Here is an 83,170-nt window from a genome sequence, read left to right as displayed (position 1 = left end):
CGCTTTCGCGTTTTCCCTTTCCGGCGGTTCCAACTTTACCAGACTCTTTTTCGTTCCGTTTCCGGTCCGAATTCGATTTCCGGTGGCCTGTGGAGTGGCCTTTGCCTTTCGGCGGATCCGACTTTATCAGAAGCGCGGCGGCCGAATGAACGGCCTGCGATCGAGATAAGGGAATCATTTGGCTCTGCGGGATAACTAAGAGCTTCCCGGCGCGAGCGAGGTAGACGCTACGCGCTTCACTCGGACTTGTCTAGCCCGAGGCAACCGTTTAAATCTACCTCCCCACATCTGCCGTGTCAACGGTTTTTGCGGGCGAAGAGGAGACTAGCAGCTCGGGGACGGCGAACGCACACCGGTGGTCAGGCGGCGGAGGGAAGTTCGGCGCTGCGTTCGACCGCTGCGAGGTCGCCGGTGTCGCCGGCCCGCACCGCGCGGCGGCCGAGGATGTAGACGTACGCGAGAAAGGCCAGCTCAACGACGATGCCGATGGTGATCCGGGCCCAGGTGGGGAGGCCTGAAGGGGTCACGAAGCCTTCGATGACTCCGGAGACGAACAGCACCAGGGCCAGGCCGATGGCCATGCCCAGTGCGGCGCGGCCCTGCTGGGCGAGGGCGGTGCGGCGGGAGAGCGGGCCGGGGTCGATCACCGTCCAGCCGAGGCGGAGCCCCGTACCGGCGGCCACGAACACCGCGGTCAGTTCGAGCAGGCCGTGCGGGAGGACCAGGCCGAGGAAGACGTCCAGGCGGCCCGCCGAGGACATCAGTCCTATGCCGACACCGAGGTTGAGCATGTTGAGAAAGAGGATCCAGATCACCGGCAGGCAGAGGAACGCGCCCAGGACCAGGCACATCGCGGCGGCCTGCGCGTTGTTCGTCCATACCTGCGCGGCGAAGGATGCCGCCGGGTGGCTGGAGTAGTAGGTCTCGTACTCCCCGCCCGGACGGGTCATGGCCCGCAGGTCTTCCGGGGCGGCTATCGCGGCCTGGACCTCGGGGTGTGCGCCGATCCACCAGCCCAGGAGTGCGGCCAGTGCCGTGGAGAGCACCGCGGTGGGGACCCACCAGTGGCGCGAGCGGTAGACCGCTGCGGGGAACCCCGCCGTGAGGAAGCGGGCCGCGTCGCGCCAGGAGGCCTTGCGGGTGCCGGTGACCGTCGCCCGGGCGCGGGCCACGAGCTGAGTGAGACGCGCGGTGAGCAGAGGGTCCGGGGTGGTCGACTGGATCAGCGAGAGATGGGTGGCCGTGCGCTGGTAGAGGACGACGAGCTCGTCCGCTTCCGCGCCCGTCAGGCGGCGCCCTCGGCGCAGGAGGTGGTCGAGGCGGTCCCACTCCGTGCGGTGGGCGGTGACGAAGACGTCGAGGTCCATGGGCGGCTGTTGCTCCAGGCATGGGTGCGTACGGGGCCGTACTACTGCGGCGCGCTGCGGGTCAGCTTGGCAGACTGGGTCCGGCCGGGGGTGGAGAAGGTCGGGGAAGAGTGGGGGCGCGATGAACGAGTTGGTGACCGGGGACGCGGTTGTCCTGGGGCTGCGTCCGGCGAGGCTGCCGAGCCGGGCTCTGGCGGCGGCGATCGACCTGGCGGTGATTCTGTGCGTCTTCCTGATCGTCTCGGTCGTTCTGAGCATCGCCTCCGTCTCCCTGGACGAGGCAGCTGTCGCGGCCATCGGGGTCGCCTCGTTCCTGCTGGTGCTGGTCGGTGGGCCGATCGCCGTGGAGACGCTGAGCCACGGCCGCTCCCTCGGGAAGCTGGCCTGCGGGCTGCGTGTGGTGCGGGACGACGGCGGGCCCATCCGGTTCCGGCACGCGCTGGTACGGGGTGCGATGGGTGTCGTGGAGATCCTGATGACGTTCGGGACCGTGGCCTGTATCGCCTCGCTGGTCTCCGCACGCGGGCGCCGGCTCGGTGACGTCTTCGCGGGGACGCTGGTCGTCCGGGAGCGGGTGGCGGCCCAGCGGTCGGTCGGTGTGCCGCCGCCCCCGCCGTGGTTGGTCGGGCGGTTCTCGCAACTGGATCTGTCCGCTGTTCCGGACGAGCTCTGGCTCGCGATACGTCAGTACCTGACGCGGATGTACCAGCTGGACCCCGGTGTCGGCGGTTCGATGGCGGCCCGGCTGGCCGACGAGCTGGTGGCACGGACGGGGATCGCTCCGCCACAGGGGGTTCCGGCGGCCGCGTTTCTGGCCGCGGTGGTTCATGAACGGCAGGCGCGTGATGCCCGGCGTGTGCTCACGGGGGCGCGGGGCCAGGCGGGCCCGGCGCCGGTGCCTGCCGGGCCGTCAGGGGGTGCCGGGGTGGGCCGGTCTTCCGGGGGTGCGCAGTTCCCCGGGCCGGATCCGGTCCAGCCCTCCTGGTCGGGGCAGCCCTCCGGATCGGGCCCGGCCCAGCCCTCTTCGTCGGCGCAGGCTCCCGGGCCTGGTTGGTCGGGTGGGGCGGAGGCCGGTGGCGCACAGTCCGGCGGGTCAGAGGCCGGTGAGGTGGAGCAGCAGAAGGGGGCGGGAGGCTCCTCCGGCGGGTTCGCTCCGCCCGGTTAGCCGGATGTCTTCTGGGCCGGGAGGTCCGAGTGCCGGGGTGACGGGGGTGTCTCCAGGTGTTCCAGCTCGATGCCCGGGGCCGCGAGGACGACGTCCCCGGCGGTGTGAACGGTGTGCCGCTCCCCGGTGTCCAGGGCGCTGACCTGGTATTCGTCCACGATCAGGGGGCCGTTGTCAGTGGCGTGCGCTTCACTGTTCACCAGGGCCCAGGACTGGTCGACGGTACGGGGCGCGAGGACCGGGTCCGTGAAGGTGACCACGCGGACACGGGTCTCGGGGGAATCGGGGGTGAGACGCAGGAGACGGGTCAGAGCGATGAGGAACGCGGGGGAGGTTCCGGAGAAGGCATGGGCGCGGACGTTGCCTTCGGTGGCGTGAACGCCGGTCGGGTCGGTCCGGACCCAGGTGACGCCTTCCAGGGCGGCTCCTCGTACCTGCCAGCTCGCGGAGTGGAGTTCGAGACGGATCGGCCGGCCGAGTTCGTCCAGGGCCAGATCCACGGAGCCGAGGTGCTCGCCCGAGGGGGACGTGGTCTGGGAGACATAGCGCCAGCCGGAGGGGCCGGGGGCGCAGTGGAAGTGTTCTTCGCCGAGGGGGGTGTGATCGTGAAGGTCGTGGAGCGAATACCTGCCGCGGGGCATGGGGTCCTTCGGGTTCCTCGGGCTGTGCGGGGGCGGTAACGGGGCAGGCCCCCGACACGGGGGTGCGGGGGCCTGTCTCGTCAGCTGCCGGCCACTGGCTGCTGCCTGCTACGTGCTGCTGCTGAGGCTCGGTGCCGTGCGGCGGCCCGGGAGGAGATGGTGCCGCCCTCCCGGCCGCCGACGGTGCCGGATCAGTAGCGGTAGTGGTCGGGCTTGTACGGGCCGTCGACCTCGACGCCGATGTACGCGGCCTGCTCGGGGCGGAGCGTCGTGAGCTTGACGCCGAGGGCGTCGAGGTGGAGGCGGGCGACCTTCTCGTCCAGGTGCTTGGGCAGCACGTAGACGTCGGTCGGGTACTCCTCGGGCTTCGTGAAGAGCTCGATCTGCGCGAGGGTCTGGTCGGCGAAGCTGTTGGACATCACGAAGGACGGGTGGCCGGTGGCGTTGCCGAGGTTGAGGAGGCGGCCTTCGGACAGGACGATGAGGACCTTGCCGTCGGGGAACGTCCAGGTGTGGACCTGCGGCTTGACCTCGTCCTTGACGATGCCGTCGATCTGCGCGAGGCCGGCCATGTCGATCTCGTTGTCGAAGTGGCCGATGTTCCCGACGATGGCCTGGTGCTTCATCCGGGCCATGTCCTTGGCCATGATGATGTCCTTGTTGCCCGTCGTGGTGATGAAGATGTCCGCCTGCTCCACCACGTCGTCGAGCGTGGCGACCTGGTAGCCGTCCATCGCCGCCTGCAGTGCGCAGATCGGGTCGATCTCGGTGATGATCACGCGGGCGCCCTGGCCACGGAGGGACTCCGCGCTGCCCTTGCCCACGTCGCCGTAGCCGCAGACGACTGCGGTCTTGCCGCCGATCAGGACGTCGGTGGCGCGGTTGATGCCGTCGATCAGGGAGTGGCGGCAGCCGTACTTGTTGTCGAACTTCGACTTTGTCACCGCGTCGTTCACGTTGATCGCGGGGAACAGGAGGGTGCCGTCACGGTGCATCTCGTAGAGGCGGTGCACACCGGTCGTCGTCTCCTCGGTGACACCGCGGATCTCGGACGCCAGCTGGGTCCACTTCTGCGGGGACTCGCCGAGGGTGCGGTTCAGCAGGGTGAGGATGTACGCGTACTCCTCGCTGTCCGCCGTCGACGGGTCCGGGGCCGCGCCAGCCTTCTCGAACTCGACGCCCTTGTGGACGAGGAGGGTGGCGTCACCGCCGTCGTCCAGGATCATGTTCGGACCGCCGGTGGGGGTGTTCGGCCAGGTCAGCGCCTGCTCCGTGCACCACCAGTACTCCTCAAGCGTCTCGCCCTTCCAGGCGAAGACCGGGACGCCCGCGGGGGCCTCCGGGGTGCCGTTCGGGCCGACGGCGATGGCCGCGGCGGCGTGGTCCTGGGTGGAGAAGATGTTGCAGGAGGCCCAGCGGACCTCGGCACCGAGGGCCACGAGGGTCTCGATGAGTACGGCCGTCTGCACGGTCATGTGCAGCGAGCCGGTGATCCGCGCACCGGCCAGCGGCTGCGCGGCGGCGTACTCCTTGCGGATCGACATCAGGCCGGGCATCTCGTGCTCGGCGAGAGTGATCTCCTTGCGGCCGAAGGCGGCGAGAGAAAGGTCGGCGACCTTGAAGTCCTGGTTGTTGGCGACCGTCGTCATAACGGGCTGCTCCTCGTGATGGGTCGAGGGTGGGCTGTTGGGCTGACGCTGCGGCGACGGACACACGAATGCCCGAGCGTTCGCAGTGCAGTCCGTCGGAGGCCCTCTGTCCCTCGCCCGGCTCGCATCCGCGGACCGGTCGACCGCCATCAGCAGCGACGTCTGTTCCGTATCCGAATCTACACCGAACGGCCCAGTGAGCCCCAGCCCGTTCGAGGAGCCGGGCGTGTGTGAGGGGTCACCGGGGCGATCGGGGCTGATGTGCGGTGGGTCGGTGGCCGGGATTCTTCGGTTCCCGGGGCGGGGTCGGGGTCGGGGTCGTACGAGTGTTGGGTCGCGGCCGTATCGGGGGTGAGGTCGGGGCCGTACCCGTGTCGGGGTTCGTGGCCGGGGTTCGCGCCGGGGTTCGCGCCGGGGTTCGTGGCCGGGGTGTCGGACGACTGCCGGGGGTGGGTGCATAGGTGCCGGACAGCTGCCGGGGGGGGTGGCCCAGGTGTCGGACGGCTGCCGGGGGGCCTAAGGGGTGTCTGACGGTTTGCCGGGGGTGGTGTCGGAGGCTGCGGCCTCCGCGTTGAAAATGTCCGGCTCCAGGTAGATGACCCGGGCGATCGGGACGGCCTCGCGGATCCGGTTCTCGGCGGCGTTGATGGCGTTGGCGATCTCGACCGCGGTGTCGTCGTGCTGGACCGCGATCTTGGCGGCCACCAGCAGTTCCTCGGGGCCGAGGTGGAGGGTGCGCATGTGGATGATGCCGGTGACGGTGTCGCCGTCCACCACGGCCGCCTGGATCTTCTCGACCTCTTCCAGGCCGGCGGACTCCCCGAGCAGGAGCGACTTCGTCTCGGCGGCCAGGATGATCGCGATGATGATCAGCAGGATGCCGATGCAGAGGGTGCCGATGCCGTCCCAGACGCCGTTGCCGGTGACGAGGGCGAGGCCGACGCCTCCGAGAGCGAGCACCAGGCCGACGAGGGCGCCGAGGTCTTCGAGGAGGACGACGGGGAGTTCGGGCGCCTTGGAGCGGCGGACGAACTCGGTCCAGGAACGGTCGCCGCGCGTCTCGTTGGACTCCTTGATCGCCGTACGGAAGGAGAAGATCTCGGCGATGATCGCGAAGACCAGGACCCCGACCGGCCAGTACCAGGCCGTGATCTCGTGCGGGTCCTTGATCTTCTCGTAGCCCTCGTAAACCGCGAACATGCCGCCGACCGAGAAGAGGACGATGGAGACGAGGAAGGCGTAGATGTAGCGCTCGCGCCCGTAGCCGAACGGGTGCTGCGGGGTGGCCTCCCGCTTGGCCTTCTTGCCGCCGAGCAGCAGCAGGCCCTGGTTGCCCGAGTCGGCGAGCGAGTGGACGCTCTCGGCGAGCATCGACGAGGAACCACTGAAGAGGAACGCTACGAATTTGGCCACGGCGATCGACAGGTTGGCGACGAGCGCCGCCACGATCGCCTTGGTTCCGCCGGACGCGCTCATGAGTGCGTGGTGTCCCTTCCTCGGTGTGCGGCAGGTGGTGCTGGTGCCGCGTCGCGGCGGCACATTGTTGCAGCCACGGGGAGGGACGAGGTGTCAGGCCGCCACCGTGGCACGGAAAAGTGTGCCCGGTCCGGTGGCTTCCACCGCTTCGGCGGCCGGTACGTAGACGGACTGTCCGGGAGTCAGGTCGAGTTCGCCGACCCGGACCGTGCCTGCCGTGCAGAGCAGGATCTGGGGGGTGGGGGCGGTCAGTTCGGCGGGCGTGGCGCCGGGCGCGAGGGTGTAGCGGGAGAGGGCGAACTCGTCGGCGGGGGTCTCGTACCGCTCTTCGCCGGAAGGGGTGGCCTCGGGGCGCAGGACACCGGGGTCGGTGGCCTCGAAGCGGACGATGCGCAGGAGTTCGGGGACGTCGATGTGCTTGGGGGTGAGGCCGCAGCGCAGGACGTTGTCCGAGTTGGCCATGATCTCGACGCCGAGGCCGTCGAGGTAGGCGTGCGGGACGCCGGCGCCGAGGAAGAGGGCCTCGCCGGGCTGGAGCTGGACGTAGTTCAGCAGCATCGCGGCGAGGACGCCGGGGTCGCCGGGGTAGTGGTGGGCGATGCGGGCGTACGGGGCGTGACCGCCGCCGAGACGTGTCGCGGCGGCCGCCGCCTCGGCCACGGTGTCGGCCATCTCCGCCGGGTCGGCGCCGAGGATCGCCGTGAGCACCTCGCGGAGGGCGGCCTCCTCGGGGTGGGCGCGGAGGAGGTCCACGTACGGCTTCAGGGAGTCGACTCCCAGCGCCTCCATCGCGTCCGCCGCCTCGGTGGGCCTGCGGAAGCCGCAGAGGCCGTCGAAGGGGGTGAGGGCGCAGATCAGTTCGGGCTTGTGGTTCGCGTCCTTGTACGTGCGGTGGGGGGCATCGATCGGAACGCCCCGGGCCTCCTCGTCCGCGTACCCCCTGCGGGCCTGGTCCAGGTCGGGGTGGACCTGGAGGGAGAGAGGGGCGCCGGCGGCGAGCAGCTTGAGGAGGAAGGGGAGGCGGGGGCCGTACCGGGCGACGGTGGCCGGGCCGAGTTCCCCTTCGGGGTCTGCGGCGATGATGTCGGTGAGGGGGAGCTCCGGTTGGGAGGTGGCCGTTGCCGCTGTCGTGGCCGTTGCGGCTGTCGCTGTCGTGGCCGTTGCGGTGGGGCGGGTTACGCGGGAGGGGGCTCCTGGGTGGGCGCCCATCCACATCTCGGCCTGCGGTTCGCCGGTGGGGGCGGTGCCGAGCAGGGCGGGGATGGCCGTGGTGGAGCCCCAGGCGTAGGGGCGCACGGTGTTGGACAGCCGGTCCATGGAGTCGTCCTCGCGGTGGGGTTGTGCGGCGTGTGGTGCTTCTCGTTACGTGGACCTTGATGCCAGAGCCACGTAAACAGCAGCGAAATCCGTGATGGCCAGCAGTTCCGCCAGCGCCTCCAGCTCGCTGCCCTCGTCCGGTTCCAGTTCGCTGACCGGCGTGTCGTGGCCGAGCGCCAGTTCGCGGGCGGCCGGGTAGGCGCTGAGGCCGCCCGTGGGGCGGTCCCTGAGCAGGACGACCCTGGCCCTCAGGGTCTCGCCCTCCTCGACCCGGTCGCGGAAGAAGTCGTCCGGGTCCGCGCCGGCCGCGAAGTCCCCCGCGAGGAGGGTTCCGTGCGAGGGCAGGGCCTCGGGGAGTTCCGCCGCGAGCGCGGGGCGGCCCGACAGTTCGGACAGTACGGCGGCGAAGCGGCGGCCCACCGGGCCTGCGGCTTCGCCCTCCGTCCACAGCAGCGGCAGGCTGTCGGCGAGTTCGGCGGCGAGCGTCTTGGCCGGGTTGCTGTACGTGGCGATGGCCGGGCCGCAGCGTTCCGCGGTGCGGTCCAGGCGGTCGGCAACCTTCTGCAGCTCCTCCGGCGGCGCGGTCACCAGGCCGACCCGGTCGAGCAGGGCCAGCAGCGGGGTGAGCAGCGCCCACAGGGTGCCGGGGCCTGCGGCCGAGGTCTCCGCGTCGTACTCGCCGTGCGGGGCGGACGCCATCGGTACGACCAGGCCGTGCACCCCGTCGACCGCCTCGCGCAGCGGGGAGCGGGTGGGGGCGACGGCGACCACGGTGCAGCCGCGGCGGTACGCCTGCTCGGCGAGGAGGGCGAGGCCCGGCTCCGAGCCGTCGGCGGTCGCGATGAGGAGGAGGTCCACGGAGCCCGCCCAGCCGGGCAGGGTCCAGCGCAGGGCGCCGGGGGCGGGGGCGACGCCGGTGGGGTGGATCCGTACGACGGGGGCCGACGCGCCCGCCAGTGCGCCGATCAGGTCGGCGACGCCGGATGCGGCGGTGCCGGGGCCGGCGACGAGGACGGCGCGGGGGCGGCCCTCCGGGGCCAGGTTGCCGATGCCTGCCTCGGCGGCGTGCCGGGCGGCGGTACGGACCCGGGCTCCTGCCTCGGCGGCGCCGCGCAGCAGGTCGCGGCGGTCGGCCCGGGCCAGGGCGTCCGGGGCGTCGAGCAAGGACTCGTCGAGCATGGCGGTGGGCCTCCGATCGCCGGGTGGGGTGCGGGATGCGGGTGCGGGGGTCGGTATCGGTGTCGGTGTCGGCGGGGCCTTTACGGGGGTGGGCGCGGGGTGGGTGGTGCTTGCGCCCTGTTCCGGTCGGGCCCGGTGCCGCGACGGGGACCTGCCCGTACGCGCGTCGCTCGCGGTCAGGCGGGGCGGCGGGCCTCGTCGACGAGCAGGACCGGGATGGCGTCCCGTACCGGGTAGGCCAGGCCGCAGTCGGTGCCGGTGCAGACCAGCTCCGGGCTGTCGGCCGCGGTGCGGTCGTCGAGCGGGGAGTGGCAGGCCGGGCAGGCCAGGATCTCCAGGAGGCCGGCTTCGAGCGGCATGGGGTGGGTCCCTTCGAGCGGTGCGATTTCTGATTCACGTGGATCAGGCGTCGTCAGCCTACCGCTGGGGGGACGGGGGCGCGGCCCGGCCGGGGGTGGGGATCGGGGGATGGGGCGGTGGGGGGCTTGGGGGGGGCGGAGGCTTGGGGCTTGGGGGGCGGGGGTGGGTCGGGCCGGTGGTGGGGTGGGGTTGCCGGGGAGGGGGCGACCCGGGCGCGGGGCAGGGGGCGGACCCGGGCGTGGGGCAGGGGGCGGGCGCAGGGTTCGAGGTTGGGGCGGTTTGGGGGTGGGGCGCCTGCGGCGGGCTGTTCCCCTACCCACCCCTTCCCGAAACCGGGGCGCTGCCCCGGGCCCCGGTTTGTCCTCAAGCGCCGGACCGGCTGAGGTTTCGGGGCTCCGCCCCGGACCCCGCTCCTCAAACGCCGGAGGGGCTGGAAGGGCGAGCCCGGAGACGCTGGGGTGGGCCAAACCCCGAGCCCCGAGCCCCGAGCCCCGAAGGACCAGAGCCGCCCGACCAGGCCGGAACGGCCGGGCCAGCCCGGAACGGCCGGGGCAGCCCAACCAGACCCGAATCGCTCAGGTTCCGATCAAGACCTGATCAGGCCCAGCACCTCGTCCCGTACCGCCGTCATCGTCGGCTCGTCTCTCGCCTCGACGTTCAGGCGCAGCAGCGGTTCTGTGTTCGAGGCTCGGAGGTTGAACCACCAGTCCGTCGATGTGACCGTCAGGCCGTCCAGGGTGTCGAAGGTGATGTCGTCGCGGTCGCCGTAGGTGGCCTTGATCCTGGCCAGGCTGGCGGACTGGTCGGCGACCGTGGAGTTGATCTCGCCGGAACCGGCGTAGCGGTCGTAGGCGGCGACGAGTTCCGAGAGGGGGCCGGCCTGGTCTCCGAGGGCGGCGAGTACGTGGAGGGCGGCGAGCATGCCCGTATCGGCGTTCCAGAAGTCGCGGAAGTAGTAGTGCGCCGAGTGCTCACCGCCGAAGATCGCTCCGTGCTCCGCCATCTCCGCCTTAATGAAGGAGTGGCCGACCCGGGTGCGGACCGGCGTGCCGCCGTTCTCGCGGACCACCTCGGGGACCGACAGGGAAGTGATCAGGTTGTGGATGACCGTGCCCTCGCCGCCGTTGCGGGCCAGTTCGCGGGCGGCGACCAGGGCCGTGATCGCGGAGGGGGAGACGCCCGCGCCCCGTTCGTCGACGACGAAGCAGCGGTCCGCGTCGCCGTCGAAGGCCAGGCCCAGGTCCGCGCCCTCGGCCAGGACGCGGGCCTGGAGGTCGACGATGTTCTTGGGGTCGAGGGGGTTGGCCTCGTGGTTGGGGAACGTGCCGTCGAGCTCGAAGTAGAGAGGGATCAGGTCGAGCGGCAGGCCCTCGAAGACCGTGGGGACCGTGTGGCCGCCCATGCCGTTGCCCGCGTCCACCACGACCTTCAGGGGGCGGATCGCCTTGAGGTCGACCAGGCCCCGCAGGTGGGCGGCGTAGTCGGTGAGGGTGTCGCGTTCCGTGATCGTGCCGGGGGTGGAGGACGCGGGGGGCTGGGGGGCGCCTTCCGACCACTGCTCGACCAGCGTACGGATCTCCCCGAGTCCCGTGTCCTGGCCCACCGGCGCCGCCCCCGCCCGGCACATCTTGATGCCGTTGTACTGCGCGGGGTTGTGCGAGGCCGTGAACATCGCGCCGGGGAGGTCCAGCGCCCCCGACGCGTAGTACAGCTGGTCCGTCGAGCAGAGGCCGATGAGCGTGACGTCCGCGCCCCGGGCCGCCGCGCCCCGGGCGAAGGCGCCGGACAGGCCCGGTGACGTGGGGCGCATGTCGTGGCCGACCACGATCGCGTCGGCTGCCGTGACCTGGACGAACGCGGCTCCGAACAGCTCGGCCAGCGACTCGTCCCACTGGTCGGGCACCACGCCACGTACGTCGTACGCCTTCACGAGCTGCGACAGATCAGCAACCACGGCCGGTCCTCCTGGGGTTTCTGCGGAGGGCCCAAACTACCCGGCCGGGTCATGCCGGAGGAGTCGGCCTAGGAGTCCGGTGAACGCAGCACCCTGAGGTGGCCTCGGCGGGCGACTTCCACCGGGTCGGCGGAGCGGGGGCCCCTGCCTCCGCCGTCGGGTCCCCGGTCGTGCGGCCGGGCCGCTTCCCGTACCGCGTTGGCGAGGGCTTCGAGGTCGTCGCCGCTGGGGTGCGCGGGGGCGGAGCCGTCGGAGAGGCGCACCACCTCCCAGCCGCGTGGCGCGGTCAGCCGCTCACTGTGCTCGGCGCAGAGGTCGTAGCAGTGGGGCTCGGCGTAGGTGGCGAGCGGGCCGAGGACCGCAGTCGAATCGGCATAGACGTACGTCAGTGTCGCGACGGCAGGGCGGCCGCACGCGGTGCGCGAACAGCGACGTACAGGGCTCACGATGTTGGACGGTACCGCACTCTTGAGCGGGCCGCGACGACTCTCCCCCGGCTCACCCCACCGTGTCGCCCTGTGGCCCTCGCCACACCCCCTGCCCCGGCCACCGCCCTGACCTGCGTCGCGGCGCGGAGGCAGTGCGCGCCGGGCGGCTCCGGCGGTCGCGCTCCGGGGCGGATGCCGGGGTCCCGTGCGCCGTCGATGATCGGGGCAGGGGCCTGAAATGGGCTCAACCTTGGCCGGAATGTTCAACTGCGGACATCCGGAATGTTCCGGCCGCACGAAGACCGCAGGAAGACCGCAGGAAGACCGCAGGAAGACCTCCGCGAGGACCTCGCGAGGACCTCGCGGAGCCGGAACGTTTCTCCTCAGGTGTGGCCTGCGTGTGGCCGGCAACCCTGTCGGTGCCTGGCCCGTACGTGGCCCGTACGTGACCGGTGCGTGGCCCGTACGAGGTCGGCGCGCCGCCGGGGAAACCGGCCGCGGGCCGTGTTCTCGGCACGTTCGGGCCGGGCCGGGGAGCGTTACGCTGCGTCGGTGATGGACAGCTCCGTACCTCCCCCCCTCCCCTTCGAGCCGCGGCCCCGGCGCCGCGACCGTCATGGCCGCGGTATGCGGGGACCGGTCGCACCGCCCCAGGTGCCGCTGTCGGTCAGCCGGGGCGAGTCCTTCCGCGATCTGGTCCAGGACTCGGTGGAGCGGCTGGAACGGCGCTGGCCCCAGCTGGCCGAGGTCGACTTCGTCGTCCGGGACGTGCCCGTCATCGACCTGGAGGACAGCGTTCCGCTGGGCAGCGCGGTCCCCGCCGCCAAAGGGCGGCCCGCGCAGATCGTCGTCTACCGGCGGCCCGTGGAGATCCGTACCAAGACCCGCGACGAACGCGCCCTCCTGGTCCACGAGGTCGTCGTCGAGCAGGTCGCCGAGCTGCTGGGGCTGGCCCCGGAGTCGGTCGATCCCCGGTACGGGCAGGACTAGCCCGCCCTCGGCCCGCTCCCCCGTCGGCCCCCCGTCGGCCCCTCAGTCGTCCAGGACCGACAGGTCCTGCCGCGCCGACGGGACCACCACCGTGCCGCCGTCGTCCGGCAGCGTCTGCACCGTGAACATCTGTACGCCGCCCTCCGGCAGGACCAGCGCCCGCGACGCGTGCACCGGGCCACCCGACACCGACTCGACGGTCAGCGCGTACGTGCCCTTGAAACCGGCCGGGGGCTTCGGGGGGACGGCCACCGTCGTGTCGGCCTTGACCGTGTACGTCTCCACCGTCGGCTCGCCGCCCCCGCTCCCCGCCGACGTGGTCACCTTCACCTTGGCCGTGGCGCCCGGTGCGGCGAGGGAGAGCGTGGAGCCCTTGGCCCGGTTGTCGGTGACGCTGGCCCGGGCGCCCACCGGGCCGGTGGCCGGGATGTAGGCGATCTCCTGCTTGGCGCCGGTGCCGAGGACCACGCGCAGGGCGGCCACGATCGGGGTCGACCGCTTCTTGTCCACCGGGGTGAGGCGCAGGGAGCCCGGTTCGCCCCGGGTGATGTCCTTGAGGTCGACCGTCGCGGTCATCCCGGACTTGACGTGCAGGCTGTCGTTGCCCGCCGGGGAGAACGCCGCGTTCTTCCCCATGAGCTGGATCTTCACGTCCGCGTCGTGGTCCCCGGGTGCGAACGCCACCAGCTGTACGGAGGTGGCGTCGGCCGGGATGCCGGGCATCACCAGGGTGGCGGCGGGGTCGGCGGACGCCGTGAGCCAGTCCGTGCCGGAGCCGTCGTCGGCGGTCAGGACGACCGCGCCGATCCGCCCGGAGCGGGTGGTGATGTGGGCGGTGAGGTCGTTGACGGCCTCGTCGGTCAGGGTGGAGAGCAGGAGCGCGACGCTGGAGCGGGCGGGCACGGTGATGCCGTCGCCGACCTCGGACGTGATCGCGCCCTTGGGGCCGAACAGCTCGACGTCGGCCACGGCCGCGCTGTCGTCGGGGTTGGTGAGGTGGATGTAGTCCTGGCGCGCGCGGGCGGTGCTCACGCCGGGGAACCAGAAGTTCGTGTCCGGGGCGGTGCAGCTGACCCCGAGGAGGCCCCGGGTGCCGCCCGCGGTGACCTTGGTGGTCTGCTGGGCCGCCCAGCCGGGGGCGAGCCTGCCGGTGGCCGTGCCGACGAGGGCCGGGGAGCCGGAGCCGCTCGCCTCCTTGAGGACCGGCTTTCCAGGCTCCTTCAGGGCGAGGACCGGCTTGTCGGCCTTGGCCCTCGCCTTCTTGGCGGCCTCCTCGGCCTTCTTGGCCTTCTTCGGGTCGGTCTCCGCCTCGTCGTCGTCCAGGACGGACAGGGCCGGCTTCAGTTCGGCGGTGCCTTCGGCGCCCTCGCCCTGACCGGGCGGGGTGAACGAGGTGTACCGCGTCTCCGCGAGTTCGGAGGTGCTGGGCGCCGGGCAGACCAGGCTGGAGCGCTCGACCGGCAGCGCGGAGGCGGGCTTCGCCTCGGCCGCCACCGGTCCGCCGGGCGCGTTGAACGAGGCGAAGCCGGTGATGGCGGCCAGGGCGACGGTGCCCGCGATGAGGGACAGGTGGGTGGACTTCACTCGGACTCGCCTCGCGATGCGTTACCGGTCTGCCACGGGGCCTGGCCCGGGGCCGGGGTGTCGGGGTGCTGCTCGCCGTTCTCGGCGGGGTGGTGGGCGGGGGGCTGGGCAGGGTCGGCGTACGGGGGCTGCTCGCCGGTGTACTGACCGTACGGGGCGTACTGGGCGGGGTTCCCGTACTGGCCACCGCCGCCGTACTGCTGCTGCGCCTGCTGCTGTCCGTACGGGTCCTGGGCGCCGTAGCCGCCGGAGTAGCCCGGGTCCTGCTGGTACGCGGTGTAGTCGGCCTGCTGGTAGGCGTCGGCGGTCCCGTGGTCGGCGGCTTGGGGCTGCCCGGCGTCCCACTCCCCGTACTGCTGCTGCGGGAGCGCCGCGTAGCCCGCCGTGGACTCCTGCGGGTCGTAGCCGCCGCTCTCCGCGTAGTTCTTCGTGTAGTTCTTCGTGTACGGGTCGGCGCCGTCCTGCTGGCCGGGGATGTACTCCCCCGAGCCCTCGGCTTCCGCCGGGCCCGATGCCGATGCCGATGCCGATGTCGAGGCGGATGCGGATGCCGGTGCCGGTGCCGGTGCGGACGGGGGCATGGACGGAGGTACGGACGGGGGCATGGACGGAGGTGCCGACGGCGGTCGTCCGGTCCCGTCGAACTCGTCCGCCGGGTAGCCGTCCCCGGCCGCCTCGGCCGCAGCCGCCTCCGCCTCGGCCGCTGCCCGGAGCCTGCGCGCCCGGCGGCCGTCGCCGTCGGCCGCGTCGGCCGCCACCGCGAGCGCCTCGTCGGGCAGGTCGTCGTCGATCTCCCGGCGGCGGCCCGGCAGGGTCATGACGACCAGGACCACCGCGAGCGCGCCCTGTGCCCAGAGCCAGGCGGTGTGCGTGAACGGGGCGTCGTACGTGAGGGCGAGGCGGCCGCCGTCGGCGGGCAGTTCGAAGCCCTGCGCCCAGCCGTCGACGGTCTTGCGGGTCAGCGGCCTGCCGTCGACCGTGGCCTGCCAGCCGGGGGCGGCCTCGTCGGCGATCCGCAGGACTCGGCCCTCGTCGCCCGCCGGGATCTCGGCATGGGCCTCGACGGGTCCGGAGCCGACGGGAAGGCGTTCGCCCTCGCCGGAGGCCGGGACGATCATCACCCGGGCGACCTGCCGGTCCACCCGCCACAGCGCGCTGCCGTCCAGCTGGCTGAGGCGGCTGAGGCCGGGGGTCGTGTCGAGGACGCGGCTCATCTGTCGCGGTGCTCCGTCCCGTACGAGGACGTAACGGATGGCGAAGTTGCCGAGCTGGCCGCCCTGGTCGGCGCCGGAGCCCGCGACCAGGTTGGCGACGACCTTGTCGAGGTGGCTGTTGGAGCCCGCCGCCTCGGTCAGTTCGCCGTCGCCGAGCCGGGCGCCGGAGCCCCGGACCAGGCTGTACGAGACGGAGTCGGGCGAGGTGCCGCCGAGGACCAGGGTGCGCGCCTGGTCCTGGGTCGAGCTCTCCTCGGCCACGAAGGCGGGCACCTGGACGGGGTCGCGGCGCTCCAGCGGACCGTCGGCGCCGCCGATCATCCAGCCGAAGGCGGCGAGCGCCGGGGCGAGCGCGGCGGCCAGGGCGATCAGGGCCGCGACGGGCTGACGCCAGCCGAAGCTCTGCTCGGCGACCCGGACCCGGGCCCCGTCCGCGCCCACCAGCGCGGCGGCGATCAGCGCGGCACCGTAGACGAGGGTGGCGGGTCCGGCCCAGGTCGAGCCGTTGGCCAACGCCGCGAAGAGCAGGCCGGTGAGCGCGACGGCCCAGGCGGCGCGGACGGCGAGCTGCCGCTCCCCGCGCAGCAGGGCGCCGAGCGCGGCCAGCACGATGCCGAGGAGCAGGACGCTGCCCGCGGCCTTGGGGCCGCCGGGGCTGATTCCGAGCAGGTCGAGCGCCGAGGCCGTCCCCGTACCGAGGTCCAGGCCCGCCTCGCGCAGGAACGCGGACGGGTCGGTGAGGAGCGTGAGCGACCACGGGGCGAGGGCCACGATCGGGGTGCCGACGGCGGCGAGGAAGCGGAGCCCGTACGCCGTGATGTCCCGGCGGCGCAGCGCCAGCACGCCCAGGCCGAGGACGACGGCGAGCGGCCAGACGATCGGGGTGAACGCCGTCGTGATCGTGAGGAGCAGGGCGTACGTCCAGGTCGCGCGCCAGCTGCCGCGCGGTGCGTCCGGGTCGGTGCCGTCGCGCAGGCCGTGGGCCGCGACGGCCGCGCGGGCGATCAGCGGGAGCAGGACCAGCAGGACGGCGGTACCCAGGCGGCCGGTGGCCAGGGCACCGGTCGCGGCGGGCAGGAAGGCGTACGCGACGCTCGCCCAGGCCCGCAGCAGCCGCGAGGGGAGCAGCGGCCGGGAGGCGAAGTACGCGGTGAGCCCGGCCAGCGGGACCGAGCAGACCAGCAGGACGGCGACGGCGAAGCCGGTGGAGCCGAGGAAGAGGGCCGACAGGGCGGCAAGCAGCGCGAGGTAGGGCGGGGCGGTCTCGGTGGAGCCGGTGGAGATGGTGTGCCAGGCGTCCGCGTACCGGCCCCAGAGCTCGCCGGCCTCGGCGGGGGCGGGCAGCAGGGCCCCGCCCGCCAGGGCGCCGCCGGTGAGCAGGTTACGGCAGGCGATGAGGGAGACGAGGAGGAGCAGGGCGAAGAGGACCGGGCCCGGTTTGCGGCCGATCCGCTTGAGCCGCGCGAACTGGTCGACTTCGAGGAAGTCCGCGTCGTCCCCGCCGGGCCCGGACTCGACGGCCCCGTGGCGCGAGCCGCCCGATTCGGCCTCGCTGCGGTTGCCGAAGTTGCCCGCGACCTGTTCGACGGTGGCCCGGACGGTGGCGCCCGGCGGCGGGAAGAGCGCGCGCAGCTCGGCCGCGTCGACCACGCCCTTGCCCCGGTCGCGGCGGGCAGCGAGGATGCGGCCCGGCCGCAGCAGGGTGCCCAGGAGGCCGGTGACCTCGTCGAGCGCCTGGCCGGGGACCTTGCCGACGAGGTAGGCGAGCGTACGGAGGAGGGTGCCGACGACGAGCCGGAGCAGGACCCAGGGCAGGGCCTGGACGCGCGCGTTGACGAGCATCGTGTAGACCGCGCCCGCCTTGTCGACGCGGTGCGGGCTGGAGACCGAGCGCCCGGCGCAGTCGATGGGGCGGCGCTCACGGGCGGAGGCCTCGGCGTGGCGCAGGACGGCGTCCGGGGCGACGAGGACCCGGTGGCCGGCGAGGTGGGCGCGCCAGCACAGGTCCACGTCGTCGCGCATCAGCGGGAGGCCGCGGTCGAAGCCGCCGAGCTCCTCGTAGACGTCACGGCGGATGAGCATCCCGGCGGAGGAGACGGAGAGGACGGTACGGACCTGATCGTGCTGGCCCTGGTCCTGTTCGCGGCGGTCCAGGCCGGTCCAGCGGCGGCCGCTGTTGGCGATGGAGACGCCGACTTCGAGGAGCTGCTTGCGGTCGTACCAGCCGCGCAGCTTGGGGCCGACGATCGTGGCGTGCTTGTCGGTGTCGACGACGCGCAGCATCTCGGCGAGCGCGTCCGGCTCGGGTGCGCAGTCGTCGTGGAGCAGCCAGAGCCACTGGACCGGTTCGCCGTGCGGCAGCTCCGGCAGGTCGTAGTTCTCGTCCACCCAGGCCCGGGTGACCGGGTCCCAGCCGCCGGGGCGCTTGAGGTACGGGAGGTCGTCGGGGGTCAGCACCCCGGCGGTGCGGGCCGCCTCGTCGACGGCCGTGCCGAAGCTCGTACGGCGGGCGAGGTGCAGGACCCGGTCGTCGCCGAGCGCCTCGGCGACCAGCCGGGCGGAGTCGTCGGCGCTGCCGGTGTCGGCGGCGACGACGTTCTGTACGGGGCGTTCCTGCCCGAGCAGCCCGGCCAGCACGTCGGGCAGCCAGCGCGCTCCGTCGTGGGAGACGAGCACGGCGGTGACGACGTGCCGGGGGAACTCTGGGGCGGCGGCGGCCGCGTTCGGCGCCGCCGAGTGGCTGTGCACGGACATCGAGGTACGGGCCCTCCGGCCGGGTCCGGGGGCGTATCCCCGGGGGCTGCATCGGTGTACACGCGCGCCCCGGCGGGGCGTTGGCGCATCTCGGACGGGGCCCCACACTAACGGTACGGATCCGCGGGGGTGGCCCGGAGCGGGTGAAGGCCCCTGGTGCGCGGGGGTCGCCTGCCCATTGCGTACGCGCCCATCCCTCTCGCGTACGTGCACACCGCTCCCTCTCGCGTACGTGCACACCGCGTACATGCCGACGGCCCGTCGCCCGCTCCCCGGGGAGGGAGTGAGGGGCGACGGGCCGTCGGGGCGTGGTCCTGGGGAGCCCTGCTCGGGAAAGGGCTGCCGGGGACGGGCGGTGCGGTGCGGCGAAAGCAGTGCGGTGCGGCAGGAACGGTGTGGTGTGGTGTGGAGCGGTGGGAACGGTGCGGTGTCTAGATCGCTGCCTTCTTAAGGCGCCGTCGTTCGCGTTCGGAAAGGCCGCCCCAGATGCCGAAGCGTTCGTCGTTGGCCAGGGCGTACTCAAGGCATTCGGAACGCACCTCACAGGCGAGACAGACCTTCTTGGCCTCGCGGGTGGATCCGCCCTTTTCGGGAAAGAAGGACTCGGGATCGGTCTGGGCGCACAGTGCGCGCTCCTGCCAGCCGAGTTCCTCGTCCGCGTCCTCGACCAGCAGTTGCTGGAACAGCTCGGTCATGTGCGCCCCTCGTCTGTCTCTTGCGTCCCGTGATGCGGCCGCCACTGATGGCGACCGAACGACACGAGTGAAATTACAAGTGTGTATCTCCAAGCCAGTCAAGCGAGGATCTGCTATTGGCCCAGGGATTCACTCTGCGGAACCAAGCGTATGCGGAAAGTGTTCAAATCACCAAAAACCTGACATATGCCACGGGCTCCACGCTCACCACGCCTCACCCGGTCAAGACGATCAAGGGTTCCCGGACGTTGCGATTCGATCACTGTAGCGATCAAGATCACAGTCCGGTCACAGCCCTTCAGGCGCGTTTGAATGCGCGAGTGATGCGCCATGTCTCCGCCCCCGCGGGTGCACAAACCTTTCTGCTCGCCCGACAACCGGAAGGGGTGAAAGATTGCTCTCATATAGGGCATCGGGTTGACAGGGAGCGATTCAACCGGTCTCCTTGATCTCATGTCAGCGATCGCAGCGATGCATGTCACCCACGTCCGTGGGTTCCGCAGCGCTGTCCAGGCCCGCTGTTGCTGTTCCTGCTGTCACAGCTGTTGATGCCGTAGCGCTCCAGCTCTGATTCAGCCCTTCTCTCCAGCTTCTCCAGCTCCACCCTGCTTCTCCGGCTTTTCATCCGCAGCTCTTCCGCGGTTGCCGACGCCCCACGCGACTCCCCCGCACGTGCACCCCCCATGCCGAGGAACCACCGCACCCCATGAACAGCGACAGCGACCTTCAGATCGCCGGCGACATCCTTGAGGTCCAGCACCTCCTCCAGCCCGCCCGCGAGCATCCCTCCACCGTCTCCGAGTTCGTCGGCCTCGCCCGCTCCATCGCGGCCGACCGTGCGCGCTGGGCCGGACTCGTCCGGTACGACACCACCACGCGCTGGTACCACCGGCTCCAGACCGGGCCCGGCTACGAGGTCTGGCTGCTCAGCTGGGTGCCCGGTCAGGGCAGCGGGCGCCACGACCACGGCCGTTCCGCCGGTGTACTGACCGTCCTCGAAGGCGAGTTGACCGAGCACACGGAGCGCGGTACGCAGGCCCTCGGCTCGGGTGCTCAGCGCGCCTTCGCCCCCGGGTACGTCCACGAAGTGGTCAACGACTCGCTCGAACCGGCCGTCAGCCTGCACATCTACTACCCGGGGCTGACCGAGATGCCGATGCACGCCGCGCAATGCGCCCCGACGGCCGTGGATGTCGTACCCGCCTGACAAACTGCTGTGCATGCGCATTGTTGTTCTGGCCGGCGGTATCGGTGGTGCTCGTTTTCTGCGTGGCCTCAAGCAGGCCGCGCCCGAGGCGGACATCACGGTCATCGGCAACACGGGTGATGACATCCATCTGTTCGGGCTGAAGGTCTGCCCCGACCTGGACACCGTGATGTACACCCTCGGCGGTGGCATCAACGAGGAGCAGGGCTGGGGGCGGACCGACGAGACCTTCCAGGTCAAGGAGGAGCTCGCGGCGTACGGAGTGGGGCCCGGGTGGTTCGGTCTCGGCGACCGCGACTTCGCGACCCATATCGTCCGTACGCAGATGCTCGGCGCGGGCTATCCGCTGAGCGCGGTCACCGAGGCGCTCTGCGCCCGCTGGCAGCCGGGGGTCCGGCTGCTGCCGATGTCCGACGACCGGGTCGAGACGCATGTGGCCGTCGAGACGGACGGCGAGAGCAAGGCCATCCACTTCCAGGAGTACTGGGTGAAGCTGCGCGCCTCCGTCGAGGCGCAGGCGATCGTGCCGGTGGGCGCCGAGCAGGCGAAGCCCGCGCCGGGGGTGCTGGAGGCCATCGGCGCGGCCGACGTCATCGTCTTCCCGCCGTCGAACCCGGTGGTCTCCATCGGCACCATCCTCGCCGTGCCCGGCATCCGGGAGGCGATCGCCGAGGCCGGGGTGCCGGTCGTCGGCCTCTCCCCCATCGTCGGGGACGCGCCTGTGCGCGGTATGGCGGACAAGGTGCTCGCGGCGGTGGGCGTCGAGTCGACGGCGGCCGCCGTGGCCCAGCACTACGGGTCGGGGCTGCTGGACGGGTGGCTGGTCGACACGGTGGACGCGGGTGCGGTGGGCGAGGTCGAGGCGGCGGGGATCCGGTGCCGGGCGGTGCCGCTGATGATGACGGACGTGGACGCGACGGCCGAGATGGCCCGGCAGGCGCTGGACCTGGCTGAAGAGGTGCGGGCGTGAGCGGGTCGGGGGTGGAGGGTCTGTCTGAGCCTGGCGGGGGTGGCTCCGGGCCTGGCAGGGGTGGGTCTGAGCCTGGCGTGGGTTCTGTGCCTGGTGGGGGTGGCTCTGTGGCTGGCGGTAGCGGTGCGCCTTCTTTTCGGGTTTGGGCGTTGGGTGGGATTCCCGAGGTGCGGGCGGGTGACGATCTCGCCAAGCTGATCGCCGGGGCCGAGCCGGGGCTCGTCGACGGGGACGTCCTGCTCGTCACCTCGAAGATCGTCTCCAAGGCCGAGGGCCGGATCGTCGAGGCCGCGGACCGTGAGGCCGCCATAGATGCCGAGACCGTACGGGTGGTGGCGCGGCGCGGCACGCTGCGGATCGTGGAGAACCGGCAGGGCCTGGTCATGGCCGCCGCCGGGGTCGACGCGTCGAACACCCCCGCCGGGACCGTGCTCCTCCTGCCCGAGGACCCCGACGCCTCCGCCCGGGCGATCCGGGACGGGCTGCGGGACACCCTCGGCGTGGAGATCGGCGTCGTCATCACCGACACCTTCGGGCGGCCCTGGCGCAACGGGCTGACCGATGTCGCGATCGGGGCGGCGGGGGTGCGGGTGCTGGACGATCTCCGGGGCGGTTCGGACGCGTACGGCAATCCGCTCAGCGCCACGGTCGTGGCGACGGCGGACGAGCTGGCCGCCGCCGGGGACCTGGTCAAGGGCAAGGCCGCCGGGCTGCCGGTCGCCGTGGTGCGGGGGCTGCCGCACGTGGTGGCCCCCGACTCCGTGGACGACTCCGGGGCGCGGGCGCTGGTGCGGAGCGCGACCGACGACATGTTCCGGCTCGGGACGTCGGAGGCCGTACGGGAAGCGGTGACCCTGCGGCGTACGGTGCGCGAGTTCAGCGACGAGCCGGTGGATCCGAGGGCCGTGCGGCGGGCGGTGGCGGCGGCGGTGACCGCGCCCGCGCCCCATCACACGACGCCGTGGCGGTTCGTGCTGCTGGAGTCCGCCGAGTCCCGGACGCGGCTGCTCGATGCGATGCGGGACGCGTGGATCGCGGATCTGCGGCGCGACGGGCGGAGCGAGGAGGCGATCGCCAAGCGGGTGCGGCGGGGGGATGTGCTGCGCAACGCGCCGTATCTGGCGGTGCCGTGCCTGGTGATGGACGGCTCCCACACGTACGGGGACGAGCGCCGCGACACGGCGGAGCGCGAGATGTTCGTGGTCGCGGCGGGGGCCGGGGTGCAGAACTTCCTGGTGGCGTTGGCCGGTGAGCGGTTGGGGTCGGCGTGGGTGTCCTCGACGATGTTCTGCCGGTCGGTGGTGCGGGAGGTGCTGTCGCTGCCGTCTTCGTGGGATCCGTTGGGGGCGGTGGCTGTGGGGCATGCGGTGGGGGTGGCTCGGGAGCGGGTGCCTCGGGATGTGGAGGACTTTCTCACCGTGCGGTGAGGTGGGGTGGGGGTGCGGGGGCCTGGGGGTGGGTGGGGCCGGTGGGGTGGGCCGCTGCGCGGGGCTTGTCCCCTACCCGCCCCTTCCCGAAACCGGGGCTCCGCCCCGGACCCCGCTCCTCAAACGCCGGAGGGGCTGGGTGGGCCCGAGGGGCTGGGATGGGCCCAAGGGGCTGGGTGGGCCGGACGAGCTAGGTGGGCCCGAGAGGCTGGGACGGCGAACCCCGGTAGGGCTCGGATGAGGCCCTACAACGTCCCGATGTTCCCCGGTGTCATCCTCGGGCCCCTCCGCTCCGGAGTCCGGCCCGAGAGCAGGATCAGGCGCGTTGCCCGGTGGCGCTGGCCCTCGTACGGGGTCAGCAGGGTCAGCATCTCCTCGTCGTCCGCGTGACGGTTGTCCGCCAGGGCATGGCCCACGATGCCCGGGAGGTGGTAGTCGCCCACCGTCACCGCGTCCGGGGCCCCGTTGGAGCGCTGGAGCGTTTCCGCCGAGGTCCAGGGGCCGATGCCGGGGATCAGTTCCAGGCGGGCCCTGGCCTCGGGGAAGGGCATCGATGACGCCTCCTCCAGCCTGGGGGCCACCCGTACCGCCCGCAGGATCGTCGACGAGCGCTTGGTGTCGACGCCCGCCTTGTGCCACTCCCAGGACGGGATCATCGCCCAGGTGCGCGCGTCCGGCATGACGTGGAGACCCAGTGCGGCGGTCGGGCCGGGGGCGGGGGTGCCGTACCGGCGGACCAGGAGGCGCCAGGCCCGGTACGCCTCGTCCGTGGTGACCTTCTGCTCCAGGACCGAGGGGATCAGCGACTCCATCACCAGGCCCGTGCGCAGCAGCCGGAGCCCGGGACGCCGGTGCCGGGTCGTGGCGAGGAGGCGGTGGTACGGGGTGAAGGCCTCCGGGTCGTCGTCGGCACCCAGGAGGGCGGGGAGGCCCGCCAGCAGCCACTCCGCGCCCAGGCCCCAGGCCTCGGCCCCGACCCGGTCACCGCGCGCCACCACCCGCAGCGTGCCCGGGCCCTCCGGCGTGCGGGTGGCCCGCCAGAAGGCGCCGTCCGCCGTCATCCGGAAGGTCGGGTCGGCCGGACCCCGGCGCAGCGGGCCGAGGACCAGCCGCAGGTCCAGCGGGAACGGCGGGGTCCACTCACGGGTCAGCGGCGACTCGTCACCCGTGCCAGTACCCGCAGGCGCACCCCGCACAGCCGGAGCCGCCTGGTGCGGCAGTGCCGGGCGTGCGGTGCGCGGGGTGCGTGCGGCGGTGCGTGGAGCGAATCGTCCTGCCACGAGAGGTCCTGAGGTCCTACTGGTCCGAGGAGAAGCGGATCGAGGCGTCCGGGAGGGTCGCCCCGCACCAGATCCTGGCCCCGTCGCGCAGTTCGTTGTCCGCGCCCACCCGGGCGCCGTCACCGATGACCGCGCCGCTCAGCACCGTACGGCTGCCGATCCTCGCGCCGGCCCCGACGAGCGAGTCCGTGACGACCGCGCCCGCCTCGACGACCGCTCCGGCCAGGATCGCCGAGCCGTCTATTCTCGCGCCCGCCCCGATCACCGCGTCGGCGCCGACCACCGTGCCGCCCGTGAGCTTGGCGTCCGTGGCCACCGTGGCCGTCTCCAGGACCAGGCGGTCGCCGCAGCGGCCGGGAACGGCCGGGGACGGGGCGCGGCCCAGGACCAGGTCGGCGGAGCCGCGTACGAAGGCCTGCGGGGTGCCCAGGTCGAGCCAGTACGTGGAGTCGACCATGCCCTGGAGGTGGGCTCCGGAGGCCAGCAGTCCGGGGAAGGTCTCCCGCTCGACCGAGACCGGGCGGCCCTCGGGGATCGTGTCGATGACCGAGCGCCGGAAGATGTACGCCCCGGCGTTGATCTGGTCGGTGACGATCTCCTCGGGCGTCTGCGGCTTCTCCAGGAAGGCCGTCACCCGGCCCGTCGCGTCCGTCGGTACGAGGCCGAAGGCGCGCGGGTCCGCCACCCGGGTCAGGTGGAGCGAGACGTCCGCCCCGGAGTCGTTGTGCGAGGTGACCAGGGCCCGGATGTCGAGCCCGGTCAGGATGTCGCCGTTGAAGATCAGGACGGGCTCGTCCGGGCCGGAGGACAGCTTGGCCGCGACGTTGCGGATGGCGCCGCCGGTGCCGAGCGGCTCCTGCTCGGTGACGTACTCGATGTGCAGGCCGAGCGAGGAGCCGTCGCCGAAGTACGGCTCGAAGACCTCGGCCAGGTAGGACGTGGCGAGCACGATGTGCTCGACCCCGGCCGCCCTGGCCCGCGCCAGCTGGTGGGTCAGGAAGGGGACCCCCGCCGCCGGGACCATCGGCTTCGGGGTGTGCACCGTGAGCGGGCGCAGTCGGGTGCCCTTGCCACCGACCAGGAGGATCGCTTCTTTTGCCTCTGTCACAGCACCGTCTCTGCTTCCTGCTGGGGCCTGGCCTGGATATGGCTGGCCAGTCTAAGCAGACCGGTCCGACATGAACCGGTCAGCGGCCCTGCAGTTTCGCGGAGCTGGTCCGTGCCGTGCCGAGCTTCTTGTATAGACGCGCTCCGGGGCATTCGGTTGCGAATCCGTCCCGATGGCCCGAGATCACGTTCATACTCACCTGCACGCCCGCCTTGTACTTGTTGCTGCCGCCCGAGACGAGCGTCACCTTGCCCTTGGGGTTGGCGCCGAACAGCCCGAGCTTCCAGGCCGTGAGCTTGGAGACCGCGGTGACCGCGGCGGCGGGCGGGTTGGAGGAGGAGTAGGTGCCGAGCACCGCGATCCCCATGGTGTTGGTGTTGAAGCCCAGGGTGTGGGCGCCGAGGACCGCCTTGGTGACGCCGCCGGCCCGGCCCTCGTAGATGTTTCCGCACTTGTCGACGGCGAAGTTGTAGCCGAAGTCGCGCCAGCCGCTGCTCTTGACGTGGTAGCGGTAGATGCTGCGCAGCACCGAGGGGGCCTGCTGACAGGTGTAGTTGTTGCCGGTCGCGCTGTGGTGCACGAAGGCCGCCTTGACGGTCTTCGTGTACGCGAAGTTCCGCTCCCGGAGCTTCTCGTCGGCGCCCCAGCCCTTGCGGGTGACGATCTTCGGGCGTGGTCCGATGTACGGCTTCGCCCCGGGCGCGAAGTTCATCGCCTCCTCCGTCTCCGCCTTGGTGAGGGCGGGGATGAGGGTCGCGCCGAGCGGCGCGAGCTCGGCGTTGACCGCGGAGGCGGCGGCGATCTCGGCGGTGAGGGCCTCGGGCACGACTGCGGCGGCGGCCGGCGGCGGGGTGTCGGCGAAGCCCGCGGGGAGAGTGGCAGGGACGGTGGCGGAGAGGGCTGCGGGGAGGGTGGCGGGGACGGCCGACCTGGTGGTGGGGGCGCCTCGGGCCGGTTCCGGTTCCGGTGCCGGTTTCGATGCTGGTTCCGGTGCCGGGTCCTCGCCGGGGTCGACGAGTTCGAGGCGCATCCCTTCCGGAAGCGGTACGAGGGTGGCTGCCCGGTCCTGCGGGTCCGGGGCCTCCGGGCGCACCCGTACCTCCACACCGTCCGAGTCGCCGACCCAGAGCGGGGCCGTCGAGCCGCGTACCGTACGCCCTTCGCGCTCGGCGCTGCCGAGGTCGGCGGCGTGGTCGGCGTTGTGCGTCTCGATGTCCTGCCAGTCGGACCAGCGGGTGGTGCCGGTGGCGCGGGTGCGGACCTGGACCGTGCCGTGCAGTTCGGCCTCGGCGTCGTCCCAGACCACGCCGACCAGGGAGAAGGGACGGGCGTCGCGCTGGGGCAGGCCCTGGGCGGGTGCCGCGCCCGCGACCCGGTTGGAGGGGGCGGCGAGGGGGGCCAGGGGCAGTGACTGGGTCGAGCCCGCCGGTTCGGCCCCGGTCGCCCGTACGGACGCGGGCGGTCCGGCACCCGGTGACGCGGGGGAGGTGGAGGGCGGCCGGCCCGAGCCGGGGTGCGCGAGCGGGGCGGACGCGGCGGGGGCGGCGAGCGGCAGGGTGAGGGCCGCCGCACAGGCGGCGCTGACTGAGGTGACAAGTAGTGCACGCATACGCACGATCCTGGCCATAGCGGGATGAGTCCGGCTACCCGGGCAGAAGGCTGCGAGGCGGTCACAACTGATGGCGTGTCTGCCGAACCGGTGTACGTGACACCCGTTCAGCCCGCCCCGCACGGCGTCCCCCGCGTACGCTTGCGCGGATGAACTCCAGCGACCGTACCGCCGCCGACCTGCTGCGATCCGCCCTCGCCGCGGACCCGGCCCGCCCCTTGGTCACCTTCTACGACGACGCCACCGGAGAACGCGTCGAACTGTCGGTGGCCACCTTCGCCAATTGGGTGGCCAAGACCGCCAATCTGCTCCAGGGCGACCTCGCCGCCGAGCCCGGCGACCGGCTCGCCCTGCTCCTCCCCGCGCACTGGCAGTCCGCGGTCTGGCTGCTGGCCTGCGCCTCGGTCGGGGTCGTCGCCGACGTCCAGGGCGACCCGGCCGCCGCCGACCTCGTGGTGAGCGGGCCGGACACCCTGGAGCGGGCGCGGGCCTGCCGGGGCGAGCGGGTCGCGCTGGCCCTGCGTCCACTGGGCGGCCGGTTCCCGCAGGCGCCCGAGGGCTTCGCCGACTACGCGGTGGAAGTGCCGAGCCAGGGCGACCGCTTCGCCCCGTTCGCCCCGGTGGACCCGGGGGCACCCGCGCTGGCCGTGGGCGGGGTCGAGCTCACCGGTACGGAGCTGGTCGAGAAGGCTCGTACGGACGCCGACGCCCTCGGGCTCGTACCGGGATCGCGGCTGCTGTCGGGGCACACGTACGACACCTGGGAGGGGCTGAGCGCCGGACTCTTCGCCCCGCTCGCCGCCGGGGGGTCCGTGGTGCTCTGCCGCCACCTCGGGCAGCTCGGCGCGGAGGGGCTGGCCAAGCGGATCGAGAGCGAGCGGGTCACGGGCACGGCGGTGCCCGGCCAGTAGCGCGGCGGCGTGAGCCATCGGTACGGCGGTGCCCAGCCGGTGGTGGCTCGGCGGCCTGAGTCATCTGTACGGCGGTGCCGGGGCACTGGCACCGCCGCCCGAACCACACGCGTTCCCGGGGGAACGGTTTCCCAGGGAATCGGTCAACAGCGCGGTATGACAAGCGCCCTGAGGTGCACTCGTCCGGCCCACAGCGGGCCGAGCCCCCGGTATCGATCGCCGGAGCGGGTAGATGATCGGCGGTACAGACCACTCTCCTGGCAGTGCACAACCAAGCGTGAGGTTCAGCCGTCTACTCCTGCGACCGGCGGCCCATCGCGCCGCCGAACGTGAAGGATGGACGCAGACGTGACCGACAGTGCTGGCACGCCGGCCGACCCGGACCACCCGGCCGGGGAGACGCCGCAGGGCAGGTCGCAGGAGCAGCCGGGGGCGCCCGAGGACTCGCCGGAACCGTCCCCCGAAAGACCCTCCGCCGAAGGCCGGAAGGAAGGCGCGGAGGAGCACAAGGAGGAGGGCAAGGAGGAGGGCAAGGGCGTCGGCAGCGGCGGCGTACAGACCTGGGCCGATCACCCCAAGGACGGCACCACCGCCCGGCGCAAGCGCCCGTGGCTGCGCTGGGCGGCTCTCGCCGCCTCCTTCCTCGTGCTCATCTCCGCGGGCGCCGGCTGGTGGCTGTACAAGAAGCTCGACGGCAACATCACCACCGACACCGGCGCCGCCGCCGAGCTGAAGGTGTACGAGAAGGAGCGGCCCACCCCCGCCGTCCTGGACGCCCAGAACATCCTGCTCATCGGGTCCGACAGCCGGGCGGGCGACAACAGCAAGTACGGCCGCGACGACGGCGGCAGCCAGCGCTCGGACACCACGATCCTGCTGCACCTCGCGGCGGACCGGAAGAGCGCCACCGCCGTCTCCCTGCCGCGCGACCTGATGGTGGAGATCCCCAGCTGCCGCACCTCGGACGACAAGAAGACCCGGGAGCAGTTCACCCAGTTCAACTCCGCGTTCGAGCTCGGCGGCACCGCCTGCACGATCCGTACCGTGGAGCGGCTGACCGGCATCCGGATCGACCACCACATGGTCGTCGACTTCAACGGGTTCAAGGACATGGTCGACGCCGTGGACGGGGTCGAGATCTGCCTCCAGAAGCCGATCGACGACAAGGACGCACAGCTTGAGCTCCCGGCCGGGCGGCAGACGCTCAACGGCGAGGAGGCCCTCGGCTACGTACGGGCGCGCAAGACCCTCGGCGACGGCAGCGACACCGAACGCATGGAGCGCCAGCAGAAGTTCCTGGGCGCCCTGGTCAACAAGATGCAGAGCAATGGCGTCCTGCTCAACCCGACACGGCTCTACCCGGTGCTGGACGCGGCGACCAAGTCGCTGACGACGGACCCGGGGCTCGACTCGCTGCGGGACCTGTACGACCTGGTGCGCAGCATGCGGGATGTGCCGACCGACCGGGTGCAGTTCCTCACCGTGCCCCGGCAGCCGTACCGGAACAACCCCAACCGGGATGAACTGGTCGAACCGGACGCGAGCGAACTCTTCAAGCAGCTCCGCGAGGACAAGCCCGTCGCCGTGGCCCCGGCGGACGAACTCAAGGACGCCGAGAAGGACGCCGAGAAGGGCAAAGACCCTGAACAGGATGGGAAACCGGACGACGCCGGCTCCGGAAGTCCGACCCCGACGCCCACCTATTCGGGTTCGAGCGCCGCGGACGACCTGTGCGAGCAGTAAAGCAATTGCCAAGACATAGAAGACAATCGGCACGGATTGGGAAGTATGCCCGGTTGTAAGGGACGTGGTGTAGGTCACGCACGTCGCCCCTTTCAGAACCGGGCGGATAGTGTGACGCGATCCGGTGTTTCCGGCCGTCAGGTCGCGCACTGCTGGAGCGAAGGAACGAGCGCCTTGCCGGGGGAAGGCGCCTCGCGTGGCACCGACGGAGGACTCAAACAACCGTGGATGCGCAAAGCCGTGGGCGGGCGGACGATATCGACCCCGCAGACCAGTGGGTACTCAACCCGCACACCGGCAATTACGAACTGCGACTGGACCAATCCGCAGCGGAGTCCCCGGTCGCGGCGCGTACGGCGACCGCTGAGGATTCCGGCCACGGCGGCGACGCGGGGAGCGGTTCGCGCGAGGGTTCCGGACGCCGGGGAGCGGGCTCCCGTGAAGGCTCCGCCGACACCCCCCGCCGCGAGGTGCCCGGCCAGCGCAGCCGCCGGTCCGCCCAGAGCGGCGGGCGCGGCGCGGAGGCCACGGCCACCGCGGGCCGCCGCAAGCGCAAGGCCCCGAAGGCGCGCCGCAAGAAGGCGCTGATGTGGACGGGCGGGGTGCTGGCGTTCCTGGTGGTCGCCGCCTCGCTGGGCACGTACCTCCTCTACCAGCGGTTCAACAGCAACATCGCCACCGTCGACATCGGCAAGCAGGGCAGCAAGAACGTCCTCAGCGACGGCCCGATGAACATCCTGATCATCGGCACCGACAAGCGCACCGGCAAGGGCAACGAGGGGTACGGCGACAAGAACAGCCCCGGCCACGCCGAGACCACCATCCTGTTCCACGTCTCCGAGGACCGCACCAACGCGACGGCGTTGAGCATCCCGCGCGACCTGAAGACCAGGATCCCCGAGTGTGAGACGAAGCAGCCGGACGGCAGCACCGCGGTCATTCCCGGCATCGAGAAGGAGCGTTTCAACGTCAGCCTCGGCCAGGACGGGCGGGACCCCGGCTGCACCATGAAGACGGTCGCGGAGATCACCGGCATCGAGACGGACCACTTCATGATGGTCGACTTCAACGCGGTCAAGGAGCTGACGACGGCGGTCGAGGGCGTCAAGGTCTGCATGGCCAAGCCGGTCAAGGACCCCAAGTCCCACCTCGACCTGCCCGCGGGCCCGTCCACCGTGCAGGGCGAGCAGGCGCTCGCGCTGCTGCGCACCCGTAACAGTTTCGGCAACAGCAGCGACCTCGACCGGATCAAGGTCCAGCAGCAGTTCCTCGGCTCGATGATCCGTGAGATGAAGTCGAGCGACACGCTCACCAACCCGAAGAAGCTCTTCAAGCTGGCCGACGCGGCGACCAAGTCCCTGACCGTCGACCAGGGCATCGGCAGCGCGACCAAGCTGATGACCCTCGCCCAGGAGCTCGGCAAGGTCGACGCCAAGAACATCACCTTCGTCACGCTGCCGGTCAAGGACAACCCGGAGGAGCCGAAGCCCATCACCGTGGTCGTGGACGAGGTGAGGGCCGAACCGCTCTTCGCGATGATGCGCTCCGACACCTCGCTGACCGAGGTGAAGCAGCAGAAGAAGGCCGCCAAGAGCAAGCAGGCGGCCCTCCTCAAGGGCCCGAAGGCCGACCCCGCCGACGTCCGCGTGGACGTCCTCAACGGCGGTGAGATCTCGGGGGCCGCGTTCGCGACCGTCACCTGGCTCCAGAACCAGCAGGGCGTGCTGAAGTCGACCAACAAGGCCAACGCCCCCGAGAAGATCAAGAAGACGACACTGGAGTACGCGCCCAACCAGGCCGACCAGGCCCGCGCGCTCGCCGAGATGATGGGGCTGCCCGCCACGGCCATGAAGCCGGGCACCGCCGACGCCGAGGGGCTTCAGGCGATGGTGCTCACGCTGGGGGGCGACTTCAAGGGCGCGGGCATCCCCATCACGGGACCGGCGAAGATCCCGGACAACATCGAAAAGGCAAGCGCCGACAAGGAAGTCTGCGCCAAGTGACACCGAGGTCGCCGGGTCACCGCGCCGCAGCGGAAATCTGAACAGCATGGGGGGTCGTCCGGTGGGACGGAGCAGCACGCCCGGGGAGGGGACACGGTCACGCGTCCGCCACGCGGACCGGCACGGCCGGGGCAGTGGCCTGTACGAGGACGGGGACCGGGACGACGCGGACCGCACGCGCCGCGGAAGCGGTGGCGGCGACAGCGACGACAGCAGTGGCGGTGGGGGCAGCGACAGCGGTACGGCTGCCAAGGCGTCACCCGACGGCCCCGGGCGGCGGCGTCCGGGAGCGCGGGGCCGGAACACCCGCCGCGCCCCCAAGAGCGGCAAACGGCGCGTGCTGCGCTGGGCCTCCTCCGTACTCGCCCTGCTCATACTCGCCGCCGGTGGGGCCGGCTACCTGTACTACGAGCACCTCAACGGCAACATCAAGAAGGAGGACCTGACCCTCGGCGACAAGCCGATGGCCGACCACAAGGCCAACGCCGCCGGGCAGACCCCGCTCAACATCCTGCTCATCGGCTCCGACGCCCGGGACTCCGAGGCGAACCAGAAGCTGGGCGGCGCGAAGGAGACCTTCGGCGCACCCCCGCTGGCCGATGTGCAGATGCTGCTCCACATCTCCGCGGACCGCTCCAACCTCTCCGTGGTCACCATGCCGCGCGACACCATGCTGAAGATGCCCAAGTGCACCGCCCCGGACGGCGAGGTCTTCCCGGCCAGCACCGTGGACGTGCAGACCAACCAGAGCCTGGGCCGCGGCGGTCCGGGCTGCACCGTGGCCGCCTGGTACGAGCTGACCGGCATCCGGATCGACCACTTCATGATGATCGACTTCGCCGGTGTGGTCTCGATGGCCGACGCGATCGGCGGCGTCCCGGTCTGTGTGGACGCCAACATCTACTCACGCGGCGCGAACGGCCGGGGCGGCTCCGGGCTGAGGCTGGAGAAGGGCACCACGTACGTCAAGGGCGAGCAGGCCCTCCAGTGGCTGCGCACCCGGTACGGCTTCGAAGACGGCAGCGACCTCGCGCGGGCCAAGGCCCAGCACCAGTACATGAACTCGATGGTCCGTGAGCTGCGCGAGGGCACCAAGCTCACCGATCCGGTCAAGCTGATGAGCCTCGCCGAGGCCGCGACCAACGCGCTGACGGTCGACAAGGGCCTCGACTCGGTCAAGAAGCTCTACGACCTGGCCGAGGAGTTCAAGAAGGTCCCGACGAAGCGCATCACGATGTCGACCATGCCGAACGTGTACGGCACCGGCGCCAACCGGGGCCGGGTCTACCCCAAGGCGGGCGACGCGGAGCAGCTGTTCCGGATGGTCCGCGAGGATGTCCCGCTGGACGGCAAGGCCTCCAAGCGGAAGCCGGCGGAGCCGAAGGACCCGTCCGCGCCGGTCGGTGAGATCGCCGTGGCCGTACGGAACGGGACCGGCACCGACACGCTCGCCCCGGCCTCGGGGCGCGCGGGTGCCGTGGCGGAGCTGCTGACGGAGGCGGGCTTCGTGAAGACCACCGTGGACCCCGGGAACGTGGCCGCGTCGGCGCGCACCGGCATCCTGTTCCCGAGCGCGGATCTGGAGGGGGACGCCCAGGCGGTCGCCAAGGCGCTCGGCATCCCGCTGTCTCAGGTGAAGCGGTCGACCGACGTCTCGGGCATCTCGCTCGCCGTGGGCGCCGACTGGCGGGAGGACGGGCCCTACCCGGCCTCCCGGGGCAAGGAGAAGACCCCGGAGTCGGCGGGGGCGCTCAACGGCGAGGAGAAGGGGTGCATGAAGGTCAACCCGGCGTACACCTGGTGACCCGGTAACGGGCCGTTCGAACGAGAACGGCCTGTACGTGACGTACGAGAGGGGCCCCGCCGCTCAGCAGCGGGGCCCCTCTTCAACGACCAAGTCCAGGCCTCAGACCGCGCCTCAGACCGTCTCGCTGCTGCTACTGCTACCGCTACTGCTGCTCGTCAACGAAGGCCGACGGCTGGCGATGACCCGCTTGGCCAGGGAGCGCGGGCTCGTGAGGAAGCCGAAGCCCCAGCACATGTGCATGGTCGCCAACGCCACCGGGATCTGCGCGCGGGCCTTCAGCGAGAGCCCCTTGCCCGCAGGCAGCGAACCGGCGACGATCGCGGCCAGGTACCCGCCCGGGACGATCAGCGCCCACGGGGTGACGGCCGCGCCCACCACCAGGCCCGCCGCGATGGCGACGACGGCGGTCGGCGGGGCGAGGTAGCGGAGGTTGATCGAGCCGGAGTGGTAGCGGGCGACGACATGGCGCCACCGGCCGTAGTCCTTGTACTGCTTGGCGAGCGCCTTCACCGAGGGGCGCGGGCGGTACTGGACCTTCAGCTCGGGCGAGAACCAGATCAGCCCGCCCGCCTCGCGGATGCGGAAGTTCAGCTCCCAGTCCTGGGCGCGGATGAACTCCACGTTGTAGCCCTCGGCCTGCTCCAGCGCCTCGCGCCGGAAGACGCCCAGGTAGACGGTCTCGGCCGGGCCCGCCTGGCCGCCGGTGTGGAAGGCCGCGTTGCCGACGCCGATCTTCGAGGTCATCGCGGCGGCGACGGCCTCCTCCCAGGCGTTCTCGCCCTCGGCGTGCATGATGCCGCCGACGTTCTGCGCGCCGGTCTCCTCCAGGAGGCGGACGGCGGTGGCGATGTAGTTCGGCGAGAGCATCCCGTGGCCGTCGACCCGTACGACGATCGGGTGGCGGGAGGCCTTGATCGCCGCGTTGAGGGCGGCGGGGGTACGGCCGGTGGGGTTGGGGACCGTGTGGACCCGGGGGTCCTCCGCGACCAGCTCGGCCGCGATCTCGTCCGTGCGGTCGGCGGAGGGGCCGAGCGCGATCACGACCTCCATCTCACCGGCGTACTCCTGCTCCAGGATGTGCCGGACCGAGTTCCTGAGATGGCGTTCCTCGTTGAGCACCGGCATGATCACGGAGACGGCGGGGTACTGCGCGGCAGACATGTGGTCCTCGGGTGGTCCTGCGGGTGGTCCTCGGAGCGCCAGGGGTTCCGCACCCCGGGAGGCGGCGTTATTCGGCCGCCACGTTACCGCGAATGGGGGACACCGGTGCGCGCGCCGCCGGGTGGTGGTCAGGGGCGGAGATCGTATGGGCCTACCGTGCGATGGTCCCCTTGCACCGCAGAGGTGTCTCCGTCCCCCCGTGCACCGCGGAGGTGTCTCCCCCCGTGCCCACCCCCCGTCCACCCCAGCACCCGCCCCGTCCCCGCACCACTCCCCCGCGCCGCCGTCCACCGCAGGGTGCCCGGCCGGTCCGCTCCCGGAAGCAGGACGAGCGGCCGCGCTGGGGGATGCGGGTGGCCACCGGGCTCTCCGTGCTGGTGCTGGGCGCGGGCGGGATCGGTCACGCGGTGGTGAGCAACCTGGAGGGCGGGATCGGCCGGGTCGACCCGTTCAAGGACATGAAGAACCGCCCGCAGTCCGGGCACGGCACGAACCTGCTGCTCGTGGGGACCGACGGCCGGGACACCATCACGAAGGCGGAGAAGCAGAAGTACCGGCTGGGCGGCGCGCCCTGCCACTGCACGGACACGATCATGCTGGTCCACCTCTCGGCCGACAAGCAGCGGGCGAGCGTCGTCAGCCTCCCCCGCGACAGCTACGCCGAGATCCCCGCCCACACCGACCGCACCACCGGCCAGAAGCACAACAGCCACCCCGTGAAGCTGAACGCCGCCTACGCGGAGGGCGGGCCGACCCTGACCGTGCGGACGGTCGAGCACATGACCGGGATCAAGGTCGACCACTATCTGGAGGTCGACTTCACCAGCTTCATGAAGACGGTCGACGCGGTGGGCGGGGTGCAGATCTGCACGGCCCGGCCGATGAAGGACGCGTACACGGGACTGGACCTGCCCGCGGGCACCCATCGGCTCGACGGCGGCCAGGCGCTCCAGTACGTACGCTCCCGCCATGTCGACGTGGGGTCCGACCTGGGCCGGATGCAGCGGCAGCAGAAGTTCATGGCGGCGCTGATCAAGCAGGCGACCGGCAGCGGGGTGCTGCTGAACCCGGTGAAGTTCCAGCAGGTCTCCGCCTCGGTGCTGGGCTCGGTCCGGGCCGACGAGGGGTTCGGTACGGAGGAGATGCTGGCGCTCGGCAGGGCGATGAAGGACTTCAGCCCGGCGTCGTCGGAGTTCACCTCCGTACCGATCGGGAACCCGAGCTTCCCGGTCAAGGGCATCGGCTCCACGGTCCAGTGGGACGCGGCGAAGGCGAAGAAGCTGTTCCAGGCGCTGCGCGAGGACCGGCCGCTGGCCCCCGTGAAGCCGAAGCCCGCGGCGGACGCGCCGAAGAAGGCCCCGGCGACCCTGGTGGACGTGGCGCCGGAGGAGATCCGGGTCCAGGTCTACAACGGCACCCCGAAGGACGGCCTCGGCAAGGACGTGGACGCGGGCCTGCGCGCCACCGGCTTCAACACCACGGACGCCCCGCTCAACGGCAGGCTGCGGGACCTGGAGCGGACCCTCGTGACGTACGACCCGCGCTGGGACCGGTCGGCGAAGTCGCTGGCCACGGCGTTGCCGGGGAGCGAGCTGAAGGCGGTGAAGGGGCAGGGCGCCACGATGGAGGTGACGGCCGGATCGGACTTCACGAAGGTGCGGCCGGTGCGGGCGGAGACCAAGCACGAGGGCGAGTTCTCCACGGTGACGGGCGACGAGGCGGTGTGCCCGTAGAACCGCTACGGCGATACGGACGGTACGGACCGTACGGGGACCTCAGTCGTCGATGCCCTCGGCGGCGCGCCGCTCCCGCAGCTCCTTGATCGCCCGGCGGCGCGCGAGCCGGTGGGTACGCCGGATCTGCGCCTCCTGGTAGCGCCGGTTGTCGCGCTCGGTCTCGGGGATCACCGGCGGTACGCGGCGCGGCTTGCCGTCCCCGTCGACGGCGGCGAAGACGAGATAGGCGCTGCCGACCTGCTGGGCGGGGGTGGACTCGTTCCAGCGCTCGGCCATCACACGGACGCCGACCTCCATCGAGGAACGGCCCGTCCAGTTCACCTGCGCGCGTACGTGGACGAGGTCGCCGACCCTGACCGGCTCCAGGAACACCATCTCGTCCATCGACGCGGTCACCGCGGGCCCGCCGGAGTGCCGTCCGGCCACGGCACCCGCCGCGTCGTCGACCAGTTTCATGATCACGCCACCGTGCACCGTACCCAGGAGGTTGGTGTCGCTGCCGGTCATGATGTGGCTGAGGGTGGTGCGGGACGCGGCAGTGGGCTTGCCCGGAATCTCTTCTTCCGAGCGCTCCGAGCGGGTGGCCTGATCTGTCATACAGTCCACCTTATGCGCGGACCCCGATCCCGCAGAATGCATCAGCTTCGCAACAGCCCTGGTGCGATTTCCCTTACACCCTGTAATAGCTGTGGGTCGGGACGGCACACTGTTCGGATGAACGATTGGCCCGATCGACGGACCGGCGACCGCAGCGAGCGCTATGGGCGGGGCAGTGCGAGCCCCCAGCCCGAGAGCGCCCGGGCGATGCCCCACATCCAGCGCCGCCCGGCCCCGCCGCAGAGGCCGCCCGTGCCGCCGCAGAGGCCCCAGGTGCCCCCGCAGAGCCAGGGCGGGTACGACGACCGCTACCCGAGCGGTTCCCCCGGCTACGGCAACAACCCCGACCCCGGATACGACAGCGGTTACAACACCGGCCAGGTCTACGGCGGCGGCGCGGGCGGCCGTGGCCGTGGCGGCGGCCGCGCCGGAGGTGACGCGGGTTACGTCCAGGGCCGCCCCGCACCGGACTGGCGCCGCCGGATCAAGATCGGCTCGCTGACCCTGGTCGTCGTGTTCCTCGTGGTCTCCGTCTCCACGTACTTCTGGGCCGACTCGAAGCTCAAGCGCGAGGTGGACCTCTCCAAGGTCATCGAGCGCCCCAGCGAGGGCAAGGGCACGAACTACCTGATCGTCGGATCCGACAGCCGCGAGGGCATGTCGGCGGAGGACAAGAAGCGGCTGCGCACCGGTTCCGCCGAGGGCAAGCGCACCGACTCGATGATGATCCTGCACCGGGGCTCCAACGGCCCGACGCTGATCTCGCTCCCCCGCGACTCCAACGTGGAGATCCCCTCCTTCAAGGGCTCCGAGTCCGGCAAGCTGTTCCCGGGCACCGGCCGCCAGGTGAAGCTGAACGCCGCGTACGCCGAGGACGGCCCCGAACTGCTCGTGCGCACGGTCGAGTTCAACACCGGCCTGCGCATCGACCACTACGTCGAGATCGGCTTCGGCGGCTTCGCGAACATCGTGGACGCGCTCGGCGGGGTCGAGATGGACATCCCGAAGGCGTTCAAGGACAAGAAGTCCGGCGCCGACTTCCAGGCCGGGAAGCAGACGCTGAACGGCGAGGAGTCCCTGGCCTTCGTCCGCACCCGGTACGCGTTCAAGGGCAGCGACCTGGACCGTACGAAGAACCAGCAGAAGTTCCTCGCGGCCCTGGCGAGCCAGACGGCGACCCCGTCCACGATCCTCAACCCGTTCAAGCTGTACCCGACGATGGGCGCGGGCCTGGACACCCTGATCGTGGACAAGGACATGTCGCTCTGGTCGCTGAGCCAGATGTTCTTCGCAATGAAGGGCGTCTCGGGCGGCGACGGTACGTCGATGAACATGCCGATCTCGGGCAGCGTCGGCGGGAACCTGGTCTGGGACAAGGCGAAGGTGAAGCAGCTCGTGGAGCAGCTGAAGAACGACGAGAAGGTCACGGTCACCGGCAACTGACGTACGGAAGAAGCTGTTTGGCTCCGGGAGTCCCGATGGGCGCACCCCGGAGCCAAACAGCTTCTCCTATGTCTATGTGTCTGTGTCTGTGTCTGTGTCTGCCGACGTCTCGTAGGTGATCTTCCCGTTCTCGTCCATGAGCGGGTGGATCTGGGAGGGCCCGTAGTCGTCCACGTCGGACGGGCGCGGCTTCTCCGGTCCGTCCGGCCCGATGCGCATCACCCGCTCGACCCGGACGACGTCGAACCGGCGTCCCCGCACCACGAGTTCATTGGGCCGCAGGCGCCCGGCGAACTTGTCGGCGGCGCGGGCGTAGATGGCGATGTCCTTCTCGCTCACCTTCTCCAGCTTCGGCAGCACCTCCTTGAAGTAGTAGACGAGGGAGCGGCGGGCGCCCTGCGGGGTCGAGAACTGCCCGGTCACCATCGACCAGGAATTGTCCTTCCGCTCCACGACCCGGAACGTCGCCGGGAGCAGTACGACCCCCGGGTGGGTGGTCAACGCCCGCTGGGAATCGGCCCGTACGTCCTCGGGGAACCGGCTCGACGTGTAGGAGAGCGGCAGCAGATTCAGCCGGTCGAGCCCCTCGGTCAGCCCGACGGCCGCCGCGTGGTCGACGACGAACCCCTTGGTGCGCGGGGGCTCGGGTGCGCGCATGTCCCAGTCGTCGGAGTCGGGGTCGCTGGGCCGGGGCGGCTCCAGCCGCCCGCCGCCGATCCGGGCGAACTCGTCGGCGCGCACGACGCGGTAGCGCACCCCGGCGGCGGACAGGTCGTCGACGGACTCCGTCTCCAGCCGGGCCACGGCGGCCAGCAGCGACTTCCGTACGCGCGGGTCGTCGGTGTCGTCCTTCGCCTTGAACCACAGGTGCGAGTTGAGCTCGTCCCGGGCCATCTGCGGGAACCCGGTGTCCATCTCCCCCATCAGCCGCCACCGCGGCCGGTCCCCGCGCCGCTGCTCGGCGAGCCCGAACAGCGGCCCGCGCAGCACGATCTCCGGATACTTGCGGATCGAGGCGAAGGCATCGGCCTCGGTGACCCCGAAGATGGGGTCGTCGCGGTGGGTGACGTTGATGGTGAGGTGGTCCGGTGGCTTCCCCGGGTGATCGTCCATGTACCCAGTGTGCCGAAGGGGGGTGCCGGTGTCAGGGTTTCCGCCACAAAGGGCCGAACGGGGTCGGACGGACCCCGAGTTGACGCACACGAGCGCGCTCCGCCACCGATCGGGGCCGGAGCGCGCTCGGAACGTACGGTGAGGGCCGCGCCCTCAACTACCGGAGGCGTACGGGACGAAGTCGGCCCAGGCGCCGGAGGTGAAGCCGAGGGACGGCCGGGTCAGGTCTTTGGAATCACGCACGTGCACAGCACTACGAGCAGCGGCCACCTCGACACAGGCGGGACCGTCGTTGCTGCTGTAACTGCTCTTGAACCACTCCAGAGCAGAGCTGTCACCACTCGGGGTCATGCGCATCATGTCTCTCCCAGCACTTTCTCGATGAAGGCCAGCGATTCCCGTGGAGTGAGCCCCTGAGCGCGGACGAGACCGAGCCGCTGCTCCAGGATCCGGATCTCCTTGGGGTCGAAGGTCAGGCGGCTGAACAACTGGCTCTCCCATTGTCCCACCGCTGTACCATCCTTGAACTTGAGAAGTTGGAGCTGACCGCCCATCCCGGCGTGGTCCTCCCGGTCGGTCGGCATTACCTGGATCTCGACGTTCCGCAACTGCCCGATTTCCAGAAGGTGTTCGAGCTGACGCCGCAACACCTCACGCCCGCCGAGCGGCCGCCGGATCGTCACCTCCTCCTGAACGAAGGTGAGCATGGTCAACGGCTTCCGCCGGAAGATCTCCTGCCGCGCCAGCCGCGCCGCGATATACCGATCGACCTCGTCGGGCCCGAACGCCGGCCGCCGCATCTCGTAGAGCGCACGGGCGTATTCGGCGGTCTGGAGCAGCCCGTTGATGTTGTGGTTGTCGTACGCGCCGAGCTCGACCGCTTGCCGTTCGAGCTTGGTAAGGTCCTTCACCTTCTTCGGGTAGCGGGCCTCCGCCACGTCCTTCTTCATCGCGGAGATCATTCCGCGCGCACCCACCACCCTGTCCGTACCGTCGAGGAACTCCGGCTTGGGGATGCGCCGTCCGCTCTCGACCTTGTAGACGAGATCCTCGCCGTACCCGATCGCCGCACCGAGCTCGGCGGCGCGCAGCCCCGCCGACTCCCGCCAGAGTCTGATCTGCCGCCCCACAGCGGCCATCACCGCGCTCGAATCGTCGGCCGGATCGATGTCCAGTTCGAGATCCGGCTCGGTTAAGGCCCCGTCCGCCTCCGCGCCGCGCCTGTCGTCTTCGTCAGCCATGCTGCGCAGCGTAGGGACGGCGGGCCGCATCAGATGGCAGATCCCCGGAAATCCACCCGAAATCGCTGCTCAGACCGGGTCGTGGCACATCACGACCCGGTGCCCCGCCCACCGGGTCGTGGCCGACCGCGACCCGGTGGGCCACGACATCAAGTACTTAAAGAACCAAGAGAAATTACCCAACCCCACCCCACCCGATCCCGGTGGTCAACTACGGGAGGACTGGTCACCCACACGGGTGATATTCACCAACTGGGCTGGATTTCGGGCGGGTTGGCAGGCATATGCTCACGCCACCAGACATCAGACATACGTCGGCCCTCGGCCGGGACTGTGAATCCCGATCGAGGGCCTGACCACCAAGGAAGCGAAACCTTCCCGATGGATACCCAGCAGAATACTGCCCTCACCCGCGCCCTGACAGAACTTCCGGGCCCTCTCCCCACCTCCGGCGTGATCCACCTCGTGATCCCGCACACGAGCCGGTTCACGGTCGTGGGCAACCACCTCTCCCAGCACACCGAGCTGTCGCTCACCGCGATCGGGCTGGGCGTGCACATCCAGTCGCTGCCCGCCGGTACGAAGGTGGGCATCAAGGCCCTCGTGGCCCGATTCATCGAGGGCGAGAGGACCATCACGTCCGCGCTGCGCGAGCTGGAGACCCACGGCTACCTGCACCGGATGCGCGTGAGGCTGACGAACGGCCGGATGGTCACCCGTACGGTGTTCTGCAACCAGCCGGAGGAGGTGCTGCGGGGCGGGGCGGTAGTGCGGGTGCCTGCGGTGGTGCCGGTGCCGCCGGTGCCGGTGGCGGAGGTGGCGCCTGCGGAGGCGCCGGGGCCTGTGGTGGCTGAACCTGCTGGCGCACCGGCGCTCGCTCCCGCACCCGACCCCGTACCCACCCCCGTACGGGAGGCACACCCCCCGGTCCGCGTACCGTCGCGCACCGCGCCCAAGCCGCCGCGCCGACCGCTCCCCCAGCCCCGCGAGCTCACCCCGGAGCTGCACCGGGCCGCCTCCGCGCTCCTCGCCGGCCTGCGGCGTCACGCGAAGGAGCTGGTGCTCTCCGAGGAGCACATCGAGGAGCTGGTGCCCGGGGTGGCCGCCTGGCTGGAGCGCGACGCGCACCCCGACGCGATCCGCCACGCTCTGACGACCGATCTCCCGCAGCCTCCCAAGTACCCGGCGAAGATCGTCAAGCACCGCCTCACCGCGCTTCTGCCCCCGCCGCTCCCCGGCACCGAGGAACTGCCCCCGGTCCGCCACCGCCCCCTCGTCATCCCGCTCCAGAACTGCGACCGCTGCGACCACGCGTTCCGCGCCATGGAACCGGGCCACTGCCGCGGCTGCCGGAGCGAGCTCCTGGAGGCGTCCTAGCATGAAGGGGACGATCCTTATCCCTGGGCACGATCGAGGAGCGCACGCCATGACCATCGCCCCGGACGACGTCCTTGCGCATACGGGGACCCCGGATGTCGAGGTGGAAGCCGAAGGCCTCCCGCGTTACGTCTGACGGCGTCCCCGCTCTACGCCGTCCCCGCCGCCAGCAGGGCGAGGTGGGGCAGCACCAGGGTGCCGTCCGCCGAACGGAATGCGGCGCAGAGACCGTCGTACGCACGCCTGGCCTCCGCCACGCCCTCCGCACCCCGACTGTTGAGGACCTGGCCGATCGCCCCGATCCCCTGCTCGGCCCCGGCCCACCACTCCCCGGCACCGGAGAGATGTTCCCAGGCCAGCTCGACGCACTCGGCCTCCAGGAATCCAGCCGTGCCGAACAGGGCGGCGAGCCCTTCGGGCGTACGGGGGAAGGCGTCCTCGGGGGCGAGGGCGGGGAGCCAGTAGGGGCGGGTGAGACCGGCGGCCTGGGCAGCCCGGCCGATCAGGGTCTGGCCGGGGGCTCCGGGTGCCCGCCAGATGGTGACCGCGACACGGCCGCCGGGCCGGGTGATCCGGCGGAGCTCGGCCAGGGCGGCGAGGGGGCGGCCGACGTGGTTGAGGACGAAGTTACCGAGGACGGCATCGAAGGAGCTGTCCGCGTAGGGCAGTTCGGGCAACCGCCCCACCCGCACATCAGCATCCGGCACCGCCCGCCGGGTCACCTCCACCATGCCGGGCTCGGCGTCGACGGCGTGAACGGCCGCAGCCCCGCGCGCGAGCGCCGCCGCACTCACGGTCCCGCTGCCGCAGCCCACATCGAGGACGCGGGCACCGGGTGGGACCCGGGCGGCGTCGAGGAGGGCGGGGACGGGGTGCGCGCAGAGTTGGGCGTAGGTGCGGGCGTATGCGGGGGCGCGGCCGGACCAGATGCGCCGTTCGGCGTCGTCGAAGGGGGTGGGGGTGTTCGTGGCTCGGGGCCCGCCGGAGGGGGTGGAAGTACCCGTCACGGCACGATCCCCTTCGGTTCGAGACCGGCGAAGTCCTCGTGGAGGGCGTCGAGGTGACGGCCCGTCGGATGACCTTCCGGGTCCAGCTCCGCCAGCCGCCAGCGCGGGAGCTGGTCCTCCACCTCGGTGGGCAGCGACCCGTCCGCCGGGTCGGCGAGGGCGTACAGCACCCCGAACACGGCCTCCCGGGCCACCTCGCGGGCCAGGTCGCCGAGGTCTTCAGGGGTGAGCCCGGCGGCGAGGGCACGGTCGACGGCTCCGGCGGCCACGCCGTCGCTGCGGTAGGCAGCCACCCAGCGGGGCGCCTCCGCGGTCCAGGCGTCGACGTCCTGCCACACCGTCCGCAGGAACCGGTAGCGCGCGAGCTGCGGCAGCCCCTCCTCGGCCTCGGATTCGGCCCAGTCCGCCGCGTCGTCGCCGTCCGCTCCCAGGGCGCGGAAGAGGGCGGTGAGCCTGTCGAGTTCGGCCATTCCAGTCATGGGGAGGGAGGCTACCGGCCGTGGGCGGGAGTGGGTCGTGAGTGGTCCGGAGCGGTGGGGTGCGGGTGGACCGATGAGTTTCTGCGGGTCGCGCGGTCAGTACGTCCGTAAGAGTTGGTGCCCATGCGAGGCACCCGCACCGAATGCCCGCACGAGATACCCAGGAGCCCCTGATGCGCACTCTGATCAGCACCGCCTTCGTTTCGCTCGACGGCGTCATGGAGGCCCCGGGCGGGGAGCCCGGCTACCGGAACACGGGGTGGACCTTCAAGGACGTGGAGTTCCTCCCGGAGGCGTACGAGATCAAGGGCCGGGAGCAGGAGGAGGCCACCGCGCTGATGCTGGGCCGGACCAGCTACGAGGCGTTCAGCGGGGTGTGGCCGGGGATGGAGGAGTTCGCCGAGTACAAGGTGATGCCGAAGTACGTCGTCTCCACCACGATCGAGGAGGACGACCTGGTGTCGGACTGGGGCGACACGACGATCCTGCGCTCCCCGGCCGAGGTCGCCGCCCTGAAGGAGACCGAGGGCGGCCCGATCATCATCCACGGCAGCGCCACCCTGAACCACAGCCTGTCGGACGCCGGCCTGATCGACCGGTACCACCTGCTCGTCTTCCCGCTCCTGCTGGGCGCGGGCAAGCGGCTGTTCAGCACGACGGACAAGGACACCCAGAAGCTGAGGCTGATCGAGCACGAGGCGTACGCGAACGGCATCCAGAAGAACGTGTTCGACGTCGTCCGGTGACCTACGGTCCCCTCCTGATCGTGCCGTACGCCCTCGGCAGCTCCTGGGGAAGCCGACCGTGAGTGAGGTGTCGAGGTAGTTCCGCACTGCCTCGAACAACCCACACAGGTCACTCAGTCCAGATCCTCCAAGGCCTCCGCTATACAAGAACGCGCCGCAGGCCCACGCGCGGCTCCTTGTGACAGCCGCTCAAAGGCTCGGGCGTACAGCTCGATCTGACTGGGCTGCGTAAGAGTGGTCGCCGAGTCCAGCGTGTCCGCGTGCACCCTGGTGTCGTCGAAGATCGTGAAAGTCGGCATCGCCCACACAGGCCGTTGCGCCGAGAACGGGACGATACCCACGGCGACGTTCTGGAGATCCATGACGCCGAGCAAGTGGCCAAGCTGTGCTGCCATGGTCTCGGCGCTGCACAGCCGGTACCGCAACACCGACTCTTCCAATACGAACGAGAACCGGCGTGCGCCGTTGCTCAAAACCGCGTTGCGCTTGATCCGGGCCGCCACGGCATCACTCACGTCGTCCGGGGTCCCCCGGAAGTCTGCGATGGACGACAGCAGAGCGGCGGCGTATCCGGGCGTCTGGAGGAATCCGGGGATCACATCGGAGACGTATACCCGGAATATCTTTGTCTGTTGGTAAAGGTCTCCCGTGGACTCCTGCAAACGACGGAGACCGCCCCGCTGGAGTTGCTTCCATTGCACATGAGCATCAGCGGACTGCCTGTTTTCCGCGATCAGGTCGAGGGCTCGGTCCTCGGCGTCACAGGCTCGGCACCATGCTTTGATGTCCGCGTCGGAAGGAGGGGTCTTGGCATTCTCGATCCGGGATGACTTCGACTCCGACCAACGGCACCTGACGGCCAGCTCCCGCCCGCTGATTCCCGCATCCTTCCGGATCTCGCGCAGACGACCGGCGATTTCTTCACGGGCTTTCTGCACACGTGAAGATGGGTGTGGGGGCATGGAGCTGGCTTTCGTCAGATCTTGTACAGGTGGTGCGGGATCGCTCGTTCCCAGACCGCTTCGAAGGCAGCAGAGCACAGCTTCACGGCCTCCGGGTCAGCCGTGATCTCATCCTCGACCACGGCTCCGTCACCGGAGAAGTGGTGGACACGGAGCAATGCGCCATCGAACAGCCAGAAATCATTTCCCGGCATGGGAACACTCGTAGCCCGTCGTCGTGGCAGCCACCGGACCTCTTCGCCCGCTGTGATGTTGGCGCGGGTAACGTAGTGCTCCCAACGAATGTATTCCGATACGGGTTCGGAGATCACCCTCGCCCGGCGGATCGTCACTCCTCTGGCCACGGTGTCCGTGATCAACTGGTCATAGGAATGCCACCAGGATTCGCGGTCCTCCCAATTGATCCGCTCGCCGCGCTTCCATGCCTCGAACCGGTCCGTCGGAGCGTAGGAGTCGCGCAGCTCCAGATGGATGGCGGACCGCTCGCACCGGCCAAGCAGCTCAGCGAAGCTGGGCACGCTCGACGGCATCGCACGCCTCCCTGATCATCGGAATCATCCGGGCCGGAATCCTGACGATGGCTTCGCTGTCGGGCACCGGACCGTTCGCAGGACTGCTCACCTCGCACTCCGTCCGAGTCTCGCGGCTCGGCTTCCACCCCTGCAACAGGATCTCCTGCGCTTCCGCGTCCGCCCACACCGTGGGGCAGTGGTCCCGGTCGGTGTTGGGGTCGATTCCCACGAACTCTACGGCCATGGCCGGCTCCCTGGTCTAGGTGCTTGCTCGGGCTTGCAGCAGCTTGGCCGAACTGGGGATACAGCGTCAATACCGCTATGAGCCAGATCAATTGACGTGCAAGTCGATGCAAGCTTGTGGAGGCCGGCAGCGGTCCCTCCTTAGGTTCGTTACGTCGAGAACGTGTGAGCCGGGAAGGTCGGTACGGCGATGGCAGCGGCAAAATCAGGCAGCGAGACGTGGGAGTACGTGACCTACGCACCTAAGGGTCACCGATGCTCCGCTTGCCTGGAGCCGGTCAGACCCCTCGACCCGGTGCGCCGGGGAATCGTCGAGCACCCGTCCGGACCACCCGTGGCGGTCTATCGGCACACCGGCAAGTGCCCGGAACAGTCGAGTTGACGGCTGAGGCCATGAGGGCTCCTACGCCCGACAGAACTCCCACCTCTTACGGGGGCGGGTAAGTAAAGGATCAACCGTTCTGCATTCCAGGAAGGTGAACCATGCCCAAGGACGACCTGTACACCCTCCCTATCGGGAAGGCGACGTTCTCGAAGGCGTGCGGCGGCAGCACGCACCCGGACGGCGAGTCGTGCGTGATGCTCGCCCAGATCGGCCCCGACGCGTGGGCCATGGGTGACAGCAAGCGGCCGGACGCGGAGCCGCTGCGCTTCACCACGGCGGAGCTGGACGCGGCGGGCATCGATCCCGCGCGGTTCGACCTCTCCGCCTGATCTCCGGGCACGACCTGACTGACGGCCCCGCCCGCACGCCGACGGGCGGGGCCGTCAGCATTCCCGAAACGGAGCGGCAGTGCACCACCACGGTTACGCATGGGTCGGAGAGAAGAGGGCGTTCGACAACGAGAGCATCCGGCGACCGCCGCCGGAGCACGCCCCGCCCGTGGGAATCGAGGAAGCGTTGAGGGAGCGGTACCGCAATGCGGTGGCCGACTTCCCGGCAACGGGCGTTCCTCCGATTCAGACAGCTCACTGGCTCAGGAAACCGGCCTCAATGGTGCGGGGCACATGGGAGGAGCCGAAGGAGGCCGGGGATTGGCTCGGCCTCCAGCTGGCCGAGTTCGCGAACCGGTTCGCATCGGAAGCGGATCGGGAAGTGACGCGGCTGGCCCTTCTGGTGCAGGCTGCTGTGGAACGGCTGGCCTGGGGTGGAGACGTGTCCCTGGGGCACTACCTGAACGGAACCGTCTTCCATTCGGTCGCCCTGGTGACCTGTTCCCCGAATCGTTCCAGTCCCGAACTGCCCTGCCCGCTGGAGTAGTCGAAGCGGCGGCGGACGACCCCACCGAGCATGCCGCAGCCGTCTGACCTGTACGAACAGTGAGGCCCCCGGCATCGAGCCGGGGGCCTCGCTGCTCGCGCAGGTCAGAAGTTACGGAAGGTTCCTGGCCATCACGATCCGCTGGACCTGGTTCGTGCCCTCGTAGATCTGGGTGATCTTGGCGTCGCGCATCATCCGCTCCACCGGGTAGTCCCGCGTGTAGCCGTAGCCGCCGAGGAGCTGGACCGCGTCCGTGGTGACCTCCATGGCGACGTCGGAGGCGAAGCACTTGGCCGCGGCGCCGAAGAAGGTGAGGTCGCCGTCGACGCGCTCGGACTTGGCGGCGGCCGCGTAGGTGAGCTGGCGGGCCGCCTCCAGCTTCATCGCCATGTCGGCCAGCATGAACTGGATGCCCTGGAAGTCCGCGATCGGCTTGCCGAACTGCTTGCGCTCCTGGACGTATCCCTTGGCGTAGTCCAGCGCGCCCTGGGCGATGCCGAGGGCCTGGGCCGCGATCGTGATGCGGGTGTGGTCCAGGGTCTTCATCGCCGTGGCGAAGCCCGTACCCTCCTCGCCGATCATGCGGTCCGCGGGGATACGGACGTTGTCGAGGTAGACCTCACGGGTCGGGGAGCCCTTGATGCCGAGCTTCTTCTCCGGGGCGCCGAAGGAGACTCCCTCGTCGGACTTCTCCACGACGAACGCCGAGATGCCCTTGGAGCGCTTGGTGGGGTCGGTGACCGCCATGACCGTGTAGTACTCGGAGACGCCCGCGTTGGTGATCCAGCGCTTCACGCCGTTGAGCACCCAGAAGTCGCCGTCGCGCACGGCCTTCGTCTTCATGCCCGCCGCGTCCGAGCCCGCGTCCGGCTCGGAGAGCGCGTACGAGAACATCGCGTCGCCCTTGGCCAGCGGGCCCAGGTACTTGCGCTTCAGTTCCTCGGAGCCGGAGAGGATCACCGGGAGCGAGCCGAGCTTGTTGACGGCCGGGATCAGGGAGGAGGAGGCGCAGGCTCGGGCCACCTCCTCGATCACGATGACCGTGGCGAGCGCGTCGGCGCCGGCGCCGCCGTACTCCTCCGGGACGTGGACGGCGTGCAGGTCCGAGGCGACCAGGGCGTCCAGCGCCTCCTGCGGGAAGCGGCTCTCCTCGTCCACCGCGGCGGCGAAGGGGGCGATCTTCGTCTCGGCGAGCGAACGGATGGTCTCCCGGAGCATGTCGTGCTCCTCGGCCGGACGGTACAGGTCGAAATCGGTCGAACCCGCCAAGACGCTCACTCCCCAGATGCTAACTACCGTTAAGTAACTCAATTTTAGTGCGGAAGGGCTGGGAGGGCATACGCGCGTGCCACGTGAGCTTGATGACAGGGGTCGGGCAGAACGGACAGACAGTTGCTTGTCGGGCGGCGAAATCCGGGGTTCCCCGCCGCGACTATGCTCGGTTCGCACGTCTTTCCGTACCTTCCAGGAGCACCCATGGCCCTCAGGATCACTGTGATCGGCACCGGCTATCTCGGCGCCACCCATGCCGCGGCCATGGCCGAGCTGGGGTTCGAGGTCCTCGGGCTCGACGTCGTACCGGAGAAGGTCGAGCTGCTCTCCAGCGGGCGCGTGCCGATGTATGAGCCGGGGTTGGAGGACATGCTCCAGCGGCATGTCGCCGGGATCGCGGGCTCCACCGGGCGGCTGCGCTTCACCACCTCCTGGGAGGAGGTCGGGGAGTTCGGGGACGTGCACTTCGTCTGTGTGAACACCCCGCAGAAGCACGGCGAGTACGCGTGTGACATGAGCTATGTGGACAGCGCCTTCGAGTCGCTGGCCCCGCATCTGACCCGGCCCGTCCTGGTCGTCGGCAAGTCGACCGTCCCCGTCGGCTCCGCCGGGCGCCTCGCCGCCCGCCTCGCGGAGCTGGCCCCGGTCGGCGCGGCCGCCGAGCTGGCCTGGAACCCGGAGTTCCTGCGTGAGGGCTTCGCCGTCGACGACACCCTGCACCCCGACCGGATCGTCGTCGGCGTGGAGAGCGAGCGGGCCGAGAAGCTGCTGCGCGAGGTGTACGCCGTGCCGGTGGCGGAGGGGTCCCCCTTTGTTGTCACCGACTTCCCCACCGCCGAGCTCGTGAAGACCTCCGCCAACTCCTTCCTCGCCACCAAGATCTCCTTCATCAACGCCATGGCCGAGGTCTGCGAGGCCGCCGACGGGGACGTCGTGAAGCTCGCCGAGGCCATCGGGCACGACGACCGCATCGGGAAGAAGTTCCTCCGGGCCGGGATCGGCTTCGGCGGCGGCTGCCTGCCCAAGGACATCCGGGCCTTCATGGCGCGCGCCGGGGAGCTCGGCGCGGACCAGGCCCTCACCTTCCTCCGCGAGGTCGACTCCATCAACATGCGCCGCCGCGGCCACATGGTCGAGCTGGCCCGGGAGGCCGTCGGCGGCGGCTCGTTCCTCGGCACCCGGGTGGGCGTCCTGGGCGCCGCGTTCAAGCCGGACTCCGACGACGTACGCGACTCCCCCGCCCTCAACGTGGCCGGGCAGATCCACCTCCAGGGCGGTCAGGTGACCGTCTTCGACCCGAAGGGGATGGACAACGCCCGGCGGCTCTTCCCGACGCTCGGTTACGCCGACTCCGCGCTGGAGGCCGTGCGCGGCGCGGACGTGGTGCTGCACCTGACGGAGTGGCGCGAGTTCCGCGAGCTGGACCCGGCGGAGCTGGGCGAGGCCGTGTCCCGCCGGATCATCCTGGACGGGCGCAACGCGCTGGACAGTGCGGTGTGGCGCGAGGCGGGGTGGACGTACCGGGCGATGGGGCGGCCGAAGGCCTGAGCCGCTGCCGTACGCAAGGGGGCTCAAGGTCTGATTTGTGGACAGGCTGAGGGTATGGACCACTCGTACGGCTCCGATCCCGCCCCCGTGACCCGCTCCCCCGGCTGGATCACCCCCCCCTCACCCACGACCTCGTACGCGGCGCCCTCGATCTGGAGCGCACCGCGCGCGGCGGCCTCCTCCCGCACCGGCTGCCCGCCCGGGCCCGCGCCCAGTCCGGCGGCGACGAACAGGTGGCGCAGGCCGAGTCCCAGCCCTCCGGGGTGCGGCTGGTCTTCCGTACCCGGGCCACCGCCGTCGAGCTGGACGTCCACCGCACGGTCCTGGGCTACCGGGGCGTCCCGCCCCGCCCGGACGGTGCGTACGACCTGTACGTCGACGGGGAGCCGGCCGGGCGGTCCACCGCGAGCGGGGGCGATCTGGTGCTGGCCGATCTGGCGGACGGGTCGCGGGAGACCGTTCCCGGGCCCGTCGGCAGCGTCCGGTTCGACGGGCTGGCCGGGCGGGAGAAGGCCGTCGAGATCTGGCTGCCGTACACCGAGACCACCGAGCTGATCCGGCTGCGCACCGACGCCCCCGTCACGGCCGTGGCGCCGGGCGGGCGGCGGGTGTGGCTGCACCACGGCAGTTCGATCAGCCAGGGGTCCGCCGCCGACAGCTCCGCCACCGCCTGGCCCGCCCTGGCCGCCGCGAGAGGAGGCGTGGAGCTGGTCAACCTCGGGCTGGGCGGCAGCGCGCTGCTCGATCCGTTCACCGCGCGCGCCCTGCGGGACACCCCGGCCGACCTGATCAGCGTCAAGATCGGCATCAATATCGTCAACCGCGATCTGATGCGGCTGCGCGCCTTCGGGCCCGCCGTGCACGGGTTCCTCGACACCGTCCGCGAGGGGCACCCCGGCACGCCGCTGCTGGTCGTCTCGCCCGTCCTCTGCCCCATGCAGGAGGAGACTCCGGGGCCCGCCGCCCCGGACTTCCGCGACGGGAAGGTGGAGTTCCAGGCCCTGGGCGACCCGGCGGAGGTGGCTCTCGGGAAGCTGAACCTGCGGGTCGTACGGGAGGAGCTGGCCCGGATCGTGGAGGAGCGGGCGGCGGAGGACCCGCGGCTGTCCTACCTGGACGGGCGCGAACTGTACGGCGAGGCCGACGCCGTCGAGCTGCCGCTGCCGGACGGGCTCCACCCGGGCCCTGCCGCCCACCGCCGCATGGGCGAGCGCTTCGGGGCGTTCGCCTTCGGGGCGGGGGGACCGTTCGCGGGGGCGGCGGGCGGCTCGTAGGGCCTGCGCCCTGCCTCCTGCTGTACGCGCCTGGGCCGGCCACCGGTGGAGCGGGGGCCGGCCCAGGAGTGCCGCCCGGCGTCGGCCGGGGTGATGCGCGGTTCGGTTACCGATGCCGGGGGGTGATACGCGGTTCGGTTACCGATGCCAGGGGTGATACGCGGTTCAGTTGCCGATGCCGGAGCTGCCCACGCCCGTGTTGCCGATGCCGGAGCTGCCGATGCCCGAGTTGCCGTGGCCGTGGCTGCCGATGCCGGTGTTGCCGATACCTGCGTTGCCCCAACCCCAGTTGCCCAGGCCCGCGTTGCCGACGCCGCCGTTGAAGCCGCCCGCGTTGCCGACGCCCACGTTGTGGATGCCCGCGTTGCCCAGGCCCCAGTTGCCGATGCCCGCGTTGCCGGCGCCGCCGTTGAAGGCGCCCGCGCTCCCGACGCCCGAGTTCCCGATGCCCGAGCTGCCGACGCTGTCGGCCGCGGCCACGCCCGCGCCGCCGAGGGTGAGCACCGCCGCGGCACCGAGCGCGGTCGTGACACGGAGAAGATTCGTGCGCATCGTTGCGTACCTCCTGTTAGGGATTCCTTGAGGGGATTCCTGCCAGCTATCCCTAACATGAGGTCGCGTCAGATACGGGGATGATTGCCCGAATTCACCGTGTCGCCAGAAGTACTACGAAAAGTCCCGCAGGGCCCGGCGCGGTGCCTACCGCAGTCGGCGCCCGTCCAGCTCCTCGATCGTCGCGTGGGACGGGCCGCGCGTGCTCTGCTCGTCGCGGGCCACGGCTTCCGCGTCGCGCAGCACCCGTACCGCGTTCTGCCAGGTCAGCTTGGCGAGGTCGCCCTCCGACCAGTTGCGCCGCAGGAGCTCCGCGATCAGGTTCGGGTAGCCGGAGACGTCCTCCAGGCCGTACGGGGTGAACGCCGTGCCGTCGTAGTCGCCGCCGATGCCGATGTGGTCGACGCCCGCGACCTCGCGCATGTGGTCCAGGTGGTCCGCGATGGTCGCCACCGTGGCCTGGGGGCGGGGGTGGGCCGCCTCGAAGTCCTCGTGGATGCGCATCGCCTGCGGGGTGGTGTCCAGGTGGTGCAGGCCGTGCTCGCGCATGTTGCGGTCGGCGGCCAGGGTCCAGGCGACGGCGGCGGGCAGCACGAACTTCGGGACGAAGGTCGCCATCGCGACGCCGCCGTTGGCCGGGAGCGCGGCCAGCACGTCATCGGGGATGTTGCGCGGGTGGTCGCAGACGGCCCGGGCCGAGGAGTGCGAGAAGATCACCGGCGCGGTGCTGGTGGCGAGCGCGTCGCGCATGACGCCGTCCGCCACGTGGCTGAGGTCGACCAGCATGCCGATGCGGTTCATCTCGCGGACGACCTCGTGGCCGAAGGCGGAGAGGCCGCCGAGGCGGCGCAGGTCGGTGGCGCTGTCGGCCCAGTCGATGTTGTCGTTGTGGGTGAGCGTCATATAGCGGACGCCCAGGGTGTGCAGGGCGCGCAGGGTGCCCAGCGAGTTGTTGATGGAGTGGCCGCCCTCGGCGCCCATCAGGGAGGCGATGCGCCCCTCGGCGCGCGCCTTCTCCAGGTCGTCGGCGGTGAGCGCGCGCCGCAGGTGGGTGGGGTAGCGGGCGATCAGCTCGGCGACGATGTCGATCTGCTCCAGCGTGGCGCTGACCGCCGCGTCGCCGGTCAGGTCGGTGCGCACGTACACCGACCAGAACTGGCCGCCGACCCCGCCCGCCCGCAGCCGGGCCAGGTCGGTGTGGAGCAGGCCGCGCTGGTCGGCGGCGATGTCCCGGGCGTCCAGGTCGTAGCCGACCTGCTCGCGCAGGGCCCAGGGGAGGTCGTTGTGGCCGTCCACGACGGGGTGGACGGCGAGCAGCTCGCGGGCGCGGGCGAGGTGGTCCATGGAGGCCGCTCCCTACTTTCCGAAGCCGAAGGAGTCGGAGCCCTGGACCTTGGCCCGCAGGCGCTTGCCCTTCTCCGTGGCCTGGGCGTTCAGCTCCGAGAGGAACTCGCCCATCCGGTCCTGGAGCGCGGGGTCGTGCGCGGCGAGGATACGGGCGGCGAGCAGGCCCGCGTTGCGCGCGCCGCCGACCGAGACGGTGGCGACGGGCACCCCGGCGGGCATCTGGACGATGGAGAGCAGGCTGTCCATGCCGTCCAGATACTTCAGGGGCACCGGGACGCCGATGACCGGCAGCGGGGTGACCGAGGCCAGCATCCCGGGCAGGTGGGCGGCCCCGCCCGCGCCCGCGACGATCGCCCGCAGACCGCGGCCCGCCGCCTCCTCGCCGTACGCGATCATCTCGCGCGGCATGCGGTGGGCGGAGACGACGTCGACCTCGTACGGGATCTCGAACTCGTCGAGCGCCTTGGCCGCGGCCTCCATGACGGGCCAGTCGGAGTCCGAGCCCATCACGATGCCGACGAGGGGGGCGGCCGGTGCGGAGGGGGAAGTCATTCGGTGATCGTTCCTCGCAGATAGTCGGCCGCGTGCCGGGCGCGCTCCCGCACGTCCGCCAGATCGTCGCCGTAGGTGTTGACGTGGCCGACCTTGCGGCCGGGCTTCACGTCCTTGCCGTACATGTGGATCTTGAGCTGCGGGTCGCGGGCCATGCAGTGCAGGTACGCCTGGTACATGTCCGGGTAGTCACCGCCCAGGACGTTGCACATGACCGTCCAGGGCGCGCGCGGGCGCGGGTCGCCGAGGGGGAGGTCGAGGACCGCCCGTACGTGGTTGGCGAACTGGGAGGTGATCGCGCCGTCCTGGGTCCAGTGGCCCGAGTTGTGGGGGCGCATGGCCAGCTCGTTGACGAGAATGCGGCCGTCGCGGGTCTCGAACAGCTCCACCGCGAGGTGGCCGACGACGTCCAGCTCGGCGGCGATGCGGAGCGCGAGCTGCTGGGCCTCGCCCGCCAGCTCCTCGGGCAGGTCCGGGGCGGGGGCGATCACCGTGTCGCAGACCCCGTCGACCTGGATCGACTCGACGACCGGGTAGGCGACGGCCTGGCCGTGCGGCGAGCGGACGATGTTGGCCGCCAGCTCCCGTACGAAGTCGACCTTCTCCTCCGCGAGGACCGGGACCCCGGCGCGGAACGGATCGGCCGCGTCCGCCTCGGAGCGGACCACCCACACGCCCTTGCCGTCGTACCCGCCGCGCACGGTCTTGAGGATGACGGGGAAGCCCCCGGCCTCCTCGGCGAACGCGGCGGCGTCGGCCGGGTCGCTCACGATGCGGTTACGGGGGCAGGGGGCCCCGATCTCCGTGAGCTTGGCGCGCATCACCCCCTTGTCCTGCGCGTGCACCAGGGCATCGGGGCCGGGGCGCACGGGGATGCCGTCCGCCTCCAGGGCCCGCAGGTGCTCGGTGGGCACGTGCTCGTGGTCGAAGGTGATCACGTCGCAGCCGCGCGCGAAGGCGCGCAGCGTGTCCAGGTCGCGATAGTCGCCGATGACGACCTCGCTGACCACCTGGGCCGCCGAGTCCTGGGGCGTGTCACTGAGGAGCTTGAATTTCAGGCCGAGGGGGATACCCGCCTCGTGGGTCATACGGGCGAGCTGACCGCCGCCGACCATGCCGACTACCGGGAACGTCACGACTCCAGGGTATCCGGCGCGCCGGGGCGCCTCCGACGCCGTCCGGGTGCTACCCCGGCGGGCTCCCCGGCATCACACGGGCATCACACGGAAGGGCTGGTTAGCATGTCCGGGTTGACGAAACTCCGTCGACGCCATCGAACGGACGGACTGAGCGATCACCATGAGCGAACGGGGCGCACTGCGGACCCGGCTTGATCTGCTGGCCCGGGAGGTCGCCAAGTTCGGCGCGGTCGGCGGGGCCGGCCTGCTGGTCAACATCGCGGTCTTCAACCTGCTCCGGCACACCACGGACCTTCCGGTGGTCCGGGCGAGCCTGCTGGCGACCTTCGTCGCCATCCTCTTCAACTACGTGGGCTACCGCTACTGGACCTACCGGGAGCGCGACAAGACCGGCCGGACCCGCGAGCTGACGCTCTTCCTGCTGTTCAGCGCGGCGGGCGCGGTGATCGAGACGGGCGTGCTGTACCTGGCCACGTACGGCTTCGGCTGGAACACCCCGGTCCAGAGCAACATCTTCAAGATCCTCGGCATCGGGATCGCCACGCTCTTCCGCTTCTGGTCCTACCGGACCTGGGTCTTCAAGACCCTGCCCCCCAAGGAGGCCGTGCCCCCCGCGGAACGGTTTCTGGAGCAGCGGCGGCCGTCGGAGACCGTAGAGCCCGATCCCGTACGGAACTGAGGCCCCGATCCCGTACGGAACCGGGGGTCCCGATCCCGTACGGAACTGATTCCTCCGGCTCCTCCCGCGCTCAGCGCACCGGGCGTTCCGGGTCCTTGCGGTCGAGCTGGGTCCGGCTGAGGAAGAGCGCGAAGACCGCCGGGTGCTGCTGGAGCAGTTCCAGCCGGCCGCCGTCCGCCTCCGCGAGGTCCCGGGCGACGGCGAGGCCGATGCCGGTGGAGTTGCGGCCGCTGATCGTCCGCTCGAAGATCCGCGCCCCGAGTTCGGCGGGGACGCCGGGGCCCTCGTCGGTGACCTCGATGACCACCTGGTTGCCGGTGACGCGGGTGCGCAGGGCGACGGTGCCGCCGCCGTGCATCAGCGAGTTCTCGATCAGCGCTGCCAGCACCTGGGCGACCGCGCCCGGGGTACCGACCGCCCGCAGACCGTGCTTCCCGGAGCAGACCAGCGCGCGGCCCGTGGAGCGGTAGGCGGGGCGCCACTCCTCGATCTGCTGCTTGATGACCTCGTCCAGGTCGAAGACGACGGCGGAGCCGGTACGCGGGTCCCGGGAGTTGGTCAGCAGCCGCTCGACGACGTCGGTGAGGCGCTCGACCTGGGTCAGCGCGATGTTCGCCTCCTCCTTCACCGTCTCCGGGTCGTCGGTCACCGAGATCTCCTCGATCCGCATGGAGAGCGCGGTCAGCGGCGTACGCAACTGGTGCGAGGCGTCCGCCGCGAGCCGCCGCTCGGCGGTCAGCATCCGGGCGATCCGCTCGGCCGAGGAGTCCAGGACGTCGGCGACCCGGTCCAGCTCGGGCACCCCGTACCGCTTGTGGCGCGGGCGGGGGTCGCCGGAGCCGAGGCGTTCGGCGGTCTCGGCGAGGTCGGTGAGCGGGGAGGCGAGCCGGTTGGCCTGGCGTACGGCGAGGAGTACGGCGGAGACGATCGCGAGCAGCGCCACCGCGCCGATGATCAGGAGGGTGCGCAGCACCTCGCGGGTGACGGCCGAGCGGGACTCCTCGACGGTGACCTTGGCGCCCCCTTCGCCGGTCTCGACGGCCCGCAGGACGCTGCCCTCGGGGCGCTCGCCGACGATGATGGGCTCCCGGCCGGAGATCTCGATCAGGGCGAACCGCTTGGGGTCGATCTGCTCGGACAGCACGTCCGGGTTGACCCGCTCGTCACCCAGCAGCCGCCCCTCCACCACGCTGATCAGCCGCAGCGCCTCGGATTCGACGCTCTCCTGGGCGCTGCTGCTGATGGTGCGCGTCTCGACGATGACGAGCGAGACGCCGAAGACGGAGATGACGACGAGGACCACGGCGAGCGTGGAGTTGATCAGCCGGCGGCGCATGGCAGCCGGTTGTGTCGGCGTACATCGTCAAGGTGCATGGGTGCTTCGTACGTCAGCTCTTCTCGAACCGGAAGCCGACGCCCCGGACCGTGGCGATGTAGCGGGGGTTGGCGGCGTCGTCGCCCAGCTTCTTGCGGAGCCAGGAGATGTGCATGTCCAGCGTCTTGGTGGAGGACCACCAGGTGGTGTCCCAGACCTCGCGCATCAGCTGGTCGCGGGTGACGACCCGGCCCGCGTCCCGGACCAGGACCCGGAGCAGGTCGAACTCCTTGGCGGTGAGCTGGAGTTCCTCCTCGCCCATCCAGGCCCGGTGCGACTCGACGTCGATCCGGACGCCGTGGGTCGCGGGCTGCGCGACGGGCTCGGCGGCGCCGCGGCGGAGCAGGGCGCGGACCCGGGCGAGGAGCTCGGCGAGGCGGAAGGGCTTGGTGACGTAGTCGTCGGCCCCGGCGTCCAGGCCGACCACGGTGTCGACCTCGTCGGCGCGGGCCGTCAGCACGAGGATCGGCACGGTGTGGCCGTCGGCACGCAGTCGGCGGGCGACTTCGAGGCCGTCCATCCCGGGCAGCCCCAGATCGAGGACCACGAGATCGATCCCGCCCTGGAGTCCGGCGTCGAGCGCCGACGGGCCGTCCTGGCGGACCTCGACCTCGTAACCCTCCCGACGCAGTGCGCGGGCCAGTGGCTCCGAGATGGATGCGTCGTCCTCGGCGAGCAGTACACGGGTCATGGACTGATGGTAGTCCGGCCGGGGCGTCCGGAGTGAGGTCCTCGTCAGCGCCTGCGGCTCAGCGCCTCAAAGCGGATAGTGACCTTTGAATATGGGAGCCTGGTTCCATCATCACCTGTGATCCATGTCTCAAGTCCTTTCATATCCCGCTGTGTCGTGTCGTATGGTGTCCCGACGCCTGATGCACTACGCAAGGACCTTTGGGCCGCCATGAGCGCCAAGGGTCTCTTCTGTGTGCTGGACCGGTTCACGCCGGCCCGTATCGAGTGAATGACCTGTGAGCCGGGCCCGGAGCGTGGAGGACACGTGCCGGGTGTGGATCCCGACGCGGTTCTTCCCCGCCCCGCCGCCGCACGCTCCCATCCGGAGCCCGGCCCCGGGGCACGTCCCCTCAGGCGTGGGGATGGGGCGTGGCCGCGCCGGTGCCGGCTGCCCCCCACCGGGCGCGTACCGCTCACGAGGCGAGCGCGTCCCGACCAGCAAGGATCGATCATGGCGTCCAGCCTGACGAAGGACTCGGCCGGTTCCGGCGAGAAGACCTTCTTCGGCCACCCTCGCGGCCTGGCCACTCTCTTCATGACGGAGATGTGGGAGCGCTTCAGCTATTACGGCATGAGGGCACTGCTCCCGCTCTACCTGATCGCGCCCAACGGGCTCGACATGAACCCCGCCACGGCGACCGCGATCTACTCGGTCTACCTGTCGCTGGTGTACCTGCTCGCGATGCCCGGCGGCTGGTTCGGCGACCGGGTCTGGGGCCCGCGCAAGACCGTCGCCATCGCCGGCGGGGTCATCATGCTGGGGCACCTGACCCTGGCTCTGCCCTCCGAGGGCACGTTCTTCGCCGGCCTGGGCCTCGTGGCCATAGGTTCCGGTCTGCTGAAGTCCAACATCTCGACGATGGTCGGCCACCTCTACGACGGCCCGCAGGACCCGCGCCGCGACGGTGGCTTCACCATCTTCTACATGGGCATCAACATGGGTGCCTTCGCGGCGCCCCTGGTGATCGGCACCGTCGGTGAGCGGTGGAGCTGGCACTTCGGGTTCGCCCTCGCCGCGGTCGGCATGGGCCTCGGTGTGCTGCAGTTCCTGCTCGGCACCCGCCACCTGAGCGAGCGCAGCCTCGTCGTCCCGAAGCCGCTCTCCAAGGACGAGCGCGCCTCGACCCTGCGCAAGTCGATGATCTGGCTCGGCATCGCGGCCGTGTTCTACACCGGTACGGTCGTCACCGGCGTCTACACGCTGAACTGGCTGCTGGTCCCGATCACCATCGCCGGTCTCGTCATTCCGGTGATGGTCCTGACGCGCATCAAGCGCGACAAGGAGCTCAGCGAGGCCGAGCAGTCGAAGATGTCCGGTTACATCTGGTTCTTCGTGGCCGCCGCGATCTTCTGGATGATCTACGACCAGGGCGGCTCGACGCTCTCGATCTTCGCCACGACCTCGGCCGAGAACAGCGTCTTCGGCTGGGGCTTCCCGGTCTCCTGGTACCAGTCGATCAACCCGGTCCTGATCATGGCGCTCGCACCGGTCTTCGCCGCCTTCTGGCTGGCGCTGAACCGGCGGGGCAAGGAGCCGAGCACGATCGTGAAGTTCAGCTCCAGTCTGGTGCTGGTCGGTGCGTCGTTCTTCGTCTTCCTGATGCCGCTGACCATCGCGGGTGACGGCCACAAGGCCGCCGCGATGTGGCTGGTCGCGATCTACTTCATCCAGACCCTGGCCGAGCTGACGCTCTCCCCGGTCGGCCTCTCGGTCACCACGAAGATGGCCCCGGCGAAGTACGCGAGCCAGATGATGGGTGTCTGGTTCCTCGCCGTCACCGCGGGCGACTGCACCACGGGCCTGCTGTCGCTGGCCGGTGTGGAGCTCAACGGCACCGGGGTGGTCGCCATGGAGGCGACGCTCGCCGTGGTCGCCGGTGTCGCGATCTTCATGTACCGCAGCAAGGTCAAGAAGCTCATGGGCGACGTCCACTGATCCCGTACGCCCTGTAGCGACACGTGAAAGGGCCGCCGTACCGAATTCCGGTGCGGCGGCCCTTTCGCGTGTACGGCTCAGCGCGTACCGCGCAGCCTTCGCCACGGGGTGAACGTGAACACCGCGCCGCCCAGCAGGATCGCCGTGCCCGCGACCAGGCCGAGCGCGCGCAGGGCGCCGTCGCCCTCGGCCCCGGTGGCCGCCAGGCCGCCGCCGGAGTCCGTGCCGCCGCCGGACGCCGCCGCGCCGCCTCCGCCGGAGCCGGCCGTTCCGCCTGAGCCGCCGCCGCTGGAGCCCGTGCCGCCGGATGCGCCGCCCGGCTGGGCCGAGGTGTCCAGCTCCAGGGAGACGCCGACATCGGCGGGCGGGGTGCAGGTCGTCGTCGTACCGGCGGCCATCACCGTCAGGACACCCGGGCTGAGCGTGGACGTGCCGCTCGCGCCGGGTTTGTACGTGCCGGTGAGGTCCGGGATCTCGATCGGGGCGCCGGTCTTGATGACCTCTTTGTTCAGCGGCCCCTCGACCGTGACCGTGCCCGTGTCGGCCCCGCCCAGCTTGACCTCCATGGACGGTTTGACCTGGTCGGCCGGGATGTCGATCGGGCTGTCCATGACGGACTTGCTGAACTTCACGGTCAGGTCGTAGGCGCCGCCGTTCTTCTTGGCGCTGATACGGACCGGGGAGGTGGCGTTCTTGTCGCCGATGGGGGTCTTGCAGGCATAGGCGACGGAGACCTCCTTGCCGGGGAAGTCGGTCTGGCCGCCGGAGCCTCCGGAACTGCCGGAGCTGCCGGAACTGCCGCCTGTGGTGGTGCCTCCGGTGGTCGTGGTGCCTCCGGTGTCGGCGCCGCCGTCCGTACCGCCTGTGGTCGCGCCGCCGGAGTCCGTGGCCCCCGTCGTCGTACCACCGGAGTCGGTTCCCCCGGATGTGGTTCCTCCGGCGTCCGTACCTCCGGATGTGGTGGTGCCGGATGTGGTTCCTCCGGATGTGGTGGTGCCGCCGGATGTGGTGGTGCCGCCGGTCGTGGAGCCCTCCGCCGTCACCTTGATCGTCGCGCCCGGCCGGACCGTCTCCTTCGGGGCGCACTTGGTGTCGGTGGAGATCGGCCTGGAGACGTTGATGTTGTACGCGCCCGGGGTCAGCGTGATCTCCCCGGCCGTCTCCAGCTTCAGCTTGGCCGTCATGTCGGGCAGCAGCATGGGGCTGTTCTTGGGGATGGGCGGGTTCTGCCGGGGGCCCTCCAGCTTCAGCTCGCCGCTCGCCGCGCCGCCCAGCGTGATGGTGCCGGTGGGCTTGACCGTGTCCTTGCCCAGGTCCAGGACGTCCGGGTTCCTGGACGCGGCCTCGACCGTCTTCCAGACGACCTCGATCTCGTCGCCGACCTTCGCCTCCGCCGGGGCGGTCAGCTGCACCTTCGTGGTGCCCTGGACCGGGGGCAGCCCCGAAATGGGCGGCGGTACGCACTCCGTCGCGTAACTGACCTCGGCGGCCTGCGCCGGGCTCGCGGCCAGCACGAGGCCCGCGCCGCCGAGCATCAGCGCGACTCCGGCCGCGCTCATCCTCCGTTGCGTGCTCACGCTTGTCCCTTCGTCGTGGGTGGGGGTCGGTTCGCCGACGGTGCGGAACGCCGGGTGTCGGGCGGTGCGGAGTCCTGGGTGAACCACGGCAGCGCGGCCGGGGCCGGGGCCGTACCGGTGCTCGTGGGCCGTGCTCGCGGGCGGTGCGCGTGGCGGGCCGAGGTCCCGGCGGGGCGGGGGCGGACCTTGTCCACGACGGCCATGCCGATACGGAAGACGGCGGCCGGGACGACCAGGCAGAGCAGCACCCAGAAGAGCGTGACGCCCCACGGACGGCTCACCCCCCACGGCTGCTCGGCCAGCACCTTCGGCCCGTACCGCAGGGAGACCTGGTAGTCGCCGTGCGCTCCGGCGGACAGCTCGACCGGCAGCCTGACCTGGGCCTTGGAGCCGGGGGCGATCGTGCCGCGCCACTCGTGCTCCTCCCACTGCGGGGCGAAGACGCCGTGCGCGGTGCCGATCTCGAAGACGGGGTCCGCCACGGGTGCGGAACCGAGGTTGCCGACGGTGAGGACCAACTGCCGTACGGGCGGGGCGCCGAACCAGGTCAGGAGCGAACTCCCGCCCTCCAGCCGGGGGGTGGCCAGCACCGCGAGCTTCCCCTCGTCGGTCTGCGTCGGCAGCGGGGCGGTGGGATGCCCCGCTACGGTGAACACCGCGTCGGCCAGCGCCTGTTCACCGGTCACCGTGGCGACGTGCACCACGCAGGGGCAGGGCACCGGCGGCTCGGCGACCGGGAGCTTCTTGGCGAAGGCGCCCTTCTTGTCGGTGGTGACGGCCCTGCCGTCGGCGTTGGCACAGGAGTTGGTGCCGCCGATCACGCCCCGCTCCGGAGTGGACCGGCCGCAGATCAGCAGCATCAACAGGGCCTCGGGGCGCCACCCTTCGCCCTTGACGGTGATCTCCCCGCCCTTGCCCGCCTCCTTCTTGGAGAGGCTGACGGAGGGGCCGTCATCGGCCGCCCGCGCGGCCGGGGCGGCCGGGGCGGCCAGGATGAGGAGCGCGGGGAGGAGGGTGAGGAGCAGGAGGGCGAGGAGGAGGGTGATCGGGGCGGTGTGCCGGGCGGCTCCGCCTCCGGAGTGCTGCGTCACGATTCCGCTCCCGTCTTCGCCAAGGGCCGTTCCTTGTCGTCCCGTTGCCGGTCCTCGCGGACAGCCTGTGCGGTCGGCGGCGGTCCGGTCTCTGTCGGCGACCCGTTCTGCGTCGGCGGTCCGCCCTCCGTCGGCGGTCCGGTCATCGGCCCATCCCGGTCGCGGCGGTCACGGCGGTTGCGACGGTCGCGTCGCCGCCGGTACGCCCTCGTGCCGAGCACGGCCAGGGCGCCGAGGACCAGCAGCCCGCCTCCGGCGACCGGTACGACCGGGACGTACGCCGCCGAGGCCGCCGCCTCGTCCCACGCCCCGCCCTCCGCCACCACCTTCAGCCGTACGGTGACCGAGTCCAACGCCGGGGCGTCGGGCCAGGGTTCGGTCAGCTCAACCCGGCGGCCGGGGGCCAGCTCCAGCGGCAGGGGCCGGGCCGGGCGGTCCAGCAGCGGGCCGAACACCCCGTCCGCGCGCACGGCCAGCCGGGGCCTCAGGGGCGCGTTGCCCCGGTTGACCAGGGCGTACCGGATCGTCCGCCCGGACACCTCGACGTCCTCCACGGTGAGCGCCGTCAGCGTCGGACCGCCGATCCGCACCCGTACGCGTACACGCTTCTCCTCGCCCCCACCGGCCGCCACGATCTCCCCCGCGAGGCCACCCGGCACCGCGTTGCCCGGCACGGCGAGGGCGAACGGCACATCGGCGCGGGTCCGGGGCGGCACGGTGACGGTCTCCGCCGCGAACCGGAGCCACGGCCCGGCCCGGCCGTCGCCCCGCAGCCGTACGGTCAACGGGGTGCGGGCGGGGTTGGTCACCGAGAGCCGGTCCTGGAGCACCGTCGATGCGGTGCCCTCCAGGTAGACGTACGGCCGGGCGTCCCGCCCACTGCTCCCGCCGCCCGCGGGCCGGGCCGTCCAGCCCGCCGGAGGCCCGGGGCCGTCGTCGGCCGCCGCCGGGGGTGCGACGAGCAGCGGGAGCAGGAGGGCGGCGAGCAGGCCGAGCAGGCACGGCAGGGCGGTCGGCGACCTGGGTACGCACGGGTTCGATGACGGCACAGGGCGGCTCTCCCTCACGCTGACGGCTCGCTCACGCCGGCGGCTGCGGCGTTGTCCGGCGTTCAGCCGGTGGAGCGCTGTCCGCGCCGGGTCAGCCAGAGCACACCGGCCGCCCCGGTCAGCAGCACGGTCCCGCCGAGTGTGCCGAGCGCCACCGCCGAGTCGAGCGGGCCGGTCTTCGGCAGTTCACCGCCGCCGGAGACCCCGCCACCGGTCGTGGAACCTCCGCTGCCCCCTGTCGAGCCCCCTGCGCCTTCGACGTCCAGTCGCAGGGAAGGCCCGGGGCTGTTCTTCGGCGTACAGGTCGTGGTCGTACCGAGTGCCTTGATGGTGAGCACTCCGGCGGTGAAGGTGACCTCGCCGCTCTTCTTCGGGGTGTACGTCCCCGACAAGTCACTGATCCTGATGGGGGTGTTGGCCGGAATCGCCTCGGCGTTCGCCGGTCCCGAGACCTGGACCTTCCCCGTCTCCGCACCGCCGACCTCGATCACGGCGCTCGGGTTCATGGCGCCCTTGCCCAGTTCGACGGGGCTGGAGGAGACGCCCTTCTGGAAGGACATGGTGAGCTTGTAGCCACTGCCGCTCCTGACGCTCTTGATGTCGATGGGCGAGACCGCCCCCTTGGGCCCGATGGGCGTCTCGCACTGGTAGTTGACGTCCACGACCTCCGCGTGGGCGGCGGGCGCGGCCATCAGCACCATCGATCCCGCCAGCGCGACGGCCGTCAGTACGGCCGTCGGTACAGCCGCCCGTGCGCTCGCCCGTGCACTCGCCCGTACGGCCGTCCGTGCGCTCGTCAGCGCGAGAGTTGCCCGCTTCTGGTTCGACACCTCGTGATCCCCTCATGCCGGACGTCGCCGAGCGCCAGGATCCGCACCATCCGTGCGGGCGCACATTGCTGACGACACATCAGATTGGGCGCTCAAGGTACGCCCGGGGCCTGATGGAGGGAAGACAAAGAGCGCGCCGGATCGGCGCGCTCTTCGACGTACGGAGTGGCGTGGAAGTCACGCGGGGGCGGCGAGCTCCGCCCAGACGGTCTTGCCCGGCCGCTCCGGCGTACGCTGCACGCCCCAGTCCAGGCAGAGGCGCTGCACGATGAACATGCCGTGACCGCCGGGGCGGCCTGCGCGGTGCGGCGTACGGGGGGCGGGCTGGCCGGTCCCTCGGTCGACGACCTCGACGCGCAGCACCTTGGGCGTGCGGCCGATCCGGAGCTCCTCGGGGCCCTCCGCGTGCAGACAGGCGTTGGTCACGAGCTCGGAGACGACCAGCAGGACGTCCTCGGCCGCCGCGCGGCGGTCCGCGCTGGACGCCGGGAGCCAACCCCAGTCGTGCAGGGCCTGCCGGGCGAAATCACGGGCCATCGGGACGATGCCGCTGGCCTGCCCGAGGGAGAGCGTGCGCCACTGCCGCTCGGCCGGAACGGGCGAGTCCGCGCCCGCTCCTTCCGGCTCGCGGCCGAGGTCGCCCGGCGGATGCTGCCGGGTGGTGCTCATCAGCGCTTCACCTCACCGATTCGCCATGTCGCCATGTCGCCGTTGAACGGAAATGGTCAGTTACCGAGTGTGCCGGATCTTAACGGGATACCGACGGGGTCTCTCCTGCCCGGCCGCACCGCTACAACACCCACTTCAGGCAGTCGATCGCGTAACACGGCCATCATCAGGCACGACGCGGAACGCGCCGCACCCGATCTAGGTATCCAGGGCGTCTTCGAGCGTGGCGTGGACGGTGAAGACCGCCTCCGCGCCGGTGATCTCGAAGACCCTCGCCACGACCGGCAGCATGCCGGCCAGATGAACGCCTCCGCCGACCGCCTCCGCCTTGAGGCGGGCGCCGAGCAGCACGTTCAGTCCGGTGGAGTCGCAGAAGTCCAGACGTGAGCAGTCGACCACCAGGCGTGACCGCCCCTGCTCGACCGCGCTCTCCAGGGGTTCCCGCAGCAGATCGGCGGTGTGGTGATCAAGCTCACCCACCGGAGTCACGACCTCGCTGTGCCCCTCGGTCCGGGCCTCGACCTGAAGTCGACCCCGGTTCGCACTGCCGACCGTCCCGCGGTCCATGCCCAGTACCTCTTCGCCGTCCGTCACTGTGCGCGTCACTGCCTGTGCGGCTGTATGCAGAGCTGCCGCCGACGTGCGTAAAACAGTACGCGTTCCGTACGCCACGCGGTAGTCGGAGACCTCAACAAACCGGACATATGACCTCAATTGGCGCTTGTAACTGCTGGCAGGAACCGGGTAAGGGTAGAGGGACACCTCAAACACGACCGGCTTTGGAGGCGCCGCTTCACCGCAGGAACACGTATGGGCATCGGCAGCCATATGCCGAGAACGATGGAGGAGAACCATGTCACCCCGGCTCGACGAAGCGCGTACCCGCGACGCGTCGTCGGCATGTCCTCAGGGACCGACCAATTCCGACTCCCCCGCCGCGAGCGCCGTTCCGGGCCCGCGCGCCGGCACCACCCCCGGTTTTTCCGGCGAAGGCATTGAGGGATCCGAGGGCCTTGAGGGGTCCGATGGCCTTGAGGGGTCCGATGGCCTTGAGGGGTCCGATGGCCTTGAGGGATCCGAGGGGCTTGAGGGCCTGCCCGAGATCCCGCCCTACGCCGAAGTGGGGGCTCTGGACGCCAGGGCCCTGTCGAAGACGCTCTTTGAGCGCCTCGAATCCCTCGAAGAGGGCACGCACGAGTACGCGTACGTCCGCAACACCCTCGTCGAGCTCAACCTCGCGCTCGTCAAGTTCGCCGCCTCCCGGTTCCGCTCGCGCAGTGAGCCGATGGAGGACATCGTCCAGGTCGGCACGATCGGCCTGATCAAGGCGATCGACCGGTTCGAGCTGAGCCGCGGTGTCGAGTTCCCGACCTTCGCGATGCCGACCATCGTCGGCGAGATCAAGAGGTTCTTCCGCGACACCAGCTGGTCCGTGCGCGTCCCGCGCAGGCTCCAGGAGCTCCGGCTGGAGCTGGCCAAGGCGGGGGACGAGCTCTCCCAGCAGCTCGACCGCGCGCCCACCGTGGCGGAGCTGTCCGAGCGTCTCGGCATCACCCCGGACGAGGTCGTCGAGGGCATGTCCGCGAGCAACGCGTACACCGCGAGCTCGCTGGACGCCAAGCCCGAGGAGGACGACAGCGAGGGCGCCCTCGCGGACCGCATCGGCTACGAGGACCACGGGCTCGAAGGCATCGAGTACGTCGAGTCCCTGAAGCCGCTGATCGCCGCGCTGCCCTCGCGGGACCGCATGATTCTCTCGCTCCGCTTCGTCAGCAACATGACGCAGTCGGAGATCGGGGAGGAGCTGGGCATCTCGCAGATGCATGTGTCCCGGCTGCTCTCCCGGACGCTGGTCAAGCTCCGCAAGGGTCTGACCCTGGAGGAGTAGGCCGAACAGTCCGAACGCTTGCGGTAAGGACCCGATCCGGTACGTGGACACGTACGTACCGGAGGCGGGTCCTTCCGCGTGTCCGGGCTTCCCACGGCGGTACGGAGCCGGGGCGCCCGGGTCCGTACGGCTACTCCACTACTCCACCCGCTCCCCGCCCCGCCACACCGCGCTGACCAGCGGGACGCCCGGCCGGTAGGCGAGGTGGACATGGCTCGGGGCGTCCAGGAGGACCAGGTCGGCGCGGGCGCCGGGGGTGATACGGCCGACGTCGGTACGGCGCAGGGCCGCCGCGCCGCCCGCGGTGGCGGACCAGAGCGCCTCGTCGGGGGTCATCCCCATGTCGCGTACGGCCAGGGCGATGCAGAACGGCATGGACGAGGTGAACGACGAGCCGGGGTTGCAGTCCGTGGAAAGCGCGACCGTGGCCCCCGCGTCGAGGAGACGGCGGGCGTCGGGCCAGGTGGCGCGGGTGGAGAACTCGGCGCCGGGGAGCAGCGTGGCGACCGTGTTGCCCTGGCCGAGCGCGTCCACGTCCGCGTCGGTGAGGTGGGTGCAGTGGTCGGCGGAGGCGGCGTCGAGCTCCACGGCGAGCTGGACACCGGGCCCGTACGTCAGCTGGTTGGCGTGGATACGGGGGACGAGCCCCTTGGCGCGGCCCGCCGTGAGGATGGCGCGGGCCTGGTCGCCGTCGAAGGCGCCCCGCTCGCAGAAGACGTCGATCCAGCGGGCGTGCGGGGCGCAGGCCTCCAGCATCGGGCCGGTGACCAGGTCGACGTATCCGGCCGGGTCGTCGGCGTAGTCCGGGGAGACGATGTGGGCGCCGAGGTAGGTGACCTCGTCGGTGTGGCGGGAGGCGATGCGCAGGGCGCGGGCCTCGTCCTCGACGGTGAGGCCGTAGCCGGACTTGGTCTCGAAGGTGGTGGTGCCCTGGCGCAGGGCCTCGGCGAGGTAGCGGGCCACGTTGGCGGAGAGCTCGTCGTCGGTGGCCCGGCGGGTGGCGGCGACCGTGGTGCGGATGCCGCCCGCGCTGTAGGACTGCCCGGACATCCGGGCGTTGAACTCCTGGGTGCGGTCGCCCGCGAAGACGAGGTGCGAGTGAGAGTCGACGAAGCCCGGGATCATGGCCCGGCCCGCCGCGTCGAGGACGTTGTCAGTGGCGGGTGCTTTGCTTGATTCACCGGTCCAGACGATGCGGTCGCCCTCGATGACGACGGCCGCGTCCTGGATCAGGCCCAGGGGGGTCCCGTTGCCGAGGGAGGGGTCATTGGTGACCAGGCTGGCGATGTGGGTGACGGCGGTGGTCGTCATCTGGAGAGTGTTCTCCTTGCGTTCCGGGAGGAAGTCCGGGTCTGCGGGCGGGTTCCCGCCCGTGATGCCGGGCGGGTCCGCTGCCGGGGACGGGGTCAGTGGTGGTACAGGGCGGCCACGGCCGCCGCGAGCGCTCCGGGCACGTCCTCGATCCGCGTGTGGCGGCCGTCCCGGACGATGTGACGCCCTGCCACGACCGTGTGCCGCACATCAGCGGCGGAGGCGGCGAATACGGCGGTCTCCGCTGCCAGTCGGGGCACCGGCCCGGCCGTTCTGACGGAGTCCAGGGCGATGGTCGTCAGGTCGGCGGGGGCGCCCGGTTCCAGGACGCCCGCGTCGGGGCGGCCGAGTGCGGCGTGCCCGTCCGCGGAGGCGGCCCGCAGCAGGGCGGCGGCCGTCCAGTGGCCCCGGATGTGGGTGCGCAGCCGCTCGTTCAGCTCCATCGCGCGCGCCTCTTCGAAGAGGTCGATGACGGCGTGGCTGTCGCTGCCCAGCGAGAGCGGGGAGCCCGCCTTCTGGAGGGCCACGGCGGGGCCGATGCCGTCGGCGAGGTCGCGTTCGGTGGTGGGGCACATGCAGGTGCCGGTGGTGGAGGAGCCGAGCAGCGCGATGTCCTCCTCCGTCAGATGCGTGTTGTGGATGCCGGTGGTGCGGGGGCCCAGGACCCCGTGGTCGGCCAGCAGCCGGGTGGGGGTGCGGCCGTGGGCGGCCCGGCAGGCGTCGTTCTCGGCCGTCTGCTCGGAGAGGTGGACATGGAGCGGGGCGTTCCGCTCCTCGGCCCAGGCGGCGACGGTGGCCAGTTGGTCCGCCGGGACCGCGCGGACGGAGTGGATGGCGGCGCCGATCAGGGTCTGGTCGTCGCCCTTGAGGAGGGAGGCACGCTCGGCCCAGGCGTCGGCGGTGGTGTCGGAGAAGCGCAGTTGGTGCCGGTTGGGCTTCTCGCCGAACCCGGCCGCGAGGTAGGCGGTGTCCAGCAGGGTGATCCGGATACCGGCCTCGGCCGCCGCCGCGATCAGGGCCTCGCCCATGGCGTTCGGGTTGGCGTAGGGCGTGCCGCCGGGCGCGTGGTGCAGATAGTGGAATTCGCCGACGGAGGTGATGCCTGCCAGGGCCATTTCGGCGTACGTGGCGCGGGCCAGGTCGAAGTAGCTGTCCGGGGTGAGCCGGGAGGCCACCTGGTACATCACCTCGCGCCAGGTCCAGAAGGTCCCGGAGCCCACCTGGACGGTGGCGCGCAGGGCCCGGTGGAAGGCGTGGGAGTGGGCGTTGGCGAGGCCGGGGAGGGTCAGGCCGCGCAGCACGGTGGCGCCGGGCGGGGGCGTCTCCACCCCGGTCCTGACCCCGGCGATGCGGCCGCCCGCGACCTCCACGGTGACGCCTGGCTCGACATGGGTGCCGAGCCAGGCGTGGTCCATCCAGTACGTCGCGGCGACGGGCCCACTCGCCGCCCGGGTCGTCGCCGCCCGGGCCGTGGCCTCGGTCCCTGTCGTCGCCGCCGTCCGGGTCGTGGCCTCGGTCCCTGTCGTCATCGCCGCCCCTGTCGTCGCCTCGGTCCGGTTTGTCAGCTGCACGCGAGACCTTCCAGTACGTCGGCGAGTGCCCGCACCCCGGCCGTGCAGTCGTCCTCGGCGGCGTGCTCGGCCGGTGAGTGCGAGATTCCGGTGGGGTTGCGTACGAAGAGCATGGCGGTGGGCACCGAAGCGGACAAAATACCCGCATCGTGGCCCGCGCCGGTCCCCAGTACGGGGACGGGGCGCCCCGTGTCGCCGGTCGTCCCCTCCAGGATCTTGGCGAGCTCGTCGCGCAGGGCGTGCTCGAACTCGACCACGGGCGTGAAGGACTCCCGTACGACGTCGAGGTCGATCCCGGCCCGCTCGGCGTACTCGCGGGCGGCGCGCTCGATCCCGGTGACGACGGCGTCCAGGGTGGACTGGTCGGCGGCACGGGAGTCGAGCCAGCCCCGGACGAGGGAAGGGATGGCGTTGACCCCGTTGGGCTCGACCGCGATCTTGCCGAAGGTGGCGAGGGCGCCGGTGAGTTCGGCCTCGCGGCGGGCGGCGAGCACGGTCTCGGCGTACGTGAGCATCGGGTCGCGGCGGTCGGCCAGGCGGGTGGTGCCCGCGTGGTTGGCCTCACCCCGGAAGTCGAACCGCCAGCGGCCGTGCGGCCAGATGGCGGAGGCGATGCCGACGGGGTCGCCGGTCAGGTCGAGGGCGCGGCCCTGCTCGACGTGGAGTTCGACGAACGCACCGATCCGGGCGAGCCGTTCGGGGTCGGGGCCGATGGTCCCGGGGTCGTATCCGGCTCCCTCCATGGCGGCGGGCAGGGTGATCCCGTCCGCGTCCCGGAGGCGGTGGGCGTCGGCGACGGTGAGCTGTCCGGCGGCGAGCCGGGACCCGACGCAGGCGAGACCGAAGCGGGCGCCCTCCTCGTCACCGAAGTTGGTGATGGCGAGGGGCCGGGTGAACGTCACGCCCCGGGAGCAGAGTTCGTCGAGCGCGGCGAAGGAGGAGACCACGCCCAGCGGCCCGTCGAAGGCGCCGCCGTCGGGGACGGAGTCCAGGTGCGAGCCGGTGACGACGGCGTCGCCGGCCAGGGGGTCGCCGAGCCAGGCCCACTGGTTGCCGTTGCGGTCGGTCTCGTAGGTGAGCCCGCGCGCCTCGGCCTGCGTACGGAACCAGGCCCGGCAGTCGAGGTCCGCCGACGACCAGGCGTAGCGCCGGTAGCCGCCGCTGTCGGGGTGGCGGCCGACGGGGGCCAGCTCACGCCACATGGAGAGGAAGGAGTCACCGGTACGCCACTGGGGCGCGGGGGCGCCGGAGGGGGCGGGGGCCGCGGAGGAGGCGGGGGCCCCGGAGGAGGAGGCGGCCCCGGAAGGGGCGGGGGCGCCCTGGGGCGCGCATGCCCCGGAGGAGGCGGCGCCCCGGGGCGAGTCTGCCGCCGGGCCGGGCGCGGCAGCACCCGTCGGCGTACCCGGATGCGCCCCCGGGGAGGCGGGAGCGCCCGACGCGATGCCCCGGGGCGCGTCCTGCCCGCTGCCGTCCGGCGAGCCCGCCGCACCCGACGGCGTACTCCGGTCCCCGGACAGGTCCCCCGGGGTGCCGCTCGGATACCCCGGGGTGCCGTTCGGATCGGTGCCCGTCGGCATCAGTTGCCCTCCGTCATCGGTACGCGTACGCCCTTGTCCGTGGCGACGGACTCCGCGATGTCGTAGCCCGCGTCGACGTGGCGGATGACGCCCATGCCGGGGTCGTTCGTCAGGACGCGGCGGATCTTCTCGCCCGCGAGCTTCGTGCCGTCCGCGACGGTGACCTGGCCCGCGTGGATGGAGCGGCCCATGCCGACGCCGCCGCCGTGGTGGAGGGAGACCCAGGAGGCGCCGGAGGCGACGTTGACCATGGCGTTCAGGAGCGGCCAGTCGGCGATGGCGTCGGAGCCGTCGAGCATGGCCTCGGTCTCGCGGTACGGGGAGGCGACCGAGCCGCAGTCCAGGTGGTCGCGGCCGATGGCCAGCGGGGCGGCCAGTTCGCCGCTCGCGACCATGTCGTTGAAGCGCTCACCGGCCTTGTCGCGCTCGCCGTAGCCGAGCCAGCAGATGCGGGCGGGCAGCCCCTGGAAGTGGACGCGCTCCCCGGCCATCCTGATCCAGCGGTGCAGGGACTCGTTCTCCGGGAAGAGCTCCAGCATCGCCTGGTCGGTCTTGTGGATGTCGGACGCCTCGCCCGACAGCGCGGCCCAGCGGAAGGGGCCCTTGCCCTCGCAGAAGAGGGGGCGGATGTAGGCGGGGACGAAGCCGGGGAAGTCGAAGGCCCGGTCGTACCCGGCGAGCTGGGCCTCGCCCCGGATGGAGTTGCCGTAGTCGAAGACCTCGGCCCCGGCGTCCATGAAGCCGACCATGGCCTCGACGTGGCGGGCCATCGACTCGCGGGCGCGCTGGGTGAAGTCGGCGGGCTTCTCGGCGGCGAGGTCGGCCATGTCGTCGAAGTCGACGCCGAGCGGGAGGTAGGCCAGCGGGTCGTGGGCGCTGGTCTGGTCGGTGACGATGTCGATCGGCGCGCCCTCGGCGAGCATCCGGGGCAGCAGCTCCGCCGCGTTGCCGAGGAGGCCGATGGAGAGCGGGCGGCGGGCGTCGCGGGCCTCGACGGCGAGCTGGAGCGCGTGCTCCAGGCTGTCGGCCTTCACGTCCAGGTAGCGGTGTTCGATGCGGCGCTCGATGGCGCGCGGGTCCACGTCGATACAGATCGCCACGCCGTCGTTCATGGTGACGGCGAGCGGCTGGGCGCCGCCCATGCCGCCGAGCCCGGCCGTCAGGGTGATCGTCCCGGCCAGGGTCCCGCCGAACTTCTTCGCGGCGACGGCGGCGAAGGTCTCGTAGGTGCCCTGGAGGATGCCCTGGGTGCCGATGTAGATCCAGGACCCGGCGGTCATCTGGCCGTACATGGTCAGACCGAGCTGCTCCAGGCGGCGGAACTCCTCCCAGTTGGCCCAGTCGCCGACCAGGTTGGAGTTGGCGATGAGCACGCGCGGCGCCCACTCGTGGGTCTGCATGACACCGACCGGCCGCCCCGACTGGACGAGCATCGTCTCGTCCTGCTTCAGCGTCTGCAACGTACGGACCATCGCGTCGAACGAGCGCCAGTCGCGGGCCGCCTTCCCCGTGCCGCCGTAGACGACGAGCTTGTCGGGGTGCTCGGCGACCTCGGGGTCCAGGTTGTTCTGGAGCATGCGCAGGGCGGCTTCCTGCTGCCATCCCAGGGTGGTGAGGGCGCTGCCGCGCGGCGCTCGTACGGGGCGGGGTCCTGACATGGCGGTGCCTCCTCGCGACGGTGAATATCTATTCACATCCTGAGGCGCTGAATAGTCGTAGTCAACAGGTGCGGTTCGCGCCGCGCCCGGGAAGGCGTTTCCCCGACCGACCCGAGGGCCGACCCGAGAGCCGACCCGAAGGCCGACCCAAGGGCCGCCCGAGAACCGACCCGAAGGCCGCCCCGAGGCCCGCCCGGAGGCACCGATGAGCACGCCCGGCACACCCGCGTCAACGGCCCCCGAGGGCTCACCGCAGCTCAAGCGGGTGCTGGGCCCCAAGCTGCTGATCCTGTTCGTCGTCGGCGACATCCTCGGCACCGGCATCTACGCCACCACCGGGGACGTGGCGGGCAAGGTGGGCGGTGCGCTCTGGCTGCCGTTCGCGATCGGGTTCGCCGTGGCGCTGCTGACGGCGGCCTCGTACGTGGAGCTCGTCGGCAAGTACCCCAGGGCGGCCGGGGCCGCGCTCTACACCCAGAAGGCGTTCGAGGTCCCCTTCCTGACCTTCGTCGTCGCCTTCATGGTCATGTGCTCCGGGCTCTCCTCGGCGAGCGCGGCGGCCCGCGCGTTCAGCGGCGACTACCTGGGTGAATTCACCGACGCGGTGGAGCCGACCCTGATCGCGATCCTGTTCGTCCTCGCCCTGGCCGCGATCAACCTGCGCGGGGTCTCCGAGTCGGTGAAGGCGAACGTCGTCCTGACCCTGGTGGAGGTCAGCGGGCTCGCGGTGATCCTGGCGATCGGCGCGTACGCCGTACTGGGCGGCGAAGGGGAACCCTCCCGGCTGACCCAGATCGAGACCGGCGGTACGGGATACGCCCTGCTCACCGGGGTGCTCGGCGCCACCGCGCTCGGCTTCTTCGCCTTCGTCGGTTTCGAGGACTCGGTCAACATGGCCGAGGAGACGAAGGACCCCGCCCGCAACTTCCCCCGCGCGATCTTCATCGGCGTGGGCATCACCGGCACCATCTACATCCTGGTGGCCCTGGTCTCCTCGCTCCTGGTCGACTCCCGCACCCTGGCCGGCTCCAGCGGCCCGCTGCTGGAAGTGGTGAAGGCGGGCGGCGTCGATTTTCCGCCGAAACTCTTCGCGCTGATCGCCCTGTTCGCCGTCACCAACTCGGCGCTGATCAACCTCATGATGGCCTCGCGGCTCTGCTACGGGATGGCCAACGAACGCATCCTCCCGCCCGCGATGGGCAAGGTCCTGGCAGGCCGGCGCACCCCCTGGGTCGGCATCGTCTTCGTCTCCGTCCTGGCGGTCGGCCTGGTCTCCACCGGGGAGATCGAAGGGCTCGGCGACACCACCTCCTTCCTGCTGCTCTGTGTCTTCGGCGTGGTCAACATCGCCGTGCTGGTGCTGCGCGGGGACCGGGTCGAGCACCGCCACTTCCGTACGCCGACCGCCCTGCCGGTGCTCGGCGCGATCACCTCGCTGATCCTGGCGAGCCCGCTCGCCGACCGGGGCACCGACGTGTACGTACGCGCCGGGGTCCTGCTGCTGATCGGCGTCGGGCTCTGGGCGGTGAACAGGGCGGTGATGACGGCCCGCGCGAAGTCCGGCACGCAGGACACCTGACGGAACGTCACCTTCCGCCCCGGCCGCCGCATTCCAGCCGCTCCTTTACACCCAGCGGCGCATGTACCAAAGGAAAATGCCAGAACCTCCACCTGCCGTGAGCACGTTGCGTAGCCTCAGGGTCACAGCCGTACGCCGCGTCGGGAGGGGAATCCGCGTGCCCGGAATCGACGAGTGCCTGCTCGAAGTCATGAGGCTGCCCGGCGCCCGGGGCGCCTCGGTGGTCGACTGGACGAGCGGCCTCGCGCTCGGCACCATCGGCGAGTCCCCCAACGGAGACCACGAGGCGACGGCGGCCGAGACGGCGGAGGTCGCCCGGATGACCGCCGAGCAGCCCGCCTTCGCCCGCCTCACCGCAGGGGGCGTCGCCGAGCGCTCCGAGGGGCCGCCGAGCACCGCCGTAGAGGACGTCATCGTCACCACACAAGACGGTTACCACATGCTCCGCTTCGTCGAGACGGCTTTTGACAGCAGCGTCTTCCTCCACCTCTGGCTGAGCCGCTCCGAGGGCAACCTCGCACTGGCCCGGCTACGGCTGGGCGAGCTGGCCGAGCGGCTGGTGCTGGCATGAGCGCGATAGCCGCCGACCCCGGCACCCAGGAGACGGACCGGCTCCCGGTCCTCTCCCCGATGCTCCAGCGCCTCGCCGACGAGCGGGCCACCGGCGCCCTGATGCGCGACCGGGGCACGCTCTATCTCGCCGAGGGCCAGGTGGTGCACGCCGAGAGCCCCGACACCCCCGGCATCGACGTGCTCCTCACCACCGGCGGCACGCTGCGGCACGAGGGCTGGTGGGACGCAGTGGCGCAGGCCGGGGCCGGGCAGCGGGTCGGGCGGTATCTCGTGGACAGCGGCCATGTGCCGGGCGGCGCCCTGGAGTTGTGCCACCTGGGCGCGCTGTACGACGCCGCGTTCTTCGCCCTCGCCCCGACCGGTACGCCCGCCCGCTTCCGTTACGGGGTGTCCCACTGGATCGGCCCGGTGCGGCCGGTCCCGGTGGCCGCCGTCCAGCGCGAGACGCTGCGCAGACGGGAGCTGCTGGACCGGATCTGGCCCGACGCGGCCTGCGACGGCGCCCCCGTGGTCCGGACGGCCGCGCGCACCGCCGACAGCCCCGTACCGGTCCGCCAGCGCCGGGTCCTGGAGCTGGCCGACGGCGTGCGTACGGCCTCCGACATCGCCCAGGCACTGGGCTGTTCGGCGTTCCACATCCTGGTCGACCTGCGGCGGCTCGCCGCGGCCGGCCTGGTGGCGGCGGTCCGCGCGCAGCCGCTGCCCGCCACCGCCACCTCTATGAACGGCCGGATCACGCTCCCCGAGGTGACGGCCGACCCCGATATCGCCCTGCTGCGCCGGCTCCGAGACGCATTGGAGGCCCTGTGATACGCGCGCTCAGACAGCGTGCCGGGAGGAGACAGCTGATGGTTCCCGAGGCCGAAACGCGTGGTGTCCTCGACGAGCTCCAGCGGATACGGGCCCGGGTCCCCCTGCTCGCCGGGGCGCTGGCAGCCTCCACCGACGGACTGGTCCTGGCCCACGACACCCCGGGCATCGAGGCCGAGGGCGTCGCCGCCCTCACCGCCGCCGCGCTCGGCGTCTCGATCCGCATGACGGAGGCCACCGGCCGGGGCGGCTTCCGGGAGCTCCTGGTCCGGGGCGAGAGCGGCTACATCGCCACGTACGCCGCCGGCTCCTCCGCCGTCCTGACCCTGCTGGCCGAGGACCGCATCAACGTCGGCCGGCTCCACCTGGAGGGCCGCCGCGCGGGCGCCCGGATCGGCGAACTCGTCGACACCGCCCTGGAACGCGCCGAGCGCACGCCCCCCATGCCCCGCACCGCCCCACCTCGCGGCGCCCCCAACCGCACACTCCCGCAGCGCCCCACGTAACCGCTTCCCCCACGCCGTACGGCACAAGACCACCGGGACTCCCGCATCACGCACCACGCGAACCCCACCCCACACACCACACCGCGCACACAGAAACGGACCCGGTCACCACGACCGGCCACGGAAAGGAAACGAGCCTCCATGGCGAACACCGAAGCGTCACTGAAGGAAGCGATGAGCTCGATCGAGGGCGCCACGGGTGTCGCCCTCGTCGACTACACGAGCGGGATGGCCCTGGGCACGCTCGGCGGCGGCAAGGACTTCAACCTGGAGGTCGCCGCCGCGGGCAACACCGACGTGATCCGCGCCAAGCTCCGCACCATGGAGCACCTGGGCCTCAAGGAGGAGATCGAGGACATCCTCATCACGCTGGGGAGCCAGTACCACCTGATCCGGCTGCTCAAGACCCGCGGCAGCAACGGCCTCTTCCTCTACCTGGTGCTGGACGCGAGCCGGGCGAACCTGGCGATGGCCCGCCACCAGCTGAAGAAGATCGAGGCCGACCTGGAGGTCTGAGGCCTCGAATCGGCCGGGGGGTCTGAGCCCCCGGATCGACCTGGAGGCCTGAGCCCCCGGCCGATCCGAAGGCCCTGAGGCCTCCGGCTGTCCTCCGGGAGGCCTGAGACCTGCGTAACGTCCCTCACCGGCGGCGACGCCGCGCCCCGCCCGGCGCGGCGTCCCCCGCCTCCGGACCCGTCGTCCGGTGCGCCTTCACCCGCTTCGCGACCGGGCTGCCGTGCCCGGACCAGTCGGTGCGCACCCAGTACAGGACGTCCTCGTGGCGCTCGCGCTGCCCGATCCGTACGGCCTTGGCCCAGAGACCGGCCCCCGCGCCCGCGAGCACAAGACCGCCCGCGCCCGGCAGCGCGAACGAGGACGCGACGGCCACCACGAACGCCCCCAGCAGCCACCACCGGTGCGCGCGCCGCCACCCCCGTACGGTCACGGCCCGGTCCTGGAGAAAGTCGCCGCGCCCCGCCCGCGAGGCACCCCGGGCCAGCTCCCCGTACCGCCTGCCGCGCGCCAGCAGCACCACGGCCGCAGTGACGATGAAGAGCGCCGCCCCGGCCAGCAGCCCGATCCGGCGCCCGGTCAGCCCCGGCACGAACGCCCCCGCACCGGCGGCCACCAGCCCGGCCCACCACAGCGGCGCGGCCCCGGCCCGTACGATCACGGCCACTCTCGCCAGCGACTGCCCTCCACGCCCCACGCCGTACCCCTCTCGCTCCACACCTGTCCCCGACCGCGGCCTGTGCCGGTCGTTCTGGGCGCGGAGATTAGCGGCCGCAGATGAGGAGCGGGTGAGAATCCGCGAAATCGGTGACCTGTACATCACGCGTACGGGAAAAGAAGGCACCGGCTGCCGCCGTACGTCACTCCACGAACAGCCCCCGTGCCGCCGCCCGTACGTCGAACTCCTCCAGCCGGGCCTGGGCGTCGGGGAGTTCGTCGCACATCGCCTCCAGCAGGACCCGTCCCAGCAGCATCGGTGCGCAGACCGTGTCGAAGGAGAGGCCGGAGCCGATGGCCGCCGGGAGCAGCAGGGCGCTGTACTTGGCGACCGGGGCGAAGGCGGAGTCCGCGACCGTCACGACGGTGAGGCCCTGCTCCCCGGCGTACGCCAGCGCCTCCACGCACTCCTTGGGGTGGCGGGGCAGCGCGAAGCACATCAGGGCGGTGGCCCCGGCCCGGCGGACGGAGTCGATCCGGTCCAGGAGCATGGAGCCGCCCTCGTCGAGGACCCGGACGTCGGGGTGGACCTTGGCGGCGAAGTAGCCGAACCCGCGTGCCTGTGAGGAGGCCGCGCGGAGGCCGAGCACGGGCAGCGGGCGGGACCCGGCGAGCAGACGGCCCGCCCGCTCCACGGGGGCGGGGTCGGCGAGCAGGCCGGAGAGGTGCTGGAGGTTCTCGATCTCGGCGCGGACGGCCTGCTGGTACTCGTTGTACGTCTCCCCCGCGTCCTCCTGCTCCGCGTCGGCGGGCGCGACCTCGCGCAGATGGCGGCGGAGCGCCGGGTAGCCGTCGAAGCCGAGCGCGACGGCGAAGCGGGTGACGGAGGGCTGGCTGACTCCGGCGAGCTCGGCCAGCTCGACGCTGGAGAGGAACGGCGCGTCGGCCGCCCGGCGGACCATGCAGTGCGCGATACGCCGCTGGGTGGGCGTGAGCCGGTGCCCCTCGAAGAGCCGCTGCAACCGTGCGGCGGGGGTGCTCCCACTCATGCTGTCCCCTTGCTGGATCTGTCGGCGCCATGATCGGCGCCGACAGATCCATTCAGCCAGGAAGGCTCCTGTATGTCCATATGCAGTGCGGAGCGACGGGCGGCTTCCACTCTCGGGAAATGCGGCTTCCACCCCGGGAAATACGGGGGATAGCCCCCGTGCTCGGGCCCGTCGGCGCTCGTAACGTAGCGGGTATGGAAGCCCGTGACCACGAGCTCAAGAAGGATCTCGCCGCCACTCTCCAGGCGCGCGGCGAGTTGGGGCCGGAGTACGAGTCCGCGCTCATCGACTCGTTCCTGGAGAAGGTCGAGCAGCGCCTCGACACCACGATGGACCGCCGGGTCCGGCGCCATCTCGCCGAGCAGCAGATGGCGGCCGCCCGCGGTCCCCGGCCCGCCCGGCCGCCCACCGAGTCCGGGGCGGTGCCCGGGTTCGGGGAGCGGTTCGGGTTCGGGGTCGTCTCGCTCGTCCTGGCCGTCCCGCTCTCCGCCATCGGGGTCGTCAACGCGGGCATCGGGGGGCTGGTGGTGGCCTGGACGGGGATCGTCGGGGTGAACGCGGTCCATGCGGCGCGCAACGGGGGCCTGTTCCGGCAGCGGGGGCGGGAGCGGGATCAGGACCGGGAGCGCCGCGCGGCCTCGGAGTGGCAGGACTGAGGCGCAGTGGCAGGACTGAGGCGGAGTGGCACGGCTGAGTCGCCGTGGCAGGGCTGAGGCACGTAGCCCGAGCCTGGCAGCTCTCCCGGGGGTGTGGCGCGAACGACCGCGCGGCCGGACCCCCGGAGGGGCCGGCCGCGCGGTGACGTATGTCGCGGGGGCCGCCGCACCCCCGGTGGCCCGGGGGGCGGGACGACGACGGTCCCCGCGAAGGACGGGGTCCGGGTCAGGGCCGGGTGCCGCGTCCGGGCGACGGTGGAGGTCCGGGAGCCGCTCCGTAGTCCGGTGTCGCCGTTCTGGGTGCCGACGGGTTTCCCTGCCGACACCCACCAATGTGCCGGAGCCGTGTTAAGCGGGTGCTGCGCGGACGTGACGCGCTCGTACCGATTTCGCGAAGCCCCGACGCCACCGTTCCGGAGGCGGCCCCGGAGGCGGCCGTCAGGCCTTGGCGCCGGCGTCCCTCGCGAGGAACGCGAGCACGTCCTGCCTGCTCACGACGCCCTTCGGCTTGCCCTCGACCAGCACGATCGCCGCGTCCGCCCCGTCCGCACCGCTGAGCACGGCCATCAGGTCCTCGACCGGCTCGCCCGAGCCGACCTGCGGCAGCGGGGCCGACATGTGCTTCTCCAGCGGGTCGGAGAGCGAGGCGCGCTGGGTGAACAGGGCGTCCAGCAGCTGCCGCTCCACCACGGAGCCGATGACCTCGGCGGCCATCACGTCGGGGTGTCCGGCGCCCGGCTTCACGATCGGCATCTGGGAGACGCCGTACTCGCGCAGGACGTCGATCGCCTGGCCGACCGTCTCCTCCGGGTGCATGTGGACGAGGGAGGGCAGCGGGCCCTCCTTGAAGTCCAGCACCGCGCTGACCTGCGGGGAGGAGCTGGTGTCCTCCAGGAAGCCGTAGTCGGCCATCCACTCGTCGTTGAAGATCTTGCTCAGGTAGCCGCGGCCGCTGTCGGGCAGCAGCACCACCACGACATCGTCCGGGCCGAGCCGCTTGGCGACCTCCAGGGCCCCGACGACCGCCATGCCGCAGGAGCCGCCGACGAGCAGGCCCTCCTCCTTGGCGAGGCGGCGCGTCATCTGGAAGGTGTCCTTGTCGGACACCGCGACGATCTCGTCGGTGACCTCACGGTCGTACGCGCTCGGCCAGAAGTCCTCGCCGACGCCCTCGACCAGGTACGGACGCCCGGAGCCGCCGGAGTAGACCGAGCCCTCCGGGTCCGCGCCGATGACCTGGACCGCGCCGTCGCTGATCTCCTTGAGGTAGCGGCCGGTGCCGCTGATCGTGCCGCCGGTGCCGACGCCCGCGACGAAGTGGGTGATCTTCCCCTCCGTCTGCTCCCACAGCTCGGGACCGGTGGTCTCGTAGTGCGAGCGCGGGTTGTTCGGGTTGGAGTACTGGTCCGGCTTCCAGGCACCCGGCGTCTCGGTGACCAGCCGGTCGGAGACGTTGTAGTACGAGTCCGGGTGCTCCGGGTCGACGGCCGTGGGGCAGACGACGACCTCAGCGCCGTACGCGCGCAGCACGTTGATCTTGTCCGTGGACACCTTGTCCGGGCAGACGAAGATGCACTTGTAGCCCTTCTGCTGGGCGACGATGGCGAGGCCGACGCCCGTGTTGCCGCTGGTCGGCTCGACGATCGTGCCGCCGGGCTTGAGCTCACCGCTCTGCTCGGCCGCCTCGATCATGCGCAGGGCGATGCGGTCCTTCACCGACCCGCCGGGGTTGAAGTACTCGACCTTAGCCAGGACGGTCGCCTGGATGCCTGCCGTGACGTTGCGCAGCCTCACCAGCGGGGTGTTGCCGACAAGAGTGATCAGCGAATCGTGGAATTGCACCGTGTACTCCGGGATCTCCGAGATGGTCCGGCCCAGAGTATGCGTACGGGCCGGACGATGCGTACGTACGGCTCCGCCCCTGGACCGGGAGGCCGGATACGGAGCGTACGGGCCCGGAAACGCGCGGTGCGATTGGGCGGCGCCCTTCGCGGGGCAGGTAGGTACATGTACGGCTGTACGGCGAGGAGGAGGTGGACCGGACTGTGTCGAGAGCAAGGGTGGCACGGCGGATCGCGGCGGGCGCGGCTTACGGCGGTGGCAGCATCGGACTGATCGGTGCGGCGGCCGTCGGCGTGTTCCTGGCGGAGGTCCAGCTCGCGAAGAGGCAGGTGGGCGGCGGTACGGCACCGGTTCCGCCGAGCGCGGACGGGCGGTACGGGGTGGCGTTCGCCGGTCCGAACGATCCGTTGCGGCTCGGGATGCTCGGGGATTCCACGGCGGCGGGCCAGGGGGTGCGGCGGGCCGGGCAGACCCCGGGGGCGCTGCTCGCCTCGGGGCTCGCGGCGGTGGCGGAGCGGCCGGTGGACCTGCGGAACGTGGCCCTGCCGGGGGCCAGGTCGGACGATCTGGAGCGGCAGGTCTCGCTGTTGCTGGCGGACCCGGCCCGTACCCCGGACGTCTGCGTGATCATGATCGGGGCGAACGACGTCACCCACCGGATGCCCGCCACCCAGTCGGTGCGCTGTCTGACGACGGCGGTGCGCAGGCTGCGGACGGCGGGGGCGGAGGTGGTCGTGGGGACCTGCCCGGACCTGGGCACGATCGAGCCCGTCTACCAGCCGCTGCGGTGGCTGGCCCGGCGGGTGAGCCGACAGCTGGCGGCGGCGCAGACGATCGGCGCGGTGGAGCAGGGCGGGCGCACGGTGTCGCTGGGCGATCTGCTGGGCCCGGAGTTCGCGGCGAACCCGCGCGAGCTGTTCGGCCCGGACAACTACCACCCCTCCGCCGAGGGGTATGCGACGGCGGCGATGGCGGTGCTGCCCACGCTCTGCGCGGTGCTGGGCCTGTGGCCGGAGTCGGACCGGCTGGACGGCTCGCGCCGCGAGGACATCCTCCCGGTGGCCGAGGCGGCCTCCCAGGCGGCCCGCGAGGCCGGTACGGAGGTCACGGGGGCCCGCGCCCCCTGGGCCCTCCTCAAGCACCGCAGGCGGCGGCGCCTGCCCGCCTCCACGGAGACGGAACCGGCACCGCACGCGCACCCGGACGCGGCACACGGTCATATGTAGGCGTACAGCCCCGGGCCCTGGGTGGGGCCCGGGCGCAGCCCCCTCCCCCCACCCCAACTCCCTGAGCAAGCGCTTAGAAAAGAGTCCCTCATCACACGGCCTGCCGGGTGACCCGGGCGATACGCCCGGGTAGCTTCCAGGGGAGTTCCCTCGTCCACCCAGCTTTCCAGCCCTCATGGAGCCGCGTGATGCCCGAAGCCGTGATCGTCTCTGCCGCCCGTTCGCCGATCGGCCGCGCCTTCAAGGGGTCCCTCAAGGACCTGCGCGCGGACGACCTGACCGCCACGATCATCCAGACCGCGCTGGCCAAGGTCCCCGAGCTGGACCCGAAGGACATCGACGACCTGATGCTGGGCTGCGGTCTGCCCGGGGGCGAGCAGGGCAACAACCTGGGCCGCATCATCGCCGTACAGATGGGGATGGACCACCTTCCCGGCTGTACGGTCACCCGCTACTGCTCCTCCTCGCTCCAGACCAGCCGGATGGCGCTGCACGCGATCAAGGCGGGCGAGGGCGACGTCTTCATCTCGGCGGGCGTCGAGATGGTGTCCCGCTTCACCAAGGGCAACTCCGACAGCCTGCCGGACACGCACAACCCGCTCTTCGCCGAGGCCGAGGCCCGTACCGCCGCCCGCGCCGAGGAGTCCGGTGCGGGCTGGCACGACCCGCGCGAGGACGGCATCGTCCCGGACGCGTACATCTCGATGGGGCAGACGGCGGAGAACCTGGCCCGCTCCAAGGGCGTCACCCGCCAGGACATGGACGAGTTCGGCGTACGGTCGCAGAACCTCGCCGAGGAAGCCCTGAAGAACGGCTTCTGGGAGCGGGAGATCACCCCGGTCACCACCCCCGACGGCACCGTCGTCGCAAAGGACGACGGCCCGCGCGCGGGCGTCACGCTGGAGGGCGTGCAGGGACTGAAGCCGGTCTTCCGCCCCGACGGCCTGGTCACCGCGGGCAACTGCTGCCCGCTCAACGACGGCGCCGCCGCCCTGGTGATCATGTCCGACACCAAGGCGCGGGAGCTGGGCCTGACCCCGCTGGCCCGGATCGTCTCCACCGGCGTCTCCGGCCTCTCCCCCGAGATCATGGGGTACGGCCCGGTCGAGGCCAGCAAGCAGGCGCTGAAGCGGGCGGGCCTGACGATCGGCGACATCGACCTCGCCGAGATCAACGAGGCGTTCGCCGCCCAGGTCATCCCCTCCTACCGGGACCTCGGCCTGCCGCTGGAGAAGGTCAACGTCAACGGCGGCGCGATCGCGGTCGGCCACCCCTTCGGCATGACGGGCGCCCGCATCACCGGCACGCTGATCAACAGCCTCCAGTTCCACGACAAGCAGTTCGGCCTGGAGACGATGTGCGTGGGCGGCGGCCAGGGCATGGCGATGGTGATCGAGCGGCTGAGCTGAGCCGCAG

General features: G+C 71.3%; 73 protein-coding genes. 28 read left to right on the top strand and 45 right to left on the bottom strand.

What is annotated here, in order from left to right:
- Positions 1–359 precede the first annotated feature (359 nt).
- The gene (locus ACFW9Z_RS20345) at positions 360–1,367 is read right to left on the bottom strand and encodes a stage II sporulation protein M (protein ID WP_384642542.1); all 1,008 of its coding nucleotides are present in this window, start codon (positions 1,365–1,367) and stop codon (positions 360–362) included.
- A gap of 121 nt (positions 1,368–1,488) precedes the next feature.
- Between ACFW9Z_RS20345 and ACFW9Z_RS20340 the strand changes: the two genes are divergently transcribed.
- Positions 1,489–2,532, top strand: a complete 1,044-nt coding sequence (locus ACFW9Z_RS20340) for an RDD family protein (RefSeq protein WP_384642539.1) — start codon at positions 1,489–1,491, stop codon at positions 2,530–2,532.
- Here the strand turns inward: ACFW9Z_RS20340 and ACFW9Z_RS20335 are convergent.
- The 8 genes from ACFW9Z_RS20335 to ACFW9Z_RS20300 form a co-directional block, all read right to left on the bottom strand.
- A complete protein-coding gene (locus tag ACFW9Z_RS20335) occupies positions 2,529–3,173 on the bottom strand; it encodes a hypothetical protein (protein ID WP_384642536.1) in 645 nt (214 codons plus the stop codon). The genes ACFW9Z_RS20340 and ACFW9Z_RS20335 overlap by 4 nt on opposite strands.
- 191 nt (positions 3,174–3,364) lie before the next feature.
- Positions 3,365–4,822 (bottom strand): adenosylhomocysteinase, encoded by a 1,458-nt coding sequence (gene ahcY, locus ACFW9Z_RS20330; protein ID WP_384642534.1) that lies wholly within the window; start codon positions 4,820–4,822, stop codon positions 3,365–3,367.
- Positions 4,823–5,338: 516 nt separating this feature from the next.
- On the bottom strand, positions 5,339–6,298 hold the full coding sequence (locus ACFW9Z_RS20325; protein ID WP_384642532.1) for a cation diffusion facilitator family transporter: 960 nt from the start codon (positions 6,296–6,298) through the stop codon (positions 5,339–5,341).
- A 93-nt stretch (positions 6,299–6,391) separates the two neighbouring features.
- The gene (manA, locus tag ACFW9Z_RS20320; RefSeq protein ID WP_384642529.1) at positions 6,392–7,615 is read right to left on the bottom strand and encodes a mannose-6-phosphate isomerase, class I; all 1,224 of its coding nucleotides are present in this window, start codon (positions 7,613–7,615) and stop codon (positions 6,392–6,394) included.
- A 45-nt stretch (positions 7,616–7,660) separates the two neighbouring features.
- Positions 7,661–8,794 carry an SIS domain-containing protein gene (locus ACFW9Z_RS20315; RefSeq protein WP_384642526.1) on the bottom strand — a complete coding sequence of 378 codons (1,134 nt, stop codon included), beginning with the start codon at positions 8,792–8,794 and terminating at the stop codon, positions 7,661–7,663.
- A gap of 176 nt (positions 8,795–8,970) precedes the next feature.
- Positions 8,971–9,153 (bottom strand): Trm112 family protein, encoded by a 183-nt coding sequence (locus ACFW9Z_RS20310; RefSeq protein ID WP_084746705.1) that lies wholly within the window; start codon positions 9,151–9,153, stop codon positions 8,971–8,973.
- A 587-nt stretch (positions 9,154–9,740) separates the two neighbouring features.
- Positions 9,741–11,108 carry a phosphomannomutase/phosphoglucomutase gene (locus ACFW9Z_RS20305; RefSeq protein WP_384642523.1) on the bottom strand — a complete coding sequence of 456 codons (1,368 nt, stop codon included), beginning with the start codon at positions 11,106–11,108 and terminating at the stop codon, positions 9,741–9,743.
- A 68-nt stretch (positions 11,109–11,176) separates the two neighbouring features.
- Complete coding sequence (locus tag ACFW9Z_RS20300; protein ID WP_015608934.1) at positions 11,177–11,554, bottom strand: DUF3499 domain-containing protein; 378 nt, start codon at positions 11,552–11,554, stop codon at positions 11,177–11,179.
- 537 nt (positions 11,555–12,091) lie between these two features.
- Between ACFW9Z_RS20300 and ACFW9Z_RS20295 the strand changes: the two genes are divergently transcribed.
- Positions 12,092–12,526: a metallopeptidase family protein gene (locus tag ACFW9Z_RS20295; RefSeq protein WP_384642519.1), complete on the top strand. Its 435-nt coding sequence runs from the start codon at positions 12,092–12,094 to the stop codon at positions 12,524–12,526.
- Between the two features lie 42 nt (positions 12,527–12,568).
- Here ACFW9Z_RS20295 and ACFW9Z_RS20290 read toward each other — a convergent pair whose 3' ends face one another.
- The 3 genes from ACFW9Z_RS20290 to ACFW9Z_RS20280 all read right to left on the bottom strand — a co-directional run bounded on the left by ACFW9Z_RS20290 (position 12,569) and on the right by ACFW9Z_RS20280 (position 18,773).
- Positions 12,569–14,110, bottom strand: a complete 1,542-nt coding sequence (locus ACFW9Z_RS20290) for a DUF5719 family protein (RefSeq protein WP_384642516.1) — start codon at positions 14,108–14,110, stop codon at positions 12,569–12,571.
- Positions 14,107–18,078: a glycosyltransferase gene (locus tag ACFW9Z_RS20285; protein WP_384642514.1), complete on the bottom strand. Its 3,972-nt coding sequence runs from the start codon at positions 18,076–18,078 to the stop codon at positions 14,107–14,109. The genes ACFW9Z_RS20290 and ACFW9Z_RS20285 overlap by 4 nt, the downstream gene beginning before the upstream one ends.
- A 431-nt stretch (positions 18,079–18,509) precedes the next feature.
- Positions 18,510–18,773, bottom strand: a complete 264-nt coding sequence (locus ACFW9Z_RS20280; protein WP_014046372.1) for a WhiB family transcriptional regulator — start codon at positions 18,771–18,773, stop codon at positions 18,510–18,512.
- A 706-nt stretch (positions 18,774–19,479) separates the two neighbouring features.
- On the opposite strand from ACFW9Z_RS20280, the gene ACFW9Z_RS20275 reads away from it, so the two are divergent.
- From ACFW9Z_RS20275 to ACFW9Z_RS20265, 3 genes are all read left to right on the top strand, one after another.
- Positions 19,480–19,980, top strand: a complete 501-nt coding sequence (locus ACFW9Z_RS20275) for a cysteine dioxygenase (protein ID WP_384642511.1) — start codon at positions 19,480–19,482, stop codon at positions 19,978–19,980.
- Between the two features lie 13 nt (positions 19,981–19,993).
- Positions 19,994–20,950, top strand: coding sequence for a 2-phospho-L-lactate transferase (cofD, locus tag ACFW9Z_RS20270; RefSeq protein WP_384642508.1), 957 nt, complete (start codon positions 19,994–19,996; stop codon positions 20,948–20,950).
- Positions 20,951–21,057: 107 nt separating this feature from the next.
- The gene (locus tag ACFW9Z_RS20265) at positions 21,058–22,377 is read left to right on the top strand and encodes a coenzyme F420-0:L-glutamate ligase (protein WP_384642506.1); all 1,320 of its coding nucleotides are present in this window, start codon (positions 21,058–21,060) and stop codon (positions 22,375–22,377) included.
- Between the two features lie 245 nt (positions 22,378–22,622).
- Here the strand turns inward: ACFW9Z_RS20265 and ACFW9Z_RS20260 are convergent, their stop codons facing one another.
- The 3 genes from ACFW9Z_RS20260 to ACFW9Z_RS20250 form a co-directional block, all read right to left on the bottom strand.
- Positions 22,623–23,657: a DNA-3-methyladenine glycosylase family protein gene (locus ACFW9Z_RS20260; RefSeq protein WP_384642503.1), complete on the bottom strand. Its 1,035-nt coding sequence runs from the start codon at positions 23,655–23,657 to the stop codon at positions 22,623–22,625.
- Between the two features lie 16 nt (positions 23,658–23,673).
- Positions 23,674–24,765, bottom strand: a complete 1,092-nt coding sequence (locus tag ACFW9Z_RS20255; RefSeq protein WP_384642500.1) for a sugar phosphate nucleotidyltransferase — start codon at positions 24,763–24,765, stop codon at positions 23,674–23,676.
- A gap of 79 nt (positions 24,766–24,844) precedes the next feature.
- On the bottom strand, positions 24,845–26,374 hold the full coding sequence (locus ACFW9Z_RS20250; RefSeq protein ID WP_384642498.1) for an N-acetylmuramoyl-L-alanine amidase: 1,530 nt from the start codon (positions 26,372–26,374) through the stop codon (positions 24,845–24,847).
- Between the two features lie 149 nt (positions 26,375–26,523).
- Here ACFW9Z_RS20250 and ACFW9Z_RS20245 point away from each other — a divergent pair, with 149 nt between their 5' ends.
- From ACFW9Z_RS20245 to ACFW9Z_RS20230, 4 genes are all read left to right on the top strand, one after another.
- Positions 26,524–27,285, top strand: a complete 762-nt coding sequence (locus ACFW9Z_RS20245) for a TIGR03089 family protein (protein WP_384642495.1) — start codon at positions 26,524–26,526, stop codon at positions 27,283–27,285.
- A 348-nt stretch (positions 27,286–27,633) separates the two neighbouring features.
- Positions 27,634–29,028 carry an LCP family protein gene (locus tag ACFW9Z_RS20240; RefSeq protein ID WP_384642492.1) on the top strand — a complete coding sequence of 465 codons (1,395 nt, stop codon included), beginning with the start codon at positions 27,634–27,636 and terminating at the stop codon, positions 29,026–29,028.
- A 224-nt stretch (positions 29,029–29,252) separates the two neighbouring features.
- Positions 29,253–31,031: an LCP family protein gene (locus tag ACFW9Z_RS20235; protein WP_384642489.1), complete on the top strand. Its 1,779-nt coding sequence runs from the start codon at positions 29,253–29,255 to the stop codon at positions 31,029–31,031.
- Positions 31,032–31,092: 61 nt separating this feature from the next.
- Positions 31,093–32,835 (top strand): LCP family protein, encoded by a 1,743-nt coding sequence (locus tag ACFW9Z_RS20230; protein ID WP_384642486.1) that lies wholly within the window; start codon positions 31,093–31,095, stop codon positions 32,833–32,835.
- Between the two features lie 114 nt (positions 32,836–32,949).
- Here the strand turns inward: ACFW9Z_RS20230 and ACFW9Z_RS20225 are convergent, their stop codons facing one another.
- Positions 32,950–33,999 (bottom strand): glycosyltransferase family 2 protein, encoded by a 1,050-nt coding sequence (locus tag ACFW9Z_RS20225; protein WP_384642483.1) that lies wholly within the window; start codon positions 33,997–33,999, stop codon positions 32,950–32,952.
- Positions 34,000–34,346: 347 nt separating this feature from the next.
- Between ACFW9Z_RS20225 and ACFW9Z_RS20220 the strand changes: the two genes are divergently transcribed.
- Positions 34,347–35,732 carry an LCP family protein gene (locus tag ACFW9Z_RS20220; protein ID WP_384642590.1) on the top strand — a complete coding sequence of 462 codons (1,386 nt, stop codon included), beginning with the start codon at positions 34,347–34,349 and terminating at the stop codon, positions 35,730–35,732.
- Positions 35,733–35,774: 42 nt separating this feature from the next.
- On the opposite strand, the gene ACFW9Z_RS20215 is transcribed toward ACFW9Z_RS20220, so the two are convergent.
- Positions 35,775–36,332 carry an acyl-CoA thioesterase gene (locus ACFW9Z_RS20215; RefSeq protein WP_384642480.1) on the bottom strand — a complete coding sequence of 186 codons (558 nt, stop codon included), beginning with the start codon at positions 36,330–36,332 and terminating at the stop codon, positions 35,775–35,777.
- Between the two features lie 117 nt (positions 36,333–36,449).
- Here ACFW9Z_RS20215 and ACFW9Z_RS20210 point away from each other — a divergent pair, with 117 nt between their 5' ends.
- Positions 36,450–37,775, top strand: a complete 1,326-nt coding sequence (locus ACFW9Z_RS20210; RefSeq protein ID WP_384642477.1) for an LCP family protein — start codon at positions 36,450–36,452, stop codon at positions 37,773–37,775.
- A gap of 72 nt (positions 37,776–37,847) precedes the next feature.
- On the opposite strand, the gene ACFW9Z_RS20205 is transcribed toward ACFW9Z_RS20210, so the two are convergent.
- The 3 genes from ACFW9Z_RS20205 to ACFW9Z_RS20195 all read right to left on the bottom strand — a co-directional run bounded on the left by ACFW9Z_RS20205 (position 37,848) and on the right by ACFW9Z_RS20195 (position 40,129).
- Complete coding sequence (locus ACFW9Z_RS20205) at positions 37,848–38,888, bottom strand: DUF5954 family protein (RefSeq protein ID WP_384642475.1); 1,041 nt, start codon at positions 38,886–38,888, stop codon at positions 37,848–37,850.
- Positions 38,889–39,041: 153 nt separating this feature from the next.
- Positions 39,042–39,239 (bottom strand): DUF397 domain-containing protein, encoded by a 198-nt coding sequence (locus tag ACFW9Z_RS20200; RefSeq protein WP_384642472.1) that lies wholly within the window; start codon positions 39,237–39,239, stop codon positions 39,042–39,044.
- 5 nt (positions 39,240–39,244) lie between these two features.
- Positions 39,245–40,129 (bottom strand): helix-turn-helix domain-containing protein, encoded by an 885-nt coding sequence (locus ACFW9Z_RS20195; RefSeq protein WP_384642469.1) that lies wholly within the window; start codon positions 40,127–40,129, stop codon positions 39,245–39,247.
- A 381-nt stretch (positions 40,130–40,510) separates the two neighbouring features.
- On the opposite strand from ACFW9Z_RS20195, the gene ACFW9Z_RS20190 reads away from it, so the two are divergent.
- The gene (locus ACFW9Z_RS20190) at positions 40,511–41,506 is read left to right on the top strand and encodes a hypothetical protein (RefSeq protein WP_384642466.1); all 996 of its coding nucleotides are present in this window, start codon (positions 40,511–40,513) and stop codon (positions 41,504–41,506) included.
- Between the two features lie 149 nt (positions 41,507–41,655).
- Here ACFW9Z_RS20190 and ACFW9Z_RS20185 read toward each other — a convergent pair whose 3' ends face one another.
- Complete coding sequence (locus ACFW9Z_RS20185; RefSeq protein WP_384642463.1) at positions 41,656–42,513, bottom strand: class I SAM-dependent methyltransferase; 858 nt, start codon at positions 42,511–42,513, stop codon at positions 41,656–41,658.
- Entirely contained in the window at positions 42,510–42,983 is a 474-nt protein-coding gene (locus ACFW9Z_RS20180; protein WP_384642587.1) for a hypothetical protein, read from the bottom strand. The genes ACFW9Z_RS20185 and ACFW9Z_RS20180 overlap by 4 nt, the downstream gene beginning before the upstream one ends.
- A gap of 182 nt (positions 42,984–43,165) precedes the next feature.
- Between ACFW9Z_RS20180 and ACFW9Z_RS20175 the strand changes: the two genes are divergently transcribed.
- Positions 43,166–43,738, top strand: a complete 573-nt coding sequence (locus ACFW9Z_RS20175; protein WP_384642460.1) for a dihydrofolate reductase family protein — start codon at positions 43,166–43,168, stop codon at positions 43,736–43,738.
- A 113-nt stretch (positions 43,739–43,851) separates the two neighbouring features.
- On the opposite strand, the gene ACFW9Z_RS20170 is transcribed toward ACFW9Z_RS20175, so the two are convergent.
- The 3 genes from ACFW9Z_RS20170 to ACFW9Z_RS20160 are packed head-to-tail and all read right to left on the bottom strand — an operon-like array spanning position 43,852 to position 45,456.
- Positions 43,852–44,700, bottom strand: coding sequence for a helix-turn-helix domain-containing protein (locus tag ACFW9Z_RS20170; protein ID WP_384642456.1), 849 nt, complete (start codon positions 44,698–44,700; stop codon positions 43,852–43,854).
- 14 nt (positions 44,701–44,714) lie between these two features.
- Complete coding sequence (locus tag ACFW9Z_RS20165) at positions 44,715–45,230, bottom strand: DUF6879 family protein (RefSeq protein WP_384642453.1); 516 nt, start codon at positions 45,228–45,230, stop codon at positions 44,715–44,717.
- On the bottom strand, positions 45,202–45,456 hold the full coding sequence (locus ACFW9Z_RS20160; RefSeq protein ID WP_384642451.1) for a hypothetical protein: 255 nt from the start codon (positions 45,454–45,456) through the stop codon (positions 45,202–45,204). The genes ACFW9Z_RS20165 and ACFW9Z_RS20160 overlap by 29 nt, the downstream gene beginning before the upstream one ends.
- Before the next feature lie 482 nt (positions 45,457–45,938).
- Between ACFW9Z_RS20160 and ACFW9Z_RS20155 the strand changes: the two genes are divergently transcribed.
- Positions 45,939–46,169 carry a DUF397 domain-containing protein gene (locus ACFW9Z_RS20155; protein WP_384642448.1) on the top strand — a complete coding sequence of 77 codons (231 nt, stop codon included), beginning with the start codon at positions 45,939–45,941 and terminating at the stop codon, positions 46,167–46,169.
- Positions 46,170–46,248: 79 nt separating this feature from the next.
- Positions 46,249–46,716 carry a hypothetical protein gene (locus ACFW9Z_RS20150; protein ID WP_384642445.1) on the top strand — a complete coding sequence of 156 codons (468 nt, stop codon included), beginning with the start codon at positions 46,249–46,251 and terminating at the stop codon, positions 46,714–46,716.
- Between the two features lie 111 nt (positions 46,717–46,827).
- Here ACFW9Z_RS20150 and ACFW9Z_RS20145 read toward each other — a convergent pair whose 3' ends face one another.
- The gene (locus tag ACFW9Z_RS20145) at positions 46,828–47,985 is read right to left on the bottom strand and encodes an acyl-CoA dehydrogenase (protein WP_384642585.1); all 1,158 of its coding nucleotides are present in this window, start codon (positions 47,983–47,985) and stop codon (positions 46,828–46,830) included.
- A gap of 207 nt (positions 47,986–48,192) precedes the next feature.
- On the opposite strand from ACFW9Z_RS20145, the gene ACFW9Z_RS20140 reads away from it, so the two are divergent.
- Together ACFW9Z_RS20140 and ACFW9Z_RS20135 are read left to right on the top strand one after the other, a co-directional pair.
- Positions 48,193–49,536, top strand: a complete 1,344-nt coding sequence (locus tag ACFW9Z_RS20140) for a UDP-glucose dehydrogenase family protein (protein WP_384642443.1) — start codon at positions 48,193–48,195, stop codon at positions 49,534–49,536.
- A gap of 104 nt (positions 49,537–49,640) precedes the next feature.
- Positions 49,641–50,810 carry a GDSL-type esterase/lipase family protein gene (locus ACFW9Z_RS20135; protein ID WP_384642582.1) on the top strand — a complete coding sequence of 390 codons (1,170 nt, stop codon included), beginning with the start codon at positions 49,641–49,643 and terminating at the stop codon, positions 50,808–50,810.
- A gap of 165 nt (positions 50,811–50,975) precedes the next feature.
- On the opposite strand, the gene ACFW9Z_RS20130 is transcribed toward ACFW9Z_RS20135, so the two are convergent.
- From ACFW9Z_RS20130 to ACFW9Z_RS20115, 4 genes are all read right to left on the bottom strand, one after another.
- On the bottom strand, positions 50,976–51,362 hold the full coding sequence (locus ACFW9Z_RS20130) for a hypothetical protein (RefSeq protein WP_084746732.1): 387 nt from the start codon (positions 51,360–51,362) through the stop codon (positions 50,976–50,978).
- A gap of 147 nt (positions 51,363–51,509) precedes the next feature.
- Positions 51,510–52,706: a dipeptidase gene (locus tag ACFW9Z_RS20125; RefSeq protein ID WP_384642440.1), complete on the bottom strand. Its 1,197-nt coding sequence runs from the start codon at positions 52,704–52,706 to the stop codon at positions 51,510–51,512.
- 12 nt (positions 52,707–52,718) lie between these two features.
- The gene (purE, locus tag ACFW9Z_RS20120) at positions 52,719–53,261 is read right to left on the bottom strand and encodes a 5-(carboxyamino)imidazole ribonucleotide mutase (RefSeq protein WP_384642436.1); all 543 of its coding nucleotides are present in this window, start codon (positions 53,259–53,261) and stop codon (positions 52,719–52,721) included.
- Positions 53,258–54,397, bottom strand: coding sequence for a 5-(carboxyamino)imidazole ribonucleotide synthase (locus tag ACFW9Z_RS20115; protein ID WP_384642433.1), 1,140 nt, complete (start codon positions 54,395–54,397; stop codon positions 53,258–53,260). The genes purE and ACFW9Z_RS20115 overlap by 4 nt, the downstream gene beginning before the upstream one ends.
- Before the next feature lie 163 nt (positions 54,398–54,560).
- On the opposite strand from ACFW9Z_RS20115, the gene ACFW9Z_RS20110 reads away from it, so the two are divergent.
- Positions 54,561–55,079: a GtrA family protein gene (locus ACFW9Z_RS20110; protein ID WP_384642430.1), complete on the top strand. Its 519-nt coding sequence runs from the start codon at positions 54,561–54,563 to the stop codon at positions 55,077–55,079.
- Between the two features lie 70 nt (positions 55,080–55,149).
- On the opposite strand, the gene ACFW9Z_RS20105 is transcribed toward ACFW9Z_RS20110, so the two are convergent.
- Both ACFW9Z_RS20105 and ACFW9Z_RS20100 read right to left on the bottom strand, forming a co-directional pair.
- Positions 55,150–56,415: an ATP-binding protein gene (locus tag ACFW9Z_RS20105; protein ID WP_384642428.1), complete on the bottom strand. Its 1,266-nt coding sequence runs from the start codon at positions 56,413–56,415 to the stop codon at positions 55,150–55,152.
- A gap of 52 nt (positions 56,416–56,467) precedes the next feature.
- Entirely contained in the window at positions 56,468–57,145 is a 678-nt protein-coding gene (locus tag ACFW9Z_RS20100; protein ID WP_384642425.1) for a response regulator transcription factor, read from the bottom strand.
- A 492-nt stretch (positions 57,146–57,637) separates the two neighbouring features.
- On the opposite strand from ACFW9Z_RS20100, the gene ACFW9Z_RS20095 reads away from it, so the two are divergent.
- On the top strand, positions 57,638–59,122 hold the full coding sequence (locus tag ACFW9Z_RS20095) for an oligopeptide:H+ symporter (RefSeq protein WP_384642422.1): 1,485 nt from the start codon (positions 57,638–57,640) through the stop codon (positions 59,120–59,122).
- A 77-nt stretch (positions 59,123–59,199) separates the two neighbouring features.
- On the opposite strand, the gene ACFW9Z_RS20090 is transcribed toward ACFW9Z_RS20095, so the two are convergent.
- The 6 genes from ACFW9Z_RS20090 to ACFW9Z_RS20065 form a co-directional block, all read right to left on the bottom strand.
- On the bottom strand, positions 59,200–60,681 hold the full coding sequence (locus tag ACFW9Z_RS20090) for a hypothetical protein (RefSeq protein WP_384642579.1): 1,482 nt from the start codon (positions 60,679–60,681) through the stop codon (positions 59,200–59,202).
- A 14-nt stretch (positions 60,682–60,695) separates the two neighbouring features.
- Positions 60,696–61,790 (bottom strand): hypothetical protein, encoded by a 1,095-nt coding sequence (locus ACFW9Z_RS20085; protein ID WP_384642419.1) that lies wholly within the window; start codon positions 61,788–61,790, stop codon positions 60,696–60,698.
- Positions 61,787–62,839: a hypothetical protein gene (locus tag ACFW9Z_RS20080; RefSeq protein ID WP_384642416.1), complete on the bottom strand. Its 1,053-nt coding sequence runs from the start codon at positions 62,837–62,839 to the stop codon at positions 61,787–61,789. The genes ACFW9Z_RS20085 and ACFW9Z_RS20080 overlap by 4 nt, the downstream gene beginning before the upstream one ends.
- A gap of 62 nt (positions 62,840–62,901) precedes the next feature.
- A complete protein-coding gene (locus tag ACFW9Z_RS20075) occupies positions 62,902–63,669 on the bottom strand; it encodes a peptidase (protein WP_384642414.1) in 768 nt (255 codons plus the stop codon).
- 177 nt (positions 63,670–63,846) lie between these two features.
- Positions 63,847–64,338 carry an ATP-binding protein gene (locus ACFW9Z_RS20070; protein ID WP_384642411.1) on the bottom strand — a complete coding sequence of 164 codons (492 nt, stop codon included), beginning with the start codon at positions 64,336–64,338 and terminating at the stop codon, positions 63,847–63,849.
- Between the two features lie 198 nt (positions 64,339–64,536).
- Positions 64,537–64,905: an STAS domain-containing protein gene (locus ACFW9Z_RS20065; protein ID WP_384642408.1), complete on the bottom strand. Its 369-nt coding sequence runs from the start codon at positions 64,903–64,905 to the stop codon at positions 64,537–64,539.
- Positions 64,906–65,191: 286 nt separating this feature from the next.
- Between ACFW9Z_RS20065 and ACFW9Z_RS20060 the strand changes: the two genes are divergently transcribed.
- Entirely contained in the window at positions 65,192–66,226 is a 1,035-nt protein-coding gene (locus tag ACFW9Z_RS20060; RefSeq protein ID WP_384642405.1) for a SigB/SigF/SigG family RNA polymerase sigma factor, read from the top strand.
- A gap of 138 nt (positions 66,227–66,364) precedes the next feature.
- Here the strand turns inward: ACFW9Z_RS20060 and hutI are convergent, their stop codons facing one another.
- The 4 genes from hutI to hutU form a co-directional block, all read right to left on the bottom strand.
- The gene (hutI, locus tag ACFW9Z_RS20055; RefSeq protein WP_384642402.1) at positions 66,365–67,537 is read right to left on the bottom strand and encodes an imidazolonepropionase; all 1,173 of its coding nucleotides are present in this window, start codon (positions 67,535–67,537) and stop codon (positions 66,365–66,367) included.
- Between the two features lie 95 nt (positions 67,538–67,632).
- A complete protein-coding gene (locus ACFW9Z_RS20050; RefSeq protein WP_384642577.1) occupies positions 67,633–68,952 on the bottom strand; it encodes a formimidoylglutamate deiminase in 1,320 nt (439 codons plus the stop codon).
- A gap of 146 nt (positions 68,953–69,098) precedes the next feature.
- Complete coding sequence (locus ACFW9Z_RS20045; RefSeq protein ID WP_384642574.1) at positions 69,099–70,310, bottom strand: allantoate amidohydrolase; 1,212 nt, start codon at positions 70,308–70,310, stop codon at positions 69,099–69,101.
- 374 nt (positions 70,311–70,684) lie between these two features.
- Complete coding sequence (gene hutU / locus ACFW9Z_RS20040; protein ID WP_384642399.1) at positions 70,685–72,343, bottom strand: urocanate hydratase; 1,659 nt, start codon at positions 72,341–72,343, stop codon at positions 70,685–70,687.
- Positions 72,344–72,548: 205 nt separating this feature from the next.
- Here hutU and ACFW9Z_RS20035 point away from each other — a divergent pair, with 205 nt between their 5' ends.
- The 5 genes from ACFW9Z_RS20035 to ACFW9Z_RS20015 all read left to right on the top strand — a co-directional run bounded on the left by ACFW9Z_RS20035 (position 72,549) and on the right by ACFW9Z_RS20015 (position 76,327).
- The gene (locus ACFW9Z_RS20035; RefSeq protein ID WP_384642396.1) at positions 72,549–73,922 is read left to right on the top strand and encodes an APC family permease; all 1,374 of its coding nucleotides are present in this window, start codon (positions 72,549–72,551) and stop codon (positions 73,920–73,922) included.
- Positions 73,923–74,079: 157 nt separating this feature from the next.
- Positions 74,080–74,493 (top strand): hypothetical protein, encoded by a 414-nt coding sequence (locus ACFW9Z_RS20030; protein ID WP_384642393.1) that lies wholly within the window; start codon positions 74,080–74,082, stop codon positions 74,491–74,493.
- Positions 74,490–75,305: a transcriptional regulator gene (locus tag ACFW9Z_RS20025; RefSeq protein WP_384642390.1), complete on the top strand. Its 816-nt coding sequence runs from the start codon at positions 74,490–74,492 to the stop codon at positions 75,303–75,305. Before ACFW9Z_RS20030 ends, ACFW9Z_RS20025 begins: the two co-directional genes overlap by 4 nt.
- Positions 75,306–75,343: 38 nt before the next feature.
- Complete coding sequence (locus tag ACFW9Z_RS20020; protein ID WP_384642388.1) at positions 75,344–75,811, top strand: roadblock/LC7 domain-containing protein; 468 nt, start codon at positions 75,344–75,346, stop codon at positions 75,809–75,811.
- A gap of 141 nt (positions 75,812–75,952) precedes the next feature.
- Positions 75,953–76,327, top strand: coding sequence for a hypothetical protein (locus tag ACFW9Z_RS20015; protein ID WP_384642385.1), 375 nt, complete (start codon positions 75,953–75,955; stop codon positions 76,325–76,327).
- 124 nt (positions 76,328–76,451) lie between these two features.
- Here the strand turns inward: ACFW9Z_RS20015 and ACFW9Z_RS20010 are convergent, their stop codons facing one another.
- Together ACFW9Z_RS20010 and ACFW9Z_RS20005 are read right to left on the bottom strand one after the other, a co-directional pair.
- Positions 76,452–76,991, bottom strand: coding sequence for a hypothetical protein (locus ACFW9Z_RS20010; protein ID WP_384642572.1), 540 nt, complete (start codon positions 76,989–76,991; stop codon positions 76,452–76,454).
- A 193-nt stretch (positions 76,992–77,184) separates the two neighbouring features.
- Positions 77,185–78,003 carry a MurR/RpiR family transcriptional regulator gene (locus ACFW9Z_RS20005; RefSeq protein WP_384642569.1) on the bottom strand — a complete coding sequence of 273 codons (819 nt, stop codon included), beginning with the start codon at positions 78,001–78,003 and terminating at the stop codon, positions 77,185–77,187.
- A 221-nt stretch (positions 78,004–78,224) separates the two neighbouring features.
- On the opposite strand from ACFW9Z_RS20005, the gene ACFW9Z_RS20000 reads away from it, so the two are divergent.
- Complete coding sequence (locus tag ACFW9Z_RS20000; protein WP_384642382.1) at positions 78,225–78,686, top strand: hypothetical protein; 462 nt, start codon at positions 78,225–78,227, stop codon at positions 78,684–78,686.
- A 438-nt stretch (positions 78,687–79,124) separates the two neighbouring features.
- Here ACFW9Z_RS20000 and ACFW9Z_RS19995 read toward each other — a convergent pair whose 3' ends face one another.
- Positions 79,125–80,528 carry a cystathionine beta-synthase gene (locus ACFW9Z_RS19995; RefSeq protein WP_384642379.1) on the bottom strand — a complete coding sequence of 468 codons (1,404 nt, stop codon included), beginning with the start codon at positions 80,526–80,528 and terminating at the stop codon, positions 79,125–79,127.
- 218 nt (positions 80,529–80,746) lie between these two features.
- Between ACFW9Z_RS19995 and ACFW9Z_RS19990 the strand changes: the two genes are divergently transcribed.
- Together ACFW9Z_RS19990 and ACFW9Z_RS19985 are read left to right on the top strand one after the other, a co-directional pair.
- Positions 80,747–81,754, top strand: coding sequence for an SGNH/GDSL hydrolase family protein (locus ACFW9Z_RS19990; RefSeq protein ID WP_384642566.1), 1,008 nt, complete (start codon positions 80,747–80,749; stop codon positions 81,752–81,754).
- Positions 81,755–81,942: 188 nt separating this feature from the next.
- On the top strand, positions 81,943–83,163 hold the full coding sequence (locus ACFW9Z_RS19985) for an acetyl-CoA C-acetyltransferase (protein ID WP_384642376.1): 1,221 nt from the start codon (positions 81,943–81,945) through the stop codon (positions 83,161–83,163).
- Positions 83,164–83,170: the final 7 nt, after the last annotated feature.

Origin of the sequence: Streptomyces sp. NPDC059452, assembly GCF_042750035.1 — a bacterium.
GTDB lineage: Bacteria > Actinomycetota > Actinomycetes > Streptomycetales > Streptomycetaceae > Streptomyces.
Note: the sequence above shows the minus strand (reverse complement) of the source record. Positions and strands in the feature narration are given on the sequence as shown.

Bases quoted from the DNA above. Each gene is read 5' to 3' on its own strand.
- ACFW9Z_RS20105 (WP_384642428.1), bottom strand. From the start codon at position 56,415: ATGCGCCGCCGGCTGATCAACTCCACGCTCGCCGTGGTCCTCGTCGTC.
- ACFW9Z_RS20295 (WP_384642519.1), top strand. From the start codon at position 12,092: ATGGACAGCTCCGTACCTCCCCCCCTCCCCTTCGAGCCGCGGCCCCGG.
- ACFW9Z_RS20315 (WP_384642526.1), bottom strand. From the start codon at position 8,794: ATGCTCGACGAGTCCTTGCTCGACGCCCCGGACGCCCTGGCCCGGGCC.
- ACFW9Z_RS20060 (WP_384642405.1), top strand. From the start codon at position 65,192: ATGTCACCCCGGCTCGACGAAGCGCGTACCCGCGACGCGTCGTCGGCA.
- ACFW9Z_RS20045 (WP_384642574.1), bottom strand. From the start codon at position 70,310: ATGTGGCGTGAGCTGGCCCCCGTCGGCCGCCACCCCGACAGCGGCGGC.
- ACFW9Z_RS20245 (WP_384642495.1), top strand. From the start codon at position 26,524: ATGAACTCCAGCGACCGTACCGCCGCCGACCTGCTGCGATCCGCCCTC.
- ACFW9Z_RS20095 (WP_384642422.1), top strand. From the start codon at position 57,638: ATGGCGTCCAGCCTGACGAAGGACTCGGCCGGTTCCGGCGAGAAGACC.
- ACFW9Z_RS20310 (WP_084746705.1), bottom strand. From the start codon at position 9,153: ATGCCGCTCGAAGCCGGCCTCCTGGAGATCCTGGCCTGCCCGGCCTGC.
- ACFW9Z_RS20035 (WP_384642396.1), top strand. From the start codon at position 72,549: ATGAGCACGCCCGGCACACCCGCGTCAACGGCCCCCGAGGGCTCACCG.
- ACFW9Z_RS20125 (WP_384642440.1), bottom strand. From the start codon at position 52,706: ATGGACCACCTCGCCCGCGCCCGCGAGCTGCTCGCCGTCCACCCCGTC.
- ACFW9Z_RS20205 (WP_384642475.1), bottom strand. From the start codon at position 38,888: ATGGACGATCACCCGGGGAAGCCACCGGACCACCTCACCATCAACGTC.
- hutI (WP_384642402.1), bottom strand. From the start codon at position 67,537: ATGACGACCACCGCCGTCACCCACATCGCCAGCCTGGTCACCAATGAC.
- ACFW9Z_RS20015 (WP_384642385.1), top strand. From the start codon at position 75,953: ATGGCGAACACCGAAGCGTCACTGAAGGAAGCGATGAGCTCGATCGAG.
- ACFW9Z_RS20165 (WP_384642453.1), bottom strand. From the start codon at position 45,230: ATGCCGTCGAGCGTGCCCAGCTTCGCTGAGCTGCTTGGCCGGTGCGAG.
- ACFW9Z_RS20100 (WP_384642425.1), bottom strand. From the start codon at position 57,145: ATGACCCGTGTACTGCTCGCCGAGGACGACGCATCCATCTCGGAGCCA.
- ACFW9Z_RS20180 (WP_384642587.1), bottom strand. From the start codon at position 42,983: ATGGCCGAACTCGACAGGCTCACCGCCCTCTTCCGCGCCCTGGGAGCG.
- ACFW9Z_RS20070 (WP_384642411.1), bottom strand. From the start codon at position 64,338: ATGAGCACCACCCGGCAGCATCCGCCGGGCGACCTCGGCCGCGAGCCG.
- ACFW9Z_RS20195 (WP_384642469.1), bottom strand. From the start codon at position 40,129: ATGGCTGACGAAGACGACAGGCGCGGCGCGGAGGCGGACGGGGCCTTA.
- ACFW9Z_RS20140 (WP_384642443.1), top strand. From the start codon at position 48,193: ATGGCCCTCAGGATCACTGTGATCGGCACCGGCTATCTCGGCGCCACC.
- ACFW9Z_RS20170 (WP_384642456.1), bottom strand. From the start codon at position 44,700: ATGCCCCCACACCCATCTTCACGTGTGCAGAAAGCCCGTGAAGAAATC.
- ACFW9Z_RS19985 (WP_384642376.1), top strand. From the start codon at position 81,943: ATGCCCGAAGCCGTGATCGTCTCTGCCGCCCGTTCGCCGATCGGCCGC.
- ACFW9Z_RS20340 (WP_384642539.1), top strand. From the start codon at position 1,489: ATGAACGAGTTGGTGACCGGGGACGCGGTTGTCCTGGGGCTGCGTCCG.
- ACFW9Z_RS20220 (WP_384642590.1), top strand. From the start codon at position 34,347: ATGCGGGTGGCCACCGGGCTCTCCGTGCTGGTGCTGGGCGCGGGCGGG.
- ACFW9Z_RS20090 (WP_384642579.1), bottom strand. From the start codon at position 60,681: ATGAGCGCGGCCGGAGTCGCGCTGATGCTCGGCGGCGCGGGCCTCGTG.
- ACFW9Z_RS20335 (WP_384642536.1), bottom strand. From the start codon at position 3,173: ATGCCCCGCGGCAGGTATTCGCTCCACGACCTTCACGATCACACCCCC.
- cofD (WP_384642508.1), top strand. From the start codon at position 19,994: ATGCGCATTGTTGTTCTGGCCGGCGGTATCGGTGGTGCTCGTTTTCTG.
- ACFW9Z_RS20210 (WP_384642477.1), top strand. From the start codon at position 36,450: ATGAACGATTGGCCCGATCGACGGACCGGCGACCGCAGCGAGCGCTAT.
- ACFW9Z_RS20000 (WP_384642382.1), top strand. From the start codon at position 78,225: ATGGAAGCCCGTGACCACGAGCTCAAGAAGGATCTCGCCGCCACTCTC.
- ACFW9Z_RS20155 (WP_384642448.1), top strand. From the start codon at position 45,939: ATGCCCAAGGACGACCTGTACACCCTCCCTATCGGGAAGGCGACGTTC.
- ACFW9Z_RS20065 (WP_384642408.1), bottom strand. From the start codon at position 64,905: ATGGACCGCGGGACGGTCGGCAGTGCGAACCGGGGTCGACTTCAGGTC.
- ACFW9Z_RS20285 (WP_384642514.1), bottom strand. From the start codon at position 18,078: ATGTCCGTGCACAGCCACTCGGCGGCGCCGAACGCGGCCGCCGCCGCC.
- ACFW9Z_RS20250 (WP_384642498.1), bottom strand. From the start codon at position 26,374: ATGCGTGCACTACTTGTCACCTCAGTCAGCGCCGCCTGTGCGGCGGCC.
- ACFW9Z_RS20200 (WP_384642472.1), bottom strand. From the start codon at position 39,239: ATGACCCCGAGTGGTGACAGCTCTGCTCTGGAGTGGTTCAAGAGCAGT.
- ACFW9Z_RS20275 (WP_384642511.1), top strand. From the start codon at position 19,480: ATGAACAGCGACAGCGACCTTCAGATCGCCGGCGACATCCTTGAGGTC.
- ACFW9Z_RS20160 (WP_384642451.1), bottom strand. From the start codon at position 45,456: ATGGCCGTAGAGTTCGTGGGAATCGACCCCAACACCGACCGGGACCAC.
- ahcY (WP_384642534.1), bottom strand. From the start codon at position 4,822: ATGACGACGGTCGCCAACAACCAGGACTTCAAGGTCGCCGACCTTTCT.
- purE (WP_384642436.1), bottom strand. From the start codon at position 53,261: ATGACTTCCCCCTCCGCACCGGCCGCCCCCCTCGTCGGCATCGTGATG.
- ACFW9Z_RS20225 (WP_384642483.1), bottom strand. From the start codon at position 33,999: ATGTCTGCCGCGCAGTACCCCGCCGTCTCCGTGATCATGCCGGTGCTC.
- ACFW9Z_RS20025 (WP_384642390.1), top strand. From the start codon at position 74,490: ATGAGCGCGATAGCCGCCGACCCCGGCACCCAGGAGACGGACCGGCTC.
- ACFW9Z_RS20345 (WP_384642542.1), bottom strand. From the start codon at position 1,367: ATGGACCTCGACGTCTTCGTCACCGCCCACCGCACGGAGTGGGACCGC.
- ACFW9Z_RS20175 (WP_384642460.1), top strand. From the start codon at position 43,166: ATGCGCACTCTGATCAGCACCGCCTTCGTTTCGCTCGACGGCGTCATG.
- ACFW9Z_RS20280 (WP_014046372.1), bottom strand. From the start codon at position 18,773: ATGACCGAGCTGTTCCAGCAACTGCTGGTCGAGGACGCGGACGAGGAA.
- ACFW9Z_RS20190 (WP_384642466.1), top strand. From the start codon at position 40,511: ATGGATACCCAGCAGAATACTGCCCTCACCCGCGCCCTGACAGAACTT.
- ACFW9Z_RS20050 (WP_384642577.1), bottom strand. From the start codon at position 68,952: ATGGACCACGCCTGGCTCGGCACCCATGTCGAGCCAGGCGTCACCGTG.
- hutU (WP_384642399.1), bottom strand. From the start codon at position 72,343: ATGTCAGGACCCCGCCCCGTACGAGCGCCGCGCGGCAGCGCCCTCACC.
- ACFW9Z_RS20110 (WP_384642430.1), top strand. From the start codon at position 54,561: ATGAGCGAACGGGGCGCACTGCGGACCCGGCTTGATCTGCTGGCCCGG.
- manA (WP_384642529.1), bottom strand. From the start codon at position 7,615: ATGGACCGGCTGTCCAACACCGTGCGCCCCTACGCCTGGGGCTCCACC.
- ACFW9Z_RS20130 (WP_084746732.1), bottom strand. From the start codon at position 51,362: ATGCGCACGAATCTTCTCCGTGTCACGACCGCGCTCGGTGCCGCGGCG.
- ACFW9Z_RS20215 (WP_384642480.1), bottom strand. From the start codon at position 36,332: ATGACAGATCAGGCCACCCGCTCGGAGCGCTCGGAAGAAGAGATTCCG.
- ACFW9Z_RS20325 (WP_384642532.1), bottom strand. From the start codon at position 6,298: ATGAGCGCGTCCGGCGGAACCAAGGCGATCGTGGCGGCGCTCGTCGCC.
- ACFW9Z_RS20020 (WP_384642388.1), top strand. From the start codon at position 75,344: ATGGTTCCCGAGGCCGAAACGCGTGGTGTCCTCGACGAGCTCCAGCGG.